72 protein-coding genes, 1 tRNA gene and 1 riboswitch are annotated in these 84,839 nt (G+C 62.7%); of the genes, 41 read left to right on the top strand and 32 right to left on the bottom strand.

Going from position 1 to position 84,839, the window contains the following annotated elements:
* Positions 1-356: 356 nt before the first annotated feature.
* The gene (locus tag IE053_RS13630; RefSeq protein ID WP_189577047.1) at positions 357-854 is read left to right on the top strand and encodes a hypothetical protein; all 498 of its coding nucleotides are present in this window, start codon (positions 357-359) and stop codon (positions 852-854) included.
* Between the two features lie 107 nt (positions 855-961).
* On the top strand, positions 962-1,786 hold the full coding sequence (locus IE053_RS13635; RefSeq protein ID WP_189577162.1) for an IS5 family transposase: 825 nt from the start codon (positions 962-964) through the stop codon (positions 1,784-1,786).
* 281 nt (positions 1,787-2,067) lie between these two features.
* Here IE053_RS13635 and IE053_RS13640 read toward each other — a convergent pair whose 3' ends face one another.
* Positions 2,068-2,658: an NAD(P)H-dependent oxidoreductase gene (locus tag IE053_RS13640; protein ID WP_229786248.1), complete on the bottom strand. Its 591-nt coding sequence runs from the start codon at positions 2,656-2,658 to the stop codon at positions 2,068-2,070.
* On the bottom strand, positions 2,651-3,199 hold the full coding sequence (locus IE053_RS13645; protein WP_229786249.1) for a c-type cytochrome: 549 nt from the start codon (positions 3,197-3,199) through the stop codon (positions 2,651-2,653). The genes IE053_RS13640 and IE053_RS13645 overlap by 8 nt, the downstream gene beginning before the upstream one ends.
* A 128-nt stretch (positions 3,200-3,327) precedes the next feature.
* Here IE053_RS13645 and IE053_RS13650 point away from each other — a divergent pair, with 128 nt between their 5' ends.
* Positions 3,328-5,175, top strand: coding sequence for a PHA/PHB synthase family protein (locus IE053_RS13650; RefSeq protein WP_229786250.1), 1,848 nt, complete (start codon positions 3,328-3,330; stop codon positions 5,173-5,175).
* 74 nt (positions 5,176-5,249) lie between these two features.
* Here IE053_RS13650 and IE053_RS13655 read toward each other — a convergent pair whose 3' ends face one another.
* From IE053_RS13655 to IE053_RS13675, 5 genes are all read right to left on the bottom strand, one after another.
* Positions 5,250-6,164, bottom strand: coding sequence for a ribose-phosphate diphosphokinase (locus IE053_RS13655; protein ID WP_189577053.1), 915 nt, complete (start codon positions 6,162-6,164; stop codon positions 5,250-5,252).
* Positions 6,161-7,675, bottom strand: coding sequence for a thymidine phosphorylase family protein (locus IE053_RS13660; protein WP_189577055.1), 1,515 nt, complete (start codon positions 7,673-7,675; stop codon positions 6,161-6,163). Before IE053_RS13660 ends, IE053_RS13655 begins: the two co-directional genes overlap by 4 nt.
* Positions 7,672-9,030 carry an MBL fold metallo-hydrolase gene (locus tag IE053_RS13665; protein ID WP_189577165.1) on the bottom strand — a complete coding sequence of 453 codons (1,359 nt, stop codon included), beginning with the start codon at positions 9,028-9,030 and terminating at the stop codon, positions 7,672-7,674. Before IE053_RS13665 ends, IE053_RS13660 begins: the two co-directional genes overlap by 4 nt.
* Positions 9,031-9,215: 185 nt before the next feature.
* The gene (locus tag IE053_RS13670; RefSeq protein WP_189577057.1) at positions 9,216-10,838 is read right to left on the bottom strand and encodes an FAD-dependent oxidoreductase; all 1,623 of its coding nucleotides are present in this window, start codon (positions 10,836-10,838) and stop codon (positions 9,216-9,218) included.
* A 184-nt stretch (positions 10,839-11,022) separates the two neighbouring features.
* The gene (locus tag IE053_RS13675; protein WP_189577059.1) at positions 11,023-11,937 is read right to left on the bottom strand and encodes an aldose epimerase family protein; all 915 of its coding nucleotides are present in this window, start codon (positions 11,935-11,937) and stop codon (positions 11,023-11,025) included.
* Between the two features lie 49 nt (positions 11,938-11,986).
* A riboswitch (cobalamin riboswitch) is annotated at positions 11,987-12,175 on the top strand.
* 146 nt (positions 12,176-12,321) lie between these two features.
* Here IE053_RS13675 and IE053_RS13680 point away from each other — a divergent pair.
* The 4 genes from IE053_RS13680 to IE053_RS13695 are packed head-to-tail and all read left to right on the top strand — an operon-like array spanning position 12,322 to position 16,686.
* Complete coding sequence (locus IE053_RS13680) at positions 12,322-14,151, top strand: TonB-dependent receptor plug domain-containing protein (RefSeq protein WP_189577061.1); 1,830 nt, start codon at positions 12,322-12,324, stop codon at positions 14,149-14,151.
* Entirely contained in the window at positions 14,148-14,954 is an 807-nt protein-coding gene (locus tag IE053_RS13685) for an ABC transporter substrate-binding protein (protein WP_189577063.1), read from the top strand. Before IE053_RS13680 ends, IE053_RS13685 begins: the two co-directional genes overlap by 4 nt.
* A complete protein-coding gene (locus IE053_RS13690) occupies positions 14,951-15,937 on the top strand; it encodes a FecCD family ABC transporter permease (RefSeq protein WP_229786254.1) in 987 nt (328 codons plus the stop codon). The genes IE053_RS13685 and IE053_RS13690 overlap by 4 nt, the downstream gene beginning before the upstream one ends.
* A complete protein-coding gene (locus IE053_RS13695) occupies positions 15,937-16,686 on the top strand; it encodes an ABC transporter ATP-binding protein (RefSeq protein WP_229786255.1) in 750 nt (249 codons plus the stop codon). The genes IE053_RS13690 and IE053_RS13695 overlap by 1 nt, the downstream gene beginning before the upstream one ends.
* Here the strand turns inward: IE053_RS13695 and IE053_RS13700 are convergent.
* From IE053_RS13700 to IE053_RS13715, 4 genes are all read right to left on the bottom strand, one after another.
* On the bottom strand, positions 16,678-18,687 hold the full coding sequence (locus tag IE053_RS13700) for a hypothetical protein (RefSeq protein ID WP_189577065.1): 2,010 nt from the start codon (positions 18,685-18,687) through the stop codon (positions 16,678-16,680). The genes IE053_RS13695 and IE053_RS13700 overlap by 9 nt on opposite strands.
* Positions 18,688-19,470, bottom strand: a complete 783-nt coding sequence (locus IE053_RS13705; protein ID WP_189577067.1) for a hypothetical protein — start codon at positions 19,468-19,470, stop codon at positions 18,688-18,690. It abuts the gene before it with no gap.
* 189 nt (positions 19,471-19,659) lie between these two features.
* Positions 19,660-20,139, bottom strand: a complete 480-nt coding sequence (locus IE053_RS13710; protein ID WP_189577068.1) for a hypothetical protein — start codon at positions 20,137-20,139, stop codon at positions 19,660-19,662.
* Complete coding sequence (locus IE053_RS13715; protein ID WP_189577171.1) at positions 20,126-22,591, bottom strand: M1 family metallopeptidase; 2,466 nt, start codon at positions 22,589-22,591, stop codon at positions 20,126-20,128. The genes IE053_RS13710 and IE053_RS13715 overlap by 14 nt, the downstream gene beginning before the upstream one ends.
* A gap of 198 nt (positions 22,592-22,789) precedes the next feature.
* Here IE053_RS13715 and IE053_RS13720 point away from each other — a divergent pair, with 198 nt between their 5' ends.
* On the top strand, positions 22,790-25,018 hold the full coding sequence (locus tag IE053_RS13720; protein WP_189577070.1) for a TonB-dependent receptor: 2,229 nt from the start codon (positions 22,790-22,792) through the stop codon (positions 25,016-25,018).
* Positions 25,019-25,052: 34 nt separating this feature from the next.
* Here the strand turns inward: IE053_RS13720 and IE053_RS13725 are convergent, their stop codons facing one another.
* Positions 25,053-27,278 carry a S9 family peptidase gene (locus IE053_RS13725; protein WP_189577072.1) on the bottom strand — a complete coding sequence of 742 codons (2,226 nt, stop codon included), beginning with the start codon at positions 27,276-27,278 and terminating at the stop codon, positions 25,053-25,055.
* A gap of 396 nt (positions 27,279-27,674) precedes the next feature.
* Here IE053_RS13725 and IE053_RS13730 point away from each other — a divergent pair, with 396 nt between their 5' ends.
* The gene (locus IE053_RS13730; RefSeq protein ID WP_189577074.1) at positions 27,675-28,976 is read left to right on the top strand and encodes a DEAD/DEAH box helicase; all 1,302 of its coding nucleotides are present in this window, start codon (positions 27,675-27,677) and stop codon (positions 28,974-28,976) included.
* Here IE053_RS13730 and IE053_RS13735 read toward each other — a convergent pair.
* From IE053_RS13735 to panD, 3 genes are all read right to left on the bottom strand, one after another.
* Complete coding sequence (locus tag IE053_RS13735; protein WP_189577076.1) at positions 28,973-30,703, bottom strand: serine hydrolase domain-containing protein; 1,731 nt, start codon at positions 30,701-30,703, stop codon at positions 28,973-28,975. The genes IE053_RS13730 and IE053_RS13735 overlap by 4 nt on opposite strands.
* Positions 30,700-31,365: a GntR family transcriptional regulator gene (locus tag IE053_RS13740; RefSeq protein WP_189577078.1), complete on the bottom strand. Its 666-nt coding sequence runs from the start codon at positions 31,363-31,365 to the stop codon at positions 30,700-30,702. The genes IE053_RS13735 and IE053_RS13740 overlap by 4 nt, the downstream gene beginning before the upstream one ends.
* 68 nt (positions 31,366-31,433) lie before the next feature.
* Positions 31,434-31,796: an aspartate 1-decarboxylase gene (gene panD / locus IE053_RS13745; protein ID WP_189577080.1), complete on the bottom strand. Its 363-nt coding sequence runs from the start codon at positions 31,794-31,796 to the stop codon at positions 31,434-31,436.
* A 354-nt stretch (positions 31,797-32,150) separates the two neighbouring features.
* Here panD and IE053_RS13750 point away from each other — a divergent pair, with 354 nt between their 5' ends.
* The 5 genes from IE053_RS13750 (at position 32,151) to IE053_RS13770 (ending at position 42,110) form a co-directional block, all read left to right on the top strand.
* Positions 32,151-35,939, top strand: a complete 3,789-nt coding sequence (locus IE053_RS13750) for a S8 family peptidase (RefSeq protein ID WP_189577082.1) — start codon at positions 32,151-32,153, stop codon at positions 35,937-35,939.
* 181 nt (positions 35,940-36,120) lie between these two features.
* Complete coding sequence (locus tag IE053_RS13755; protein WP_189577084.1) at positions 36,121-38,619, top strand: tetratricopeptide repeat-containing hybrid sensor histidine kinase/response regulator; 2,499 nt, start codon at positions 36,121-36,123, stop codon at positions 38,617-38,619.
* A gap of 26 nt (positions 38,620-38,645) precedes the next feature.
* Positions 38,646-39,788: an N-acetylglucosamine-6-phosphate deacetylase gene (gene nagA, locus IE053_RS13760; RefSeq protein WP_189577086.1), complete on the top strand. Its 1,143-nt coding sequence runs from the start codon at positions 38,646-38,648 to the stop codon at positions 39,786-39,788.
* 103 nt (positions 39,789-39,891) lie between these two features.
* Positions 39,892-40,920: a beta-N-acetylhexosaminidase gene (nagZ, locus tag IE053_RS13765; protein WP_189577088.1), complete on the top strand. Its 1,029-nt coding sequence runs from the start codon at positions 39,892-39,894 to the stop codon at positions 40,918-40,920.
* The gene (locus IE053_RS13770) at positions 40,917-42,110 is read left to right on the top strand and encodes an anhydro-N-acetylmuramic acid kinase (RefSeq protein ID WP_189577090.1); all 1,194 of its coding nucleotides are present in this window, start codon (positions 40,917-40,919) and stop codon (positions 42,108-42,110) included. The genes nagZ and IE053_RS13770 overlap by 4 nt, the downstream gene beginning before the upstream one ends.
* Here IE053_RS13770 and IE053_RS13775 read toward each other — a convergent pair.
* Entirely contained in the window at positions 42,094-43,290 is a 1,197-nt protein-coding gene (locus tag IE053_RS13775) for an aromatic amino acid transaminase (protein WP_189577092.1), read from the bottom strand. The two genes, IE053_RS13770 and IE053_RS13775, sit on opposite strands and share 17 nt — an antisense overlap.
* A gap of 133 nt (positions 43,291-43,423) precedes the next feature.
* Between IE053_RS13775 and IE053_RS13780 the strand changes: the two genes are divergently transcribed.
* Positions 43,424-43,864, top strand: coding sequence for a MarR family winged helix-turn-helix transcriptional regulator (locus IE053_RS13780; protein WP_229786257.1), 441 nt, complete (start codon positions 43,424-43,426; stop codon positions 43,862-43,864).
* 151 nt (positions 43,865-44,015) lie between these two features.
* Here IE053_RS13780 and ilvC read toward each other — a convergent pair whose 3' ends face one another.
* From ilvC to IE053_RS13795, 3 genes are all read right to left on the bottom strand, one after another.
* On the bottom strand, positions 44,016-45,038 hold the full coding sequence (ilvC, locus tag IE053_RS13785; RefSeq protein ID WP_189577094.1) for a ketol-acid reductoisomerase: 1,023 nt from the start codon (positions 45,036-45,038) through the stop codon (positions 44,016-44,018).
* A gap of 258 nt (positions 45,039-45,296) precedes the next feature.
* Entirely contained in the window at positions 45,297-46,454 is a 1,158-nt protein-coding gene (locus IE053_RS13790; RefSeq protein WP_189577096.1) for a trans-sulfuration enzyme family protein, read from the bottom strand.
* A complete protein-coding gene (locus IE053_RS13795) occupies positions 46,451-47,425 on the bottom strand; it encodes an alpha/beta fold hydrolase (RefSeq protein WP_189577097.1) in 975 nt (324 codons plus the stop codon). Before IE053_RS13795 ends, IE053_RS13790 begins: the two co-directional genes overlap by 4 nt.
* Positions 47,426-47,759: 334 nt before the next feature.
* On the opposite strand from IE053_RS13795, the gene IE053_RS13800 reads away from it, so the two are divergent.
* From IE053_RS13800 to IE053_RS13820, 5 genes are all read left to right on the top strand, one after another.
* Positions 47,760-48,311 (top strand): energy transducer TonB, encoded by a 552-nt coding sequence (locus IE053_RS13800; protein ID WP_189577098.1) that lies wholly within the window; start codon positions 47,760-47,762, stop codon positions 48,309-48,311.
* Positions 48,308-48,445, top strand: coding sequence for a hypothetical protein (locus IE053_RS13805; RefSeq protein ID WP_189577099.1), 138 nt, complete (start codon positions 48,308-48,310; stop codon positions 48,443-48,445). Before IE053_RS13800 ends, IE053_RS13805 begins: the two co-directional genes overlap by 4 nt.
* Positions 48,446-48,678: 233 nt before the next feature.
* The gene (locus IE053_RS13810) at positions 48,679-49,056 is read left to right on the top strand and encodes a hypothetical protein (RefSeq protein ID WP_189577101.1); all 378 of its coding nucleotides are present in this window, start codon (positions 48,679-48,681) and stop codon (positions 49,054-49,056) included.
* Positions 49,057-49,162: 106 nt separating this feature from the next.
* On the top strand, positions 49,163-49,522 hold the full coding sequence (locus IE053_RS13815) for a TonB family protein (protein ID WP_189577103.1): 360 nt from the start codon (positions 49,163-49,165) through the stop codon (positions 49,520-49,522).
* Positions 49,519-49,950 carry a GFA family protein gene (locus IE053_RS13820; RefSeq protein ID WP_189577105.1) on the top strand — a complete coding sequence of 144 codons (432 nt, stop codon included), beginning with the start codon at positions 49,519-49,521 and terminating at the stop codon, positions 49,948-49,950. Before IE053_RS13815 ends, IE053_RS13820 begins: the two co-directional genes overlap by 4 nt.
* A 2-nt stretch (positions 49,951-49,952) precedes the next feature.
* Here IE053_RS13820 and IE053_RS13825 read toward each other — a convergent pair whose 3' ends face one another.
* From IE053_RS13825 to IE053_RS13835, 3 genes are all read right to left on the bottom strand, one after another.
* Positions 49,953-50,324: a hypothetical protein gene (locus IE053_RS13825; RefSeq protein WP_189577107.1), complete on the bottom strand. Its 372-nt coding sequence runs from the start codon at positions 50,322-50,324 to the stop codon at positions 49,953-49,955.
* Between the two features lie 13 nt (positions 50,325-50,337).
* The gene (locus IE053_RS13830) at positions 50,338-51,357 is read right to left on the bottom strand and encodes a ParB/RepB/Spo0J family partition protein (RefSeq protein ID WP_189577109.1); all 1,020 of its coding nucleotides are present in this window, start codon (positions 51,355-51,357) and stop codon (positions 50,338-50,340) included.
* Between the two features lie 165 nt (positions 51,358-51,522).
* The gene (locus IE053_RS13835; RefSeq protein ID WP_189577111.1) at positions 51,523-52,698 is read right to left on the bottom strand and encodes an AAA family ATPase; all 1,176 of its coding nucleotides are present in this window, start codon (positions 52,696-52,698) and stop codon (positions 51,523-51,525) included.
* A 393-nt stretch (positions 52,699-53,091) separates the two neighbouring features.
* Here IE053_RS13835 and IE053_RS13840 point away from each other — a divergent pair, with 393 nt between their 5' ends.
* Positions 53,092-54,321 (top strand): hypothetical protein, encoded by a 1,230-nt coding sequence (locus IE053_RS13840; RefSeq protein WP_189577113.1) that lies wholly within the window; start codon positions 53,092-53,094, stop codon positions 54,319-54,321.
* Here the strand turns inward: IE053_RS13840 and IE053_RS13845 are convergent.
* Positions 54,212-55,033: a glycosyltransferase gene (locus IE053_RS13845; protein WP_189577115.1), complete on the bottom strand. Its 822-nt coding sequence runs from the start codon at positions 55,031-55,033 to the stop codon at positions 54,212-54,214. The genes IE053_RS13840 and IE053_RS13845 overlap by 110 nt on opposite strands.
* A gap of 190 nt (positions 55,034-55,223) precedes the next feature.
* On the opposite strand from IE053_RS13845, the gene IE053_RS13850 reads away from it, so the two are divergent.
* Positions 55,224-56,051, top strand: a complete 828-nt coding sequence (locus IE053_RS13850) for an ABC transporter permease (RefSeq protein ID WP_189577117.1) — start codon at positions 55,224-55,226, stop codon at positions 56,049-56,051.
* Positions 56,052-56,054: 3 nt separating this feature from the next.
* Entirely contained in the window at positions 56,055-56,798 is a 744-nt protein-coding gene (locus IE053_RS13855; RefSeq protein WP_189577119.1) for an ABC transporter ATP-binding protein, read from the top strand.
* Here the strand turns inward: IE053_RS13855 and IE053_RS13860 are convergent.
* The 3 genes from IE053_RS13860 to IE053_RS13870 are packed head-to-tail and all read right to left on the bottom strand — an operon-like array spanning position 56,795 to position 61,675.
* The gene (locus IE053_RS13860; protein WP_189577121.1) at positions 56,795-57,856 is read right to left on the bottom strand and encodes a glycosyltransferase; all 1,062 of its coding nucleotides are present in this window, start codon (positions 57,854-57,856) and stop codon (positions 56,795-56,797) included. The genes IE053_RS13855 and IE053_RS13860 overlap by 4 nt on opposite strands.
* Positions 57,857-57,878: 22 nt before the next feature.
* Positions 57,879-59,159 (bottom strand): glycosyltransferase family protein, encoded by a 1,281-nt coding sequence (locus tag IE053_RS13865; RefSeq protein WP_189577123.1) that lies wholly within the window; start codon positions 59,157-59,159, stop codon positions 57,879-57,881.
* A 41-nt stretch (positions 59,160-59,200) separates the two neighbouring features.
* Positions 59,201-61,675 (bottom strand): sulfotransferase domain-containing protein, encoded by a 2,475-nt coding sequence (locus IE053_RS13870; RefSeq protein WP_189577125.1) that lies wholly within the window; start codon positions 61,673-61,675, stop codon positions 59,201-59,203.
* Positions 61,676-61,939: 264 nt separating this feature from the next.
* Between IE053_RS13870 and IE053_RS13875 the strand changes: the two genes are divergently transcribed.
* Positions 61,940-63,124, top strand: a complete 1,185-nt coding sequence (locus IE053_RS13875; RefSeq protein WP_189577127.1) for an NAD-dependent epimerase/dehydratase family protein — start codon at positions 61,940-61,942, stop codon at positions 63,122-63,124.
* 70 nt (positions 63,125-63,194) lie between these two features.
* Here IE053_RS13875 and IE053_RS13880 read toward each other — a convergent pair whose 3' ends face one another.
* Positions 63,195-63,926 carry a phosphoadenylyl-sulfate reductase gene (locus tag IE053_RS13880; RefSeq protein ID WP_189577128.1) on the bottom strand — a complete coding sequence of 244 codons (732 nt, stop codon included), beginning with the start codon at positions 63,924-63,926 and terminating at the stop codon, positions 63,195-63,197.
* Positions 63,927-64,174: 248 nt separating this feature from the next.
* Here IE053_RS13880 and gmd point away from each other — a divergent pair, with 248 nt between their 5' ends.
* Entirely contained in the window at positions 64,175-65,245 is a 1,071-nt protein-coding gene (gene gmd, locus IE053_RS13885) for a GDP-mannose 4,6-dehydratase (RefSeq protein WP_189577130.1), read from the top strand.
* An 8-nt stretch (positions 65,246-65,253) separates the two neighbouring features.
* Positions 65,254-66,207 (top strand): GDP-L-fucose synthase, encoded by a 954-nt coding sequence (gene fcl / locus IE053_RS13890; protein WP_308430439.1) that lies wholly within the window; start codon positions 65,254-65,256, stop codon positions 66,205-66,207.
* On the opposite strand, the gene IE053_RS13895 is transcribed toward fcl, so the two are convergent.
* Together IE053_RS13895 and kdsA are read right to left on the bottom strand one after the other, a co-directional pair.
* A complete protein-coding gene (locus IE053_RS13895; protein WP_189577132.1) occupies positions 66,208-67,299 on the bottom strand; it encodes a glycosyltransferase family 2 protein in 1,092 nt (363 codons plus the stop codon).
* A complete protein-coding gene (kdsA, locus tag IE053_RS13900; RefSeq protein WP_229786258.1) occupies positions 67,292-68,164 on the bottom strand; it encodes a 3-deoxy-8-phosphooctulonate synthase in 873 nt (290 codons plus the stop codon). The genes IE053_RS13895 and kdsA overlap by 8 nt, the downstream gene beginning before the upstream one ends.
* Positions 68,165-68,262: 98 nt before the next feature.
* Between kdsA and IE053_RS13905 the strand changes: the two genes are divergently transcribed.
* Positions 68,263-69,240: a KpsF/GutQ family sugar-phosphate isomerase gene (locus IE053_RS13905; protein ID WP_189577134.1), complete on the top strand. Its 978-nt coding sequence runs from the start codon at positions 68,263-68,265 to the stop codon at positions 69,238-69,240.
* Positions 69,241-69,250: 10 nt separating this feature from the next.
* On the opposite strand, the gene IE053_RS13910 is transcribed toward IE053_RS13905, so the two are convergent.
* The gene (locus IE053_RS13910; RefSeq protein WP_189577136.1) at positions 69,251-70,411 is read right to left on the bottom strand and encodes a DegT/DnrJ/EryC1/StrS family aminotransferase; all 1,161 of its coding nucleotides are present in this window, start codon (positions 70,409-70,411) and stop codon (positions 69,251-69,253) included.
* Positions 70,412-70,765: 354 nt separating this feature from the next.
* On the opposite strand from IE053_RS13910, the gene IE053_RS13915 reads away from it, so the two are divergent.
* The gene (locus IE053_RS13915) at positions 70,766-72,157 is read left to right on the top strand and encodes a sensor histidine kinase (RefSeq protein ID WP_189577138.1); all 1,392 of its coding nucleotides are present in this window, start codon (positions 70,766-70,768) and stop codon (positions 72,155-72,157) included.
* A 44-nt stretch (positions 72,158-72,201) separates the two neighbouring features.
* Positions 72,202-72,552, top strand: a complete 351-nt coding sequence (locus IE053_RS13920) for a response regulator (protein ID WP_229786259.1) — start codon at positions 72,202-72,204, stop codon at positions 72,550-72,552.
* A gap of 3 nt (positions 72,553-72,555) precedes the next feature.
* Here IE053_RS13920 and argH read toward each other — a convergent pair whose 3' ends face one another.
* Positions 72,556-73,941, bottom strand: coding sequence for an argininosuccinate lyase (argH, locus tag IE053_RS13925; protein WP_189577140.1), 1,386 nt, complete (start codon positions 73,939-73,941; stop codon positions 72,556-72,558).
* Between the two features lie 611 nt (positions 73,942-74,552).
* On the opposite strand from argH, the gene IE053_RS13930 reads away from it, so the two are divergent.
* From IE053_RS13930 to IE053_RS14705, 12 genes are all read left to right on the top strand, one after another.
* Positions 74,553-74,894, top strand: a complete 342-nt coding sequence (locus IE053_RS13930) for an FAD-dependent oxidoreductase (RefSeq protein ID WP_189577142.1) — start codon at positions 74,553-74,555, stop codon at positions 74,892-74,894.
* Positions 74,895-74,966: 72 nt separating this feature from the next.
* Positions 74,967-75,944, top strand: coding sequence for a hypothetical protein (locus tag IE053_RS13935; RefSeq protein ID WP_189577144.1), 978 nt, complete (start codon positions 74,967-74,969; stop codon positions 75,942-75,944).
* A 103-nt stretch (positions 75,945-76,047) separates the two neighbouring features.
* Positions 76,048-77,043 carry an N-acetylornithine carbamoyltransferase gene (locus IE053_RS13940; RefSeq protein WP_189577147.1) on the top strand — a complete coding sequence of 332 codons (996 nt, stop codon included), beginning with the start codon at positions 76,048-76,050 and terminating at the stop codon, positions 77,041-77,043.
* Positions 77,040-78,242, top strand: coding sequence for an argininosuccinate synthase domain-containing protein (locus tag IE053_RS13945; protein WP_189577149.1), 1,203 nt, complete (start codon positions 77,040-77,042; stop codon positions 78,240-78,242). The genes IE053_RS13940 and IE053_RS13945 overlap by 4 nt, the downstream gene beginning before the upstream one ends.
* Complete coding sequence (locus IE053_RS13950) at positions 78,226-79,287, top strand: acetylornithine deacetylase (RefSeq protein WP_189577150.1); 1,062 nt, start codon at positions 78,226-78,228, stop codon at positions 79,285-79,287. The genes IE053_RS13945 and IE053_RS13950 overlap by 17 nt, the downstream gene beginning before the upstream one ends.
* A complete protein-coding gene (locus IE053_RS13955) occupies positions 79,280-80,590 on the top strand; it encodes an acetylglutamate kinase (protein WP_189577152.1) in 1,311 nt (436 codons plus the stop codon). The genes IE053_RS13950 and IE053_RS13955 overlap by 8 nt, the downstream gene beginning before the upstream one ends.
* Positions 80,587-81,528, top strand: a complete 942-nt coding sequence (locus IE053_RS13960) for an Asd/ArgC dimerization domain-containing protein (RefSeq protein WP_189577154.1) — start codon at positions 80,587-80,589, stop codon at positions 81,526-81,528. The genes IE053_RS13955 and IE053_RS13960 overlap by 4 nt, the downstream gene beginning before the upstream one ends.
* Positions 81,529-81,592: 64 nt before the next feature.
* Positions 81,593-81,668 (top strand) — tRNA-Phe (locus tag IE053_RS13965).
* A 162-nt stretch (positions 81,669-81,830) separates the two neighbouring features.
* Positions 81,831-82,547, top strand: coding sequence for a tyrosine-type recombinase/integrase (locus IE053_RS14535; protein ID WP_229786260.1), 717 nt, complete (start codon positions 81,831-81,833; stop codon positions 82,545-82,547).
* Positions 82,517-83,029 (top strand): tyrosine-type recombinase/integrase, encoded by a 513-nt coding sequence (locus IE053_RS14540; protein WP_229786261.1) that lies wholly within the window; start codon positions 82,517-82,519, stop codon positions 83,027-83,029. The genes IE053_RS14535 and IE053_RS14540 overlap by 31 nt, the downstream gene beginning before the upstream one ends.
* A 19-nt stretch (positions 83,030-83,048) precedes the next feature.
* A complete protein-coding gene (locus IE053_RS13975; RefSeq protein WP_189577156.1) occupies positions 83,049-83,780 on the top strand; it encodes a hypothetical protein in 732 nt (243 codons plus the stop codon).
* A 92-nt stretch (positions 83,781-83,872) separates the two neighbouring features.
* Complete coding sequence (locus IE053_RS14705) at positions 83,873-84,067, top strand: helix-turn-helix transcriptional regulator (RefSeq protein WP_189577158.1); 195 nt, start codon at positions 83,873-83,875, stop codon at positions 84,065-84,067.
* 370 nt (positions 84,068-84,437) lie between these two features.
* On the opposite strand, the gene IE053_RS13985 is transcribed toward IE053_RS14705, so the two are convergent.
* Positions 84,438-84,839: integrase core domain-containing protein (locus IE053_RS13985; protein ID WP_189577160.1), on the bottom strand; the 402-nt coding region annotated here is incomplete at its 5' end.

An 84,839-nucleotide genomic window follows, 5' to 3' on the forward strand; every position in this document is an offset into this window, starting at 1 on the left:
CTGATCTGGCCTCCACCATGTGAAGGTTCCGGCCAGATCAGCCTTCCATCGGGAGCAACGCCGTGGTTACATAAAGGGTGGCTGCGCCATCGGGGTCTCGTCAGTTCTTCGGGCGATCCACCTGGGGGAGGGGTTCCGGCAGACGAGGTCTTCAACCATGAATTGGGGCACGTAGCATTGGACTTGGGTATGATCCCACCGACGCACCAAACCAGGACTCCAAATGGTATGAGGACGCTTGCCACAAGACCAGGCAACGATGAGAGTACATCCATCGCTGTCGGAAACCGCTATCGGTTGATGAAAGGGCGGTCGTATTATCGGGTGTCACACAGTCCACAAGGGAAGGCAGGCCAATGATTTTCCCGGTGGAGTTTGCTGTAATCGTCGTCGGTACCCACTTGCTTGCCCACGGCGCTCCGACTTGCGGAACAGGGTTCGGTGAACAGATCGATGACATACGTTCGAGTGCCGAATACGTCGCACTCTTTCGTGTCACAGACGCACGCCCGGCGGAAGATGAGGAGCAGTTCGGTACTGTGTCTCTCTCGCTAGTTCGTGCTGTCTCGGGGCGACCGCCGGAGACAATTACAGCTCAAGGAAACGGCACCGAGATCATCCCTCCAGAATACCTCGATCTCGATTATCGACACCGACAGATTGTCGAGAGCGGTTATGCAAATGCCGGTCTATCCGTGATCGTTAATGGCGAACCATGCTTCGCCACACCCGCCGATGGCTTTGTTCCTGGCTACTCGTATCTTGTCTTCGGAAATGTCGCCTCCAAGATCTCTTTCGAACCTGTGGTGAGCGACGTAGACCCATTGGTCCTCTATCTCCTCAAAGAGAAATGATATCGGCTTCCTGGTACCCCCACCCCCTTAGAGCCTGATCCAAAAGTAGCTGGGTGATTTCAACGACTTATGATTCTCTTTGTTTGCTTAGAACACGGAGGATCACGATGCCCTGGAATGAAACCACCCGAAGAAAGTATGCGCGCAAGTCGGCGCGCTATGCAAGCGACCTCACGGACGCGGAATGGGCTTTGATTGAGCCGGACATGCCGCTGCCGAACAAGATGGGTCGGCCGCGCAAATGGCCCATGCGGGAGATCATGAACGCGCTTTTGTATATCGCCTCAACGGGTTGCCAGTGGCGGTTCCTTCCGAAGGATTTCCCGCCCTTTTCGACGGTGCAGAAGTATTTCTACTGGTGGCGCGACGCGAGACTGCTTGAAAGGCTCAATCATCGGCTGCTGCTCGGCCATCGCGAAGCGCAGGGCAAATGCCCGCAACCAACCGCGGGCGTGATCGACAGCCAGAGCGTGAAAACGACGGAAAGCGGCGGCATGACGGGCTTTGATGCAGGCAAGAAGGTCAAGGGTCACAAACGCCATATCCTGACCGACACGGAAGGGTTTTTGGTGACGGCGCTGGTGCACGCCGCCGACATTCAGGATCGCGACGGCGCGCCCGCCGTTCTCGCCGAAGCGCGCGACAGGTTTCCGTGGCTGCGTCACGTCTTCGCCGATGGCGGTTATGCGGGACAAGAACTGCGCCGTTCCCTGACAAAAATCGGAAGCTGGACCGTCGAAATCATCAAGCGGTCCCATACCGCAAAGGGTTTCGAAATCCTGCCCAGACGATGGGTCGTCGAGCGCACTTTCGCATCGCTCGGAAGGTCTCGCCGCCTCGCCAAAGACTGGGAACGAGACTGGACATCCGCCATCGCATGGCTCTTCATCGCCCACATCCGTATCGCAATACGACGTATGGCAAGAGCCTGATAAATCACGAGGACTTATGATTCAGGCTCTTAGCCGCTCGAACTGCGCCTCCGTCAGCCAGAACAGATTGTCCGCCATCGCTAGTCTCCCTTCGGAGACCGTGAATCACGAACTGCTTCACACCGCTAGACGGTTTATGGGTCCGGAGCCTAGCTATCCGGTGACACTCTTACTTGGCAGCTACACAGGTGGAAGCGCACAATTTATCTTGTCGAAAGTTTTGGCCTTCAATGCGAGATCGGGGTTTCATGGTGCCTTTGGTCTCAAGCACCGATATTCCTTCAAGCCGCTTTCGCGCCCAGCTTGTCGATACGGCGCAGCCAGCGTTCACGGTACTCCGATCCTCCCGCCTCGACTCTACCGATCAGGGTGCTGCGGATCGGCTTGAAGCCGCAAAGGCCGAGAAGGCTTCGCTCGAGGTTCTTGAGACCATGCGCACGGAATATGAACCGGTAAGCAGCGGCGGGCATTCCCATCGTCATGATGATGCGCGCTGACTTGCCCTTCATCAGCTGCTTGGGAAATGAGGTTGGATCACTCATATCCAGAGCGAAACCAGGCCGAAAAGTCTGCTCGATGAGGGCTTTCGTGTAGGCGGGCAGCGTGCCCATCCACATCGGAAAAACGATGACGAAGTGTTCGCCCTCGGAGATCGCGGCCTGCAGCGGGCGCACCGATTCCGGCGGCTCTCCGCTTTCGAATTCCTCCGTGTTGTGAAGAAAGGGAACATCCAGGCTCGCGCCGTCGAAAAACGAGATGCCGTGCCCCGCTTTGACCGCGGCATCGCGGTAGCGCTCGGCAAGAGCCCGGCAGTAACTCCGATTGCGGCTCGGATGCCCAAGCAGGAGCGTGATGCGCTTCGGCTCAACCACCGCCTGACCTCCTCGAGAACTCGAGCCACTCCTCGTCCTGGTAGCGGTCCTCGAGGTCGTCATCGATGTAGAACTGGTCGAGGAAATATTCCCTGATGTCCTCCGGCACCTCGTCTTCGGTCAGCGCTTCTTGCGCCTTTGGGTCATTCGCGAAGGCGGCGAGGTCGCGAAGCTCCGCACCCGTGATGTCGATCTGATAGCCGATCCATGCGTCCTGGAGCTTCAGCATCACCGGCGCGCCAGCCCACATCCGTGCGGCAAATTCCATCTCGTCGACAGGTGCCATTGTCGGCATTCGGTCCAATGGCGGGCCAGCACGACCGCCAATGCCGCGAATGGCATGGCAAGCGATACAGCCTTTGGTGATGAAGAGCGCGCGCCCATGCTCGGGGTCACCACCGGGCGCCGGAGACACCGTTTCCTCCTTCGCCGGATCGGTTCGAGGCCCCTCCCCGGCACCGAGGAAGCCGCCGGCGCTTGCCAATACGGCAAAGGCACCGATGAGAGCGATCGGAACGATCAGAAAACCGAGAGCACGCACAGGGATCCCCTTGTTTGCTCCTCTCACGTTTCTCATGGTGGCGGCGCAGCGGCTTTGCGCTGCCGCAAAGCCCGTGGGCCGAACCTAAGCTGGAGGGTCGGCATCTGAGCAATCGAGCGGAGCCAAACATGGACGGAAGCTTGCCCGTGACTGTCCCGGCGGAGACTGTGCAGCGCCAGTCGACGACCCCCCTATGGATGGACTTCGGACCGTCCACCGGCGGTTCAGGGTTCCTCCACGAGCTTAGCCACGAGCTTCCCGACTATCTTGACCGCAGCGTGCACGCAGCCGTCGCGAAGGCGACGGGCGGTGTCTCTCCGCTATCGATCGCGGGCAGCTTCCTTGATTGGGGGGCTCACTTTTGGTTCTCACCGGGCAAACAGATGCACATCGCGTTCAAGGGCTGGGACAAGCTTCGGCGCTTGACGTCCTACAGCTTTCGCCTCGCCGGCGACCTCGAAAACGAACCGTGCATCGAGCCATTGGTGCAGGACCGGCGCTTCCGGGCCGAGAGCTGGAAGAGCTTCCCCTTCAACCTCATCCATCAGCAGTTCCTGCTCACGCAACAGTTCTGGCACAACGTCTTCACGGGGGTGCCTGGGGTCCAGCCCAAGCATGAAGCCCTCGCCGACTTCACGGCACGGCAGTTCCTCGACACCGTGGCCCCGAGCAATTTCTTCTTCACAAACCCGGAAGTCCTTGAGCGGACGATCGAGGAGCGGGGGGCAAACCTCGCAAGAGGAGCAGCATATTTTGTCGACGACATGCTCCGCCGCTATTCCGGTCGCCCGCCTGCGGGACATGAAGCCTACAAAGTCGGGCGGGACCTTGCGGCGACACCTGGGAAAGTGGTCTTCAGGAATCGCCTGATCGAACTCATTCAGTACACGCCGACGACTTCTGAAGTGAAAGCCCCGCCGGTCCTGATCCTGCCGGCCTGGATCATGAAGTACTATATTCTCGATTTGTCGGAAACGAACTCGCTCGTTCGTTATCTCGTCGATGCAGGCCACACCGTTTTCATCGTCTCCTGGCGCAATCCGACTGCAGAGGACCGTGACCTCAGCTTTGAAGACTATCTCGACCTCGGCGCGTTCGCGGCGGTCGACGCAGTGAAAGTCGCCGTCCCCGACGAACAGGTCCATCTCGTCGGGTACTGCCTCGGAGGGACCTCTGCCGCAATCGCGGCAGCGACGATGGCACGGGACGGAAACGACGCCATCCGCAGCCTGACAATGCTCGCTGCACAGGTTGATTTCAGCCAGGCCGGAGAGCTGGCCCTGTTCATCAGCGATAGCCAGCTTGCCTTTCTCGAAGACCTGATGTGGGATCAGGGATATCTCGCCGCGGAACAGATGGCCGGGGCGTTCCAGGTGCTCCGCTCGAACGACCTCATATGGTCCCGGTCGCTGCGCAGCTACTGGCTTGGAGAACGACGTCCTCCGAATGACCTGATGGTCTGGAATGCCGATGGAACCCGCATGCCCTACCGAATGCATAGCGAGTACCTGCGCAAGCTGTACCTCAACAACGACCTTGCCCACGGACGGTTCGAGGTCCATGGCCGTCCCGTTTCCATTGGCGATATCAATGTTCCTGTCTTCGCGGTCGGCACGACGCGCGACCATGTGGCGCCTTGGAAGTCTGTGTACAAACTTCACCTCTTATCGGACACGGATCTGACCTTCGTGCTGACTGACGGGGGCCACAATGGCGGGATCATCAGCGAGCCTGGTCATCCGGGCCGATCTTTCAAATCTGCATTTACGGCCTCTGATGCAGCATACCGAAGCCCGGAGCAGTGGCTGGAGGAAGCGAAGGACCACCCCGGTTCCTGGTGGCCGAAGTGGGAGGCGTGGCTCTCGAGCTTCACCGACCGCACCGAACCGGCACGGACACCGCATTTGATCGACGTCCCAGCCAACGAACTGGCCGCATGCGTGGACGCTCCGGGTACCTACGTTTTCCAGAAATAGACCGACTCCCTGCTTGACCGACCTGGCGGGATCATCGGCCGCCCGACATCGAAACGCGGTTGGCAGTCCAACGGCTAGCGGAGCGCAGGATTTTCCGGCGCGCTTCCGAGCATGCGGGCCACACCCGCCGCGAGGATTGGTGCAACGTCGATAGCGGCATTCGGATTGATGACGGTGTTGGTCGTCACGACCCTTTGCGCACCGGCCTTGACGATGGTCGAAGCCGCGTCCTCGGCGAAGATTCCGTGTACCGCTATAGAAACAGGCGCCACGCTCCCTGCGGAAAGCAGGGCACGAACAGTCTCGGCCGTTGTGTGTCCTGAGGATATGATATCATCAACGATCACGGGTGTGTGGTTGCTGAGATCCACTTGGGAGTCCGTCACGATCTCGACCTCCCTGTCGCCCCTGCGGCGCTTTTGGAAGAGAAGCCGCGGGGCGCCGAGATATTCCGCAAGGGGGTCGATCCACTGCGCACTCTCCACGTCCGGACCGACGATCAGGGGGTGTTTGACATTGTCTCGCACCCACGATGCCAAGGCCGGCACCGCACTCTCCGCAGTCGAGGGGATGGAGTAGACTTCCGAAAGGTCCCTATACCGATGGAGATGGGGGTCGATCGTGGCGAGCCACGAAAACGCCCCGGAGATCAGCCTTGCGAAGGACAGCGAGGTCACCGCCTCTCCGTCTTTGAATGCCTTGTCCTGCCGCAGATAGGGAAGATACGGCACCGCCAGACCGACGGAAACAGCACCCTGGGCCTTCGCAGCATCTGCCGCCATCAGCAGTGGCAGGGTCTTGTCGTTGGGATGGTCGAGATAAGCAATGAATACGGCGTGCGCGCCTTTCAGGCTGTCGCGGAAGCGGAGATAGCTCTCCCCGTCCGGAAACTGGCGGAGTTCGAGCGTGCCGTTCTCCCCTGCGATCGCTTTCCTGACAGCATCAGCGAACGGCTCTGATCCGAAGAAGGAGTAAACTCTTTTGGTCATGGTGTCGTGAGCATGAAGATATCAGGCTCCCCCAACAGGAAGGCGATGGCATAGTCGAGCTCGCCGGGCGTCTCGGCATGGAGGGTGAGCAGGGGCTCACCCATCGTAACCGGGTCACCAATGCGCTTGTGGATCTCGGCACCCGCCGCAGGAGCACCAGGAGCACCGGCGAGCTTGGCCACGCGTGCCAGCTTCCGGCAGTCAATCGCAGCGACCAGCCCGTCTGTCGAGGCCGTCACCGCACGGGTATGCGGAGCAACCGGGGGTTCTCGCAGGCCGCCCTGCGCTTCGGCGATTCGGAGGAATTTCTTCCAGGCCCGCCCGTCATCAAGCACTTCGCGGGCGGTCTTTGTGCCTTTCCCGGCCTCGACTGCGCCAGCGAGCTCGAGGACGGCCCCGGCCAGAGTGACCGCGCGGTCACGGAGGTCTTGCGGCGCATCCGGCTCGCCTCTCAGGACAGCCACGACATCCCTCGCCTCCAGCGCAGGCCCTACCCCACGCCCGACGGGCTGACGTCCGTCAGTCTTGATGATCCGTGTGCGAACGCCGAAGGCCTGCGCAACACTCGCGAGGCTTGTTGCAAGCGAGGCCGCCGCCTTCTCGGACCGGACCTTCACGCTTGGACCCACGGGGATGTCGATCACGACATGCGTCGAACCGGCGGCGATCTTCTTGGACAGGACCGACGCCACCATCGGCCCCTGAGCGTCAAAGTCGAGAGCCCTCGAGACCCTGATGAGGATGTCGTCGGAGGGCGCAAGATGCACGCTTCCGCCCCAGACGATGCACCCGCCCTCACGCTCGACGACACGCCGCATCGCCGTCAGGGACAGGTTCACGGGTGCCAGCGTCTCCATCACGTCCGCCGTGCCCGCTGGGGAGGTGATCCCACGGGACGACGTCTTCGGCATGGTCAACCCGAAGGCAGCGACGATCGATACGATGATGGGCGTTGTCCTGTTACCGGGAAGCCCTCCGACGCAGTGCTTGTCGACAATGGGCGCCTGGTTCCAATGGAGCCGGTCACCCGTTTCGACCATCGCGCGTGTCAGCGCGATCATCTCCGGCTCGTCCAGAGGCGTTGCAGAGCAGTCCGTCAGGAACGCCGCAAGGTGAATATCCGAGTACTGCTGGGCGACAACATCGGCGATCACTTCCCGCGCGCCCTCGTCATCAATCCGTCCACCGAACACCCTGCGCCGCACGATGCTGAATGAAGCAAGGGGCGGGGCGTGCGTGACAGTGACGACATCTCCCTGCTCGAGGCCAAGCTGTTGCCAAGCGGCCTCCGAGAGGCCGGCTTCGTCGCTTTCGAGGATGTCGGAAATCACATGGAAGAGCGTCGCGGTGACAGAACGCCCCTTGTGATGGATCTCGACCTGCGCGCGCGCATCGAAGCCCTCGGAGCGGCAGACGCCACAATCAGACCTCAGAAAGACGAAGGCCGCGCCGGGAGCGACCACGCCCAAACGCCGGGCGCGCAGAGCGGATAAAGATTGACCGCCCTTCATGAGCCGAGCTGGTGCACACTGTTATGCTCGGGCACGGTGCAAGCCCAGCCGAGTTCCTCCTGTATCCGTAGGCGAAGTGCATCGGATGCATTCGGCTCACCATGGGTGATGAAGGTCTGGCGGGGAGGGCTATCGAACATCTTCAGCCAGCCGATGATTTCGTCCACATCTGCGTGGGCCGATAGCATCCGGAGGTTCGCAACCTCCGCCGCCACCGAGAAATACTCTCCGTGGATCTTGATACGCCGCTCGCCGCTGGTCAGTCTCGCGCCTCTTGTGCCCCCTGCCTGGAAGCCGGCGAAGAGAATCGTGTTTCGCGAGTCCTCGATAAAGCTCTTGAGATGATGCAGAACCCTGCCTCCAGTCGCCATGCCACTTGCGGAAATGATGATCTTCGGCGCGCGGTTCCGGTCGAGAGCCTTGGATCCATCCGTACTGCGAACATACTTGACGGAACCGAAGGCCGCCCGGCAGTCCTCCGGCGAGAGCTTGTGGTCCCGTGGATGAGCAAGGAAAATCTCCGTCGCGTCGACAGCCATCGGGCTATCGAGATACACGGGAAGATCAGGAATTCGGTTCGCAGCCTTCAACCGGTGCAGGTGATAGAGAAGCGTCTGCGTCCGGCCCACGGCGAAGGCCGGGATAATCACGGTCCCATCCCGGCGACTGGTCCGCGTTATGATGTCTTCCAGCACGTCTTCGGGGTCTGTTTGATCGTGCGTTCGGTCTCCATAAGTCGACTCGACGACGAGGAAATCCGTAGACGCTATATCCTCCGGATCATGCATCGTCAGGCTGTTCGGCCGGCCGATGTCACCAGAGAAGAGAACCTTCCGGCCCTCGGACAGGATTTCGATAGAAGCTGCGCCGAGGATATGGCCGGCCCGACGGAAGGTAATCCGTATGCCCTCGATCTCGAAAGCCTTGCCGAACTCCTTCGGGCGCAGTCTTTTCAGCGCCCTCTCCGCGTCCTTCAAGGTGTAGAGCGGCTTGGCCGGGCGGTGCTTCCCGATGCCATGGCGGTTCAGGAAATCGGCTTCACGCTCCTGGAGAAATCCGGAATCCGGCAGCAAGATCCGGCACAGATCGGCCGTTGCGGACGTGCAATACACTTTGCCCGAAAAGCCGTTGCGGACGAGCAGGGGCAAGTACCCGGAGTGATCGATATGGGCGTGCGTGAGCACCACGGCGTCAATATCCGAAGGCGAGACTGGCAGAGACGCCCAGTTCCGCAGGCGAAGCTGCTTGTATCCTTGGAACAGACCGCAATCGACGAGTATTCTGCGCCCATGCGCGTGAAGCAGGAATTTCGAGCCCGTCACGGTCCCGACGCCGCCAAGGAATTCCAGTCGCAAGCCCATTTCTGGCGGTTCTCCGAGATTGGTGTCCTCAGCGCAACTTAGCAGCCACACCCGGTCCGTATTTGCGTTGGCTCAGTAAGACAGCTCTCAGCACGGGCCCTCGAGCAGCGCTGAGCGGGTCGAGAATGGGGCATCCATCTCCCCCCGTTCCGGGCCAGCCGCCCGGGCTACGGCGCTTCTCACCCATGCACGTGGTTCCACACATGACTGATGACGACCGAGCCCTCGCCGACCGCCGAGGCCACCCGCTTGACCGAGCCTGACCGGACGTCACCGACAGCGTAGATACCCGGTGCTGATGTGGCGTAGGCTGAAGGACAATGCTCGGACTGTCCCGTCCTGACGAAGCCTTTCTCGTCCTTCTCCACGCACTCGCCCAGCCAATCGGTGCGCGGCGCGGCACCAACCATGACGAAGAGGGCCGGGGTCTCGATGCGGTGCTCTTTTCCCTGAATCTTGTTCCGTATCGTGATCGCCTCAAGACAGTCTTTGCCGTGAAGCTCCGTGCACTCGGTTTCGTAGTGGACCGTGATCCTGGGATCCTGCTCGAGCCTGCTCGAGAGATAGGCGGACATGGATTGGGCGAGCTCGTTTCCGCGCACCAGCACATGAACGTGCCTGGCCGAGCGGGAGAGATACATGGCCGCTTGCCCTGCCGAATTGCCGCCGCCGATGATGACGGCCTCTGCGCCCTGGCAGTAGCGGGCCTCCATATCGGTCGCGGCGTAGTAGACGCCTTCGCCCTCGAACTCTTCGAGCTTGTCCAGTGGCAGCCGGCGATACTGGACACCGGTTGCAATCACCACGGAGCGTGTACGGACTTCTTCGCCGTCCTCGAGCCCGATGCAGTAGCCCTTTCGGCCTTCGCCCAGCGGCCTGATCGCGGCGACCCGGCGCGGCATGACGAAGCGTGTGCCGAGGCGCATGGCCTGGATCTCCCCGCGGAAACAGAGGTCGGCGCCGGAAATGCCGGTGGGAAAGCCCATATAGTTCTCGATCCGGCTCGACGTTCCGGCCTGCCCGCCGATCACCTGGTCTTCGATCACGAGAGCAGACAGGCCCTCCGCACCCGCATAAACCGCAGCGGCAATGCCTGCCGGTCCCCCGCCGACCACGACCACGTCGAAATCGTCTTCGCCCGCCAGGGGCAGGTCGAGGCCGACAAAGCGCGCAAGCCCCCGCGGAGTGGGATTCTCGATGACCTTGTCCTTGCCGAAAATCAGCGCCGGCTCATTCGTTTCGAGACTCGCTCGCCTGAGGGCAGCGTCCGCCTCCCGACTTCCCAGGGCGTGGCGCCTGACGGGAATCTTGTTGCGCGAGGCGAAGCTCGCCACCCGCCGGAGCCCGCCATCCTCTTCATCGCCGATGATCGTGATGGCAGAGTTCTGGTCCTCGAAGGTCCGCCTGCGGCGTGCGGCGAAAACAGTGACGATGATGTCGCTCATCTCCGGCACGCGCGCCATGAGGTCGAGCATGTCCTTGCGTGGAACCACCGTACACCGCGTATCCACCACCGCTCGCATCGGCATGTGCCAGGTGCCGCCGTTCAGAAAACTGATCTCGCCGAGATATTGCGTCGGCCCGATCGTCGCCTCCACAGCCTTGCCGCCGGTGCGCATGTCGACGACCTCGATCTCGCCTTCCTCGCAGAAGATGAACTCGTCCATCGGCTGCCCCGGCTCGACGACCATCTCGCCCGCAGCGTAGCGCCGCTCCTCCCCGAGTTCGCGCAGCATGGCGACATGCGCATCGTCCAGGGGAGTTCGCTTCATCTGGCGGAGGTCTTGGGCAAGGGATTCCATCGTGCTCTCCAGTCAGGCCATGGGGACTTAGGGTGCTCGCCGCCTCCCCGCCACGCTTCGCGCTGCTCAAGCCTGGGGAAGGACGCGCGGATCGGGCGCGCGATCGCGGGCGAGCCGTTGAAACCATTGCCGGAGCGCGCCTCGTGCCCCGATGGCAAAAGGCATGTATCGTCAAGGAGGTCCGCTAACGCCAGTCAAAGCTGTACCGGATCGCTCGCCTGTAGACCCCTCCGGGACGGAGGATCGTGTCGCCGAGGGTCGCATGGTTGGGCGCATCGGGCGGGCTCTGCGGCTCGATCGCAATCCCGGCATAGGGCGCGTTGGGTCCGCTCAGCCCCTGTCCTGTGTAGACCTGCACGGCCGGAGCGTCGGAGGTGATGACAAGGCTCCGGCCCGAGCCCTCGTGCGCGAGGCGTGCCCTGACGCCCCCCGGTGTCATGTAGCAGTGGTCAAAGCCCTGAAAAGCGTCGAGCAGTCCGATCCGCTCGCCAAGCACGGGGCCATCCGACAGGTCGAGCGCGCCACCGACCAGCGGCATGATTTCTCCTGTCGGCACCTGCCTGCTATCGGTGGCCAACACGCCCTGCGCAGGCAACGTCAGGCGATGTCCGTGTACGGTTTCGTCGCCAAGCCGGAAATAAGGGTGATAGCTCAAGTTGACCGGGGTCGGCTGATCGGTCTCGGCCTCGAAGGAGACAAGCAGAGCGCGACCTTCAACGCGAACCGTCAGCAAGACCCTGAGATGGCCCGGATAGCCCTGGTCGCCATCCTCGCTCTCGAGGCGAAACACGGCGCGATCTCGGCTGTGGTCGAGGACATCCCATTCACGGCGGGCAAAGCCGCGAGGCCCGCCATGGAGCGCCACGTCGCCGCCGTCCGTTTCCGCGTCGAAACGCCTCCCGTCGAGGGTGAAGCCTCCATCGATCCTGTTGGCATAGCGCCCCAGCGCGGCGCCGATATAGGCCGGGTCCTCGCGGTCATCATCGCCGCCCGGAGGCGACAGTGCCGCCTGCCAGCCATCGCCCAGCTCCACAGACACGAGCCGCGCCCCGTAAGGGAGCAGCCCCGCTTTCAGCTCGTCATTGCTCAGTTCGATCATCCACCAGACCTAGCGCGGCAGCGAACAATTGACACGAGGTCGCATGGCGACGACACTATGCCCAGATGGTTCCAGCGTAATAGCTGGCGAAGAGGGAAGCCGGTGAAAATCCGGCGCTGTACCCGCAACTGTCATCCGTGAGCGGATGGTCATCATGCCACTGGGGTATCAGCCCTGGGAAGGCGACCTGACGCAGTGACCGGAGAGCCAGGAGACCTGCCATCGCGTCGTTCGCTCCCCGGTCCGGGAATAGGCCACGGGAACGGGAGAGCTTTCTCCTCCGAAACGGCATCGATTCCGGCCGCCAGCGGGCAGGGCTCCGCGACCGGGTATAGCCGCGTTCATCGCGCAGGGTTCAGGCGGGCCGTGCGCTGGAGAGAGACGATGAAGCGAAAGCTTCTCCTGGCAGTATCGCTCAGCCTGCTGAGCACCCCGGCCTTCGCGCATGACGCGGGGCAGGACCCCGACACCATCGTTGTCTATGGCAGCCGTCTTGACCAGACGCTTGCAGAGGCCGGAACGGCCGTCACCATTCTCACCCGCGAGGACCTCGAGCGTCAGGGCTACGCCTTTGCCATCGACGCCCTCGCCTCGGCACCCGGCGTGACGCTCAACCAGTCGGGCGGGCTCGGCGGTGCGGCGACCATCCGCATCCGCGGCGCGGCCAGTGACCAGACACTGGTCCTCATCGACGGCGTCCCGGTGGGGGATACCTCCGCACCCGGAGGAGGGTTCGATTTTGCCCGCCTCGATACCGACCAGACCGAGAGGATCGAAATCCTCCGTGGCCCACAGTCAACCCTATGGGGTTCAGAAGCCATCGGCGGTGTGGTTTCCATCACCACCCGCAGCCCCGAGCCCGGTGCGGGCGTTCTGAGCCAGGGCGCCGTCTTTGCCGAGGTCGGCAGCTTCGACAGCTACCGCGGCGGCGTGCGGGGCACCCTCGGCAACCAGCAGCATAACCTGCGGATCGGGATCACGTCCGTTGTCTCGGACGGCTTCTCCAAGGCCGATGAAGATGCTGGCAACACGGAGGATGACGGCTTTCGGTCGACGTCAGCCAGTCTCCGGCACCGCTCGGACTTCGGAGCGGCCCTTCTCGACACCGGGCTCTATGTCCAGACCGCGGAGACGGAGTTCGACAGCTTCGACTTCCTCGCCCCCGGTTTCGTCGCCGATGGGGACGAGCGTTCCGAGACCGACGAGCTGACCGGGCACGTCGCGCTGTCAACGCCCGAGGACAAGATCGTCAGCCACCGCCTCTTCGCAGGCTACAGCCAGATCGACCGCAGCAACTTCACGGGCGAGGTCCCTGCGTTCGATGCCCGTGGCGAGCGCAACATCCTGCGCTACCAGCTCACGGCCGATGCCCCTGACTGGCCCGTCGCCGTGACGCTCGGCGCGGAGCGCGATGGCCGCGAGGCCAATGACGAGGAGACCTCGATCGCATCGGGCTTCGCCCTCGCCGCGTTGAAACCCACTGCCGGCCTTACCCTGACCGGCGGTGTACGGATCGACGACCACGAACAGTTCGGCAGCGAAACCACGGGCCGCATCGCGGTGAGCTGGCAGGCGCACCCTGCTCTCACCCTGCGCGGCAATTGGGGTCAGGGCTTCAAAGCCCCAAGCCTGTTCCAGCAGACATTTTTCTGCTGTGGTGCGACAGCGGTGCCTGTAGGCCTCATGCCCGAGCGCTCCGAGGGCTTTGACATCGGTGCGCTCTATTTCCGCGAGGGTTTCAACCTCGAGATCGGCTATTTCGAACTCGACACGGACGATTTGATCGATTTCTCCTTCGCCCTCGGCGGCTACGATAACATCGCACGCGCCGAAACGAGAGGCATCGAAACTGCATGGTCCGTCAGCCTGCCGAGAAAGCTGGTGGCACGCGGCAGCTATACCTGGCTCGAGGCGGAGGACGGAGCCGGCAACGCCCTCGCCCGCCTGCCCGAGCATTCCGGCGATGCGAGCCTCAGCTATGAGGGGGAAACCTTCCGCGCGACGTTCATTCTGCGGCACAATGGCGAAGAGACCGACAGCTTCGGGACCGTCGACGCTTGGACCCGGCTCGACGCCAGCCTCAGCTATGATGTCTCCGAGAAGGCAGAGATCTACCTGCGCGCCGAGAACCTGACGGACACGGATTACCAGCAGGTCTTCGGCTACGGGACCGCAGGCGCTTCGGCGACGGTCGGGATCCGCCTCAGCCAATGATCCGGCGTGCGGCCCTTGTTCTCCTGGCCCTCGGGGCTTGTGGCGAGAGCGAAGGGCCGCCACTTGCCGCGGCACCGCAGCGGATCGTGAGTCTCGACCACTGCGCCGACATCCACGTCCTCGCTCTTGCCGAAACGGACGCGATCGCCGCCGTTTCGCCAGGAGCGGGCGAGGACTACACCTTCCTCAATGAGCGCGCCGCCGACATCCCTGTCGTCCGTCCGTCTGCAGAGGATGTGCTCCTTCTAAAGCCCGATCTCATCGTCCGGTCCTATGGCGGAGGCCCACGGGCGACCGAACTTTTCAGGCGCGCGGGTGTCCCGGTGGTCGAGCTTGGCTGGGCAGCAACGCTGGACGACGTGGCGGCGAACACGGAAAGGCTTGGCGCGGCCCTCGGCGCACCGGAGAAAGGTGCCGCGCTCGCAGCCGACCTCCGCCAGCAGATCGCACAGCCCGCCGAAGGCGCTGAGCAGGCGCTCTACGTCACCCCTTCAGGCGTGACGACCGGGCCGGGTTCGCTTGTCGACCAGGTCCTTTCCGCAGCGGGTCTCGAGAATTACGAAACCCGGCCGGGCTGGCACCCTCTGCCCCTCGAGCGCCTCGCCTATGAAAGCCCGGACCGGCTCGTGACCGGCTTTTTTGACAGCCGCGACCGCTTCGAGGGGCGTTGGGACAGCCTCCGCCATCCGGTCGCCCGGGACCTCATGGCCCTTCCGCGCACGGATGTGCCGGGCGCCCTCCTCGGCTGCGCGGCCTTCCCCCTTGGCGAAGCGATCCGGCTGATCCGGGAGGGCCGGGAATGAGCCGGGACCTGCGCCTTTCTCTCACTCTCCTCACGATGAGCTTGGCCGCGTTTTTTGCGGCCATTCTCCTGGGGCCGACGCCGCTCTCCCCGGTCCGTGCTCTCGCGGGACTGTTTGGCCAGGGGCCGAGCGGCGACAACACCGTCATCCAGCTCATCCGCGCACCCCGCGCCGTTGCTGCGTTCCTGACAGGGGGCAGCCTGGCTCTCGCCGGCGCGGCGCTACAGGGTCTTCTCCGCAATCCGCTGGCAGAACCCGGCGTTCTGGGCGTCACCGCCAGTTCCATCTTCGGCGCGACGCTCGTCATCTATTTCGGCGTCGCCAGTGCGGGGCCTGCCGTGCCCATCGCCGCGGTCGCAGGGGCCCTTGCGGCGACGGCGCTGATCTCCGTCGCCGCTATCCGCTTGCGGTCCGTCGCGACGCTCATTCTCTTCGGCATCGGCCTGTCGAGCTTCATTGGTGCACTGATGAGCCTCCTCCTCAGCCTCGCGCCCACGCCGTTCACGCTGATGGAGATGGTCAACTGGACCTTCGGCTCCGTCGCCAACCGCAGCTGGCAGGACATCGCTCTCGCGGCCCCCTTCATGGCGGCAGGTGGGGCGCTCGTCCTGCTCGCAAGACGCGGCTACACGGCGCTGACACTGGGCGAGGACGCGGCGGCGGCGGCAGGGCTCGACCTTCAGAAGCACCGCTTGCTGACAGTTCTCGGGACGGGCCTCCTCACTGGTGCCTCGGTTTCCCTGGCCGGCGGGATCGGTTTCGTCGGTATCGTTGCGCCGCATATTGTCCGGCCGCTCACCGGCCATGATCCGGGTGCCAGTCTTGCTCCGTCCTTCCTCGCAGGCGGCCTTCTCCTGACGCTCGCAGACATCGCGATCAGGCTTCTCCCCGGCACGGCAGAGCTACGGCTGGGCGTGCTCGCCGCGCTGATTGGCGCCCCCGTTTTCGTGCTCATCTCGCTCCGGCGAAGGGGTGGTCTCTGATGGCCCTCCGCATGAAGAACATAGCCGTGAGAAAGGCTGCGGCGGTGCTGGTCGAAGACGTCGACTTCACCGTCGATCCGGGTAGGCTCGTCGCCATTATCGGGCCGAACGGAGCAGGCAAGACATCGCTCCTGCGCGCTGGCATCGGCCTCGAGGACCACCGCGGTTCCGTGTCCGTCGACGGCGCCGATTGGGCCTCCCTGTCCCCGACCGAACGGGCGCGGAAGATCTCCTATCTTCCCCAGAAGCGTCCGCTGGCCTGGCCTCTGAAGGTCCGGGACATCGTCGCGCTGGGGCGCTTCGCCTACGGAGCAGCGCCCCGCTCTCTCGCCGGGACGGATGCGAGGGCCGTGGATGCGGCGATTGCCAGCTGCAGCCTCGAGCCTTTCGCCGACCGCGCCGCCGACACGCTTTCGGGGGGGGAAGAAGCCCGCCTGCACTGCGCGCGCGCATTTGCAGCCGAGACGCCCTACATCCTCGCCGACGAACCTGCGACATCCCTTGACCCCTACCACCAGCGACAGGTGATGAAGCTGTTCAAGGGGTACACGGAGAGAGGCGGGGGCGCTGCTGTCGTCCTTCATGACATGGGCCTTGCCGCGCACTATGCCGACGACCTGCTCGTTCTCAAGCAAGGCCGTGTGGTCGCTGAAGGTCCGACAGCATCGACACTGACAGCTGACCTCATCGAAGACGTCTATGGCGTAAAGGCAAGGGTGACGGATGACGGGGTCACGGTCCTACCCTAGCCCGTCACTACCCATCAACAGAGTCCGTGCGCGTTGCGTCTGCCGTTCGATCGATGCCGCAACCGCGGCTTCGACCTGCGCCAGGATGCTTTCCTTTGCCTTGTCGAAGGACTGGGCGAGTTGCTTCTCGACCCGGCCTTTCACCTGGGAGTCGAAGAGACGCTCGCGACCCGGCAGGCGATCGGGCAGCTTCCTTGCGAAGGACGGCACGTCGAGCCCAGCGATCCAGTTACGCGTGAACCGTCCGCCCACGGCAACAGCAGCCGCCAGCGTGCCGGAGAAGAACGGGATCCCGCCCATCGCCATGTCGATCGACACCGTGACGACGAAGGCCAGCGTGATGATCGCGGCTTGGATGATGGTCTCGAAGGGCAGGTCGATCGCCGCGGCATCGAAGCGGAAAAAATCCGGCTCGATCGCGCGGTCGAACTGCAACTGGATATCCCGCGAAATGTCATAGGCCTCGTGCAGGCGGTCGAGTTCCCTGTCGAGTTCGTGCTTGACCTCGTCGCGCCACCACTGATTGATCGTCTGCACAAAGAAGGAAGAACCTTCGTCGGAGACCAGCCATTCCTGGTAGCGCGCCTCGATCTCCCTGCGGACATCGTGGCCCGTCCGGAAGGCGCCGTCCTTCCATTTCTCCACGGTCGGCATGACGAAGCGATCATAGATGACCTCGGCAAGGCCGCGTGCGAGGAGTATCTTGAGCGCCTCGAACTCCTGGTCGATGAGCTGCGGCAGGCGCTCCTTCATCAGCTTTCGGGCTTCGCGGGCAAACTCTTCGACATTGTCCCGCTTGCGGCCCCAGCGGGCCAGCCCGCGGCTCACCATATGTGACGGCTCGGGGTCCATCAGCACACGGCCATCATTCCCGAAAACCCGCTCGGCAATCTCCCGCGTGAACGGCATCCGCGATGCGCCGCCAGCCAGCAGCACACGGCCATAGCTCGTCCCCCGTCGCTCGATCGCGTCGTTCAGCGCGCGCAGGCTTTCCTCGTAAATCTCTTCCCAGGATTTTGACTGCAGGAGCACGGGATCGAGATTCAGTTCCTTGGACGGATGAAGCTCGCGGTCGTAGGGGGCCTTACGGAATGCCTTCATGTCCTTGCCGGTAATGGCGATCTCGAGACTGCGCCGCCTCCCGCCGGTGAAGTAAGGCTGCAGCGGTGCGCCCGAGACAAGCTCGTCATCATCTTCCGGCGCGTCGATGAAATACTGCTCCTTGGTCCTTCGCGCATAGAAGAGCCAAAGATCCCTGTAGTGAGGATTGTGTTTGAGGAACTCCCGAGCCTTGGGCTCCCTCGCCAGAACCGCCTCCAGCACCTTTCGGTCGAAGAACGACGCTCCGAGATCGAGCCCCGCGTCGAGAAGCGGCGAGGCTTTCTGCTCCGGCGCGATCAGGGAGAAATCGAGAGTCGAGGAGCCGATGTCGATGACGAGGATATTTTCGCCCCGCGCCTCGGTGGTCAGGGGCGAATTGGGATTGTCGATAGCCTGCAGCAACGCCGCCCGGCTCTCGGGCACCACAGTGACCTCAGCGCCCTCCATCTCGGTTCCGGCGAGGCCCTCGACCAGGATCTCCCGGTACTGACGGATATCCTCCTCCGCTGACCAGCCAGAAGGGCAACCCACCGCGATAGCGGTCCCCGCCCAGCCCTCCGGGGGCAGCGGGTCAAAAGACGCCTCGGCCAGGCAGGTCGCGAAAAAGTCGCGGATGTCGTCCCTCGCTTCACCGAGATCCTTCGGCCGGGTCTTGAAGGCCGCGCGCAGGCGCGAGCTAGCCGCGTTCTCCGCCTTCGAAGCCTCGCGAATGGCCCGGCTGCCGATCACCAGTTCCTCACGCCCGTTCTTCTCGATACGGACAAGGGCCGTCGGCTGGATCGTCTGCCCCTGGATCTCGATATTGGCAGGCGCGGCGAAGCGCTCCTGACGGCCACCTGAGACGAGCGCGATCGCCGTATCGGCGTGGCCGAGGTCGAAGCCGAGATAATGGTTCTTCATTTAGCTCCGCCCCCTGACCTTCACGCCAAACACGATCTTGCCGGGATCGGTCCGATGCACCAATGCCGGCTTGAGCAGGATCTCTTCAGCTACCTCCGGGTCGATCATGACTTCGAAAAGGTCGTCACTCCCCTCACAGACGATCCGGTAACCCGCCCGTTCGATCAGCCTTTCGGCATTGGCGGCCAGCTCGTCGGCTTCGTCGGAGAGGCCCCTCACCATCACCGCATCCTGCAGGAAAGACAGCACGTCATCATCCGAAAGAGACGTCCCCTGCCTAGAGGGAGCTTCGAGGGCGAGCGGGGCCGTCATCGAGGAGAGGGTCCGCTCGGCTGCCGAGACCAGCCCTTCGAATTTCGCCGCCACCGCCTTCGGGGGCTCGCGACGTGGCTTTCCCCCGCCTCCGCGCCTTTGCCCGACCAGGGTCAGCACAGCGCCCACACCGCACGCCACAGCCAGCATGGTCGACTCGTCGGCCACCAGCGGCGCGCAGGCTGCGAGCAGCAGGCCGCCTCCATATTGGGCGAGGAGGCCCGGAACCTTGAGAAACCAGGCCGCGGCAGGGCGGCGCTCTTCGATGGGCACAGGCGGGAAGGACGCACCCAATGCCAGCGCCCGCTCGGCCACCTCGTAGATCTCCTCGAGCCGTTCAGCCGCAAAAGCGTTGGACCGCTTCTGGGCCTCGAGGAACAGCTCTTCGAGGTGCTCCTCCGCCTCGGCGCGGCTTTCCGCGCGGCTCAGCTCGGGGTGCTCCGAGAGGATGTCGTCCAATGGTCGGCGCATGGAACTCCAGCGATCTCCTTGGGCACCATATGTTGCGCGGCGCGCATTTGCGCCACCCCTCTTGCATCACGCAGGTGTCAGGGCTCCGTCTGCATCCCACAGAGTTCGGTAGTCCAAACAGGCCCGGCCGGCAGGGCTCTCCTCGCCGGCTTGGACGATGAGAAGCACCTCGGCCGGGTGTCACCGTCTCTAGTGGCGGTGACCCTTGAGCTCGCCACCCTGGGTGTAGACCGTGGTGACGGTTTCTCCCGAGCGCTCGTCATTGACCCGGTTGGTCCAGCTTTCATAGGCGGATGAAAGCACGGACGCATCGGTGATGACCGTTCCCGGCTTCGCGGTGAAAAAGAGGTACACGGCGTTCCCGTCCGTCTCGCCGCCGAAGTAGTCGAGCGTTCCGCCTTCGGTTACGACCTTGGCCTCCGCCTTGGCTGCCATCATGGCGAGAACCTTGGGGTCGCTGAGATCCACATCGACCGCGCGATCGAGGCCTAGCGCCTTCAGAACGTCGGCGGCGTGGAAACGGAAGGTGAAGGCCGCAACTTCCTCGCCACCGACTTCCGACGTGGCGATGGTGATATCGACCTCCGGCATCCGGTGCGCCGAGGCGATGCCGGGCGCCAGCAGGGCGATCAGCGCCAGCGCCTGGAGGAAACGCTTAGCGACCGCCATCGACAGGCTCCAGCGGGACCTCCGGTCCCTGCTCGTTTGCAGTCTCGCCCTTCTCGTCGCCGTCCAGCTCATAGAGGCTGTCCGCCATCTGATTGTTCGAGCTGCGCTTTGAACGATAGAGCTCGAAACGGCTCTTGTTCACGCGTTGGGGGAAGGTGTTGTTGCTTTCGTCCGCATCGGCGATCTGGTTCGCACGATCGATCTCCACCGAGACGATCTCCTTGTCGGTGACGAACATCTTCGAGAAACGCTCCGCGTTGTAACGCCAGATTTCGGCCGGCAGCATCATGTCCATTTCCGAACCATCGGCATAGGTGATGGTCAGCGGAATCGGCATGACCAGACCGCCGACATTTTCGAAATCGATGACATGCACCCACGGGTCACGCTCCATCATGCGGTCATAGAGCGCGCGCTCCTGCGGGTTCAGGCTCTCGAGGAAAGACTTGAACGCGTTGCGCTGCTTGTTGGTCGGTTCGAACTCGTCGTTCTCGTTATAGAAATCCGCAAGGCGTTCGCGGCGACGCTCGAGGCGCGTCGTCAGGCCCTCTTCGCGGTTGCGGATCTGGGTGATCGGTTCAGGCTCGCGGGCTTTCCGCTCCTCGCGTTTGTAGTCCGCCTCGACATCGGGGTCCTGGGTCGAGATCTTCAGGGTCTGAAGGCCGACGACAGCAAGATCGACATGGTCCGTCGTGTACCACCAGCCGCGCCAGAACCAGTCGAGGTCCTTGCCGGACACCTCCTCCATGGTGCGGAAGAAGTCCGCAGGCTGAGGACGCTTGAACTTCCAGCGGCGAGAATACTCGCGGAACGCCTCATCGAAGAGCTCGCGCCCCAGAATGGTCTCCCGCAGGATCACAAGGGCGGAGGCCGGCTTCGAATAGGCGTTGGGGCCGAACTGGATGATCGAGTCCGACTGGGTCATCACCGGGACCTGGTTCGAGCTGACCATGTAGTCCGTAATCACATCGAGCGGGTTCGGCTTGCCGCCGAGGATCGGGAAGTCTTCCTCCCACTCGTACTCGGCCACATATTCGAGGAAGGTGTTGATCCCCTCGTCCATCCACGTCCACTGGCGTTCGTCGGAGTTCACCGTCATCGGGAAATAGATATGGCCGATCTCGTGGATGATGACGCCGATCAGGCCGTATTTGATGTTCCGTGAATAGGTCACCTCGCCGTTCGGCGCATCCTTCGTGTTCGGACGATAACCGTTGAAGGTGATCATCGGGTATTCCATCCCGCCGCGCTCCCATGCGTTCACGGACTGGGCGGTGGGATAGGGATAGTTGAAGGCGAACTTGTTGTAGACTTCCATCGTGTGGATGACCGCCTCGGTCGAGTATGTCGACCAGATCGGCTCGGCTTCGTTGGGGTAGAAGCTCATCGCCATGACAAGCGGGTTTTCGTCATCGTCCTGACGGAAGCCCATCGCATCCCAGATGAACTTTCGCGAGGAGGCCCAGGCGAAGTCGCGGACATTCTCGGCCTTGAACTTCCAGGTCTTGGTCTTGTCGGTCCCCTCTTTCTCGTTCTCCTTCGCCTCTTCAGGTGTCACGATGAAGACAGGGTTCTCAGCGGTCTTCGCCCTTTCGAGGCGGCGGCGCTGCTGCCGGGTCAGGACCTGGCCGGGGTTCTGCAACACGCCGGTTGCGGAGACGATATGGTCCGCAGGCACCGTGATATCGACTTCGTAGTCGCCGAACTCGAGGGTGAACTCGCCACGACCGAGAAACGCCTTGTTGTGCCAGCCCTCATAGTCCGTGAACGCCGCCATGCGTGGGAACCACTGGGCGAGGAAGAAAATCGTGTCGTCGGTCGGCTCTTCTGCGTCGACAGGGAAGCTCTCATAGCCGCCGCGGCCGCCGACCACGCTTTCGTTGATGATATTGAACGACCAAGGGATCGTGAACTCTGTCTCCGCACCCGGAGCAAGCGGCTCGGGAAGGTCGATCCGCATCATCGTGTCGACGACGGTGTAGCTCAGCTCGTTGCCATCACCATCGGTGACGGTGCCGATCTTGAAGCCGTAGTCATTGTTTTCGAAGTTCTCGAGACGCGCAAGCGCACCGAAGTCCAGGCGCGGCGCGGAGTTCGAACCCGGACGGCGGCCCATGTCCGACATTCGCTCGGATGTCCGCGCCAGCGATCCATCGGCGAAGCGGTTCTGGTCCAAGGCCACCCAGAGATAGCGAAGCTCGTGCGGCGAGTTGTTCTTGTAGATGATGTCTTCTGACGCCTCGATGCGCTTGGCATCCTCGTCGAGCACGACGTTGATCTTGTAATCCGCCTGCTGCTGCCAGTAGGCGGGGCCCGGCTCGCCGGTCGCCGCGCGGTAGGCGTTCGGCGTCGGCAGCTTGTCGTCGAGCTGTTCGAAGGCCCTCGCCCCTGAACCCACGCCGGTGAAGGTCGGCCCGTTTTTCTGCGCCAGCGCGGGGCTGGCTGCAATCATGACAAGAGAGGCGATCGAGAAAACAATCCGCACGCGATTTTACCCTTCGAGAACGCGGCACGACAGTAACGTCTCACCCCGTTGAGTCCAGTGAAACGACCGTTTTAATATACCACCCCTAAAGAGCCGATAATCGCGCCCGACCTGCGCTAGGGTCACGGCGTCCCAAAGTCTTTCTCCCACTAGGAAAAAACTGTCATGCGTTACCTGACCGGCGTCTCGGCTGCGGCACTTTGTATCGCCAGCACGGCCTTCGCCAGCGAGCCCTCCACCGACGAAATCATCGTCACCGCAACCAAGCGCCCCCTGCCCCTGTCGGAGGTCGCCGGCAGCGTCGATGTGATCGAGCTCGGCAGCCAGCCGGGCGGCCTCGACCGGGCGGAGGAGATCACCCGCCTCGTCACCGGCCTGCAGGCCGCCGTCGCAAACGGCAGCCAGATCGCCTACCAGATCCGCGGCATCGGAGCGGTGGATCACCAGGCCCTGACCCCCGGCGCCGCGGCGGTCTACCGCGATGGCGTTCTGCTCGCGACCAATGTCCAGACCGGCTTCCTTCTTTATGACATGGCGCGCGTCGAGGTCCTCAAAGGCCCCCAAGGCACGCTTTACGGCCGCAATGCATCGAGCGGCTCGATCAACTTCGTCACGAACCGTCCGGGCACGGATGCCCCGTCGTCCCTCCGCCTGCGCGCAGGCAGCTACGACCTGCTCGACGTGGCCGGAGCTTTCGAAACTTCATTGGCCGAAGACCTCGCCGCCCGCCTCGCCTTTCGCGGCAGGTTGCAGGGCCCGGTCCTCGACAATGTCGCCAGCGGCGGCTTCCCCGCAGGCTCCGACCGTGCAGCCGGGGAAACCGAAGACTTCGGCATGCGCCTGTCCGTCCTGCGCGAGGGTGATCGGAGCACGGCCCTTCTTCGCCTTCACTACGAGGCCCAGAAGGGCACCAATCCGGCCCCTCTCAACAGCGCCCTCGACCTCGGTGACCACGAGATCTCCGTCGGAAATGACGGCCTGCAGCCCCGAGACAATGACTTCTACGGAGCATCGCTCGAGACGACATGGACAAGCGGGGGCTGGGACATGACCTCGCTCACGGCCTTCGAGGGTTACGCGCAAAACTACGGCTTCGACTTTGACGGCACACCGGCGCCTTTCGGCATTCCGTCGCTCAATGCCAACCTGCGCTACAATCGCGACTATTGGCAGGCGAGCCAGGAACTCCGCGGCGTGAAAGAGCTGGAGCGCGGATCGCTCCTCATCGGACTTGCGGCGTCGACGGATGACTTCCAGCAGGACTACCTCATCTGGTGCGGCAGGCTCGACGAAGCGACCCTGCTTGGCAGCTGCACCTATGTCGGTGCTCCGGGCCGCGTCGGCCCGACCCCCGCCTCTCCGAGCCCGGTGCGCTCGCTCCTCACCACGATCGAGCAGCAGCGCAGCACGGGCGCCCTGTTCGCGAGCCTTCAGCACGACCTGACGGACCGCCTCGCCCTCACCCTTGGCGGGCGACTCACGGCGGAAGACATCGACGGCGAAGGTTTCGGCATCCACCTCTTCGAAGATGGCACGCGGGCCTTCAACGACCGCGATGGCCTCGGCGATGCCGTCGGCAGCAATTCCATCGAAGAAACCCGCTTCACCGGGGATGCGGCCCTTCGCTATGCGATCAGCTTACGGACCAATGTTTATGCCTCTGTCGCCAGCGGCTTCAAAAGCGGCGGTTTCAACGGCGAGGTCGCGAACAATGCCGGGCACTACGCCGATGAAGGGCTGTTCGGCGCGGAGACCGTCATCGCCTATGAACTCGGCCTTCGAAGCCGGGTGACGGACCGGCTGCGCGGCAGTATCGCGGCCTTCATACTCGATTATGACGATCCGCAAGCCCGCATCTTCGTGCCGTTCACCCAGCCCGACGGCACCACGATCATCTCCAACTCGCTCTCGAACCTCGACGCAGCCGGTGTCCGTGGCCTTGAGATCGAAGCTGAAGCACAGCCTACGGATCGTCTAGACTTGCGGGCCAGTGTCACTCTTCTCGACACGGAGATCTACCAGCCCTTCGATGGCAGCAGCAACGCAGCGCTCTTCGACGGCAACCCGCTGCCCTTCGCCTCGGAAGTCTCCGCCACCCTCAGCGGCCGCTGGCTCCTTCCATTCGCAGGCGACCGCTTCTCCATCGCAGCCGATGCCAAGTACCGCAGCGACTACCAGCTCGATGCCGAAGGGCTCGACGAGCGCAAGCAGGAAGGCTTCACCACGGTCAACGCAGCCTTCGAAGCTGCCGTGACCGACGACCTCACGTTCTCCATCTGGGGACGCAATCTGAGCGACGAAGACTATGCCGTCTCAGGCTACGGCTTCATCGGCACCAACACCTTCCGTAGCGCTCCGCGTACTGTGGGAATGGATCTCAGGCTCGTGTTCTGACGAAAAGGGGCGCCGCGGCGCCCCTTTCCTTTCCCTATTCACCCGGCTTCAGGTGCCTGTCGAAGAACCGCATCGAGTGGGTGAAGCGGTGCTGTCCCTGCGGCCCAGAATGGATCGAGTGGCGCTGGCCCGGATAGGTCATCATCTCGAAGTCCTTGCCCATCGCCTGCAGCCTTGCGAACACGCGTGTCGAATTGTCGAACGTCACGTTGTCGTCGGCCATGCCGTGGATGATGAGCAGCGGCGTCTCGAGCTGTCCGAGATAGGGAAACACGGACGAGCGCTCATAGCCTTCGGGGTTGTCCTGCGGCGTATCCATGTAACGCTCCGTGTAGAACGTGTCATACAGCGACCAGTCCGACACCGGCGCGCCCGAGACCGCAGCCGCGAAGGTCCCTTCCGGTGCGCGCAGCGCGAGGTGCAGGGTCATGTAGCCGCCATAGGACCAGCCGGTGACACCGATGCGGTCCTCGTCCACGTAAGGCAAAGAGGCCAGGAAGTCCGTGCCCTGAAGCTGGTCGGTCACCTCGACGCCCGCCATGTTCCGGTAGAGATGGTCCTCGAAGCCTTTGCCCCGGCCGCCCGAGCCGCGCCCGTCGATCGTGAAAACGACATAGCCCTGCTGCTGCATGTACTGGTCGAACAGGAACCAGCGGCCGAAGCTGTTGGTCACGAGCTGCGGCCCCGGCCCGCCATAGACGCGCAGGATCGCCGGGTATTCCTTGCTCTCGTCGAAATCGTGAGGCTTCAGGATAGAGTAATAGAGCGCCTCGCCCGTTTCGGCCGTCAGTGTGCCGAATTCCGGGGTCTGGTGGGCGTCGAGATAGGGGTAGTAGGGATGCATTCGGTCGAGGGCATTCTCCTCGATCCAGGTGATCCGCTCGCCGTCCGCGTCATAGAGCCCGGTCTGCGGCGGCGTCGAGGAGTTGGACGAAGTCGCCACGAAACTCCCTGCATCCGGAGCCATCGACACCGACCACGTCGAGCCGAGCCGGGTCACCCGCTCGGGCGCGCCGGGGTCCTTGTAGCTCACCCGGTAGAGGTGCCGTTCCAGCGGCGTGTCGACATGGGCGACGAAATAGACCTCGCCAGCCTCTTCATCGACGGCGGCAATCCCCCGCACCTGCCAGTCGCCGAGCGTGACCTGCGTTTTCTCTCCGTCCTCGGAGAAATGGAGAATGTGCCGGAAGCCCGTTTCCTCCGTCGTCCAGAGAAACCCGCCCTCTGCGAGCGGATGGAAGTCATCGGACAGGTTGATCCATGCGTCCTGCTTCTCCGTGTAGACCTCTTCGACTTGCCCGGTTCCGAGGTTCACCTTGCTGAGGGTCAGCTCGGTCTGGTCCCGGTTGACCGTCTGGATGAAGAGATCCTCCGGCGATGCCCAGTCCACGCGCGCAAGATAGGTGTCCGGCGAGGCGCCCCACATCACCTTGACAGGGCGGCGCTTGTCCATGTCCTTGATGAAGAGGTCGACCACTGCATTCGGGCGTCCTGCCCGCGGGTAGCGCTGCTCGATCACCGTCACGTCATTGGCGGCAATATCAAAGCGCGGGATGATGTCGACGCCGGTTTCGTCCGTGCGCGTATAGACAATGCGCTGGTCGTCGGGACTCCACCAATTGCCGGTGTAGCGGTTCATCTCTTCCTGCGCGACGAACTCCGCCGTGCCGTAGGAGACGGCGCCCTCGCCCTGGGGCGAGATCCGGCGCTCGCGGCCGCTGTCGAGATCGATCGCATAGAGGGTGCCGTCCCGCAGGAAGCTGACGTACTCTCCTGACGGAGAGACCTTGGCGTCATACTCGAAACCCTCGGTCTCGGTCAGCCTGCGGACGCTCTTGTCGTCAAGCGCCACGAGGAAGAGGTCGCCGGCCAGCGGCACGAGGATCTGTTCGCCTTCGGAATCCCACTGGTACTGGACGATGCCCTTCGAGCTCGAGATCCGCTTGCGCTCGCGCAGGGCCTTCTCCTCTTCGGACAGCTCGAAATCGTCAGGCTCGAGGAGCTTCGAATCGACCAGCATCGAAGCCTCGCCGGTCTCCACGTCATAGGCCCACAGGTCGAGCCTGGAGGCGTCGTCTTCGCGCGCCTTCAGGAAGGTGACGAGCGAGCCGTCCGGGGCGTAGGCCACGGCCCGCGGGCTGGTCCCGGTCAGGCTCGGGCTGGCGAACAGCCTGTCGAGGGAAAGCTCCTCCGCGAAGGACGTCGCGGGCAGGAGGGCGGTGGCGGCGAGGATACTGGCTCGCAGGATGGTGCGCGTCATGGAGCGAAGAGATGCCTTAAATTCGGGCTATCGCCAAGCTCGGAGAAGCGATAAGCGCCCCTCGCGCTACCCGAGAGGCCCTCGCTCAGGTGCAGGTTGAGAAAACCTGCGAAGGTCGATAATGGCCGTTTCGTGCTCACGCGCGCTTATTTCTGCATCATACGACCAAAAACAATTCACCGAATAGCTCCTTCGGCCAAAATCCAAATTGAGTTGACGGAGTCGTGGAGCTGCCGCACCGCTGTGTTTCCTCTTCATAAGAAGAGACCGGAGGCAGCGTGAAACCGGCACCTGCCGGTCCTCCGACCCAATCCGATTTCTTGTTCGTGGCCCATCACGCGCGCCGCGAAGGAAAGCGCACTGCCGTGTGAATGCTGGCCTGTGCGTGAGAGTTTTATGAGTGATTTTTCCGAGTTCGGGCTCGCCCCCTCCATTGCCAGAGTGCTGGAGGCTGAAGGCTATGACCGCCCGACTCCCATCCAACAACAGGCGATCCCGGTCGCCCTTGAAGGCAAGGACCTCCTCGGCATCGCCCAGACGGGCACCGGCAAGACCCTCGGCTTTGCAGCCCCGATCCTGACCCGCCTCCTCGCCGAAAAGCGCCGCGCGCCGCAAAAGAGCTGCCGCACGCTGGTCCTCGCTCCGACGCGGGAGCTTGCCGCACAGATCGCGACCAGCTTCCGGACTTACGGCAAGGGCACGCGGCTCTCGGTCGAAGTCTGCTTCGGCGGCGTGAACATCAACCCGCAAAAGGCCAGGCTGCGCCAGGGTGTCGACATCCTCGTCGCCACGCCGGGCCGCCTTGAAGACCTGATGGGCCAGAAGGCCCTCAACCTCGACGGCGTCAGCCACCTCGTCCTCGACGAGGCGGACCAGATGCTCGACCTCGGTTTCATCCACGCCCTGCGCCGGATCGCCAAGGCGCTGCCGAAGAACCGCCAGACGATGTTGTTCTCGGCCACCATGCCGAAGCCGATCCGCCAGCTCGCGTCCGAATTCCTGACCGACCCGGTGGAAGTTTCCGTTGCCCCGGAAAGCACCACGGCAGAGAAGGTCGATCAGTCCGCCTACTTCATCAAGCGCGAAGACAAACCGCGCCTTCTGGCGGAGATTCTCCGCCGCGAGGAGGTCGAACAGGTCATTGTCTTCACGCGGACCAAGCACGGCGCTGACAAGCTCGTGCGTTACCTCGCCAAGCAGGACATCGACGCCGCTGCTCTCCACGGCAACAAGAGCCAGAACCAGCGCCTGCGTGCCCTTGGCGCCTTCCGCGACAAGAAGCTGAACGTCCTGATCGCGACCGACATCGCCGCTCGCGGCATCGACATTTCGGGCCTCGGCCACGTCATCAATTACGAGCTTCCCAACGTACCCGAACAGTACGTGCACAGAATCGGCCGCACAGGCCGCGCTGACCGCGAAGGCAATGCGATTGCCCTCGTGCAAGGCGATGAAAAGTCCTACCTCAGAGCCATTGAGAAGACGATCCGGCAGAAGATCGTCGTCGCTCCGCTACCTTCTGGCTTTGAGGAGGACTTGTCCGACCTGCCCCCGGCGAAACGCCAGCAGAACCAGGGCCGTCCGCAGCAGCGTCGCAGCGGCCCGGGACGCGGCAAGCCCGGCGCTGGCCAGTCACAGAAGCCCCGCCGCGGCGGCAACCGCCGCCCGCAAGGCCGGAAAGTCGCGGCGAAGGTCTAGTTCTTCGCCGTCAGTGCAGGGATGATGTGACCGCCGACGAAGCGGTCACGCCACCTGCCCCAGATATAGCCTTGGCCGTAATTCCCGCCGTTGAACGCAATGACGAGGTCGAGCTCGGGCACCACCACGACGACCTGTCCGCCGTTGCCTGCCGCTTCGAAGGAGCGGTAGGTCCGTCCGTCCACGTCGATATCGAACATGTGCCAGGCAAGACCGTCCTTGCCGCCGAAATACATGTTGCCAAAGGCTTCCTCGGACAGCCCCGTCGTCGCCGCGCTGATCTCCACCCAAGGCGTCGTTGAACGTTCGATCCACTCCTCGCTGACCAGCCGCTCGCCGTTCCAGACACCGCCATCGAGCGCCATCTGCCCGAGCTTCAGGAAATCCCGCGGTATGAGCTCCGCTCCGCCACCCAGATAGGCGTCACCGCTCGGCATCAGGTTCCAGTGATAGCGAGACCAGCCAAGCGGCTCTGCAATCAGCCGGTCGATCAGGGACAACGCGCGCTCCTCCAACGCAGCCGCGAGGGCACCGCCAACGAGGTTCATACCGCCGGAGCAGTAGGCATAGATCTCGCCGGGGCGCCGCACCATCGGCAGGCGCGCTGTCTGGGCCCAGAGGTTGTCTTCGCCACTTTCCCAAAGCCGCCACTCCGTACCCGGACTCTGGTCATCATTATCATCGCAGGCAAGGCCGCTACGGTGGGTCATCAGGTCCGCGAGCGTCATCGCCTCGCGGCCGTCGCCCTCGGGAATGGCAGGGATCGTCCGGCGAAGGAGCGGCATGACGGGCGTGCTCTCGTCCAGCTCCGCACCATCTGCCATGGCCGCGCCGAGGAGGATGGAGGCGAAGGTCTTTCCGGCCGAGCGGAGATCATGCCCGTCTTCCCGACCGTGGCCGAAGAAATACTCCTCGAGAACGAGCCTTCCATCCCGTGCGACGAGAACGCTGTGCACCAGGTCAGGACGTGCGGAGAGAGGGTCATGTTCAGCCAGTATACGGACGAGCTCCTCTAGCCTCTCGACATTGAACCCGGCAGCTTCCGGCTCACCTGCTTGCCAACCATGTCCATCGGCAATCGGTGTCAGCCCATTGAACCCACCCATGCGAGGCAGAAAATCCGCCACCTGCGCACTGTCGGCGCGGACCATGGCAATCTCACCGAGCCTCGGGAAAGTCAGATGGAGCGTGTCCGCGGCTTCGTCATAGCGGTAGGATAGATTGATCTCGCGCCCACCCCGGTTCGCCGACAAAACACCCTCCTCCGCCTTGTACTGAATGACACCACCGGTGAAATTCCACTCGGGATTTCTGATCGCGGCTACCGACTCACCATCCCGCTTTCCAAATCCTATCAGTAGCCGGACATCGCGCTCGCGCGGCTGGGGTTCCCCGCGGAAGGTCCCACGCGCGGAGCGCATGAGGTCGAGGGGCGTCGCCATTGCCTGCCCGCCGAAGCCGTCCTCGGGCTGGATCCAGAAACCCTCGATGGCTAGTCGTCCGATCTCGCCCTCGAACCGCTCTCCGCTCGCAAGCGAGAAGGAGATGCCCCTCCCCTCCCGTTCGACCTCCAGGGGCTCGCCGTCCGCGTGAGTCTTGCATTCTCTCCGCCTGCAAACGACCTCTATGGCTCCGACCGGGGAACGGTAGACCTCCTTCCGGTAGGCAAAAATCCCCTCCGGCACAGCCTGCGCCAGAAGCACAGCCGTCAGTGTCGCGATCATCATCGGTTACTCCCCCTCTCCTGTTGGCCCCTGCTGGCAAGCCACGCAAGGATCGGCCCCTCCCCGGAAGACAGGTTCCGCCGCAGCGCATCCGCCGCCGCTTCCAGGTCGCCCCCGCGGAGGGCATCGAGGATTTGGTCGTGCTCGTCCCCGGCCCGATAGGTCTGCCGGACCTCGCGGAAGAGCGCGAGCTCGTAACGCCGTGTCCGGACCATCATCTGCTCGATCAGGCCCAGAAGCACCCGGTTGGGGCACTGGGACAGGAGCAGCCTGTGCCAGGCCTCGTCCAGCTGCACCGCCTCTGCCGGATCGGTGGTTCCCTTCAGCCGCGCATTCATCATGGAAAGCTCGCCAAGTGTCCGGTCACGGAGCAACCCGCCAAGGCGCAGCGCCTCGGTATCGAGGATCGGCCGCACGGCGTAGAGCTGGCTGAACTCCGAACCGGTCAGCGGCGGCACGAAGAAGCCCTTGCGGGGCTTCGAGGCGAGAAGCCCCTCCGCTTCGAGCTGCAGCAGGCTCTCCCGCAATGGCGTGCGGCTCACCCCCAGATCGGACGACAGCGCGACCTCGTTCACCCGGTCGCCATCCGGGATCCGGCCGCCAAGGATCATCTCCCGAACGGCCGCTGTGATATCATCGCGGATGTTGCTGCGCTCTATTATCATGCACACCGCATACTACACACTGCATACAGTCGACAACACTGACGAACATGCGCTGTCTTCGAGGGGCCTCAGCCCTTGATGACGTCCTTGATGGTGTTGTCTTCATTCATCAGCACGACGGTCGGCTCGTGCTCCAGCGCCTCGTCGGCATCGACGTCACAGAAAGCAGCGATGATGACCCGGTCGCCCACATGGGCGTGGCGCGCCGCCGCGCCGTTCAGCATGATCTGGCCGCTGCCCGGCTCACCGGCCAGGGCATAGGTCGTCAGACGGGCGCCATTGGTGATGTTCCAGACATCGACCCGCTCATTGGGCAGGATGCCCGCCGCTTCGAGCAGTTCGGAATCGATCGCGATCGACCCCTCATAGTGAAGGTCGGTCATGGTGAGCGTAGCCTGGTGCAGCTTCGCCTTCAGCATCGACAGACGCATGGCATCTCCCCGGGCAGCACGCCCTTGTACAACGTGCCCAATAGCAGACAGCGCCTATGCTGCAACTGCGTTCTACCCTTAAGAATCCTTTGGCCTACACCCGTTTTGCGTGTGGCCGATTGCCGACTTCACAACTTACCTTAAGTGCGCCAGTCCGTTCAATTGTGAAACAATCACGCCGAAACCCGCATGTTTGCTAGCGTGACTGTGTCACCCACCCTTCCGGAGGCTCAAGATTTCTCGGCTGTAACTGTGTCTTATGGTTGCATAAAAATGAAAACTCTGCACTAACTTCCGTGTAACCATGGCAGAGTTCCGCGCGGCCCCCTCCCGCGTCGGGTTCGAGGAAGCGTGATGAAAAAGTTTTTTCTAAGTTCTGGTGTTATCGCTCTCGCGATTGGTAGCGCGGCTTCAGCGGCTGATACCGCATCGTTCACCCCGCAGGATCTGCACATCGACCCGCTCGATCTGCATATTGATCCGCTGGATCTCCACATTGATCCCCTCGACCTGCATATTGATCCCTTGGATCTGCACATCGATCCGCTTCAGAAGATACTCAGCACAAGGATCTTCGAGGCAAACGACCTGCACATCGATCCGTTAGCGTTGCACCTGGACGTGCTGGACCTGCATATCGACCCGCTCGATCTGCATATTGATCCGCTGGATCTCCACATCGATCCCCTCGACCTGCATATCGACCCGCTGAAGCTCGGGGCGCTGGCGATGCACTGGGACTCCCTCTCGGGCAACCAGGCGATGCTGTCGGGAGGGGCCGATCTTTTCTGGGGCACCTTCCAGCCCATGGATCTGCATATCGATCCGCTCGATCTGCACATTGATCCGTTGGACCTGCATATTGATCCGCTGGCGTTGCACCTGGACGTGCTGGACCTGCATATCGACCCGCTCGATCTGCATATTGATCCGCTGGATCTCCACATCGATCCCCTCGACCTGCATATCGATCCGCTTGCAGCCTGGTTCGATCCGTCGAGGAGCCTAACGGCGGCTCATTTGTGGATCGATCCTCTGGATCTGCATATCGATCCGCTTGACCTGCACATCGATCCCTTGGATCTGCATATCGATCCCCTCGACCTGCACATTGATCCTCTGGACCTGCACATCGATCCGCTGGCGATGCAGCTCCAAGCGCTGGCGCTCCATCTCGATGTCCTCGACCTGCATATTGATCCGCTGGATCTGCATATCGATCCCCTGGATCTCCACATCGATCCCCTCGACCTGCATATCGATCCTCTGGACCTGCATATCGACCCGCTGGCGATGCAGCTGCAGGCACGGGCGCTCCATCTCGATGTCCTCGACCTGCATATTGATCCGCTGGATCTCCACATCGATCCCCTCGACCTGCACATCGACCCGCTGGATCTCCACATCGACCCTCTGGTCTTGAACAGCCTTCTCGCTTTCGAACGGCTTAGTGATCCTTCGCAGGCTGACAATCTCCACCTGATATTGGAGCCTCTGCAGCAACTTGGTGCGATCGCTGACCAGCTGGACGTCCTCCACGCCCGGCTCAGCGCGCTTGATGTCGAAACCCTCGACCTTCACATCGATCCGCTCGCCGAAGGGCAGGTCCAATCCATCCTCGGCGCGCTCGAAGGCATTCAGGGCCTGTCCGCCCAGTTGCGGCAGATCGGTGAGATCGCCATCGCTGTCACCAACGCCTACGATCAGTACCAGGCGCTCTACGCGCGTGCAGAGGCCAGCTATGGCGCGCTTATCGAAGGTGAGACGGGCAAGGGCTTCGAGGACGGGTTCCTCACCGGATTCCTCGCCAAGCACGGCCTGTCGGGCGACGGCTTCATCGACTTCCTCCAGATGTCGGAAGGAGAGCGCGCCCAATTCCTGATCGACCTCAACGATCAGCTCTTCACCTTTGCTGGGGTCGACCACCCGGATCACTGGATGGGCGCTGTCAACTGGTCGCCGCGTCTGTCGGAGGTCGCGGGCTTTGGCGAAGGCGTCACCATCGGCGTGGTGGACCAGGCCTTCGCAGGAAATGGCGCGCTGGGCGATGCACCCGAGACGCTGGGTGCCATCGTCGAAGGGCAGGATCACGGCCTCGCGGTCACCGGCGTCCTTGCCGGCGCGCTCGACGGCGAAGGCGTCATGGGCGTTGCTCCCGAGGCGTCCATCGTGCTCGCCAACCCCTTCGACCGGCAGTCCGAAGCCGACGAGAAATCGGTGATGCGCGCCATTCGCCGCGTCGGCCAATCCGGTGCCAGCATCATCAACCTGTCCCTCGGCGAGGAAGGCGCCGCCTTCTCGGAGGGCTGGGCAGAGGTGTTCCAGAACGCTGGCGTCCAAAGCGCGACCGATAGCGCGCTCTTCGTCATGGCCGCGGGCAACACCGGCGTCGAGCAGGACTACGACGTCGATATGGCCGGCACCAACGGCGCCATCGAGCGGCTCATCCTCGTCGGCTCGATCGACCCCAGCGGCGACATCGCAAGTTTCTCGAACACCCCAGGGGATGCCTGCTTCACCACGGCCGATGGCTGCACGCCCATGATGGAGCGTTTCCTCGTTGCCCCCGGACAGCAGATTCTCGTCTCCACCCCGGACGGCGTTGGTCGTGCCTCGGGCACCAGCTTCGCAACACCGATGGTCTCTGGTGCGGCCGCGCTCCTGCAGAGCCGCTGGGCTTGGCTGGCTGACAACCCTGAGGCCACCGCCGAGATCCTTTTCCGGTCGGCCGACGATCTCGGTGCGCCGGGCGTCGATGAAGTCTTCGGCTGGGGGCTTCTCAACATCAGCGCGTCGCAGCGTCCGCTCGATGCTGGTGCCCTCTTCTTCCGTACGGGCGGTGGGGATCGTTCGATCACCAATGCCGGATTCACCCCGAACCTTATGGCCCGCGTGAACCGGGGGGCCACGGTCACCGTCTTCGAAACCGTCGGCGACACCTTCCGCGACTTCAAAATCCCCGTCGGCGTCCTCGAGGCTGGCGTCATCGATCCCCGCGTCACGCTCCAGAACGACGCCGAGGCCTATTTCGGTGACCGCGTCGGTGCTTCATCTGGACAGAACCAGGCTGTCGCGGGTCTCTCCTTCTCCGGATCAGGCCGCTTCAGCGACGTGGCGCCGAAAGGAACAGTCGCGTTTGGCGGCCAGGACGCAGGCTGGGTCCTGTCGCTTGAAGCCCGTGAACCCTCCCACGGTCTCGTCGTCCCCGAAGGCGACCTCGCCTTTGAGACCCACGCCACGCTCGAGGCTACGGAAACCGGGATGACCTTCCGCTTCGGCCATGGTGACGGGGCGCTCGGCTTCTCCGGTTCGGCTTTCGGTCTGACGTCCGACCACGACATCCGCACGGGCGGTGTCAATCCGATGCTTGGCCTCGCTTCGGGCGGTGCCTACTTCCAGGCGCAGCTCCCTGTGACGGAAAGGCTGACCCTCTCCGGCGGCGTTTCGTCCCGTGATCGTGCCGACCTCGTACTCAACCCGTTCTCGGGTGAAATCTCCGAACGTGTCGCCGGAACTGAAGGCTACAGCGCTGCAGCTGCCAACGCCGCGATCGTCTATTCGATGTCTGACCGCTTGACCCTCAATGTCGGCGTCACTGCCTTGCGCGAGACCGATGGCTTCCTCGGCGGCCAGTCCGTCGGCGCCCTCAGCTTCGGCGAGCAGGCTCTCAGCCGATCGGTCACGGTCGGTTTTGACAGCGATCTGGGCGCCGGTTTCAACGTCGCCGTCAGTGCAACCGCGGGCCGGACCACGGGTCGTGGTTCGGATGACGGCCTTCTCGCGGTTGGTGACGAAGGCGTTGTTTCGACCGCTTACCAGGCCGCGCTCGGGAAAACGGGGGTGTTTGGCGATGACGACCGCCTCCGCATCTCCTTCGCTCAGCCGCTCCACATCGAGGAAGGCAGTCTCGCCGTTCAAAGCCTGGGCGTGATCGACCGCCAGACCGGCACGCTCGGCCTGATGCCTGATACCATCGGCCTTGGATCGGCGGACCGTCGCTATGTCGGCGAAGTGCTCTATGGCCGACCCGTCTTCGATGGTCGCGCCCAATTGTCTTTCTTCGGGCAGGTCGACACGAGTCCCTTCCTGTCACCCGGTGAAGCAGCCACAACCGGAGGCCTGCGCTTCTCGATCGGCTTCTAACTGCGGCGACATCCGGAACGACGAAGCCCGGCTCATATGAGCCGGGCTTTTTTCATTCGGAGCCTTGGGTGATCCACCGTGACAACCGGTGCAAATGCCTGCAACGCTTGATCGTCGGGCCAGACAGAAGAGAAATCTTAACCACAACTCGGCAAGACGAGGCTCGTTGTTCGAGGCGATAATGAGGGTTTGGACATTACAGCTGGCCGCTGCTGCGCTGATCGCCATCAGTGCGATTCTTCCTGCCCGTTCATATGCACTCCAGGCCGGTGACACCCCGGATGCCCTGCTCGACCAGGCCCAAGCAACCCTCGTGTCGGAGACGGAATCCGGTCTCGCGCTTGCCCGCAGGGCCGAGGCTGCCGAACGTGCGAGTCCCCAGCCGAGGCCTGACATCCTCCTGCGTGCCGCCTGGCTCGAAGGCGAAGCCCTTTTCCGTCTGGGGCGCGTCGACGAGGCCGCCATTCACCTCGAAGACGCCCTCAACCGGACGCCGCCAACCAATTCTGACATCTATGGCAAGCTCCTCATCGCGTCAGGCCGCGTCGCCCGGGCCCGTGGAGACAATGGACTGGCGCTGAAGAATTTCCAGGATGCCTTCGCGGTCTTCTCGGAGACACAGAACCGCCGCTACATGGCCATCGCGCTGCAAAGCGTGGGCACGCTCTACACCAATGCCCGGCAGTATGAGCGCGCGATCGAATATGACGAGCGCGCCGCTGCGATCTACCCCGACGACGCAATGATCCGCATCGCTTCGCTCAAAAACCGCGGCAACGCTTACCGCTATCTCGGCCGGTTCGACGAAGCACGCGTCATGCTGACCGAAGCGCTCAGCACCGAAGCCGTGCAGGGTATTCCCAGCATCGCGGTGCGAATCTACACCAATCTCGCAGCGCTGGAATTCGATGCGGGAAACATGGCGAGCGCCAAGCGCGCCGTCGAGAGCATCAAGCGCCTCATCGAAGAGAACGAAGCGATTCGTATGCCTGTCGTGGCCTCGGCGATCGAAGCGTCGATCCTCGCGAGCGAAGGAGGAACGCAGGAGGCCGCGGCGCTTCTCGACGCGGCTTTCGAAGGGGTCGACCTGACCCAGACGAGCGAGGACTTCAAATCTGCACACGAGCGCGCCTATGAAGTCTACAGCCGTGCCGATCGTCCGCGTGCGGCGCTCGCGCACCTTGAGGCATTCAAGCGGCTCGAGGACATCGAGCGAGATATCGCCGCCTCTGCCAATCTTGCGCTGATGAATGCCGAGTTCGAGCTCTCCAACAAGGAGCTCACCATTGCCAATCTCCGTTCCGAACGCCTCGAGGCCGACGTCGCCTTAATCAAGGCACGCCGACAGCAGGAGCAGGGCATCGCCGCAGCGATCATCCTTCTGGCCATCGCCATCAGTGCCTTCTTCATCTGGCAGACGATGCAGTCTAGCCGTGTGCGGAGAATAACCGAGAGACTCAACAAGGAACTCGAAGGTGTCAACCAGAAGCTCCGTCGCTCCAATATCGAATTGGAGAAGGCAAACTCTGCCAAGACCGAGTTCCTCGCCACGACCAGCCATGAAGTTCGTACCCCGCTCAATGCAGTCATCAACCTGACCGCCGCAGTTCTCGATAACAACGATCTTGGTCCGGATGCGAAGAAAAAACTTTCGACAGCCCTGAAGTCTGCAGAACACCTCCACGAAATCGTCAGTGATGTGCTCGATGTTGCGCGCTTCGAAGGGAAGCGGGTCAAGGCGCATGTCACGGAGGTTGACCTGCCTGATACCGTCGTTGACGTGGTCAACCTCTGGCGTCCCAAGGCAGAGGAAAAAGGACTCACCTTCGAGACCGATATCGATATCCGCTGCGATCGTTTCCAGACGGACGAGAAGCTGCTGCGGCAGCTCCTTTCCAACCTTCTGTCGAACGCCATCAAGTTCACCTCCGAGGGGGTCGTGAAGATGAAGGTCCAGGGCGGGATAGACATGCCGCTCAGGATCGAAATCAGCGACACCGGCATCGGAATAGCCAAGGAAGACCAAAAGGTCATCTTCGAGAGCTTCCGCCAGGTTGAAACTGGTGGCACTCGGAGCTTTGGCGGCACCGGACTGGGACTTGCAATTTGCCGCCAGATCACCGGCCTTCTCGGCGGTAGCATTACAGTTGAGAGTGACGCAGGCGAAGGCTCGACGTTCACAGTCGAGCTACCCGTCCAGGCTTCAGTCGATACGAGTGCGTCTGACAAGGCGCCGACCGCCGAGGAGCTCGTGGACATCGACAAGACACTGTCCGGGCTTCGGGTCCTCGCAGCGGAGGACAATGCGGTGAACGCCATGGTGATCCAGGCCATTCTCAAGACGAAGGTCGAGACACTGACGATTGTCGAGAACGGCCTTGAGGCGGTGAACGCGGTCATCGATGGCGATTTCGACGTGGTTCTCATGGACAAACAGATGCCGGTCATGGACGGCGTGGAAGCCATACGGCGAATCCGATCCATTGGCGGGGCTGCGGCGAATATCCCGATTATCGCGGTCACTGCGGACGCGTTCAGCGCGGCGCGGGAGGAGCTCATTCAGGCGGGTGCGGACGATTACCTCTCGAAGCCCGTCAAGCCGGACGACCTCAAACGATCGATCGCCCAAACACTCGCGCGCCAGAAAAAGGGGACAGACGCAGCGGCATCGGCTAAGTGACCGAGCGCAAGAGCGGAGCCCAGAGCATGACTCCCACCGCCCTGATTGGCGGCACCCTTCTCCTTCCCGACCGGTGTCTGGAAGGTCACGCCCTTGTCGTGAGCGCCGGAAAAATCACGAAGGTCTGTGCTAACGCTGATCTTCCGGCCGGTGTTGTGCAACGGGATATTGCCGGCTTGACCGTTGCTCCGGGCTTCATTGACCTCCAGGTCAATGGCGGAGGCGGTGTCCTGTTCAATGACGATCCCTCCCTGGAGGCGATCAAGGCGATCGGCGCTGCGCATCGCAACTTTGGCACAACATCATTCCTCCCTACACTGATATCCGATACAGTTGAGAAGATCGACCTTGCCCTGATAGCCGCTGAGCAGGGGCTTGCGGAAAACACTCCCGGACTCATCGGTATTCATCTTGAGGGACCGTTTCTCAGCCCACAGAGGCACGGCATCCACAATCCCGCCCACTTCCAGACACCTGACGCCGAATTGCTCGATCGCCTGAAAGCCCCGAAGGGCGGATCCTTGATGATGACACTTGCCCCCGAGGAGGTCCCGGCCAAGCTGTTGCGGCAGCTTTCCTCCCGCGGCGTGAAGCTCGCGGCGGGCCACACTGCTGCGACCTATGCGCAGACAGTTGACGCGCTCAAGGCGGGCGTCACCGGGTTCACGCATCTCTTCAACGCCATGCCCCCCATGCTCAGCCGGGCACCGGGCCCGGTTGCGGCTGCGCTCGAGAGCGAAGCATGGTGCACACTGATCGCCGATGGCCATCATGTCGACGACGCCATGCTCCGCCTCGCCATTCGCGCCAAGGCAGACGGACGCATGATCTTCGTCACGGACGCTATGAGCTGCGCGGGGACGGACGCGACCAGTTTCCAGTTCGACGGGAAAACGATCCGTGTCAGGGACGGCCGGTGCGAGGACGATGCAGGGACGCTAGCCGGATCCAATCTCACGATGATCGATGCGGTACGCCGAGGGGTCCGTGAACTCGACCTGCCCCTTCACATCGCGGTCAACATGGCGACTTTCCAACCGGCGAGCTTCCTTGGCATCGAGGCAGAGCGCGGCTCGCTTAAACCGGGCAGCCGTGCCGACCTCGTCTTCCTCAATGGGGCATTGGACTTGGTTGCTGTCGTGCAGGACGGCAACCTAGAGGAACTATGAGCAAAGACCGGATTGAGAGAAATAGAGTCAAATCGAACTTTCCCGGAGAGGAAACCATTCACAGCCGGTTGCTTCATGTAAAAGTCTGAAGCGGAGCGAGGCCATGACCGCACGTACATCTGCTCTTTACGGCTGCTCCGGCGTGGAGCTGACTGACTGGGAGCGCTCATTCTTCAGGGACCAGAGGCCTTGGGGATACATACTCTTTGGGCGGAATATCGATTCACCTGACCAGGTCCGGGCATTGACCGCAGCCCTGCGCGAAGCAAGCGATGATCCTGACGCTCCTGTCTTTATCGACCAGGAAGGCGGTCCGGTTGCGCGGCTGCGGCGCCCTCACTTCAGGCATCCGCCCGCTCCCCGTCGCTTTGCCGAGCTTTATGCTGATGACCCGGAAGCGGCGGCGGAAGCCTCATGGCTGAACGCCAGGCTCATGGCGGACGAGATGAAGTCTCTCGGGATCAATGCGGATTGCGCGCCGATGCTCGATGTGGTCCAGCCCTCGGCACACGAATTCCTGCAGGAGCGCGCCTTGGGAAGCGACCCCGAGACCGTCACCGTCCTTGGCAAGGCTACAGCCCTTGGCCTTCGTGAAGGGGGTGTCGCTCCCTGCGTCAAGCACGCTCCCGGACATGGCCGGGGCGATGCGGACAGCCACCACGATCTTCCCCGCGTCAGCGCTAGCAGGAAGGTCCTTGAGCAGACAGACTTCGTACCTTTCCTTGCACTGAAAAAGGAGGCGATGCTGATGACGGCGCATGTCCTCTACGAGGATATCGATGCCGATCGTCCGGGCACGCTATCGCCGCTGGTCGTCCGCGAGCTGATCCGCGAGAGCTGGGGCTACCAGGGGCTGATCCTGACTGACGACATCAATATGAACGCGCTCGGAGGAACGATCGAGGAGCGCAGTCGCGCGGCGCTGGAAGCCGGTTGCGAGATCATCTGCCACTGCAATGCCGAGCCTGCGGACATGGAGAGTGTCGCGCGTGCCGCGATCGAGCTGACTGGCCCGACCAAGGAGCGCGCTGACCGTGCACGGAGTATTGCTGCCGGGTCGCCGAAGCCCTTCGACCGAGGAGAGGCAGAGGAGCGCCTGAAACAACTCAGGCTATACGAGGCTGCCGCATGAGCCTCGCCGGAGTCAGGCATCTGGCTGGTATCGCTGGAAAGGACCGGCGCCTGATTATCGGCCTGATGAGCGGCACGTCTCTCGACGGCCTCGATATCGCCTTGTGCGAGGTGTCGGGCGCGGGGTTCGACACCGAAGCCCGGATCCTGAAGTTCGAGACCGCGGACTATTCAGAAAGCTTCCGCTCACGGATCAGGGCTGTCTTTGCAAAGACAAGCGTCGATCTAGAAGCGCTGACCCTGCTCCACCCGGTCATTGCTGACACCCATGCGGAACTCGTTCTCGATGCGCTGTCCCGATGGGGCGTGAGCCCGGCCGAGGTCGATCTTGTCGCCAGCCATGGGCAGACCATCTACCACGCCCCGCGCTCCCTCCATGGGGACGAGGCCAGTCCGAATGCCACCCTGCAGATCGGGGATGGCGATCACCTTTCCGTCCGCACCGGGATCATCACAATCTCGGACTTCAGGCAGAAGCATATTGCGGCTGGCGGGGAAGGTGCCCCGCTTGCCGCCTATGGTGACGCCCTGCTGTTCAGCGCCCCCGACAGGGCGCGCGTGCTTCTCAACATTGGCGGCATTGCCAACTATACCTTCCTTCCGCCCTCGGAGGGCCATGCGGAAGCTTTCAGCAGCGACATTGGCCCCGGCAACACGCTCATGGACGCGGTAGCGCGGCAGCACGACCCCTCCCTCCCCTATGACCGTGATGCGGCACTGGCGAGGGCGGGATCCGTGAACGACGCATTGCTCAGAAGGCTTAAGGGCGAAGCATTCTTCGGCCTTTCGATGCCGAAGACGACGGGGCCGGAGCTTTTTTCGATGCGTTGGCTGGAGCGCCATCTGCATTCGCTCGGGGCCCAGGTGAGCACGCCCGACCTCATGGCAACCCTCAATCGGTTCTCCGCAGAGACGATTGCCGATGCCATCGGCGCACTCGATCCGATCCCAGAGATTTTTGTCAGTGGCGGCGGCGCGCGGAACCCTCTCCTGATGGAGAACCTCGCACATCTCCTGCCCGGAGCGTCGGTTCAGACCACCGAAGCACTCGGGATCGAACCGGACGCCAAGGAGGCCGTCCTTTTCGCTGTGCTCGCCAACGAGCTGGTGGCGGGCAGCATGGAGACGTTCCGTGGACGGATCCGGGGTGGCCCTGCGGTCACGATGGGGAAGGTCAGCTTCCCGGATTGAGTTGCGGCGCCATCTTGCGCGCGATCTCGTCGATCCGGTCTTCGCTCAGGCCCGCAATGTTCACACGTCCGGAGCCGGGCATATAAATCGCGTGCGCTTCCCGGATGGCTTCCACGCCGCCCTTCTTGAACGGGAGTGTTGCGAACATACCCTTCTCATGGGCGATCCGGGCGAAGCTGTCCGAATTGGTCTCACGCACGAGAGCCGAAGCAAAATTCTCGCGAATGAAATTCAGCCTACCCCGCATCTCGTCGAGCTCTGCCAGCCACTTCTCCCGCAGGGCCGGGCGCGACAGGATGGTCGCCACGACAGCCGGGCCGTGGGCAGGCGGCATGGAGTAGGACGTACGAATGATCCCGGCCGCCTGGCCTCGCGCAGCGTCGAGTGCATCTGCTGAAGGCGCCTGCAGGACCAGCGCACCGGTACGCTCCCGGTAGAGACCGAAATTCTTCGAGCAGGAATAGGTGACGATAGCCTCGGGCAAGGCCGCGAGAAAGTCGCGAATCGGGGCGATATCTTCTTCGAGGCCAACCCCGAAACCCTGATAGGCCACGTCGATGAACGGCAACACGCCCTTGCCGCCAAGAAATGACGAGATCTCCGACCACTGCGCCGGAGAAAAATCCGTGCCCGTTGGATTGTGGCAGGGTCCCTGAAGCAGGACGACGTCACCTGCGCGCGCATCGGCCAGGCCGGCCTTCACCCGCTCCATGTCCGGCGTCCCGTCGGAGGACGAGACCCAGTCGAAAGTGTGAATGTCGTAGCCGACGGCCTTGCCGATGCCGACATGGTTCGGCCAATTGGGTTGCGAGACGAAGAGGCGGGCGCCAGGCGATGCAACCTTCGCCAGCTGCATGCCGATCGACAGGCCGCCCGACCCGCCGGGCGTCGCAAACACCGTGTGCCGATCAGTCAACTCGCCAAGGATCATCTTGCCAACCTGATCGCAGTAAAGAGGATTGCCGTGTGGCCCTTCATAGGCCTTGGTCGTCTCCTCCTCGATCAGGATGCGCTCGGCCTCCTTCACGGCGGCCATGACGGGCGTTTCGCCTTCGCTGTTCTTGTAGATGCCCACGCCGAGGTCGATCTTGTCGGGGCGCGTGTCCGCGCGTGCCGCAGCCATCACGCCGAGAAGCGGGTCGGCGGGAGCTTTTTCGAGCTTGTCCAGCAAGGTGGTCATGACAGTCTCCAAGCGAAGTGCGGCCCCTACCGCGAAGATGCGCGCGAGGGAACAGCCGCCTTTGGTTTCATCTGCAACCGGTTGAACGCAAGGCCCCGCCACGGCTAGCCTGTCGCTTCGATTGGGGAGATCCGTGACCGTTCCGCCGCTCAAACTGGAAGAGTTCCTGCCGTTCCGGCTGTCGCTGGCGTCGAACCTGGTTTCGCGCAGGATAGCCGAGACCTATGAGGCGGAGTTCGGCCTGTCGACCACCCAGTGGCGGGTGATGGCCGTGCTTGGCGAGTATCCCGGCATGACGGCCACGGAGCTGACCCAGAAGACGGCCCTCGACAAGGTCGCCGTCAGCCGCGCGGCGAGCGCTCTGGTCAATCGTGGCCTGATTCAAAAGAGAACGCGCCCCGACGACAACCGGCGCGCCGCGCTCAGCCTCACCGAAGCGGGCGAGCGGGTCTATGCCGAGGTGATTCCCCGCGCACGAAAGATGGAAGCCGACCTGCTGAAGGCGCTACCGAGAGAAACGCTCGACGCTCTCGACAAGGCGCTCAGCGAGCTGACCGAAGCCGCGGAGGCTTAGGGCGCAGCGCCGAGAAATCCGCCGAAAGCTCCGCCATTGGGCTTGTCGGCAACCGGCTTGGCCTTGCTCACCGCGCGCGGCTTGGCACGGGGCTTGGGGGGGGTCACGGTCTTCGCCGATCTTCCCAGATATCTCTCGGCTTGCATCATCGTCAGTCTCCTGAGTTATTCCCTCCGCCCTCAAGCCAGGGCATGAAGCTCCTGACGTGCTGGCCGATATCTTCGATGTCGTGATCGCGCTTCCGGGCCTTCATCGCTTCAAAGCGTGCTTTCCCGGCCTGGTTCTCCAGGATCCATTCATGGGCAAACTGGCCTGAGCGGATCTGGTCCAGCACCCCCTTCATGCGCTCCTTGACCTCTGGCCCGATGATCGAGCCGCCGTTCAACAGATCGCCGAAGGCCGCAGTCTCGCTGATAGAGCTGTACATTTTGTTGAGGCCGCCCTCATGGAGGATGTCGACCACCAGCTTCAGCTCGTGAAAACACTCCGTATACGCAAGTTCACGCGGATAGCCTGCCTCGACCAGCGTTTCGTAGGCGCGCAGGAACAGCTCCGTGACGCCGCCGCAGAGGACCGCCTGTTCACCGAACATGTCGGTTTCGGCCTCGTCGCGGAAGGTTGTCTCCCAGATCGCCGCTGCCGTACCGCCGATCCCGTCGGCATAGCCGAGCGCGGTCTTCGTCGCGTTGCCCGTTGCGTCCTGATGGATCGAGAAGAGAGCAGGCACCCCCCTCCCCTTTTCATATTCCCGGCGGACCAGCTGGCCGATGCCCTTGGGCGCGACCATCACCACGTCGATGTCCGCGGCGGGCTTCACCAGGCCATAGAGGACCGAGAAGCCGTGCCCGAAGAGAAGCGTGTCACCTTCCTTCATCCGGGGTCGGAGCACCTGTTCGTAAATCTCGCCATGGGCCATGTCAGGCGCCAGCATCGCGATGACATCGGCTTCCTCGGCGGCGTCTTCGACCGACAGGGTATGGAAGCCATCTGCCCGGGCGCGCTGTTCGCTCCCGCCTCCGGCCCTCGCGCCGACGATCACCTCAAGACCTGAGTCCCTAAGATTGAGGCCCTGGGCGCGGCCCTGGGCACCGTAGCCGATCACGGCGATGGTCTTGTCCTTCAGGGCGTCAGGATCGACGTCATCCTTGGTGAAAACGCGCAGGCGGTCGGTCATTGGCTCTCTCCCAATAAGAAGAGAGCGCGCCTAGCCGAGCGAGGCGCCGGTGCAAACGCCTCAGGCGCTACTCCGCGCCTGGGGTGCCTTCCGTTCGGTTTTGGTCGCCGTTCTGCCATCATCGCTCTTCGCACCTGCAAAAACGCACGTGCCGCAAACAGATGAAGCAAGGATTGCCACCGGACAACCCCCGTGCGCTATATTATGCCGCCTGGATCGCTGGTCGCGCGAGAATGTTATCTTTGTGTGGCGCGTCCGTCACAATTGCGCAGCCGAAAGGGCTTTCGCCAGGTCGTCCTGCAGGTCGCTTGCGTCCTCAAGCCCGATCGAGAACCGCAAGAGCCCCGGCGTGATCCCTGCTTCGCGCCGTGCCTGCTCCTCCATCCCCGCATGGGTCATGGTGTCAGGCACGCAAACGAGCGTCTCGAAGCCGCCCAGGGACTCGGCCAGCGTCGGGATCGTCAAGGCTTCGAGGAATTTGGGCAGGGACAGCCCGTCCCGCAGCTCCGCTGAAAGCATCGAGCCGAAGCCCTTTTGCTGGCGCTTCGCAAGGGCGTGCTGCGGATGGCTTTCAAGGCCCGGATAGTGGACGCGGGCGATCCGTTCATCGGCTTCAAGGAACCGCGCCAGCCGCTCCGCCGTGCGCTGCTGCTCCTCTACCCGCACCTTCAGGGTCCTGACCCCGCGCAGGGTCAGCCAGCTGTCAAAGGCGGGCCCGGTCACACCCGTGCAGTTCGCCCACCATGCCAGCTCATCCCCCAGATCTCGTTTCGCCGCCAAAACGGCACCCCCTACGACATCGCTGTGGCCGGAGATGAACTTGGTCGTGGAATGCACCACCAGGTCGCAGCCGAGCGCGATCGGGTTCTGCAGGACAGGTGAGAGGAACGTGTTGTCTGCCACCGTCAGGCATCCGGCCGCCCTCGCCTTCTGGGTACAGGCAGCAAGGTCGGTGACTCGCATCAGCGGGTTGGACGGCGTCTCGAGATAGGCGAGCTTGGGCTTCAGGGCGAACGCAGCATCGCGCGCCTCGGGATCGGAGAGATCCGCGAAGAGAATATCGAACAGACCCCGCCGCGCCTTGTGGGTCAGGAGCCTGTGCGTCCCGCCGTAACAGTCATGGGGCGCGAGCACGAGGTCGCCCGGCCCGACGAGGTTCAGGCACAGATCGATCGCCGCCATCCCGCTCGCCGTGATGACGCCCCTCTCCGCCCCTTCGAGCTTCGCAAGGCACGCCGCCAGCTCTTCCCGGTTCGGCGTCTCCTTGCGGGCATAGTCATAGCGAGGCGGCTTGCGATGGTCCTGCCAGCGGAAGGTTGTGGACAGGCCGATCGGCGGCGCGACCGAGCCGAACGCCTCGTCCCGCGCGACGCCCGTGGTGGCCAGGATCGTCGCCAGCTTCTTCTCGTCATTCATCCCAGCACCCTCCTCAAAAGCGGCGCGATCGTAGCGGTTTCCTTGAGGAAGGCATCATGGCCGAACGCCGAGCGCAACACTTCATAGCCAAGAAGCTTCGGCAGCCCCGCCGCCATCTCCTGCACGATCGAAAGGGGCACCACCCGGTCGCTCTCCGCCGCGATCACCAATGTCGGCACGCGGATCGTCCGTGGGTCCTCGCGATGGTTGTCGATAGCGAGACTCAGGGTCCGGTAGCGTGCAGCGGTGACCCCGCCCGCATATTTGGTGCCATGATGATGGAGATAGCTGCGGAGCTCCCCCTGGTCGGCGAAACGCGCGCCGAATTCCTCCGCCGTCCGATAGGTTGTCATCGCCAGCTGCCTCGCCAGCGCCACGCCGTCAGCCTCGCGATTGGTGCCCTCGGTCAGGTCGAGGATCTGCCGTTGCACATGGCGCAGGGCCGTCGCCATCGGGTGGGGCCGGTGCCCCGCGCAGAGCACAACCAATGTCGACACCGTTTCGGGATAGAGACGAGCGAATGCGAGCCCGACCATCCCCCCGAACGATGATCCGACCACCGCTTCGAGGTGCTGAACGCCCGCCTCGTCGAGCGCTTCACGGATCAATCGGGCGAAGTCTTCGGGACAGAGATCCTTCGCCTCGCATCGGCCCGAAGGGGGGTAGTCCGCACCGATGACGAGAAAGCGGTCCGTGTCGATCACCCGCCCGGGCCCGGCCAGCCCGCTCCACCAGCCGTCATCGAGCGAGGTCACGCAGCGCCCTGCGGAGATCCCGCCGAGCACGAGCACCCGCGGGCCCGCCGGGTTGCCGACCATCCGCAGGCGCACGGTCTCGCCCTCGAGACCCTGCCCCGACCGCGACCGCCAATCGGAACGCACCTTCATCGAGACGTTGCGCATCACCAATGGCGCCAGCCTCGCAAAAGGCGGACACGGACATTCGGCGGTCTCTACAGCGGCAAGGCTCATCACAGGGCTCCGTCTCGAATGCGCCGGAACCATCAGCCTGCGGGGGGAAGCGGAGCGTGCGCCCATCATGGAGAGCATCTGCGGCTCTCCTCGCGCACCCTTCGCTTTAGCGACACTTGTCGAGCGCCCCGCAAGCTGAAGGGTCAAATCGGCGCCTGCCGGCTCCATGCGCTCAACGCCGCCCACCGTCAAGCGGGGCGTGTGCGCCGCGCCAATGCGGCGGCCGGTTGACCTTCGCTGGCACTTGGCGGACCGTCAGGCAGCGCGGAAGAAATGGCGAGGGAAAACGGTGTCTTGGCGAAAAATCTTGGGGCTTCCCGTAGCAGGGGCCGTGGTGACCCTCCTCTTCCTCTTCATGGCCGGCGTGATTTCTGTCGATGACATCACGCCCGGCGAGAAGGTCGAGCGGGAGAAGATCACCATCGGCATGCCCGATCCCGAGCCTGAACGGACGAAGCCGGAAAAACCGAAAATCGACGAGATCGTCGAGCCCGACCCGCCGGAATGGGAGAAGCCCTCGCTCGACCCCAATCCTCTCGGCAAGGATGATCTGACCTTCGACGATCCTTCGGGCGGCGCCGCTGATCCAAGTTCGCTGCAACTGAACACCGCGCCGACACCCCTGATCCGGGCCGATCCCACGGGTTTCGACAATTGCTTCGCAGGCGGCAGGGCAAACCAGGTGCAGCGGGTCCGTGTCGAGTTCGACATCACGCCTGCGGGCGAAACCGCCAATGTGCGGGTCGTCGATTCGACCGATAGCTGCTTTGACCGCTCCGCGGTCAGGGCCGTGCGCCGCTGGCGGTACAACCCGAAGGTCGAGCGCGGTGAGGCCGTCTGGCAATACGGCGTCCAGACCACCATCGTCTATCAGCCGCCGGAATGACCATGCGCCGAACGATCATGGGTGTAGTCACCGTCGCCCTCGTCGTGGTGGCCATCGTCATCATTGTGCAGTCCGGTCCTGAGCAGGTCATCCCGCCAGCCGATGGATCGGCCATCTCTCCTGCCGCAAAATGATGGTCAAACGCCTGCTCATCGCCCTGTTCCCTGCTGGGCTGATCGTGCTGGGGCTCACCCTGCTTCGCCCGCACCGCGGCGCGCCAGGTCGCCACATGGTCCTTCACTGCCAAAGAACTCAGCGGTGATCCCGTGTGGGCCTACGATCACAAGATCGCGCTTCGCTTCGTCCTCGAGAACTGAGCGTGAGCCGGAGACTCGCCTGCCCGGTGCCTGCCCGCTAGCTTCTTCCCATGTTCGGGGATGATCGAGGGACATCGGGCTTCGTGCTGTCGCTTGGCGCTGCAGTGATCGCCGCGATTGTCCTCCATATGGTCCTGACCCGTCAGCCGCCTTCGGTGGACGATGCCGTTTCGCAACCAGAACCACCTGCTCCGGCTTCTGTCAGCTATCGCTCCCTGGGAACGCCGCCAGGACACCGCCTGCCCTGCGACGGCCCCGGCGCCACGGCCAGGGGACCCCGATCGACAGTCCCGGTCGCGGGCGTGGACAGCTGCCGCATGATCGCCCCGCCAGAGCGCGTGACCGTGGAGGTGCTGTTCGACGTCACCCCGCAAGGCCTGCCCGCCAACGTGATGATCGAAGGCTCCATCCCTGTCTCGATCCCGTGATCGAGGAAGCCCTTCGCGGGTTCACCTACTGCCCGAAAAAGGTTCGCGGCGAGCCGGCTTGGCGGTACGGAGAGCGCGCCCAGTTCAGCTTTGTCCGGTATCCCTGATGAAACGTCTTCTCCCCGCCCTCCTCCTCGGCGCCTGCGCCTCCAGCCCGCCCCCGACCCCTGTCGTGTCCGACCCCAGCGCCCAGCCCCTGCGCCGGGTCAGCCCCGAGGGTTTCGAGGGTTGCCTGCGCGGGAAGCCCCTGCCCTATCGCGGCGTTGTCGAGGTGGAGCTTGAAACCGGTCCCGAGGGCTTCGTCACCGGGGCCGAGATTGTCGACAGCTCCGATCCCTGCCTCAACCCCTCGGTCCTCGCGGCCGTCCAGCAATGGCGTTACCCCCCGAAGATGGTCGATGGTGTCCTCGCTGCCCGCACCGGCATCCGCGCCCTCATCGTCATCAATGCAGAGGACGACGAGTGAGCGACCTCGAGATCACCGGCCGCTGTCTTTGCGGCGCCGTCACCTACGAGGCGACCAGCAAGAACGGCCGTCTGGGCGTCTGCCACTGCAGCGACTGCCAGCGATGGAAAGGCGGGCCGTTCATCGGTCTCGATGTCGAAACGATCTCCATCGAAGGGCCGGTGCGCTGGTATTCGAGTTCCGAATGGGCCGAGCGCGGCTCCTGCTCGGAATGCGGCTCGGCCCTGTTCTGGCGGATGAAGGACGGGAGGCACCAAACCGTATCGGCCGGCAGCGTGGACGACCCCTCGGCCATCAAGGACATCAAGTCCCACATCTTTATCGATTCAAAGCCGGACTATTATGACTTCACCGGGGACGCCCCGCGTCTTACCGGCGAAGAGACCCTCGCCATGGTCATGGAGCAGATGAAGGCCGAGGACGCCTGAGTTCAGCCGAGGCTGACGACGTCCACGAGCTTCTGGGTCCTGCGCTCCAAGATGCCGAGATCGCCATCGACGATGGCGTATTCATAGCCCTCATTAAGCTTGGGCAGCTCCTCGACCAGTTCCCCCGGCAGGCGCCGGACGACAACCTTTCGCGACAACACCTTGCCAAGCGCGTAGTTGGTGCCGCGTCGGCCGGACCGGCTGCAGTCGGAGCCGCGGCGCCCCGGTGCGCAGCGCCCTTTCTCGGCATAGTAGTCGGTCACGACCCGCGCCTCGCTGGCCCCGAGACTGACACCGGGGTTCAGCCACAAGGCATGGCTCGTCCCCAGAAGGAGGGCTCCCGCCGCGGCGCCAATCATCATCATACGGAGCATATCCTGCCCTCCCCTATACGTTGCCGGTGAGCTTCCCGTAAGCCCTGACCACCGCAGCGGCCAGCTCTTCTGGCTTGGGTTTCGCAGCGAGGTCGATGTCCAGCTTGAGGCTGTCGCCCTCGATCCTCGCGGTCAAGAACGGAAGGCCGCCAGCGCTCTCGCTGACCTCCCGCGGCCGTTTGGGCTTGCTCGGTTTCGCGGATCCCTTCAGCAGCTTGAAGACCTCGGCGCCGCCCATGAGGGTCGTCCCGCCGAGTTCACGAGCCTTGTCCTGGGCCTTGGCGATCTCTCTCGCCCTCGCAAGCACGAGGTCCCGCGTCTCCCCCTTGAGCAGCGGCGAAAGCTGCTGGCCGTGGCGGACGGCGATCTGGCGCGGGTCGCCATAGGCGTCGAGGACTTCGCGGGGCAGCCTAGCGATGGAAATGTAGCTCGACAGCAGGGACTTCGAGACCTCCATCCGCTGGGCCATGCGGGTCATGTTGTTGTCGTAGTAGTCCCCAAGCGCCTTGAGATACTCCCTGCCCCGCTCGTAATCGGAGATGTCCTGGCGCCCCCGGTTTTCGAGATCGGCAAAACGGAAGGCCTCTTCGTCGGCGAGGTCCTTGATTTCGACGAGATAGAAGATCTCCTTCCGGTTCTCCTCCTCGCGCAGGTAGCTGACGGCGAAATGGCGCCGCGCGCCTGAAATGACCTCATATTCGAAGCCTTCGGGGTCGTCCCTGAGGCGGCGAACCACTGCGGGGATTTCCTGCTTCCCCTGCGCCCGGATCGACCCGATGAGGTCGGCGCAGTTCTCGGCATCGAGCAGGTCGTAGATCCGGTTGTGCTTCTCCCACATCCGGCAGACTTTCGGGTCCACCATCCGCAGCCGCACATCGCGGATCCGACCTTGCGCAATATCGGCCAAGGCCCCTTCCCGCTGGGCGAAGGGGTTGATCTGAGGCCCTGGACTTTTGGGCTCGGCCCCTTGGGATGCGCCGGACGTCTCCCGGGCAGCGTTCACGGCGTCGGCTAGAATTCGTTTCCGGGCCATCTCAGCGCCCTCCCCAGTTGGCGTTCAACGCGTTGAACGCGGAACAGTCTACGGTGACCAGAGACCGTGCGGACAAGGTGGCTGCGCAGTGGAACCGCTCGGCCGAATACCTGTTCCAAGTTGGCTGCCACGCCTCGGCGGTCCCACTGTTCAACGCGTTGAACATCATGCCACCCCCTCCCGGCGAAGCCTTGCTTCATGGGACGGCCAGGTGTTCCGCACTGCGAGTTCGAGGTCGTTCATCACCCTGTCGAGGTTCGCCCGGCACCGGCGGTAGGTCCGGTTCGACGGGCCGTCATACTCATACACCGTGCGCATCTCGATCGAGGCATTGTCGAACTCCGAGCTGTCCAGCAGAGCCGTCGTCAGGATATCGCCAGCGAACATTTCGCGCATGGCGTCCCGCATCTCCTGATGGGCCGACTTGTTCTCGTCCACCTTCGTCGCCAGCAGCTGGACGAATCGATAGTCCATCGCCGCGCCATGCTGCTCCATCGTTTCAAGGACCGATGTCAGCATCCGCAGGAAAGAGACGGTCGAGGCGTAATCAATTGAACTCGGGGGCGTGGGAATGAGAAGCGCATTGGCAGCCCTCAAGGCGTTGAGAGAAATCATGCCAAGGGCAGGGGGCGGGTCCAGCACCACGATGTCGTACCCTTCCGCCACCTCTCGCAGGCCGTGACGAAGCCGCTCGAAACGATCCGAGCCGGCGCCGGTCGAGGCAAGGTGGTACTCGGCATTGTAAAGGCCGAGGCAGGCGGGGATCAGGTCTAGCCCGTCCCAGTACGTTTTCCGTACCGCGTAATGGAGGCCATCGCGGCCACCCGGCTCGAGATAGGCGAGCAGGGTATCCTCCTCGCGGATATCCGTCTCGGGGTTGTAACCGAACAGACCCGTCGAGCTCGCCTGGGGATCAGCATCCACAAGCAGAACCCGGTAACCTTGGAGCGCGAAATACTGCGCGCAGTGGGTGGCGATCGTCGACTTGCCGACGCCCCCCTTGAAGTTCTGGACGCCGAGAATGAGCGGTGGATCGCTCTCCGCTCGCCCCGGCCGGGTGCCGAAGACGTCCCGCATCCGGTTCACGTCTTCCAGCGTGAAGCCGACCCGGTGCCCGCTTTCGCGCTTTTGCGGCGGGGGCAAGGTGCCTTCCTGCTCTGCCCGCCTGATCGTCATGTCGGACTTGCCGACCATCTTTGCCGCTTGCCGGATGCTGAACCGGAGGGGGAGGGACTTCTCCTCGGTCTCTCCGAGAAGCTGGGCGCGCATGGCATCGAGCAGGCCCACTGACCGCTCCTGAAGCCGCGCCACTCGCCGGGTCGCTGGGCTGAAATCCGCCATAGGTTCTCCTGTCGGGGGCTTCGCTAACGGGAGTCGGTGTCGCGGTGTAGGGGTTAACCTTCCGTTTACCTCGAAAGTCGCACTTTCCGCACGCACTGACGAAAATGTGCAACATCGGCCGGTTCTGGCAGGGTCCATCGACTCTTCCGCAGAATCGTCGCCAGAAACTTATCCCCCCATCCTGCGCCGGGCGTAGGCAGGGGATCAAATGACGAAAGGACCAGAGCGAAGGCAAAGAAAAACCCGGCCAGAGGCCGGGCTTTCAAGCGGAACCGATGGCTCCCGCATAAGATTGACACCGAATGCGTAGCCCTCTCCGCGACAAAGTGCAAGCCGAAAGCGCGATTCGCGCCACAGGTGATCTTTGGCTTCGCGCCGGACAGGGTGCGCGCGATGACAGGACAGATGTGCCTCAAGCCAGGCTTGGCCCGGCGGCACGACCGCTATGAGGACGAGGTGCTACGCTGCCAGACGGAGCGGGCGTCCCTCGATCTCAACAGGCTGATGATCGACAAGGCGCTGGCGCTGGGGACCGCCGAAGTGCTGACGGCGCAAGAGCGCTGCTTGATGATGGCCCTGTGCGCCCATCTCGACATCCAGGGCATAGCGGCTGGTGAAACCTCCGTGTGGCCGGGCTCGGCGCGGCTGTGCCGCCTCCTCGGGCTAGGCGAAAGCACCCTGCGCCGCCTCAAAGGCTCCCTCGAGGAAAAAGGCTTCCTCCTGCGCCGGTATGACCGGAGGAACCGGCCGCTGAAGGGTGGCGCAATCGACCTCAAGCCATTCCTGCTCAAGGTCCCCGAGCTGTGCCGCGCGGTCGGCCATACCGAGGCCGAGATCCGTCGGTCACGAGAGAACTCGGCAAGCGAGAGGTATGACCATCGCTCAGAAGAGGGCGCCCACCCGCTCGCGATTGAGCGGGCCACAGGAAATACAAAGATTCAAACCTCCGAACGTCCGCTCCGGCAAAAGGACAGGGAAGGGGAGGGGATCGAACCGGTTCGCCCTGACGAAGAAAGCGCTATGATCGAACGGGCCGAAGCCATCATGCCCGGGATTTCCGCCGACCCGTCGAAAGCCGCAGCAGAGGCCCTCGGCGAGAAAAAAGGACGGCGCCTTTGGTCATGGGCCCATAGGCGCCACGGGCCTGACGCCATTCTCGCTCTCGCGATTGCTTCGAAAAGCGCCAAGATCAAAGACCCCGAGGCCTGGTTCGCCTGGTACGCCACCAACGCCGCCGAGGTGGATCTCGAGGGCCTCGCCGCCAGGGTGACCAAGGCACCGCAAAAAGCAGCCCCCCCCAGCGACCCGCTGCTCGCCCGCTTCGCCGAAGCCTTCGCCGAAACCGCAGGGGAGGGGGCTGCTCTCTCCTATCTCTCGAACGCCGCCATCGCGGCGAGGGGCAAGCTGTTGGTCATACGCACGGCCAGCAGGATCGCCATGGACCGCCTCGCCAGCGCCCACATGGATAACCTCCAGCGGGCAGCCGCCTTGATGGGCTTTGCGGAGGTGCAGCTTAACCCGAAGGCTCTCCCGCCAAATGAGACCGCTCGGCCGAAAGAGACAGCATCAATGCCTGGTTCGCAGACCAGCGCAGGAATGCAGACCTCAACCGCCCGCCGATAAAGTTGGGCAACTGGCGGGGTGCCGTGGCCAAGACCTCCTGTCGGTAGGCTTCGGCCTGCTTCTCCGACCGGTTATCGCCATGGCGGCGGAACCCGCCGAGCAACGTCGGGATGGTTGAAAGATGGGCGTTCCTGGCAAAAGCGCGCCAGAGAATGAAATCCCCAGCGAGACGGGCACTCGTGAATTTCTTCCTCTCCTCAGCCGGAAGGCCGTCGTAGAGCGTGCGGTCGAAGAACATCGATTCCTGCTGAAGGTATCCCAGGAGGCCGTCATGGAACCAACCCTCCCGGATCATCCACCTCGGCCAGGATGCGAGCGGCTTGAGATAGGTCAATGCGCCGGTTTCATCCCAGCAGGCCGGGAATCCCGTCACCCAGCGCTCCTTGGGGAAGGCGGTCTTCCAGCGGAGTACCGTGGAGAACGCCCAGGGCAGATACATGTCGTCGGCGTTCAGCCACGCTATGATCTGGCCTCGCGATTGAGAGAAACCGATGTCTATGGCCTCGTATTGGGATGTGCCCGGACTTTCCACGAGCCGGAACCGGGGGTCCTGATGGGCGAACTCCTGCACGATTGCCGTCGTCGAGTCCTCGGAGCCGCCATCGACCGTGATATGTTCAAATGAGACTTCCGATTGCGATCGAACACTCTCGAGTGTCTCGCGGAGGAAGCGTTCTCCGTTCAGGACGGGCGTGACGATCGAAATGAGCATGACGGGGTTTGGGGCTCTCGGCGCAGGTTGGGTTTAATGTCGCTTGAGGGTTTGCATGGTTCGGCTTTCACTGGCCTTGCCAAAGAGCAACATGACCCGCACTCCCCGAAGACGGAGGACCATGGATCAATCTGACTGTCCTCTGCTACCGATTACCGCTTTGTTCCCTCTGTTCGGCGCAATTTCCTAGATGACCCCAGCACAGATTTTTTCTGCGAAGAACGCTTCCGGGATTCGTGCGGTTCTTCGTGACCTTGCACAGGGCTGGAGCATGCGCGCGGTCTGGCGGACATTCGCCTGGGACGAGATTCAGTCCCGCTACCGGCGAAGCGCGCTGGGGCTCGCGTGGATCGTTCTGTCCTATCTGATGTTCGCCGGGGGGATAGCTCTCTTCTTCGGCGGCCTCGCGAACAGCGAGGGTTTCGGCTATTTCCACTATATCGCTGTGGGCTACCCCGTCTTCACGCTGCTGGTCGGGAACCTGAGCGAAGGGTGCTGGGTGTTTCGAGGGGCTTCCTCGTGGATCCAGAGCTCATCGATGCCCTATTCCGTCTACGTATTCAAAGGCGTTGCCCGTTCGGCTTTTCCGTTCGCTATCCAGATTACCGCAGCCGTCGTTGTTCTGCTCCTGACCGGATGGAGGCCGACGCTCCCGGTAATCCTGCTGTGCGTGCCGGCCCTCCTGCTGATCCTGGCCACTGCGATACCCCTCCAGCTTTGCCTCGGCTTTCTCGGGGCCCGCTATCGCGACCTCCAGCATCTCATCGCTTCGGTGCAGAGGCTGCTGATCTTCATCACGCCAGTCATCTGGATCTACGAAGACACTTCGGGTCTCAGGCGGGCACTGGCGATCTTCAATCCGCTTACGCATTATCTGGAGGTCTTCAGGGCTCCCATGCTCGGTCGCGTGCCGCCCTTGGAATCAATGGTCATTGCGCCGGCGCTGACGGTTTTGACGTGGTTGCTCGCCCTCTTCGTCGCGGCGAGGATGCGCAAGAACTTGCCATTCTGGATCTAAGCAATGCCCCGAATCCTTGCCGAGAACGTGTCCCTTGTTCACCCGCTGTTTGTCGGTAGGAACCAGACCGTTGAATTTCAGGGGTCTGACAAATTTGTCCGCAACCGCGCCGGGCGGCCGATTGGCGTCAAGGCCCTGCGGGATGTCTCTTTCGAATTTAGCGAAGGGAGCCGTGTCGGGCTCATCGGAGCCAATGGTTCGGGCAAGACCACGCTGCTGCGCGTCCTTGCGGGCATACTGCCCCCCGACGAGGGAGTCGTGACCATCGAGGGGCGCAGCACGAATCTGATCAACATCAATCTCGGCACGAAGGCGGACGCCTCAGGCCATCGGAACATCACGCTCCAGGCACTCGCTTCTGGCTATTCACGCGAAGAAATCGAAAGCAAGCGGAGAGAGATCGTCGAGTTTTCCGAACTCGGAGATTTTCTTGAACTCCCCGTCAACACTTATTCGGCCGGTATGCGAATGCGGCTCAGTTTTGCGATCGCGACGGCATTCGAACCGGAGATCCTCCTGCTGGACGAGTGGTTGAGTGCTGGCGATATCGACTTCAAACGTAAGGCATCCAAGCGCATGGCGTCATTCATTGATCGAGCGGGCGTGCTCGTGCTTGCGAGCCACAGCAAGGCCATGCTCGAGGAAAACTGTGAGCGTGCCATCTGGCTAGATGAAGGCATCATCCGCGCAGACGGGCCGGTGAAAGAGGTGTTCGCCGAGTATCAAAAAGAGAAGAGCACTGATTAGGCGAAACGGGCATTCTCGAAGAAGGCACGATTGTTCGCCTTGAAACGAAGATCCAGGTCGAACCGCTCACCCGCCCTCATAGGCAGATTTGGTCTCACGAAGAGTGTCCGATCTTGCAGGTCGACAGTGCACTCCGATCCGTTCACGGAAGCACCCTCAATCCCCGGTGTGGAGCGGAACGATACCTCGATGGTTTCGAACGGTCGATCCTCGTAGTGGCAAAGAGAAAGGCGAACCCTTTGCTCGACGCTGCCATCGGCTGCGAGACCATTGATCGCCCTTTCGCCCGGCATGAGCATTCTTCGCAGGAAACGGTTGATCGCAGGCGGAGCATTGTCGATCACGTTCTGCACACCGAAACCGAACAGTGTACGGAGAGGAGAAGGACCCGCAGACCGGGGACCGACAATCCGCGAAATCTCTTCGCGCCGCCTTTTGTTCAGCGAGGACGTTTTCGTTTCGTTTCCCCAGAGAATGACTGATAGGGGCTCGTCAATGAAATCGAACCTTGCACCGGTATCGTAGATCCGAAGGAACAGATCCCAGTCCATCGTATAATGAAGCTGGCGATCGAGCCCTCCGGCTTCCTCGCAGACGGCCCTCGTGAAGAAACACGACGGCTGGGAAATGATTGCGCCATAGCCCAAGCGTTCGGACGGTGGCTCCACGCCGTACTGATAGCCCGTCGTTCTTTTGCTTTCGTCGATGATGGTGCTGTGGGCATAAACGATATCGGGCGCCTGTGCCGACGCGAATCGGCCCGAAACCCGCGATAGCGCATCCGGGAACAAGAAATCGTCTGCGTTCAGCCATCCCAGAACGTCGCCCGAAGTGTTCGCCCAACCTGTCGCGATGGCATCAGCCTGGCCCGCATCAGGACCGTGGTGGCGGTAGGAGAAAAGATCGCGATACTGATCAGCGAGCCTCTTCACGCGGTCATCATTGGACGCATCGAGAAGCGCGACTTCGACCTCGGCCTGCTGAACGGCCAGTGATGCAAGGCAATCAGGAAGAAACGGATGCCAGCAGCCGACCGGGACGGTAATGGAATAGCGCATGTCTTGGTCCTGCCAGCGATGGTCAGCTTGGTCGACCGGAAGCGACATCGAGAAGGGCCCTCGGCGCTGCTCTTTCGGCAATCCGGCGGAAATATTCGATCGGGGCATTGAGGCGCTGATACTCTGCAAACGCCTTGGCGTGGGCCTCGAGTCTAGCCTCCCAGTTCTCGAAAATATCGAGGATTGCCTGGGCAAGTTCCCTTGGGTGGGTGCCCGCACCGCCGCCGAAAGCCTTGGCCATGTGCCCTGGGTAGGAATCGTCAGTGGCCACCGCAAACTTCGAGGCCGCGATCGCTTCGCTGATGACTCCCGACCCGCGAACACGATACTTGTCCTTCGCATAGGGCATCAGCACGACGTCTGCTGCCAAGAGAAGGTTCCGGTATTCGTCCACGCTCAGAGAATGTTCGAGAAGCTGGACGCGCTCTTTCCCGAGGCTGTTGATCTTGTCGATGGCACGCTGGATGGCATCCTCACGTCCGATGATTTGTGGCGTCGCCTGAATGACGAAGTGGATCTCGTCAGCAAAGGAGCGATCCTGGGCAAATTCATAGGTACGCCGAATGACATCAGGGAGCAGGTGGAATCCCTTTTCCATCCGAGCCGATCCGAGGACCGTCACAATCCTTGCATCCGGCTCGATCTTCAGTTCCTGCGTCTTGTATCGGCGCGCTTGCTCGTGATGCTCATTCGAGAATCGGGGGAGGGGCAGGTTCAGCGGTGCGACCGGCGTCCGCCAGAGGGCTGACAGGTGGTCCGCCAACAAATCGTTCTCGGCATAGAGAAAGACATGCGTGCCGATGACCCCGAGATAGCCCATCAGGTCGATCGCCTTGGCGACCGTCCGGGGACTGTCACGGTTGGGCATCACCCCAACTGGATCGTAGGGGGTACAGAGATGTATTGACGGAAGCGCTTCGAGCGGGATTGCTTCGGTCATGGCCGCTACCGCCTCATAGGTCGCGCCGTCGCAGGTATGAAAGAAAAGAATATCGTGAGCACCGATCTCGAATTCCGCGATGGCCTTCATCAGGCCTTCGAGCATTTGGTCCGACAGCGATGCTTCCTTGGCCGCTCCGCCCTGCTTGTATCTGTCATACATCCCCAGCGAAAAGACCGGGTGGGCATGCTCGTGGCGCTCGAGAAGGGATTTCTCCGCTGACTCGTTGATGAGCCAGCGCGGATCGGCACCGCCCTCTCTTGCGGCGAGATCGGCGTTCAAGGTGAGCTGGTAGTGATGGCCCCTCAGATCGGTGAGTGAGGGGTCCACTACGAAAAACCTGCCGTGATTGGGATTGTACATCGGACGCTCTTTCAGGACAGCAATCAAAAGCGATACACTGCTCAGTATAGTGACCAGATGTCTTCGGGCGACACCATGTTGAACGGGGGCTTCCGGAAATGCGCGAAGTCGCCGAAGTGTGTCGAGCCAGCACCGAGCCCGAAATTGTAGATCAGCCGTTCGGTGGTGGGCCGGTGATATAGCTTCTTCTTGCCCGTCAGCAACGTCACGGTCTCATCCCAGGCGAAAAACTTCTTGAGCGTGTCCGAAGGGCTCCTTCCAGGCGTGACTTCGATCCACTTCTTGACATCGTCCGTAAGCGACTCATCCACGAAGCGAAGGTACTCTTCCTCCGACATCAGGTAACAGTCCAGGAGTTCCTGCCAGATCGGCTCGAACTTGTCTTTCGTGGTGGCCCAGCCCCAGCCTTGGAACCGGGTGAAGAGCTCGCGCTCTCCGGGAACAAGGAAAGGATGACCGTAAACGGAGAAGACATCGTCGCGGTTCTCGATGGCGTCGAGCTCTGCCGAGAAACCGCGGATGCAATGACGGGTCGGGAAACAGTCATCCTCGAGGACGAGAACCCGGTCGTACATCTCGAACATCCTGCGCAGGGCAACGATGATCATTTTACGGAAGCCGTAGTTACCGCGGTTCCTGTGAATCGCCTTGACGTCGTAGGAAGAAACGACAGCTTCTGTCTCGTCGAGGAGCTTCCGTTTCGCCGGCCGGCCCTGGTCTCCGTCAATCCAGACGTGACATTCGCCAAGACCGTCCTGGAGCTTCAGGCTTTCCAGGACGCTCCGCACACACTCCGTGCGATCGAATGTGAAAAGCGCAACGCCGAGCGGCTTCGATGGTTCATATCCGGCGTAGACGGAGTTCTCCTTCGCTTCGTCGCTGAGGGTCTTTGGCCTCGCAGGGGGGAGATTGCCGGAAATCTTCTCTTCGGATGTTGCCGTTTCGGTGACGGCGGCGGGGGTCATGCTCCGCGGTGGCGCTTCAGGAAGGTTAGCAGGCAGGAACAGTCCGTTCTCGCCAAGTTCGATTTCCCCGCGCTTCACCCGGCTCCGTTGGGCAAGAACGACTCTCAGGGGGCGGAGTGTAAGAAGAGACTTAAGCCTCGGCTCGGTAGCGACCTGCAGATGGCGGAGTTCGGAGCTGTAAACCGAAAGGAGCTGCTGCGCATCACTGAGGCGTCGGCGCGCAATGTCCGCTTCGGCTTCGGCGCTGGAGCGGTCGGAATACGCTTTCTTGAGTTTCCGTTCCGTTTCGTCGAGGGCTTCCTGAATTCGCTGGCGTTCGGACTGGAAGGCGGATGATCGCTGGCGTGCGTCTTCGAGTTCGCCGTGAAGCAGTCGTATTTCCTCTTCAAGCCCCGCCACATTCTTACTGCGATCTTCGAGCTCGGCCCGAGCGTTTGCGAGTTCGCCGTGAAGCAGTCGTATTTCCTCTTCAAGCCCCGCCACATTCTTACTGCGATCTTCGAGCTCGGCCCGAGCGTTTGCGAGTTCGTCCTTCGCCCGCTCCGCCGATACGGTGACTTCGGCGAGTTGCGTGGCCAGGGCGGTGGCCTCTGATATGCGGGCGTCAAGTCGGCCCTTGACGTCCTTGAGCTCTTCTTTTGCGAAGTGCAGAACGCGCTCTGCGCTTTGCGCCTGGGCCTGAAACGGCTTGAGTTGCGCGAGCGCCTGGTTGGCCTTTTCAAGCTCGAGCCGCCTCTGCTCCGCGCGCTGCCGGGCGTCGGCAAGTTCTGATCCCGCCTTGTCGAGCTTCATTTCAGCGGTACGCTGATGCTGCCTCGAGCTCCATAATTGTGGCGCGAGGTCGGCCAGGTAAGATGCGACCCGTGCCATATCGGGTGTCGCCTCGATCGAATAGCCGAGGCGGTCAATTTCATCTTTGTAAAGAGCGGCGATAGAGTCCCGCGCATCGTCGGGTAGCGCTTTGATATGTGGATCATTACTCCCGACACGGAAGAAGCGCGGTTCGACACGTCGAAGCTCCGAGAAGTCGGTTCCTGTCATCGACCTCGGTTCCTGCTCAATGAAGTCACCGATAGCGCGGACCGTCTTTTCGAGATCGTCAGTGAGCTCTTCATAGCGCAGGAGGAGCGTATTGCTGCGCCGTTCCGGCGACCAGGCCCTGACATGGTGATCCCACCTGCCGAAAGTCACGGCCCCGGCCACGACGTCGGCAAGCGAAAAGCCTAGTGTCCCGTACTCCCGCAGGTATGCGTGGTAGGAGGAAACTGCTGCCCGCGGGTCCCTGACGACATAGATTGCCTTGGCGTCGTCCGCGGGGTGGTCGTGCGTCTTGACGAAGTGGCGGGCCTGATCGTTCGACAGGCGGTCATAGGCCTCGGGCCATGATCCTTCATAGTGTTGATGCCCCACCAGCCGTGCGAATTCGCGGTTCGCTTCGATGTCACGTTCGTCATTGTACTGCGAGTAGGAGCCTGCGCCAAAAAACCTGTTCAGGACGATGCGCAGGAACGTATTCCCGGAACGTGGATAGGAAGCGAGCCAGATAATCATGGGGGCCTAGTGTCTTGGGTGCGAAGTCGTCGAGCTTCCTGTGTGAACACGATCGCCCTCTCTGTCCAGAATTGGCAGAAATCCCCGGCTTCACCCTTCGCGCCAAGGCAAGCTCCCTTGCCCGGCCGGGTGGGATTCTTGAGCGTGGGGAAGGGATGTGCTCTGAGTCCATGGCGGCTCGTTAAGCCATTGATGTGGCGCGAAGGGCCAATTGAACCACGTGAGGCGCAACCAGCGCAGCGAAGGAAACGAGGGCTTGGTGTCATGAAGATTCTTGTTATCGGGGGCGATGGCTTCTGTGGCTGGCCAACAGCGCTCCACCTTTCGGCAGTTGGCCACGACGTCGTCATCGTGGACAACCTTTCACGGCGCAAAATCGACCTCGAGCTGGAGGTCGAGTCCCTGACGCCGATCGCCCCGATTTCCGTGCGCAGGGCTGCGTGGGAAGAGGTCACGGGCAAGCGGATCGGCTTCGAGAACATTGATATTGCCGAGCAATACCATCGTCTGGTCACCCTGCTGAGAATGTTCGAGCCGGATGCGATCGTGCACTTCGCCGAGCAGAGAGCGGCACCATACTCGATGAAGTCGCCCGACCATAAGCGGTATACGGTCGACAACAATATCAGTGCGACCCACAATGTCCTTGCCGCCGTGGTGGAGTGCGGGCTCCAGTCGAAGTGCCACGTCGTGCACCTCGGAACCATGGGGGTTTACGGATACGGCACGGCAGGAATGCAGATTCCCGAAGGCTATCTCACCGTTCATCTTCGCACGGATAAAGGTGAAGAGGTGACGAAGGAAATCCTCTACCCGGCAAATCCGGGGTCGATCTATCACATGACCAAGACCCAGGATCAGCTCATGTTCGCATACTACAACAAGAACGATGGGCTGAAGATCACCGACCTCCATCAAGGTATCGTATGGGGCACACAGACAAAGGAAACCCGCCTGGACGAGCGGCTCATCAACCGGTTCGATTATGACGGTGACTATGGCACCGTTCTCAACAGGTTTCTCATGCAGGCGGCCGTTGGATACCCCCTGACCGTGCACGGCACCGGCGGCCAGACACGCGCCTTCATCCACATTCAGGATACGGTGCGTTGCATCCAGCTCGCCATCGAGAACCCTCCTGGCTCGAACGAGCGTGTGCGCATTCTCAACCAGATGACCGAAACCCACCGCGTTCGTGACCTTGCCAGGATGATAGCAGACATCGCCGATGCGAAAATCGAGATGGTCCCCAATCCTCGCAACGAGGATGACGAGAACGACTTGCACGTCGAAAACCGGCAGCTTCTCGGGTTGGGGCTCGAGCCGATCACGCTGGCCGAGGGGCTGATGGAGGAGGTGACGGAGATCGCTCGCAAATATGCCGACCGATGCGATCGGTCGAAGATTCCCTGCGTCTCGTACTGGAATGATGATCGCCGCCCGGCGTGACTGCCGACAGTAGGCAAGTATACGCCCCATCTCGCCAGAGTCTCACGGCCAGTCGCCGTGAGGCACGCACCTAACGGTGAATACCGCACTCGGTCTTGTCGAGACCTCGCCAGCGGCCCGAGCGGTCGTCTTCACCCTCTTCTACCTTGGATGTGCACGGATAACACCCAATGGACCCGTACCCCCTTGAGAGGAGGGGGTGCGGCGGCAGCTCATGTTCCTTGTGGTAGGCCTTGATCTGTTCTGCCGACCAGTTGGCGAGCGGCGTGAGCTTGATGTGGGTCCCATCACGCTCGACGATCGACATGACCGATCGCACTGACGACTGGAACCTTTTTCTTCCGTTCATCCAGCTATCGAACGGTGCAAGGCCGCGGTCGAGAACATCAGTCTTCCGGATCCGGCAGCACTTGTCCGGGTCTGATGCGCTCAGCGTTCCGAGAGGGTCATGATGCTCGATGTCGCGCTTGCGCGGCGCGCAGATCCGAACGTCCTCGAGCCCGAGCGAATGCTGAAGCCGGTTCTGGTACTGCAGCGTTTCGCCGAAAAGCTTCAGCGTGTCGATCAGGAGAACAGGCGTCTCCGGCCGGACGGAGGCCACGAGGTGGAGGAGAACCGCCGATTCGGCACCAAAGCTGCTGACGACAGCCATCTTGCCAAAAAAGGGATCCTGCACCGCCTCTTCGATGATGTCGCGAGGATGCAGTTTCTCGAAACGCTCATTCAAGGCTGCGATCTTGAGGGCTGTTTCCCGAACAGCCGCTATCTCGCGCGCGAAGTCTGAGGTCCGGTCGGATGGCATGAGGCCGGTTTAGCAGGAGGGACCCCGCGGTCAATGAATCGAGGTCTTCCCGCCAATCGACAGGGTTTTCCTCGGCGGCACAAGCCGGTCTCGGCGCGACGCCGGCCTCGCCTTCGGAATGCCTAACAAAATGAATAGATTACGCCGTCGTCGTGCGCGCCCATCGAGCCGCCGCGGTGGATGAAATTCACTTGAACCGTTGGTCAAGCTCCTGCATGGCTTGAACGCAGGACCATGTGAGAAAGAGAATGTCAAAGAAGGTTGCACTCATCACCGGAATAACCGGCCAGGACGGTGCCTATCTTGCCAGGTTGTTGCTGGACAAGGGTTATGAAGTGCACGGCGTCAAGCGCCGGTCCTCTTCTTTCAATACGGAGCGCGTGGACGACCTCTACAAGGATCCCCACGAACATTCGACGTCCTTCTTCCTGCACTATGGAGACCTGACTGACTCGACCAACCTGATAAGGCTGGTTCAGGAAACGCAGCCTACGGAGATATACAACCTCGCGGCGCAGTCCCATGTGGCAGTGAGTTTCGAAACTCCCGAGTACACGGCGAACGCCGACGCCACCGGGGCGCTCAGAATTCTTGAGGCGATCAGGATTCTCGGCCTTTCCGACAGCGTGCGCTTCTACCAGGCTTCGACCTCGGAATTGTACGGAAGGGTGCTGGAAACTCCGCAGTCGGAGAAAACACCATTCTACCCGAGGAGCCCCTATGCCGCTGCGAAGCTCTACGCCTACTGGATCACGGTAAACTACCGGGAGGCCTACGGCATCCATGCCTCGAACGGCATCCTCTTCAATCACGAAGGGCCGACCCGCGGGGAAACATTCGTTACACGAAAGATCACCCGTGCCGTCGCGGCGATCGAGAAGGGGCTCCAGGAAACGCTCTTCCTCGGCAATCTCGACGCCAAGCGCGATTGGGGCCACGCTCGAGACTATGTCGAGGGCATGTGGCGCATCGTCCAGCATGACACGCCGGATGACTGGGTGCTTGCGACCGGAGAAACCCACTCGGTTCGCGAGTTCGTTGAGCTTGCTTTCTCGCATGTCGGAAGGTCGATCGAGTGGGCCGGTGAAGGCGTTGATGAAATCGGCCGCGACGCCAAGACAGGTCAAGTCTTGGTCCGGATCGACCCGCGTTACTTCCGCCCGACAGAGGTGGACTTGCTTCTCGGAGACCCGTCCAAGGCACGCAAAGAGCTTGGCTGGCGGCACACCACAAGTTTCCCCGATCTCGTTTCCGAGATGGTGAAGAACGACCTTCAGCTGGTCGAGCAGGAGCGCTGGCGGAACGACCGTTCTGCGTGATAGGGGCCATGTTCGACCTGACGGATAAGAAGATATGGGTGGCTGGTCATCGCGGAATGGTCGGCTCTGCTCTCGTTCGGGGATTGGAAAAGCGGGGGGTCGGCCAGATCCTCACGGCACCACGCGAGGAGCTCGACCTCACCGACCAGGCCGCCACCAGGGCCTGGGTCGAGGAAAATCGTCCTGACGCCGTATTCGTCCCGGCCGCGAAGGTCGGGGGAATTTATGCAAATGATACGTACCCGGCTGACTTCCTTTACGACAACCTGATGATCGCCTCGAACGTGATCGAGGCATCCTACCGCGCTGGTGTCCAGAAGCTGTTGTTTCTTGGCTCCTCCTGCATCTATCCAAAGCATGCTGAGCAGCCAATTCGGGAAGAGGCACTGCTGACCGGGCCGCTGGAGCCTACCAATGAGTGGTACGCCATCGCGAAGATCGCAGGCATCAAGCTCTGTCAGGCTTATCGAAAACAACACGGCTGCGATTTCATATCCGCCATGCCGACAAACCTGTATGGGCCCAACGACAATTATCACCCCATGAACAGCCATGTGATCCCCGCGCTTTTCCGCAAGGCGCGCATCGCTGCGCAGAACGGCGAAGACGGGATCGAGATTTGGGGCACAGGAACTCCGTATCGGGAGTTTCTGCATGTTGACGATTGCGCGGATGCGCTCATCTTCCTGATGGAGAGGTATTCGGCGGACCAGTTCGTGAATGTCGGGAGCGGGAGCGATGTCACCATTGCGACCCTGGCGAAAATGATCATGCGCATCGCCGGGCTCGAAGGAGAGCTTCGGCACGACCTGAGCAAGCCGGACGGCACGCCGAGGAAACTCATGTCGACCGAGAGGCTGCGCAACCTCGGCTGGACCCCGAGCATCAGTCTCGAGGAAGGCCTTGCTTCGGCCTACGACTGGTACTGCCAGAATGTTCCGCTCACGGACCCGGAAGCTTGATCAATCACGATCGGTGCCGGGAGTGCGTGGTGGTAGCGGTTTGCCAAGGTAATGGGGCTCGCGTCGCAACAGTTTGAAGACCGAGAATTCCAACAGCCTCACTGCCTCGGCAAAGCCGATCTTGGGTGCGGCCCGGTGTTCACGGCGGCGCGCGGGTATGGCTGCGTACCCGGCCATGAGACCATGGAAGGCTGCGCCTCGAGCGTCAGTCGGCAGCATACGGATCAGGAAGGCCAGGTCCGTCAACGCGCGGAACGGCAATAGCGGCCAAAACAGGCCCGCAGGCAGGTGCCGCGCCAGCAGCCATTGGCGATTGCGTTGACCGTGAAAGACGGCGAAACGGCTCCGCCGCCCTGTGATCGCGGAGCCCTCATGGGCAACGACTGCATCAGCCAGCTGCACGGTCGGGTGCCCCGCAGCTCGCAGTCGCAAGCCGAGATCAAGGTCTTCGCAGTAGCAGAAGAAGCGTTCATCAAATCCCCCGAGGCTCAAGAACGCTTCTCGCTCGACCATCATCGCGGCGGCACAAGGCGACGCAACCAATTGGTCTGCCTTTGGAAGGCATTCACGTGATAGGCCATAGCCACCGCGATAGACGAGGCCCAAGGCATGGATCACATCGCCAGCTCCATCGACCAAGCGAGGGTCACCGGCGTTTACCTGGAGCGAGCCGAAAACCTTCACCGCCGGAAATCGCAAGATCGCTTCGCTGAGCTTCTCGAGCCAATCGGGATCCGGGTAAGCATCAGGGTTCAGCAGGAGCAGCCACTCGCCCTTGGCGTGCCTCGCTGCGGCATTGTTGCCGGCAGCGAAGCCAAGATTTGTCTCGGACCTGATCAACCGCGAAGGAAATCGGAGACTGCTTAATCGGCTCTCAGCCTGATGATCCGATCCATCGGTGGAAGCGTTATCGAAGAGGACGAGTTCGAAGCTTTGTTCGGTTTGCGCCTCCAACGCTGCAAGCGTCTTGAGCAGCCGCGCGCCAGCGTTGAAGTTGATGACAAGGACCGACCAACGGACGCGATCACGACTCGCGGCGACGGCCGTTGCCGAAAGCCCGCGATCGTCGTTACCGGCCGGTCGGTCAGTCACAGAAGCCGTGAAGAGAGCTTCGCTGTTTCGCGACCTCGTCAAGATCCTTCAGGTCACGGAGAAACGCTTCGAGCTTGCTGAGGTGGACCATGTTGGGGCCATCGGAGGGGGCATTGTCGGGGTCGGGATGCGTTTCGGCGAATATGCCGGCGACACCGACGGCGACGGCTGCGCGCGCGAGGGTCGGGACCATTTCGCGCTGGCCGCCCGAGCTGCTGCCCTGGCCGCCCGGCTGCTGGGCGGAGTGGGTTGCGTCGAAGATGACTGGCGCGCGGGTTTCCTCGGCCATGATCTTGAGGCCGCGATAATCCGTGACGAGCGTGTTGTAGCCGAAGCTGACGCCGCGCTCGGTCACGAGGACGTTCGGATTGCCTGACCCTGTCACCTTCGCGACCACGTTCTTCATGTCCCAGGGCGCAAGGAACTGGCCCTTCTTGATCTTGATGACCCGGCCGGTCTGCGCTGCCGCGACCAGGAGGTCGGTCTGCCGGCAGAGGAAGGCCGGGATCTGGAGGACGTCCACAACCTCTCCCACGCGGGCGCACTGCTCCCGCTCGTGGATGTCGGTCAGGGTCGGCACGCCGAGCTTTTCCTTGATCTCCGCAAAGACCGGGAGGGCATCGTCTAGGCCCATTCCGCGCTGGGCCCCGAGGCTTGTACGGTTTGCCTTGTCAAAGCTCGTTTTGTAAACGAAACCAATCCCGAGGCGGTCGGTGATCTCCTTGATCGCGCTTGCCACCTCAAGGGCATGGTCGCGGCTCTCCATCTGGCAGGGGCCGGCGAACAGCATGAAGGGCTTGTCGTTACCGATAATCACGTCCCCCGCAGGCGCGGGGATGGTGACGGTGCTGTTGATCTGGTTCATAAGCTCGAACTCTCGAATTCCGGGCGGGTTCGTCCCCGCCGTGAGGGCGCTTGCTCGCCCCTTTTTATCGCGAGATCAAGGACGCGAAGATCTGCCCTATGACCACTGACATTCTCTCCATCGCTTCGGAAGTCCTGACCCTCGAGGAAGAGGGCCTGCGGACCCTGCGCGAGGAGATCGTGAATCCGACCTCGGCGCTGTCGCAAGCCTATCGCCGGACCCTCACGCTGATCGAGAAATGCGAGGGCCGGGTGATTATCTCCGGCATGGGCAAGTCCGGGCATATCGGGCGCAAGCTCGCTGCCACCTTTGCCTCGACGGGCACCCCTGCGAGCTTTGTCCACCCCGGCGAAGCGAGCCACGGCGATCTCGGCATGATCGGCGACCGCGACATGGTCATCGCCATTTCCAATTCCGGCGAGACGCAGGAGCTCGGCGACCTGCTTGGCTACTGCCAGCGGTTCGACATCCCGCTGGTGGCGATCACCGGCGGGGCGGAAAGCGCGCTTGCGAAAGCGGCTGACGAGGTCCTTTTGCTCCCGAAAGCAGCTGAGGCCTGCCGTGAGACCAACGCGCCCACGACCTCGACCACGATGACGCTGGCCTTGGGCGACGTGCTGGCCGTGGCCATGCTGCGAAGCCGCGGCTTCGGCAGGGACGACTTCAAGATCTTCCATCCGGGCGGGAAGCTCGGGGCCGCCCTCAAAAAGGTCGAGGACCTCGTCAAGGACCACAAGACCCTGCCCGTGGTGTCGAGCGGGATTCCTGTGATCGAGGCGATCGAGGTTCTCAACGATGCGGGCTTCGGCACGGTTGGGATCGTCGACAAGCAGGGCCTGCTGGTCGGCATCATCACCGATGGCGACCTCCGCCGTCACATCGGCATCGACCCGAAAGTCGAGACCGTGGACAACATCATGACGAAGCAGCCCAAAACGGTAACGCCGCACACCCTGGCGGCCGAGGCCCTGAACATCATGACCTCGGGGAAGATCTCGGCGCTCTTCATCATCGAGGAAGGCAAACCCACGGGCCTGCTCCACATCCACGACCTCCTCAGCGTCGGGGTGATCTGATCCTTGGCGCCTAGACCGCCGTCTTCACCGCCTCGATCACCCGGTCCTGGGTGTCTTCGTCCAGATACGGATGCATTGGCAGGCTGACGACGGTTTTCTTCTTGGCTTCGGTGACCGGAAGGCCGCCGGGGGCCTTCGGGAAGCGGCGGTAGGGGGCCTGTTCGTGCATCGGGACGGGGTAGTAGACGGCGCTCGGGATGCCCTGTTCGGAGAGCTTCTTCTGGACAGCTTCGCGGTTCTCGACTTCGATCGTGTACTGCGCCCAGACCGACTGGTAGCCTTCCTTTACGAAGGGGACCTGCAGGACATGGCCTTCGAGGCCGGCATTGTAGCGGCGTGCCACTTTCTCGCGCAGCTCGATCTCCTCGGCGAAGATCGCGATCTTCTCGAGAAGGATCGCCGCCTGTATGGTGTCGAGGCGGCTGTTCATGCCGATCCGCGGGTTGAGGTATTTTGCTTCGTGGCCTGAATAACCCGCAGCGTCCATGTCCGCCTGGCTGGCCTTGCCGTGGATGCGGAGGCTGTCGAGGAGATCGGCGACCTCCTGGTCATTCGTCTGGATCGCGCCGCCATCGCCGTAGCAACCGAGGGGCTTGGCCGGAAAGAAGCTGGTGGTGACGACATCCGCCCATTCGATCGGGTGCTTGCCATCGATCGTGCAGCCGAAGCCCTGTGCTGAATCCGAGATCAGCTTGAGACCGTGCTTTTCGCAGACCGCCTTGATCGCGGGATAGTCCGCAGGCTGACCGAACAGGTCGACAGCGATGACGGCCTTGGGGTTGAGCTCGCCTTTGGCCTTGACCTCTTCGATCGCGGCTTCGAGGGAGGCGGGGTCCATGTTGTAGGTCTCAGGGTCGATATCGACGAAGACCGGGCTGGCACCGAGCCACGGCACGACTTCCGCTGTCGCCGTGAAAGTGAAGCTGGGGCAGAAGACGGCATCTTTCGTGCGCAGCTCCCACGCCATCAGGGGCAGGGCCAGCGCTTCGGTGCCATTGGCGCAGCTGATCGAGTGCCTGGCGCCGGAGAAAGCGGACATCTTCTCTTCGAATTCGGAAACCTCGGGACCCATGATGAACCGGCCATGCTCGAGAACCCGTGCAATGGCGGCGTCGACTTTGTCGGCGATGCGCGCCCGCTGCGCCTGAAGATCGATGAACGCGATTCCCATGAGAGCCTCCTTGGATTTTTCGTGGCGGTAAGCCCCGGAGCGAGGGCTGTCCAGCGCCTGGGGGTCACGCATTGCGGCGGCATGTTGCACGGCCGGGGGGCGTTCCGGGTGCGAAAGGACGGCCGGAAGCGCCGTCCTTTGCGAAGTCCCGGAGGTGCAAGGCGACTTGCGTGCCGAAGGTAGCCCGGCGGCGCCCCTTCGGGATGAGCGGGGCAGGGTTATGGAATCCCATGTCTTTTGAAAGCAAGCCTCGCATTCTCTTCATGCGTGCAGCGATGGCGCGGGACACGCACGCACTCGTGACCCCAAGGCCACCTTCACAGCGCTACACCGTCACCCCTAGGGGTGAAGCCGATGCAGGCACGCGCGAAACAGAACCATCTGGAGCAGGAGGTCGACGGGCTGCTGCACCAGCCGGGTGCGGCGCGCTTCCTCGACGATGTGGCCGTGGATGGCGTTTTGTATTGGGACCTTGAAAAACCGGACCAGCAGTGGGTCTCGCCGGGGTTCTGGGAGAGGCTCGGCTATGAGAGCGGCCTCGACCTCAATGACGGGGCCAGTTGGCAAAGGCTTGTCTTCGCAGAAGACCATGCGCGGTTGCTCGAGAATTTCCGGCAACACTGCCTCGACCCCGACACGCCCTTCGACCAGACGATTCGTGTCCGGAAGGCAGATGGCCATGTCGTGACAGTGCGTTGCCGCGGCACCGCGCTCCGGGAAGGTGGGACGCCGGTCAGGATGCTAGGTGTGCAAACCATCTTGGACGAAACACAGGCCCCCCGGATCGACCGGCAGCTTTCCGAACTGATCGAAATGTCGGACGATGCCGTCATGGCCTGGTCCTTCAAGAAAGGCGTATGTCGCTGGAACGCCGGTGCGGAGAAGCTGTTCGGCGTGAGTGCAGCGCAGGCGGAAGGCCGCGATCCCGGCATCCTGACCGAAGCGATCTACCCCGAGCCGTGGCAAGAAATCAGCAGGAAGCTCTCTTCTGGCGAGCAATGGTCCGGCGAGGTCCAGAGGCGCGCCGCTGACGGACGGAGGATCTGCACGTCGGCCCGGCTTTCCCCGGTCGATATTGCAGGGGGAGATATCCTCGTCCTCGAAATCGACCGCGATATCACCGCCGAGCGCGAGGTGCGCGAGAAGCTGCGCGATCATAACCGCGAGCTCAATCACCGGGTGAAGAACCTGTTCGCCATTATCCAGGGGCTTATCGACCTCAGCGGCACCGATGCTTCGGACCCCATCCTCCTGACGCGGAAGATCCAGGCGCGGATCTCGGCACTGGCCGCGGCGCATCTGGTTTCCATCGACGAGGAAGAGGTCCAGTCAATCTCCTTCATGGCGCTGCTCGAAGCCGTTCTTCGCCCCTATGACGAGCACAAGGAGCGCCTGTCGCTCGTTGGTGATCAGGTGCGGCTCCCGAAGCGGGCGGTGACCCCTGCGGGAATGATCTTCCACGAGCTCGCCACCAATGCGGTCAAGTATGGGGCCTGGTCGAGGCCGGGCGGCTCGATCGCCGTTGCGTGGGAGGAGATTGCAGGTCCTGGCGGCCAGCCGCGCCTGTCGGTGAGCTGGCGCGAGAATTTCGGCGAGACTGCAGGCGATGGCGGGATCGATGTCGAGGGCCTCGGCGTGCGGTTGATCAGGCAATCGGCGCGGCAGCTTGGCGGAACGGCTGCGTGGGAGTGGCAGTCGGAAGGATTGATGGTGACGCTCGAATTTCCGATCGGAGACGAACGATAGCACGGGATGCTGCGACGAAGAGCCTTTGTGGGCGGCGTGTTCTCGTGGTCGAGGACGAGGCCTTTGTCGCGCTTGCCATTGCCGGTGCGCTTGAGGACGAGGGCGCGGAAGTGGCGGGCCCGGCCGCAACGATTGGCGAGGCGTTGGACCTTGCCAAGGATGTCCCTTGCGATGCCGCGATTCTCGATATCGATCTCGGCGGGATCGATGTTTTTCCTGCCGCCGATGTCCTGCGGGCGAAGAGGGTGCCCTTTCTCTTCCATACAGGCCACGGCACGCGGCGCGAGCTGAAGCGCGATTATCCCGGCGCGCCGGTCTGCAAGAAACCCATGAGCATTCCGGACCTCGTGGGTCAGGTGGCGCGCCTGATCGAGGGCGGTGACGAGACCGCCTGAGGGTCAGCTTCCCAAAACGCGCGACCAGCGGGATGCGGCTTCCCGTGTGAAGGCTGGCCCGCCAGCGCTTTTCTTCCCGCGCACGCTGGCCTCGGGGGTGAGGGCGGCAAGGCGCTCTTCCGTCAGGAGCGGCGAGATCTTCCGGGCCTCATCGAGCGGGGCTTCGCTCAGCGTGCAGCCTTTCTCTTCGCAGAGGGCGACCAGCCTGCCGACGACCTCATGGGCCTCGCGGAAGGGCATGCCGTCCTTGGCGAGGCTGTCAGCGAGGTCCGTCGCGGTGGCGTAGCCTGCACCGGCATCTTCGGCCATGCGGTCCCGATTGATCGTCATCTCACGGACCATTCCTGCGGTGATAACAAGCGTCGCCTCCAAGGTTTCGAGCGCGTCCATGGTGACGGGTTTCGTTTCCTGCATGTCCTTGGCGTAGGCGAGGGCGAGGCCCTTCGTCTGGAGCGTCAAAGCCGTGAAGGCCCCGGCGAGGCGGCCGACCTTGGCGCGGATGAGTTCCGCAGCGTCGGGGTTCCGCTTCTGGGGCATGATGGAGGAGCCGGTCGAGAAGCTCTCCGAGCATTTCCAGTAGCCGAACGGGGCGGAGGAGAAGGTGACGACTTCCTCGGCGTAGCGGGAGAGGGTGACCCCGCAGATCGTCGCTGCACTGACGGCTTCGAGGCAGAAGTCTCGCGCCGAGGCGGCGTCGAGGGAGTTGGCCATGGGGCGGGCGAAGCCGAGAGCTTTGGCCGTCATCTCCCGGTCGATGGGGTGGGGCGTGCCGCCAAGGGCTGCTGCGCCCAAGGGGCTTTCGTTCAAATGTTCCCGTGCGGAGAGAAGACGAAGGCGGTCGCGCTCCAGCATCTCGATATAGGCGAGGCAGTGATGGGCATAGGTGACCGGCTGGGCGATCTGGAGGTGGGTGAAGCCCGGCATCAGGGCGTCGTGGCCCTGCTCGGCCTGGTGGAGGAAGGCTTTCTGCACCTCCCGGACGGCGGCGGCGCAGCGGTCGAGGGCGGCACGGGTCCAGAGCCGGAGGTCGGTGGCGACCTGATCGTTCCGTGAGCGTCCTGTGTGGAGCTTGCCCGCGACCTCTCCGACGATCTCGCGCAGGCGGGCCTCGATATTCATGTGGACATCCTCGAGGGCGACGGACCATTCAAAGTTGCCCTCCTCGATCTCTCCTGAGACCTGGTCGAGGCCACGGACCAGCGTTTTCGCATCCTCCTCCGTGATGATCCCGGTCGCGCCGAGCATGCGGGCATGGGCCTTCGAACCCTCGATATCCTCGCGCCAGAGCTTGAGGTCGGCGTCGAGAGAATGGCCGAAGCGCTGGAAGGCTTCGGCGGGCCCGGCGGCGAAACGGCCACCCCAGAGCGGGTTCTTCTTGTCGCTGGTCATGCTGTCGCCTTAGCGGGTGCAGCATGGGCTGGGTAGTGTGGGAGCAGCAGGAAAATCCATCCGTGGGTGGCGATTCCTTTCAGGCGCCCTGCCGCTTTGCTGTTCGAGGGCAGGGTGACAGGGGGCGGAGCGGACGGCAGGGCCACGCTTCGTAAGTTAGTTGTATGCGGGCTCTACCGTCCGATCCCGGCGTTCTAGCGAGGGGCCCACAGAGTATTTTAAGCCCTCGTCCTGACGCCACGGTTGTCATCCGTACACGCGCAGGAACACCGCCTGCCCGCCGGATTACGTGACGATCGGTCCGCCCTGTCTCTACCGGAAGTGGGGTCAGGATAGGGGATGGCGGAGGGGCGACGATAAGTCGGTGGCGGATGGCACCGGGGTCTGCCCTTCCGGGCCGGCGTGGACATTGTGGCGTCTTCCGCGCAGGATTTTACCGGGAGGGTGCCTTATGGACCGCCGGACACTTCTGAAGCTGATGGTTGCAAGCGCCGCTGCCGGGGCTTGCAGTGGCGAGGAGGCCGCTGGCCGGGGGATGCGGGTCGGCGTTGTCGGCGGCGGGATCGTGGGGGCCTCTGTTGCCTATCATCTGGCGCTTGGCGGCGCACGCCATGCGGCTCGAAGGGATGCCTTACGACTTCCCCTCGCAAGCCTTCGCGATGATGCATGCGGAGCGTATCATGGCCACCGCGGAGGAGTTCCTTCCCGGAGTTTCATCCGTACCGGTGGAGCAGGTGCTGATCGGCTGGCGACCCCTGCCGATCGACGGGCACCCGGTGCTCGGGGCTCCGGAGGGGATGCCGGAAGCTTATCTCGCGGTGATGCATAGCGGCGTGTCGCTGGCGCCGATTGCCGGGAGCCTTGCGGCGCGGGAGATTCTCACGGGCGAGGAGGTTCCGACGCTCGGGCCCTACAGGCCGGACCGGCGCTTCGAGACGGTCCGGCGGTATTAGGGGTTTGCAGCCCGAGGCTTCCGTCGCGGTCGATTATGGCTTATCGAAACTCGAAAAAACCGGGAGCACCCCATGCTGAGATACGTCGCGCCGTCCCTTCTCGTCCTGATCGCCGCCTGTGCGAGCGGGCCGGAGCCTGTTCCCGCCGAGGAAATCGCAGGCGTAACCGATGACGGCGTGGTGTTCCGCTTCGCCTCGCCCGAGCTGGCCGCCACTGTTCTGACTGCGGAGGATGAGTACACGGCGGTGCTGCAGCCGCGCGAGATCGCGATCAAGGCGCTCGATGCCAGTGTGACCGACTGGGGTGGCCTCGCTGAGAAATACGAAGCGGACCTGCGGGCCTGGACCGAGGCGGACAAGGAAGCCCTGCGCGCGTCGATCGCGGCGGTGCTGCCCAAGGTCAACGAGATCGACCAGTGGCTGCCCGACGAAATTCTTCTGACCTACAATGGCATCGGGGTCGAGGGTGGACTTCCGCATACGCGTGGCAACCTCATCACTTTTGGTGCGGGTACGGATCTCGAGGATGGCGAAGGCCTGCGGGCCCTGTTCCTGCACGAGCTCCACCACGTGATGAGCCGCGCGAACTGGGACCGGCGGGATGATTACTTCGCGCTCCTGTCGTTCGAGCCCTGCGCATTCGACGAGCCTGCAGGTCTCGAGGTGCTGCGGCTGACCAACCCCGATGCGCCTCTCTACGAGCACTACATGCCGGTGCCGGTGGAAGGCGCGGACGGGGTGATCCCCTATCTCTTCACGAGCCGCGCCTATGACGGGACAGGCACGCTGGGTGACTATTTCGGTTTCGGCCTGCTTCCTGTCAGCGCCGACGGCGGAGCCTGCATCGCCGAGGCGAGCGACCCTTCGGGCCTGCTGCAACCGGGCCAGTCGCCGGAATTTCTTGCCAAGCTCGGCGGCAACACCGGTTATATCATCCACCCGGAAGAAACCCTCGCGGACAATTTCGTCCACTGGGGGCTCGATCGCCAAGGCCTCCCCACGCCCGAGCTGCCCGAGAGGGTCGGCGCCTTCTGGACGGAAGCCAAGTAAAGCGGGCCTCACAGGCCCCTTAGACATCATCGTCAGCCTCGGGGGTTTCCTGTTTTTGTGCAATGCCGCAAGAATGGGGACGATCAACCCGAAAGAGGCGGAGATGAGACATTTTCTGACCACCGAGGACTGGAGCCAGGCTGAGCTCCAGGCCCTGCTCGACGATGCGCGCGCTCTCAAGCAGAGTCCGCAGAACGAGCGCCTCCGTGGCCGACGATGCGCTCTTCTCTTCTTCAACCCGTCACTCAGGACGAGGACCAGCTTCCAGGTCGGGATCGCCGACCTCGGCGGGCACTCCGTCGTGCTCGACGCAGCCGGGACCTGGCCACTGGAAGTGGAGCCGGGGGCGGTCATGGATGGCGAGGCGGAAGAGCACGTGGCCGAGGCCGCGCGCGTTCTTTCGACCTATGTGGACCTGATCGCGATCAGGGCGTTCCCGAAATTCGAGAACTGGAGCCGCGAGCGCGAGGATCCGATCCTTGCAGGCTTCGTCAAGCACGCCACGGTGCCGATCATCAACATGGAGACGATCGTTCATCCGTGCCAGGAGCTTGCCATGCTGATGGCCCTGCAGGAGCGCCATGGCGATCTTGCGGGCAAGAAGCTGTGCCTGACCTGGACCTATCATCCCAAGCCCCTCAACACGGCGGTTGCGAACTCCGCGCTGCTGGCGGCGACGAAGATGGGGATGGATGTGACGCTCCTTTGTCCGAGTAAGGAATACATTCTTGACGAGAAGTTCATGCGGGCCGGGGAGCGCTTTGCCGCCGAGCATGGCCGGGGGGTGACGGTCACGCATGACATCGCCGAAGCCTATGAGGGGGCCGATGCGGTCTACGCGAAGAGCTGGGGACGGCTTGACCAGATTGGCCTTCCGATGGCGGATCGTATGACACCGGAGAACCTGAAGTATTTCATTGTCGATGAGGAGAAGATGGCCCTCACCAACGACGCGACCTTCAGCCACTGCCTGCCGATGCGACGAAACATCAAGGCGACCGATGCGGTCGTCGATGGTCCGAACTCGCTCATTATTCAGGAGGCCGAAAACCGCCTCCACGTACAGAAGGCAGTGCTGTCCGCGCTGATTGGAAGATGAAAAACTGTGTGCTCGCCTTTTCAGGTGGTCTTGATACGTCCTATTGTGTCCTGAAGCTCCGCGATGAAGGCTTTCGGGTGACGACCTATTACGTGCACTCCGGCGCCGCGGATCCCGAGGCCGAGGCCAAGATTGCCGCGCGTGCGGAAGAGCTGGGCGCGGACGACCATCTTACCGAGGATGCGTCGGGAGAGCTGTGGTCCGATATTGTCGTGCCCTTCCTTGCAGGGGGTGCGCGGCGCCAGGGGCGTTATCCTGTCCTCTGCGCCGACCGTTCGATCATCGCGAAACGCGGGGTCGCCATTGCAGACCGTCTTGGTGCCGACGTCATCGCCCATGGCTGCACGGGGATGGGAAACGACCAGGTGCGGTTCGAGACCGAACTGCGCGCCCGGTCGGACAGGCCCATCCTCGCGCCGATCCGGGATATCCAGGACCGGGACAATGTGCGGGCCTATGAGGAGGACTATCTCGCCTCGCGCGGCTTTTCCGTGCCCGAGCGGGCCAGCCTTTTCTCGGTCAACGAAAATCTCCTCGGCGCAACCCTGTCGGGCGGGGCGATTGACCGATGGGAAGAGCCGCCGGAAGAGGCGCGGGTTTTCACCGCGCGACCGGGCGAGGAGCCCGGAGAGCCGCTGCGCCTGACCATCGGGTTTCGCGAGGGTGTGCCTGTCGCGCTTGATGGCGAGGCCCTGAACGGTCCGGAAATGCTGCGCACGCTGAACGAGAAGCTTGGCGCATATGGCGTCGGTTACGGGATCTATACGGGCGATACGCTGGTCGGCCTCAAGGGCCGGATCGTGTTCGAGGCGCCCGGCCTTGAGGGTCTCGAAGCGGCGCATACGGCGCTTTGCGAAGCTGTCAGCTCCCGTGCCCAGAACGGCTTTCGCCGGAAGGTGGGGGAGGCATGGTGTGACCTTGTCTATGACGGCTTCACCGCCGATGCGCTGCGTGACGATCTCGAGGCGTATCTCAGGTCCTCCCAGGCCCGCGTGACGGGTGAGGTCGACCTCGTTGCGCGACCGGGGCGCGTCGACGCCGTAGCGGTCCGGACACGGCACATCCCCGAGCGGAAGGGCGCGGTCTACGCCCAGAAAGCCGCGTGGTCGGGGAAGGCCGCCGAAGGTTTCACCGAGCTGTTCGGTCAGTCCACGGTCCTCCACGCCAAGGCAGGGGGCGGTGATGACGGCGCCGCTTGAGGATATCCTCGCTCATCTGGAGCCTCTCGTCGAAGCCGATAGCCAGAACCCGCCGCGTCACATCAGTGCCGATGGCGCGCTGGTCGCCGCTGTGCGCCGTGGCCTGCCCGGTTTCGTGGTCAATGTGCGTGACCTGGGCGATGGTTGCCTCATCATCGAGGCGCGCCGCGGCGAGACGGGGACGCTGTTCAATGTCCATCTCGACACGGTTCCCGTGGCCCCCGGTTGGAGCCATGATCCCCACGTCCTGACGCGGGCTGAGGATCGTGCTTTCGGGCTTGGCGTGTGTGACACGAAAGGGGCGGCGGGCGTGCTCTTCGCCCTGGCGCAGCACACAGACGAACCCATGCACCTGCTGCTGACCACGGACGAAGAGGCCGGCAAGAGCCGGTGCATACGGACCTATCTCGAGGACAGCACCGAAGCGCGGCTTGCCGTGGTAGCGGAGCCGACAGACTGCCTCGCGCGTACGGAGCACCGCGGTATCTTCTCAGGTGTCGCACGCTTCGAGGGCGAAAGCGCCCATGCCTCCGATACCGGGCGGCGGAGCGCCGTCCATGACGCCGCGCGGATGATTGCAGCGGCGCTGGACTTGCCCGGCGCGGCCGAGAGCCGCCTCAACTTCGGCAGGATCGAGGGCGGCGTGAAGGCCAACATGGTCGCCGCCGAGGCGGAGGTGCAGTTCGGATTCCGCAACAGGCCGGGAACTGAGCACCGCGACCTTCTCCGACAGATCTCCGGGCTGGCAGGAGGCGCCAGATTCGAAGAGCGCTTTGTCGGCCCCGCCCTGCCCCATGACAGGGACGGGGCATCAGGCCGAGCGCAAGCCGAGGCGCAGGCGCTTGCGTCTCGCCTTGGCCTGCCGCTCGGGGCTCCCGTGGATTTCTGGACGGAAGCCTCGCTTTTCGCGGAGGCGGGAATCCCGGCGATTGTCCTCGGGGCCGGGTCGATCCGGCAGGCGCATAATGCGGATGAGTTTGTCACCTACGGTCAGCTTGCGAAGCTTTATGACCTTTACGCGGAGGTCGTGACCGGTGATGCCTGAAACCAGTTTCCGGGACCGGGTCAGCCTTTTGCTTGGCGGCCTCGAGGAGGGGCGGGAGGTCCGCGCCTATCTCCGCCGTTTCAGTCGGCGGGACGATGGTTGCTTCGCCGTGGTCAAGGTCGGCGGCGCGATCCTCGAACAGGAGCTCGGCCCGCTCGCCGATGCCCTTGCGCTCCTCCAGTTGCTCGGCCTGCCCCCTGTCGTTGTTTTCGGGGCGGGACCGCAGCTCGACAGGGAACTCGGCGAAGCGGGGATAGAACTCCAGCGCCGCGACGGCCTGCGTGTGACGCCCGGCGAAGCTGTCCCGCTGATCGCGCGGGAGACAGGGCGGATGACCCTTGCCCTGCAATCGGCGCTGAGATCCCATGGCGCCGCGGCACTGGCATTGCCCATGGGAACGGTGACCGCACGGATCATCGATGAAGAGCGCTATGGTTGCGTGGGAGACGTGGCCAGCGTCGACGGCGATGCCGTGCTGGGCGTCCTCGAAACCGGCGCTGTGCCGCTTCTTTCCTGCATCCATCCCGACGAGAAAGGGCGCCTGCTGAACGTCAACGCCGATGGCGTCGCCCGTGCCCTTTCTTCGGAATTGAAGCCGCAGAAGATCGTTTTCGTCACCGGGACGGGTGGCGTCCTCGACGGAGCCGGCGCCCTGATCGACAGCATCAACCTCGCAGCGGAGGGTGATGCGCTCTTCGCCAGTGACTGGCTCGAAGGGGGGATGCGCCACAAGCTGTCCGAGATCGCGGAGCTGCTTTCTCACTTGCCGCCGTCTTCGTCCGTATCCATCACGAGTGCAAGCGGGCTGGTGCGCGAGCTCTTCACCCATAGCGGGCAGGGCACCCTGATCCGGCAGGGCGAGGCGATCCGCGTCGCTGAGCAGGCCGATCCGCAACAGTTGCAGCCACTGATCGAGGCGGCCTTCGGCAAGACCCTGAAGCCGGACTACTGGAAAAACATCGAGCCGGTCCGTGTGCTGACCTCAGAACATGGGCGAGGCTGCGCGATCGTCACGCGCTTGGGCAGCGTCGATGTGCTCGACAAGTTCGTGGTGTCGGCCGAAGCGCGGGGAGAGGGGCTGGCCAAGAGCCTGTGGCGGCAGCTTTCGGACCTGTCGCCCGAGATGATCTGGCGATCGCGATCCGGCAATGCCTTCAACGCCTTCTATAGCGCGGTGGCGGATGGTTTCGTGCGGCGCGGCGCATGGGTGGTCTACTGGACCGGGCGCGGAGTCGAAGGCCGGGTGCCGGAGCTTGCCGACGTATTGGCGTCGAAGCCCGGCGATTTCGAGGGTGAGACATGATCCGTGTAGGGCTTGTCGGGGCTCGCGGTTATGTGGGCCGGGAGATGATCGCGGCTCTCGATTCCGACCTTCGTTTCGACCTCGCCTTTGCGAGCAGCCGCGCGATGGCCGGCCGGGAACTTCGGACTGTTCCTGGTCTCGAACACCTGTCGCGGTTCGGTAGCCATCGCGCAGGTGAGCTGTCTGCGGATGATGTTGCGGGATCGGATGCAGATGTCATCGTCCTGGGCTTGCCCAACGGGCTTGCTGCGCCCTATGTGGAGGCCCTTGACCGCGAAGGGCACCCCGGCGTGGTCATCGATCTGAGTGCGGATCACAGGCATCAGCCGGGATGGGTCTACGGCTCGCCCGAGCTCCGTGGCGAGCAAATGTTGGGCGCGAAGAGGATCGCGAACCCTGGCTGCTATGCCACGGCTGCGAACCTCGCTCTTGCGCCGTTGGAAGGGCTCGTCGCAGGTCGTGTGTCCGTGTTCGGACTGTCGGGCTTCTCAGGTGCCGGGACGACGCCCGGCCTGCGCAACGATCCCGAGCGGCTCGAGAACAACGTCCAGCCCTACGGCTTTGGCGGCCATGGCCATGAAGCGGAAATTGCGGCGACCACCGGCTGCGCGGTGACCTTTGCGCCGCATGTGGCGGGCTTTTTCAGGGGACTGCTGGTGACACTGACCGTGCCGCTGTCGGATCGGCTGGAGGTGGGTGCGGTGGCCGAGCGTTTCGGCGCGTTCTACCAGCCCTTCCCGCGCGTGGCGGTGCGCGAGGCGGCGCCGGAGATCCGGGACGTGGCCGGTCGCGATGGCTGCGTGATCGGCGGCTTCGCCGTGTCTGGCGACGTGCCCGTCCTGACGCTGAGCTCCGCCCTCGACAATCTGCGCAAGGGGGCCGCGACCCAGGCCATTGAAAACATGGAGAAAGCGCTGGGCATGGCATCCTGGCCCTGATTTTCTCCCAATGCCAAAAACCGGCTGGACAGCCTCACGCCCAGCGGTTAGGAGCCTCGCTCACGCCCAAGTAGCTCAGTTGGTAGAGCAGCGGATTGAAAATCCGCGTGTCGGTGGTTCGAATCCGCCCTTGGGCACCATCTTCCCCTCCGCTGATGTCGCGTTGAGAACGAAAAGCCAGTGTTTGCGCAGGCTTGGCTCTTGACCTTCGTCCGATACTGTCCACCTTTGTTCTCTCAAAGCCGGGTATTGGCTGGGTATCAACCCGGGTAACGCTCGTATTTCACGGAGAGCGATACCCGGTGCAGTTGACCGATACGCAGATCAAGCGGGCGAAGCCCAAGGATAAGCAGTACCGGATGGCCGACGGTCAGGGCCTGCATCTGCTAGTGAAACCGAATGGCTCGAAGCTGTGGCAGCTTCGATACTGGGTATCGGGGAAGGAGAAGACGCTTTCGATCGGCCAGTACCCGGTCATCACGCTAGCGCAGGCGCGGGAGAAGCGCCTCGAAGCTAAGCGCACATTAGCTGACGGGCTCGATCCCAGCACGGAGAAACGTCCGGCAAAGGACGCCGCAGTTCGGGCGCGGACCGACACCTTCAACGCACTGGTGAGCGATTTCATGGCCAAGCAGGTGCGTGAAGGGCGGGCGGAGAGAACGCTGCAGAAGAACCGGTGGCTGCTTTCGATGGCGGTGGACGACTTCGGCTCAGCGCCACTGACGGAGATCACGGCTCCATTGATCCTGAAGACGCTTCGGAAGGTCGAAGCGCGAGGAAACTATGAAACTGCTCACCGACTCCGCTCAATCATTGGAACAGTCTTCCGGTATGGCGTTGCCACCGGCGTTGCTTCGTCAGATCCCACATACGCCTCCTGGGGGCACTTGCCCGACCTCGCAGGACACACCGCGCGGCTATCACTGAACGGAAGGAGTTCGGCAGACTGCTACGGGCCATTGATGGCTACGAGGGCCAGCGTCAGACATTGCTTGCTCTCAAGCTTCTGGCGTTGCTAGCTCCGCGACCTGGCGAGCTTCAGCAAGCTCGGTGGGCTGAGTTTGACTTTGAGAAGCGGGTTTGGGGCATTCCCGCTGACCGCACCAAAAAGCGAAAAGAACATCGTGCTCCGCTTGCTGACGACGCGCTCGAGATCCTCCGGGAACTTCACGAGCTAACCGGATGGGGCGAGCTTGTGCTTCCTTCTCTGCGCTCGCCGAAGCGTCCGATAAGCGAGAACACCCTAAATCAGGCGATCCGAAATCTCGGGTTCTCCAAAGATGAAATGACGGCCCATGGTTTCCGAACGACGTTCTCGACCCTAGCGAACGAAAGCGGCCTGTGGAATCCGGACGCGATCGAGAGGGCATTGGCCCACACGGAACAGGACGATATCCGGCGTGCTTACGCCCGCGGAGAGTTCTGGGATGAACGCGTCAAACTAGCTGCGTGGTGGGGCGGCGAAATTTCGACGATGAGGGCGGACTATGTCTCATCCTAGATTCCAGAACGTCTCGGAGTTGAAGCAGAACCGAGAGTTCGTTCCATTTAGCTTGGCCGCTTCCTGGCATCCATACGGCGGCTCGGAAGAAGACCTACTCTCCTGGGACGAGGCGGAAGCACTGGACGGTTTTGGCCGGCCGAGCCTGCATGAAGTGAAAAGCCTACTACTGAAAATCCGTCGTGGCGAGGTTGCCTGTTTCGGTAGGCCACGTGCGATTCAGTGGGTCACGCAAATGCCGTTCTCTCCCGTGGCTCCCGGTGGTGATTGGGATCTATACATTCAGCACACGGCATTCGGTGTCGATTGGAACTCTGCTCGTCATGACTGGGATGACGACGAGATCATTCTAGGCCCAGATCGTCAGGTTGAGCAGATACCCCCCGAGCTTTTCGATCTGAAGAGTACCCTAGCTGGTCTGAACACCCTGCGAGCGTGCAATTGGAACGAGGGTGTCATTATCGAATACCTATCGGTGCCGAGGGCACAGTTGACCCGGAACGATGGAGATCCGCAGGGATCGGTAGAGCCGAGTGAGGTAATCCTCCCAGCTTCAAATCGCGAAGCTACATCGATGCTTCGTTTGATCGCGGCGATGGCGGTGAAGGGTTACGCCTACTCGCCGTCGAAGAAACGAAATGACGCTACGAGAGAGATCGAGACTGACATGGCGCATCTCGGAATCCCAATGGATCAGAAGACGATCAAGAAATATCTCAAACAGGCGACAGACCTGCTTCCAAGCGAGTGAATGCCTCGTTCCTACAGGAATAGCTTCGATCCTGCACAGCCGCGCCCACAATCGATAGGACCTCCAAACACTGCAGCAGACGGAGATGAACAGTGTTCCCCAAATCCGGATTGGTTCGGCTTTCTCAAATTCTTGCCCCCAACGGCCCTATCCCCGTTTCTCGCTCGACCTGGTGGCAGGGCGTGAAGGACGGGCGGTTCCCAAAACCGCAGAAGCTCGGTCCTCGGACGACCGTATGGCGCGCGGAAGACGTCAGAGCCCTGTATGAAGACGACGCGGCGGCATGAGCATGGTCTCGCAGCGTCGTCGTGCTTCGCGAAAACCAAACGCTTCCGGACGCGGAGGAAAGATCGACAAGCGATCGGTTCCTCGAAACAGTCCCGGCGACCTCGGTTTTCAATCCTGGTTCTGGATCCCGCTAGACCTGACGGAAAGTCCTGCATGGCGGGCGATGAGCGACAAGGCGCTTCGGCTGGTCGTCGCTCTTCTCGGAGAGCATGCTCAACATGCGGGAACAAAGAACGGACACCTCATAGCAACCCACGAGCAACTGATCGCTTCGGGGATCGGGAAGAACTGACGAGACCCCGATGGCGCAGCCACCCTTTATGTAACCACGGCGTTGCTCCCGATGGAAGGCTGATCTGGCCGGAACCTTCACATGGTGGAGGCCAGATCAGCCGGGACGATCGTCTCGGGGGCTGGCGGTTGGTAGCCTAAGGATGTGTGCGGACGGACGGTATTGTAGTGTTCCCGCCACCGCTCGATCAGGACTTTGGCCTCACGTAGATCGTTAAAGAGCTCCAGGTTCAGAAGCTCATCGCGGAGCTTCCCATTGAAGCTTTCGTTGTAGCCGTTTTCCCAGGGTGATCCGGGCTCGATGAACAACGTCTGCGCGCCGACCTTCGCGATCCACTCCTGGACAGCGGTGGCCGCGAACTCAGGGCCGTTATCGGACCGAATGTGGTCGGGGACGCCTCGCTGCACCATTAGGTCAGCCAGGACCGCGAGAACATTCTCGCTGTTGAGCCTTCGAGCCACGTTGATCGCCAGGCATTC

Source organism: Parvularcula lutaonensis, from assembly GCF_014651915.1.
Taxonomy (GTDB): domain Bacteria; phylum Pseudomonadota; class Alphaproteobacteria; order Caulobacterales; family Parvularculaceae; genus Parvularcula; species Parvularcula lutaonensis.

Bases quoted from the DNA above. Each gene is read 5' to 3' on its own strand.
- IE053_RS13630 (WP_189577047.1), top strand. From the start codon at position 357: ATGATTTTCCCGGTGGAGTTTGCTGTAATCGTCGTCGGTACCCACTTG.
- IE053_RS13635 (WP_189577162.1), top strand. From the start codon at position 962: ATGCCCTGGAATGAAACCACCCGAAGAAAGTATGCGCGCAAGTCGGCG.
- IE053_RS13650 (WP_229786250.1), top strand. From the start codon at position 3,328: ATGGACGGAAGCTTGCCCGTGACTGTCCCGGCGGAGACTGTGCAGCGC.
- IE053_RS13655 (WP_189577053.1), bottom strand. From the start codon at position 6,164: ATGACCAAAAGAGTTTACTCCTTCTTCGGATCAGAGCCGTTCGCTGAT.
- IE053_RS13660 (WP_189577055.1), bottom strand. From the start codon at position 7,675: ATGAAGGGCGGTCAATCTTTATCCGCTCTGCGCGCCCGGCGTTTGGGC.
- IE053_RS13670 (WP_189577057.1), bottom strand. From the start codon at position 10,838: ATGGAATCCCTTGCCCAAGACCTCCGCCAGATGAAGCGAACTCCCCTG.
- IE053_RS13675 (WP_189577059.1), bottom strand. From the start codon at position 11,937: ATGATCGAACTGAGCAATGACGAGCTGAAAGCGGGGCTGCTCCCTTAC.
- IE053_RS13680 (WP_189577061.1), top strand. From the start codon at position 12,322: ATGAAGCGAAAGCTTCTCCTGGCAGTATCGCTCAGCCTGCTGAGCACC.
- IE053_RS13685 (WP_189577063.1), top strand. From the start codon at position 14,148: ATGATCCGGCGTGCGGCCCTTGTTCTCCTGGCCCTCGGGGCTTGTGGC.
- IE053_RS13690 (WP_229786254.1), top strand. From the start codon at position 14,951: ATGAGCCGGGACCTGCGCCTTTCTCTCACTCTCCTCACGATGAGCTTG.
- IE053_RS13695 (WP_229786255.1), top strand. From the start codon at position 15,937: ATGGCCCTCCGCATGAAGAACATAGCCGTGAGAAAGGCTGCGGCGGTG.
- IE053_RS13700 (WP_189577065.1), bottom strand. From the start codon at position 18,687: ATGAAGAACCATTATCTCGGCTTCGACCTCGGCCACGCCGATACGGCG.
- IE053_RS13705 (WP_189577067.1), bottom strand. From the start codon at position 19,470: ATGCGCCGACCATTGGACGACATCCTCTCGGAGCACCCCGAGCTGAGC.
- IE053_RS13710 (WP_189577068.1), bottom strand. From the start codon at position 20,139: ATGGCGGTCGCTAAGCGTTTCCTCCAGGCGCTGGCGCTGATCGCCCTG.
- IE053_RS13715 (WP_189577171.1), bottom strand. From the start codon at position 22,591: ATGATTGCAGCCAGCCCCGCGCTGGCGCAGAAAAACGGGCCGACCTTC.
- IE053_RS13720 (WP_189577070.1), top strand. From the start codon at position 22,790: ATGCGTTACCTGACCGGCGTCTCGGCTGCGGCACTTTGTATCGCCAGC.
- IE053_RS13725 (WP_189577072.1), bottom strand. From the start codon at position 27,278: ATGACGCGCACCATCCTGCGAGCCAGTATCCTCGCCGCCACCGCCCTC.
- IE053_RS13730 (WP_189577074.1), top strand. From the start codon at position 27,675: ATGAGTGATTTTTCCGAGTTCGGGCTCGCCCCCTCCATTGCCAGAGTG.
- IE053_RS13735 (WP_189577076.1), bottom strand. From the start codon at position 30,703: ATGATGATCGCGACACTGACGGCTGTGCTTCTGGCGCAGGCTGTGCCG.
- IE053_RS13740 (WP_189577078.1), bottom strand. From the start codon at position 31,365: ATGATAATAGAGCGCAGCAACATCCGCGATGATATCACAGCGGCCGTT.
- panD (WP_189577080.1), bottom strand. From the start codon at position 31,796: ATGCGTCTGTCGATGCTGAAGGCGAAGCTGCACCAGGCTACGCTCACC.
- IE053_RS13750 (WP_189577082.1), top strand. From the start codon at position 32,151: ATGAAAAAGTTTTTTCTAAGTTCTGGTGTTATCGCTCTCGCGATTGGT.
- IE053_RS13755 (WP_189577084.1), top strand. From the start codon at position 36,121: ATGAGGGTTTGGACATTACAGCTGGCCGCTGCTGCGCTGATCGCCATC.
- nagA (WP_189577086.1), top strand. From the start codon at position 38,646: ATGACTCCCACCGCCCTGATTGGCGGCACCCTTCTCCTTCCCGACCGG.
- nagZ (WP_189577088.1), top strand. From the start codon at position 39,892: ATGACCGCACGTACATCTGCTCTTTACGGCTGCTCCGGCGTGGAGCTG.
- IE053_RS13770 (WP_189577090.1), top strand. From the start codon at position 40,917: ATGAGCCTCGCCGGAGTCAGGCATCTGGCTGGTATCGCTGGAAAGGAC.
- IE053_RS13775 (WP_189577092.1), bottom strand. From the start codon at position 43,290: ATGACCACCTTGCTGGACAAGCTCGAAAAAGCTCCCGCCGACCCGCTT.
- ilvC (WP_189577094.1), bottom strand. From the start codon at position 45,038: ATGACCGACCGCCTGCGCGTTTTCACCAAGGATGACGTCGATCCTGAC.
- IE053_RS13790 (WP_189577096.1), bottom strand. From the start codon at position 46,454: ATGAATGACGAGAAGAAGCTGGCGACGATCCTGGCCACCACGGGCGTC.
- IE053_RS13795 (WP_189577097.1), bottom strand. From the start codon at position 47,425: ATGAGCCTTGCCGCTGTAGAGACCGCCGAATGTCCGTGTCCGCCTTTT.
- IE053_RS13805 (WP_189577099.1), top strand. From the start codon at position 48,308: ATGACCATGCGCCGAACGATCATGGGTGTAGTCACCGTCGCCCTCGTC.
- IE053_RS13810 (WP_189577101.1), top strand. From the start codon at position 48,679: ATGTTCGGGGATGATCGAGGGACATCGGGCTTCGTGCTGTCGCTTGGC.
- IE053_RS13815 (WP_189577103.1), top strand. From the start codon at position 49,163: ATGAAACGTCTTCTCCCCGCCCTCCTCCTCGGCGCCTGCGCCTCCAGC.
- IE053_RS13825 (WP_189577107.1), bottom strand. From the start codon at position 50,324: ATGCTCCGTATGATGATGATTGGCGCCGCGGCGGGAGCCCTCCTTCTG.
- IE053_RS13830 (WP_189577109.1), bottom strand. From the start codon at position 51,357: ATGGCCCGGAAACGAATTCTAGCCGACGCCGTGAACGCTGCCCGGGAG.
- IE053_RS13835 (WP_189577111.1), bottom strand. From the start codon at position 52,698: ATGGCGGATTTCAGCCCAGCGACCCGGCGAGTGGCGCGGCTTCAGGAG.
- IE053_RS13840 (WP_189577113.1), top strand. From the start codon at position 53,092: ATGACAGGACAGATGTGCCTCAAGCCAGGCTTGGCCCGGCGGCACGAC.
- IE053_RS13845 (WP_189577115.1), bottom strand. From the start codon at position 55,033: ATGCTCATTTCGATCGTCACGCCCGTCCTGAACGGAGAACGCTTCCTC.
- IE053_RS13850 (WP_189577117.1), top strand. From the start codon at position 55,224: ATGACCCCAGCACAGATTTTTTCTGCGAAGAACGCTTCCGGGATTCGT.
- IE053_RS13855 (WP_189577119.1), top strand. From the start codon at position 56,055: ATGCCCCGAATCCTTGCCGAGAACGTGTCCCTTGTTCACCCGCTGTTT.
- IE053_RS13860 (WP_189577121.1), bottom strand. From the start codon at position 57,856: ATGCGCTATTCCATTACCGTCCCGGTCGGCTGCTGGCATCCGTTTCTT.
- IE053_RS13865 (WP_189577123.1), bottom strand. From the start codon at position 59,159: ATGTACAATCCCAATCACGGCAGGTTTTTCGTAGTGGACCCCTCACTC.
- IE053_RS13870 (WP_189577125.1), bottom strand. From the start codon at position 61,675: ATGATTATCTGGCTCGCTTCCTATCCACGTTCCGGGAATACGTTCCTG.
- IE053_RS13875 (WP_189577127.1), top strand. From the start codon at position 61,940: ATGAAGATTCTTGTTATCGGGGGCGATGGCTTCTGTGGCTGGCCAACA.
- IE053_RS13880 (WP_189577128.1), bottom strand. From the start codon at position 63,926: ATGCCATCCGACCGGACCTCAGACTTCGCGCGCGAGATAGCGGCTGTT.
- gmd (WP_189577130.1), top strand. From the start codon at position 64,175: ATGTCAAAGAAGGTTGCACTCATCACCGGAATAACCGGCCAGGACGGT.
- fcl (WP_308430439.1), top strand. From the start codon at position 65,254: ATGTTCGACCTGACGGATAAGAAGATATGGGTGGCTGGTCATCGCGGA.
- kdsA (WP_229786258.1), bottom strand. From the start codon at position 68,164: ATGAACCAGATCAACAGCACCGTCACCATCCCCGCGCCTGCGGGGGAC.
- IE053_RS13905 (WP_189577134.1), top strand. From the start codon at position 68,263: ATGACCACTGACATTCTCTCCATCGCTTCGGAAGTCCTGACCCTCGAG.
- IE053_RS13910 (WP_189577136.1), bottom strand. From the start codon at position 70,411: ATGGGAATCGCGTTCATCGATCTTCAGGCGCAGCGGGCGCGCATCGCC.
- IE053_RS13915 (WP_189577138.1), top strand. From the start codon at position 70,766: ATGCAGGCACGCGCGAAACAGAACCATCTGGAGCAGGAGGTCGACGGG.
- argH (WP_189577140.1), bottom strand. From the start codon at position 73,941: ATGACCAGCGACAAGAAGAACCCGCTCTGGGGTGGCCGTTTCGCCGCC.
- IE053_RS13930 (WP_189577142.1), top strand. From the start codon at position 74,553: ATGCGGCTCGAAGGGATGCCTTACGACTTCCCCTCGCAAGCCTTCGCG.
- IE053_RS13935 (WP_189577144.1), top strand. From the start codon at position 74,967: ATGCTGAGATACGTCGCGCCGTCCCTTCTCGTCCTGATCGCCGCCTGT.
- IE053_RS13940 (WP_189577147.1), top strand. From the start codon at position 76,048: ATGAGACATTTTCTGACCACCGAGGACTGGAGCCAGGCTGAGCTCCAG.
- IE053_RS13945 (WP_189577149.1), top strand. From the start codon at position 77,040: ATGAAAAACTGTGTGCTCGCCTTTTCAGGTGGTCTTGATACGTCCTAT.
- IE053_RS13950 (WP_189577150.1), top strand. From the start codon at position 78,226: ATGACGGCGCCGCTTGAGGATATCCTCGCTCATCTGGAGCCTCTCGTC.
- IE053_RS13955 (WP_189577152.1), top strand. From the start codon at position 79,280: ATGCCTGAAACCAGTTTCCGGGACCGGGTCAGCCTTTTGCTTGGCGGC.
- IE053_RS13960 (WP_189577154.1), top strand. From the start codon at position 80,587: ATGATCCGTGTAGGGCTTGTCGGGGCTCGCGGTTATGTGGGCCGGGAG.